The sequence below is a fragment of the Pseudotabrizicola sp. genome (assembly GCF_030684215.1).
GTDB lineage: Bacteria > Pseudomonadota > Alphaproteobacteria > Rhodobacterales > Rhodobacteraceae > Pseudotabrizicola.
Window position 1 is genome coordinate 1 of record NZ_JAUXOV010000073.1, and the last position, 113303, is coordinate 113303.

The window sequence follows — 113303 nt, forward strand, 5'->3', positions numbered from 1 at the left end:
CGTCGAACCCTTCGCCTACCTCAAGGCCACCCTGACCGCGATTGCCAACGGCCATCCCCAAAGCCGCCTCAATGATCTCATGCCGTGGAACTTCAAGCCGTCAAGCTAGGCAAGCCGTGATGCCCCGCGAACGCTTACAGACCTTTGACGGTACACCTTGGTCTAGTAGTGCACGGGAAAACCCCTTCTCACCTCGAAGGAGCACCTTTCGGCGCGTACTCGACATGCGGTAGCTCTGCCAAAAATTTGAAAAGGCGAGAGATGTAAGCCCTTGGTGCCCAACCATCATCATGTAGGATTCAAAGTGGCCTGCGTGACTTCGGCCCATCTTTCTTTCGAACATCGGCCCGGTCAGGCCCTCAGTTGCATGCTCCAGTTCCTCAAGGAGCGTTTCACTGGATGACAGAGGAAACCAGACGCTGTCGTTCAGCAACAAGAGACGCGATGGGAAAATACCTCGATCTCGCACCACACGAAGTCCGTCACGATAGCCGCCAAAGTCGTGACCGTAATTCGGTCTTTCTACCAAAAGGGCAACAGAGGATAGCAGTTCTTCACGCGCTTGTTCCGACAGAGGTGCGTTAGATACGGCAACGACCGAGTACTCCTTCTTTACAAGGTGGCGGACTGTCAGATGTGTGGAGGGTAGCAGACCGTGTGGCTGGAAAAGTAGATAGACTGCGAGCTTTCCCTGCTGAACTGGTTGCTTGCCTTCCGTCACCCGGACATGCCGGTAAAACTGGTGGTCATGAAGCCGTTGCGGTACGGCTTCAAACAAGGTCGTCAGCGGATCCATCGCTTTGTGGAAGATTCTCCGAAGTTCCCGGATGGCCTTTGCTTCAAACATTGCAACTCTGTTCGGCAAAGAGTACCACGCCCACGGAGGCACGTCGGTCAATGTCGAGGGCCAACCTTCTAGTCATTGGTCTTACGCGTCCCCGTAAAGGCACCGATCTGAGCTAGGTACCTAAGGCGTCTCCAGTAGTTAGCGGCGCGGAGCCCGTAGTTCGGCAGACGATTGTACCATCGGAACTTCTTTAACTCGCCAGATCCAACGCCGGTGATGAAGCTGACGTTGCCGTCATCAACATGGCTCGGAAAGGGTTCAAGGCCGAACAGACGGAAATCATGCAGAAAAAATCGATTTATCTCGTGGTCCGTAGCGCGAGTGATCGGAAGCATTCGAGGGAGTAACTTCTCCACGGTCTCTCTTTTTATCAGGTACGCGCCGGTGCCTGTGGCTGGACCAACATACGCATTCAGAGCGAAGATCCCAATCTTACCTTGCGAGACTGGTAACTTTGTTCGGATACTGTTTAATTTCAGCATATCCCACTCGTTCGTCAAGGGCCTGTGGCCATGATCTTCCGAGAATTGAAAATAATCACTCCCGCCACTCCCATAGAGCGGTGAAAAAGGCCGAGTAGCCAGCTCGTAGGATGCTTTTACACCAACACGAGAGACCCTATCCGACCCTCTTCCTTCATTACTTATACCTAATCCCCCAGTGTTCGCCACCTAACACAAGATACCCTCTGACTGCTCTGAGCCCAAACCGGCCGGTCGCGCAGGCTCTGTCGCTATACGACAGTTCTGTCGCGTGCTAACGTTGACGCAGATCGCGTCGTAGAGGAGCGGGAAGATGGATCAGGATAGTCACGATTGGATTGTCTTCCATCGTGTTCGCTTTCACGCGCCGGTTGACGGAACCAACAGCCCCTTTCCGGGGCCGAAAAGAGCTGAAGTGTGGCGGTTCTATCCGGCATCGCCACAAGGCCCGAACGGAATGCGGACAAATGTTTCCGATGAATGGGGAGGCTTTGGGGTCTACCCCTCTCGCAGTTCGGCGGAAGAAGTCTTTGAAATGCCGGGTAAGCACCTGGCGTTTCTGGCGGACGCAGTGGAGGAATTTCACGCCTTGTTGGTGCCATACTCGCATCGGGGCAAGGTCAACTGGCGCGGCATCGTGAAGGAGAACGAGACCTTTACCACCTGCAAGACCGACCCGGGCGGGCCGCTGTGCGTCTTAACCTCTGCAGGATATGAGAATCCCGGCCCGGATGACTTGCCTCGGATCGTCAAGTTCATCCGTGAGGTCGACCGAGTCCAGGACTTCTATGCCACTCTACCGGACAATATCCGCAGAGCGGTATTTAGCGGTGGTGGCGTCGATGGTCACGACGGAGTGACGGTTTCACTTTGGCGAACCGATGCAGCCATGATGGCGGCAGCCTATAAGCAGGGCCATCACCGCGATCAAATGGATTACCAGCGCGAGGTGGGGCATTTCGACAGAAGTTCCTTTAGTCGGACCCGTATCCTGGCTAGCAAGGGAACTTGGGATGGCGGTGACCCGGTTCGCGAGATGAGCTAAAGAGTCATCTTTTATCCGCAGAAACAGTTGCCGTTACAGGATTCGACTGCGAATTCTTGCCGAGGCATTCTGTCGACGAAAGTCCGCTTCGTCCCGCATAGCTGACCGTCGCGACCTCGTGCTAGGGAGCGGGTATCTTGTGTCAGGTGGCGAACACTAGGGGCATATGGGGAGTAATGGTCTGCACCAACCTCATGTAACTTATCAATTTTATGCCGCTCCTCGCCAAGAACAACGATGAGCTTTCAAGTTTCGTGGGGCTTTGTTGATCTACCACCCGTCACACCCGTTGGGGCATCCCTTGGGGCACTCTAGGTGCTTTAACAAACACTAACCTTATGGAAAGCATGACACCACGAACATGGTGAGTGGTTGGCTGGGGCGCCAGGATTCGAACCTGGGTATGTCGGTACCAAAAACCGATGCCTTACCGCTTGGCGACGCCCCAACCGTGCGGCGGTGTTTAGCCAAGGGTGATAGCGGGTGCAAGGGGGTTCATCACAAAAATGCAAAGATGGACGCGATGCGTATGGCAGGCTATGGGGCGGGCATGGAAAAGTTGGATGTTATCGTTCTGGGGGCCGGCGCTGCGGGTCTGTTTGCTGCAATCGAGGCGGCACGTCGGGGTCGCCGGGTGCTGGTCATAGACCATGCCAAGGCTCCGGGCGAGAAAATCCGAATCTCGGGCGGGGGGCGGTGCAATTTCACCAATCTCGGCATCGCGCCCGACCGGTTCTTGTCGCGCAACCCGCGGTTCGCACTGTCGGCGCTCAAACGCTATACACAGTGGGATTTTATCGCGCGCATGGATGGCTGGGGCATATCCTGGCATGAAAAGACCCTTGGCCAGCTGTTTTGCGATGGGTCTGCCACGCAGGTTGTCGCGGCGCTGACGCAGGATCTGGCGCGCGCGGGGGGGGATCTATGGCTGGGCTGCGCGGTCAGCGCGGTGGAGGCAGCACCAGAGGGCGGCTTCATGGTGGCTACTGCACGCGGCACATTGCGCTGCGACTCGGTAGTGGTGGCGACTGGCGGCAAATCCATTCCGAAAATGGGGGCGACGGGATTTGGCTATCAGCTTGCCACACAGTTTGGCCTGCCTTTGGTGGAAACCCGGCCCGGTCTGGTGCCGCTGACATTCGCCGAGCAGGAATTGGCATGGATGACACCTTTGGCCGGTTTGTCGGTCGAGGGCCGGGTGCGCCATGGCCGCACCGAGTTTGACGAGGCCATGCTGTTCACCCATCGCGGCCTGTCTGGCCCGGCGATTCTGCAAATCTCAAGCTATTGGCGTGAGGGTGAGGGCATTGCGCTGGATGTCAGCCTTGGCCGCGATGTGGCGGCACATCTGCGCGACGCGCGGGCAAGGGGGCCGAAACTGGCGTTGCGCACGGCGTTGTCGGGGTTGGTGCCGGAGCGACTGGCGCGCCATCTGGAAACCGTGATCGCGCCTGCGGGGGCGCTTGGCACCTTGTCAAACGCGGCACTGGAACAGGTGGCTGAAGTCTTGCGCAACTGGCGGCTGATACCTGTGGGGTCCGAGGGCTATCGCACCGCCGAAGTCACGCTTGGCGGAGTCGATACCGATGCGCTGGACGCCCGCACGATGCAGGCCAAGGGTGTTCCCGGCCTATACTTTGTGGGTGAGGTGGTGGATGTGACCGGCTGGCTTGGCGGGTATAATTTCCAATGGGCTTGGTCATCTGGTTGGGCGGCTGGTCAGGTTGTTTGATATCAAAAGCTTGCCGGTCGATCCTTGTGCAACGCTTTAGCTTTTTACAGGGTCGTCATAGCGGTGGATCTGACCATTCGGATCGGTGACCCGCCAGCTTTGCCCATCGGCCAACAGATAGTCAGGCCCGATCGGCACCTTGCCGAAACCGCCCGGAATATCGAGCACATAGGTCGGCAGACAGGTTCCCGAAAGCCGTCCGCGCAAAGCAGTCATGATGGCCTGACCCGCCGCAATCGTGGTGCGGAAATGACCTGCGCCGCGCGCAAGATCGCAGTGGTGCAGGTAATAGGGCTTGACCCGCAGCCGGATCAGCGCGCAGAACAAATCCTCCAGCGCGTTGGCGTTGTCATTCACCTCGCGCAGCAGCACGGTTTGCGCTAGAAGCGGCACGCCTGCATCTGCCAACCGCGCCAAGGCGGCGCGGGCTTCGTGGGTCAACTCATCCGCGTGGTTGGTATGCACCACCACCCAGACCGAAGGGTGCAGACGCAGCGCTGCGATCAGCGCGTCGGTTATCCGGTCGGGGGCTACCACAGGCACCCGCGTATGCAGGCGGATCACGCCAACATGCGCAATCGCCGTCAGCCGCGCCATCAGATCGGCAATCCGGCGCGGAGACAGCACCAGCGGGTCACCACCTGTCAGGATCACCTCCCAGATCGCGGGGGTCTGGGCGATATAGTCCAGCGCCGCCTCAAGCTGATCGGGCGGCAAGTGGCCGGTGTCCCCCACCGTTTCGCGGCGAAAGCAAAAGCGGCAATAGACCTCGCAGGTTTTGGTGACGTGCAGGATCACCCGGTCAGGATAACGATGCGTCAGCCCCGGTACGGGCGCGTGAACATCATCGCCAATCGGGTCAAGACTGTCTTCGGGGCGCTGGATCAGCTCTGCCGCCGAGGGCACGAACTGCCGCGCCACCCCATCCGACAGGGCCGAAGCAGCGCGCATCTGCGGGGTCAGGCGCAGGCGGAAATCCTGCACCACCTGTTCCAGCACCGGGGCCTGTTCGGCATCGGCCAGGCCATCAGCGACCAGATCGGCTATGCTCAGGGCCGGGCGAGGTGGGGGGCTGCCGTCCATTCTATAAGCTCAGGCCCGCAATCCGGTGGCGGCAAGCAGGCCGCGCCGCTTGGCTTCATAATAATAGCCGCGCGCATACCACATCACGGCGCGATCTTCGGACCCGTCTGCCACCATCCACGCGCCGCGCAGATATTTCACCGCGTAGCGTAGGTTGGTTTCGGCATCCAGTAGGTCTGACGGCTCGCCACGAAAGCCCATGGTGCGGGCGGTTTGCGGCAAAATCTGCATCAGCCCCATGTAAGACCCGTTGCGCGCCCGTGGATTATACCCGGATTCGCGCTGCACAACGCGGTGGACCAGACTGACCGGCACCTCGTATTCGGCGGCATATTGCACAATCAGCGCGCGCAGTTCCGGCGTCTCGCCCGGATAGAGCGGACCACCGGCGTGAACAAAGGTTCGGGTCTGGTCACGCCCGCCGCAGGCCGAAACCACAATGGCAAGGCCAAGCGACAGCACCGCGCGGCGGGAAATCTGGGGCATGGGCAGTGTCCTTGTTGTCAGGTCCGATGGCTGTTTTAGCCTATCCGGCCGCAAGGCTCCAGTCCCCCGGCCTTCCCCTCGGCGTGATAGGACTTAAGGCGGGCTATGCCAGAGCAGGCCCTCCTGTTAGGCTTGGCCAAATGACCACTGGTGAGCCATGACCGTGCATCCCCTGCCGATACCCCAAAGCGATCAGCCCCGCGTCCTGCAATCGGCGTTGGTGGTGGATGACCACCCGCTGTTTTGCGATGCTTTGTCGATGACGCTGAAGGCGGTGGCGGGCATCACCCGGATTGAAACCGCAGACCGGCTTGACACAGCGATTGCCCGGCTGGACCGGGGGCCGGCGCCTGATGTGGTGGTGCTGGACCTGAACCTGCCGGATGTGGACGGGCTGGACGGGTTGATCCGGTTGAAATCCGTGGTGGGGTCGGTGCCGGTGGTGGTGGTGTCATCGCTGGCTGATAACCGGGTGGTCAGCGCGGCCTTGCGGGCGGGGGCTTCGGGCTTTGTGCCAAAGCACAGTCACCGTGATGTGTTTCGCGCGGCGTTTGAGACCATCCGGCAGGGACGGATTTACCATCCCGACGGCTATATTCCGCAAAACGATCCGCGCGCGCCCGCCAGTCAGCGCGAGGAAGCGGTGGCGCGTCTTTCCCTTCTGACCCGCCAACAGGCGCGGATTTTGCAACTGATCTGCGAAGGCAAGCTGAACAAGCAGATCGCTTATGACCTGACCATCGCGGAAACCACGGTCAAGGCGCATGTCACCGCCATCATGCGCAAGCTGGGGGTACAAAGCCGCACGCAGGCCGTGCTGATCGCGCGTGGCGCCAGTTTTGACAGCCTCATGCCCGAAGGGGATTGACCGCTTGCTCCGACAGTGGGCGCGGCCTAGCCTGTTGCTCTGGGGGGCAGGATGATGGGCAGTGATAAGGACAGTCCGGGCGATGCTATGACCCCGCTGTTGGCAACGGCGTCGGTTCCGGCCACATCGCCCGATGCGGCACAGCAGCTAAGCCATGCGCTTGGACCGGGGCCGTTTTCGCGCATTGTGCTGTTCGTTTCGCCGCAGGCCGATCTGGATGGGTTGTGCGCCGGAGTTGCGGCCTGCTTTCCGCCTGATCTGGTGATCGGTTGCACAACAGCCGGAGAGATTGCGCAAAGTGGTTATGCCGAAGGTGAGATTGTCGCGGTCGGCTTTCCGGCAGCGCATTTCAGCACCGAATGTCTGCTGGTGCCGGATCTGACCCGGATTGCATCGCAAGACCTGATCGGCCGCCTGATCCGGGCCCGCACCGGGTTGCAGCAAGACCGCCCCGGATGGGATCATGAATTTGCGTTCATGATGGTGGATGGCCTGTCCACGCTGGAAGATGATCTTGCCGCAGCCGTCGCCCCCGGCCTTGGCCCGGTGCCGCTGTTTGGCGGATCTGCGGGCGATGGGGTGCGGTTTGAGCAGACCCATGTGATCTGGCAGGGTCAGGCGCTTGGCAATGCGGCGATCCTGATGCTGGTGCGCAGCGATTGTCGGGTCAAAGTATTCAACCTTGACCATCTGCTGCCGACAGATCGGCGCATGGTGGTGACGCAAGCCGACCCTGCGCGACGCACCGTGCGCCAGATCAACGCCGAACCTGCCGCACAGGAATATGCGCGGCTTCTTGGCAAAGATCCGGCGCAACTGACCACATTCACCTTTGCCGCGCATCCTTTGGTGGTGCGGGTGGGTGGGCGTCATCATGTCCGCGCCATTCAGCGGATGGACGCGAATGGTGATCTGGTGTTCTTTTCCGCCATAGACGAAGGTCTGGTGCTGACTTTGGCCGAGCCGCAAGACATGGTGGCCCATCTGGACCGCGAATTGCAGCGCCTGTCCGATCCGGTTTCGCCTGCCGCAATTCTGGCCTGTGACTGCATCCTGCGCCGGATGGAGGCGCAGGAAAAGCAGATGTCGGCCCCGATCTCGGCGCTGCTGCGCGCGCATCGTGTGGTTGGGTTTTCCACCTATGGCGAGCAGTGGAATTCGATGCATGTGAACCAGACGATGACCGGGGTGGCGATCTATCCGCCAGATCCGGCAGGCCAGACCGGCCATGATTGACACGCTGATCAACCCCGCGGATCCGCCCAAGCGGCAGATGGAAAAGCTGATGGCGATCACGCAAGTGCTGATGCGCCGGGTGGAATCCGATACTGATGACAGCGGGGCGGCCTATGCGCAGTTTCAGCGCGCGGCAATGCTGGAAGATCAGGTGCGCGACCGCACCCGCGATCTGGAACGCGCGCTGGATCTGCTCAACGAGTCCAACGCCCGTCTGGGCGAGGCCAACCGCAGTGCCGAAGCCGCGCGGCAAAACCTTGCCAATGCGATCGAGACGATTCAGGAGGGCTTTGCGCTGTTTGACGCGGGCGATGTGCTGGTGCTGTGCAACAGCCGCTTTGGCATGCATATGGAAGATATCCGCGACGATCTACGCCCCGGTCTGCGCTTCGATGCCTATGTCGACCGGGTCAGCCTGTCGCGGTTTCTGGCGCTGCCCGATCGTGAAACCCCGCAGGACTGGGCGATCCGGCGCAAGCGGCGTCATCAGGACCGGCACGTCATCTTCAACGTGCGCATGATCTGGGACCGCTGGGTGCAGGTCAGCGAGCATCGCACCGCCGATGGCGGCACCGTGATCTTGCAGACCGATGTGACCGATATCATCCGCAGCGAACGGCAGGAACGCGGCAAGCTTTTGGACGATCAGGCCCGGATGATCCGCGCCACGCTGGACCACATCAACCAAGGCGTTTCGATCTTTGACGCGCAGGCGCGGTTGGTGGGCTGGAATGCGCGGTTGGGTCAGTTGTTGTCGATCCCCTTGGCCCGGTTTCGGGTCGGCGCGTCGTTTGATTACCTGCTGGAGCGGTTTCGCGAGGAAATCACCCTGTCTGACGGAATGACAGATGCGCGTCTGGGGTTTTGGGTCAACGGTGCGCCGGGGCGCAGCCCGCTGTCGTTCGAGTTGCGGCGCGGCGATGAACTGATCCTCGCAGTGTTTGCCCAAGGTATGCCCGACGGCGGCTTTGTGATGAGCTTTACCGACGTCACCGCCGAGCGCGCTGCGATTGAAGCGCTGAGCCGGGCGAATGAAACGCTGGAAGCGCGAGTGATGGACCGCACGCTGGAGCTGGAAGATGCGCTTGCCCATGCGGAACGCGCCAATGCCAGCCGGTCGCGCTTTGTGGCTGCCGCGAGCCACGATCTGTTACAGCCCTTGTCCGCCGCCAAGCTGTTCATTGCCAGTATCGGGGGCGAAGGTGTGCCGCCGTCGGCTGTTGAGGCGCTGGAAAAGGCGCAAAACGCGCTGGTGTCGGTCGAGGGAATTCTGGACGCACTGCTGGATATATCAAAACTTGAATCGGGTCGCGCGGCGGTGTCGGTGGGGCAGGTGGCCTTGCGCCCGATTCTGACCCAGCTGGAAGCCGAATTTACCGCCATCGCTGCGGCCAAGGGCCTGCGCCTGACAGTGCGCGCTGTCGATGCGGTGGTGATGACCGACCCCGCCTATCTGCGCCGGATTTTGCAAAACCTGATCGGCAATGCCATCCGCTATACCACGCAGGGCCGTGTCGTGGTGGCCGCGCGCAAACGTGGCGCGATGACCCGGCTAGAGGTCTGGGACACCGGCCCCGGCATCCCGGATGAGGAACAAGACAACATATTCAAAGAGTTTCACCGCCTGAACGCCCGCGCCTCTGCCAGCGAAGGCATGGGGTTGGGGCTAGCGATTGTGGAACGGGCCTGCGCGCTTTTGGGGCATCCTCTGGGCCTGTCGTCACGGCTGGGGCGTGGCACCTGTTTCATGCTGCAGGTGCCTTCGGTCACAGCGGAAGACACAATGCCCGTGCCCCATCCCGTCCCACCGCGCCCGCGCATGCGACTTCAGGGCAAGATCGGCTTTCTGGTCGAAAATGACCCCGATCTGTGTCGCGCTCTTAGCCTGTTGCTGGAAAAATGGGGCCTGTCGGTTCTGGATGCTGCGTCGGGTGAACAGGCGCTTGCGCTGATTGATGAACTGGGGATTTTGCCGGATTTCTTTCTGGTCGATCACCAATTGGGCGATGGCATGACCGGAGTGGATTTCATCCTTGCCCTGCGCCGTCTGCATGGCGATGTGCCCACGCGGCTTGTGACTGCAGATCGCAGGCCGCAGGTTCATGAACAGGCACGGCTGGCCGGGGTAGAGGTCATGATGAAACCGATTGACGCCCGCGCGCTGGAAAGCTTTTTGCGCGATCTTGATTAGCTTGTACCATAGTCCTACGACTTATGTTCCATAGCGCAGCCCCGACCCGCCGCATAAGCTGCTGCCAAGGGAGACTGACAACCATGCAAATGAGCGATACCCGCGAGATCAAGGCCGCGCCATCCGAGGTTTGGGCGGCGATCCTGAATCCTGACGTGCTGAAGGCCTGTATCCCCGGCTGCACCGAAGTCACCGGCAACCGCGATGACGGGTTTGAGGCCACCGTGACCCAAAAGGTAGGCCCGGTGAAGGCAACCTTCAAAGGTGCGGTAACTCTGTCTTTGATCACCGAAGGTGCTGCTGTGACCATCTCGGGTGAGGGCAAGGGCGGGCCTGCGGGCTTTGCCAAGGGCGGCGCGGTGGTCCAGCTTGAACCGATCCCCGAAGGCACTCGCCTGTCATACGAGGTAGAGGCTAATGTCGGCGGCAAGCTGGCACAGCTTGGCAGCCGGATCATTGATGGCTTTGCCAAAAAGATGGCTGATGAATTTTTCAACCGCTTTCAGACAGCCGTTGAAGGGCCAACCGAACCCGAAGTTTTGGAACCCGATGTTGCGGCCGAAGGCAACGACGAGGGCTCTGACGGGGCCGAAGGCCAGAAAAAGGGCTGGTTCAAGCGCCTGATCAGCTGAACCAAAAATCTAACCCAGGGCAATTCCAAGGGAGGAAAACCATGACAGAAGTCACGATGACCGTGAACGGAAAATCCGTCTCGGCACAGGCCGAGGGGCGCACCCTTTTGGTCAACTACCTGCGCGAAGGGCTGGGGCTGACCGGCACCCATGTCGGCTGCGATACTTCGCAATGCGGGGCTTGTGTTGTGCATGTCGACGGCAAGGCTGTGAAATCCTGCACCGTGTTTGCGATGGATGTCGCAGGGGCGCAGGTTCTTACGATTGAAGGCATGGCCAATGCTGATGGCAGCCTTGGCGTGGTGCAACAGGCGTTTCAGGACCATCACGGCCTGCAATGCGGGTTCTGCACTCCGGGTATGGTGATGACCACCGCCGCTTTGCTGGCCGACAATCCGCGCCCGACCGAAGCGGAAGTGCGCCACGAGCTGGAGGGCAATATCTGCCGCTGCACCGGCTATCATAACATCGTCAAAGCGGTTCTCGCCGCGTCCGGTCAGGACGCAGGCGCGATGGCTGCGGAATAGGGGGGTAAGATGCCAAAAGATACCGGAATAGGCGCCTCTACCAAGCGCCGCGAAGATATTCGCTTTCTGACGGGGCGCGGGGTTTACACAGATGACCTGAGCCTGCACGGCCAGACCTTTGCCGTCATGGTCCGCTCTACGGTGGCGCACGGCCGGATTGTGTCGATTGACACTGCGGCGGTAGAAGCCATGCCAGGCGTACTGGCCGTATTCACAGGCGAGGATTTCAAGGATGTTGGCGGCAACCCGGCGGGCTGGCTGATCAACAGCCGCGACGGCACGCCAATGCGCGAACCCAAGCGCCCGGTGCTGGCGCATGGCAAGGTGCGCCACGTGGGCGACGCCTATGCTGCCGTGATCGCGGAAACCTATGCACAGGCCAAGGATGCAGCACAGGTGCTGTCCGATGCCACGGTGATCGAAGACCTGCCCGCTGTCGTTGATATGCGCGGCGCTGTCGCCGATGCGTCCAACCGCGTGCATGACGAGATTCCCGACAACGTCTGTTTTGACTGGGGCTGGATCGAGGACAACCGCGCCGCTGTGGACGCCGCCATGAAAGCCGCCCCGCATGTGGTGACGCTGGAATTGACCAACAACCGGCTTGTGCCCAATGCAATGGAGCCGCGCGCCAGCATTGGCGAGTATTTCCCCGGCACTGGCGACTACAAGCTGACCACCACCAGCCAGAACCCGCACCTGACGCGGCTTCTGGTCTGCGCCTTTGTGATGGGTATTCCGGAAAACAAGCTGCAAGTGGTGGCCCCCGATGTGGGGGGCGGTTTCGGGTCCAAAATCTATCACTACGGCGAGGAAGCCTTGGTGCTGGCCGCCGCCAAACGGCTGGGCCGCCCGGTGCGCTGGACGGCAGAGAGGACCGAAAGCTTTCTGTCCGACGCCCATGGCCGCGACCATGTGACCAAGATCGAGATGGGCTGCACGCTTGAGGGCGATATCCTTGCGATCCGCACGGAAACGCTTGCCAATGTCGGTGCATATCTGTCGAACTTCTCGACTGCCACGCCGACCTTCCTGCATGGCACACTGATGGCGGGGCCGTATAAGGTGCCGCATGTCTATGTGAACGTGAAAGCCGTTTTCACCAACACCGCCCCCGTTGATGCTTACCGCGGTGCGGGGCGTCCCGAGGCGACCTATAGCATCGAGCGCGTGGTCGATAAGATGTGCCGCGAGCTGGGTCTTGACCCGTTCGAAGTGCGCCGCCGTAACCTGCTGACGCCCGATCAGTTCCCCTATACCACGCCCGTCGGGCTGGTCTACGACACCGGCAACTATCAGGCCACGCTGGATAAGGCCGTGGAACTGGCCGATGTGGCGGGATTTGAGGCCCGGCGCGCCGACAGTGCCAAGCGCGGTAAGCTGCGCGGCATGGGTCTGTCCACATGGATTGAGGCTTGCGGGATTGCACCGTCGCATCTGGTCGGTGTCTTGGGCGCGCGCGTTGGTCTTTATGACGCCGCGACAGTGCGGGTGAATGCGACGGGCACCATTTCGGTGATGACCGGTGCGCATAGCCACGGGCAGGGGCATGAAACCGTGTTCCCGCAGATTGTCGCGGAAAAGCTGGGCATTGATGCGTCAAGCGTGGAAATCGTGCATGGCGATACGGCGAAGATTCCGTTCGGCATGGGGTCTTATGGCTCTCGCAGTCTTGCAGTTGCGGGGTCGGCCATGGACCGCGCCATCGACAAGATCATCGCCAAGGGCAAAAAGATTGCGGCCCACATGCTGGAAGCGGCAGAGGGTGACATCACATTCGCCGACGGAAAGTTCAGCGTGGCGGGCACCGACAAGGCCAAGACCTTCGGCGAAATCGCCTTTTCGGCCTATGTCCCCCACAACTATCCGCTGGAAACGCTGGAGCCGGGGCTGGAGGAAACCGCCTTCTATGACCCGGCCAACTTCACCTATCCCGCAGGCGCCTATATCTGCGAGGTTGAGGTGGACGAGGGCACCGGCAAGGTCGATGTGGTGTCCTTCACCTGTGCCGATGACTTTGGCAACGTGATGAACCCGATGATTGTTGAGGGTCAGGTGCATGGCGGTGTGGGGCAGGGCATTGGTCAGGCGGTGCTGGAAAGCACGACCTATGACGAAAATGGCCAGCTTCTGACCGGGTCGTACATGGATTACGCGATGCCGCGCGCCGATGACGTGCCGTTCTACACGGTCGATCATTCGTGCAACACGCCGTGCACCCACAATCCTCTGGGGGTCAAGGGCTGCGGCGAGGCGGGGGCGATCGGCTCTCCGCCTGCGGTGGTCAATGCGGTGATCGACGCGCTGCAACGTGGCGGCCACACCCATGTGACACATATCGACATGCCCGTCTCGCCCAACCGGGTGTGGCAGGCGATCAACGCGTAAAGGGAGGGGACCACAATGCATAACTTCGAATTTGTCAAACCCTCCAGCATCGCGGATGCGGCTCTTGCCCTGTCGGGTGAGGGCGCGCAACCCCTGTCGGGCGGGCAAACCTTGCTGCCGACCATGAAGCAGCGGTTGGCTGCACCCGAAGTGCTGGTCAGCCTGACCGGCATTGCCGAGATGCAGGGCGTCTGCACCGGGGATGGCGGCCTGCACATCGGGGCGGCCACCCCGCATGTGGTGGTGGCGCGTGAGGCGGCAAGCCATTTCCCGGCGCTTGCCGCCCTTGCGGGTGGCATTGGTGACCCGGCGGTGCGCAACCGGGGCACCATCGGTGGATCGGTCGCCAACAACGATCCCGCCGCCTGCTATCCGGCGGCGGTACTGGCCTCTGGTGCGGTGGTGGTGACCAACCGGCGCAAGATAGAGGCGGATGACTATTTTCAGGGCATGTTCACCACGGCGCTGGAAGAGGGCGAGTTCATCACCTCAGTAGTTTTTCCGATCCCGCAAAAGGCGGCATACGTAAAGTTCAACCAGCCCGCCAGCCGCTTTGCGCTGACGGCGGTGTTCGTCGCCAAGTTTGACGGCGGCGTGCGGGTGGCGGTGACGGGGGCCTCTAACAACGGAGTGTTCCGTTGGGCCGAGGCCGAGGCGGCGTTGTCTGCCGATTTCGCGGCGTCTGCCATTGCAGGGCTGACCGTCCCGGATACTGATATGATCAGTGATCTGCACGGGTCTGCGGCGTATCGCGCCAATCTGGTCAAGGTGCTGACCGGACGCGCAGTCACTGCCGCGCGGTGATCTGACAATACGAAAAAGCCCCCGGTCGCAAGACCGGGGGCTTTTTCATGGGCTGGATCTGGTGCCGGTTAGGCAGAGACCTGTTCGCGCAAGATCGCCGCTGTCATCGACACCATCAAATAAATCCCGGCAAAGATCAGCAGTGCCACCATCGTATTTTCAAATGCGCGGGGATAGGTCGCCTCATCCGGGGGGACCGGGCTGACCGAAACCGACAGATAGCGCACCTGACGGTTGGCATCGGTGCGCGCGGTTTCCATGGATTGCAGCGATTGCGCCAGCAGAAGTTGCCGGGTCTGCACGTCCGCCTGCGCGACCAGCAATTCAGACTGCACCTGAGCCAGCGATTTGCCACCCCCCACGCCCTGCGTCAAACGCGACCGCAAGGTGGCAATCTCAGCGTCCAGCGTGCCAATGCGGCGGCGCAGTGGTTCCATCCGTGCGACATTGGGGTTGGTGTTTGATTCCATCTGCGCAAGGCTCAGCCGGTCTTGGCTCAGCTGCGTTTCAAGCTGCCCGATCTGGGTGGTGATCAGGCTGACCTCCACCTCTGACGACAGGATCTTGAACTGCTCTTGAAGGTCCACGACCTTGCGCTGCGAGGTCAGCATCGCTGCTTCTGCAAGCTCGTATGACTCGCGCGCGCCTTGCATCTGGTCGGCGCGCAGGCGTTGCGTCAGGTGATCGACCTGCTCTTCCGCATAGCTGATCAGCGCGCGCGAAAAATCTGCTGACACCTGAGGCTCGGCGGCAATCACCTCCATCTTGATGATGCCTTCGGTGGGGTCATAGGCAATTTTGACATTGCGCTGATAGACCTTATAGGCCGCCTCACGCGTGGCATCGGCGTTCAGGCGTTGAATCGGGTCAATCTGGGGTTGGGCAAAATGGGCGATAAATTTCTTGTCGTCATCCAGGCGCATCATCGCATCGCGTGATTGCAGATAGCCCTGCACCGCAATCGAATCCTGCGATGTGGCAAATTGGGTGCCCGACAAAAGGCCGCCCATTCCCTGCGCGCCAGCAGGATCGGCCTGTTGGATCACGAATTCGGCCTTGGTCGCATAAAGCGGGGTGGCGACAATATAGTAATACCAGCCAGCCAGCAGCGTGGGCAGTCCGACAAAGAAGAACAGACGCGCCATCAACAACGCTGACCGGCGGCGACGGCGCTTGGCCAGGTCACGCTGAATGCGCTGGATGTCTGACATGTGGGATTCTTCGGCGCGTACTTCGGTCGAGGGAACCTTGATCGGCTTTATTGTCTGGGGCAGTTGCACCCCATCGCCGCGCGGCCCCACCGTCAGCGCCCGCGATGACGGGTCTGGGAATGTGGCAGGCGTGTCATCATCGCCCTCGGCGCTGATCAGTCCAAGAATGGTTGATTTCTGGAACGGGTCCAGCCCGGCCGCTCGCAGCAGACGCACGGCGTCAAAATCAGATGTGGCGGGCATGCCGTATTTTTGTGCCATGCGCCGGGCAAGACGCAACTGGCGCCCCGTCAGACCCTCTTTGCGGATCTGGTCGAGATCTGTGGGATTGGCTTGTGCCGCCGCCATGGTTGTGGGCGCAGGCCGATGGGCACTGGCATCCATCATTGCAACCGTCTGATCTGTCGCCGTGGGAAAGGGATCGGGGCCAAAGCCGTCATCTGTCACCGGTGGCACGGGTTGGGTCATACGGACGGGTATGGCGGCGGTGTTGGCCGGCCGCTGCCGCAGAACAAGAGGTGGCGGCGCGCTGACCGGATCGGGTCGGCGCAGATTGTAGCGTTTAACCCTTAGCTTGATAGTCATAAAGCTGCTTCGCCTCATCCAGAGTGTCGAAAATGTATAGCTGCCCGTTGCGCAGAACAGCGGCCTGTTTGCAGAACTTTTCCAAGGTCTGCGCCTGATGGCTGACGATCACCACGGTTGATCCTTGCAAGCGCTCGCGCAGAATGCGGCCAGCCTTGCGGTTGAATTCAACGTCGGTGGTGGCGGGCATACCCTCATCAATCAGGTATATGTCAAACTCCAGCGCCAGCATCAGCGCGAAGGAAAAGCGCGCCCGCATGCCTTGGCTATAGGTGCCGACCGGCATGTCGAAATAGTCCTCGATCCCGCACAGCCAACGGCAGAAACTTTCCACATAGTCCGGGTCCAGCCCATACAGCCGCGCAACATAGCGACTGTTTTCGGTCGCGGTATGCTTGTTGACCACGCCGCCCATGAACCCAAGCGGAAACGAGATCCTGCTGGTGCGGGTGACGCGTCCTTCGTCTGGTTTCTCCAGACCAGCCATCATGTTGATGATCGTGGTCTTGCCCGCGCCGTTCGGGGCAAGAATGCCAAGCGACTGGCCAATATCCACCCGGAACGACGCCCGATCAAGAATGATCTTGCGCTGCTTTCCGGTCCAGAAGGACTTTGACACACCCTCGAACTCGATCACCCGTCGCCCCTTGCCCGCCTAACATCGTCGGTCGCATCATGGACCTTCGCCAGGCTATGCGCCAATGGCTAATCCAGTGTTTACGACCTTCTGCCTCAGTTTCTTTTGCCTAAAAGATAGGCCAGCTTTCGGGCAGCATTATGTCCGATCACCTTGCCATTGGGCAAGTCGCCTAGGCCCGGCGCAAAAACCGCGCGATCACAAATGCGGCAAAGCCTGCCAGCAACGACAGCACAAGCCCCATGCGGGCGGCTTCTGCCATGCTGCCACCGGGCAATGCGCTGTCCAGTGCCAGAACCGGCACAGTGAACCCCATGCCGCAGATCACCGCGATCACCACAAGGTCACCGGGGCGCACCCCTTGCGGTAGGCCGAACCCCAACAGCCGCGCCGCACCCCAGGCCCCAAGCAAAACTCCGGCGGGCTTGCCCAGCCAAAGCGCTGCCAGAACCGTGCCGGTGGTCGGGCCAAACGCCAGAAAATCCACGCCGCCCTGTGTCAGGCCGAACAAGAACAGCACCACAGCAAGCGGTTTGACCAAAAGATGTGCCAGCCGGTTCAGCGGGTCGTGCAGGAATTCCTCGGCTTCGGCAAAAAGACCAAAGGCGCGGTCGGCATGCGGCATGACCAGAACCAGCGGCAACAACCCCAAAGCTCCGGGCAGTCCCGCCAGCACCACCCCAAGCCATGACACCCCCCCACCCAGCACATAAGGCCAAAGCGCAAAGGCCCGGCGATGATCACGCTCGCTGGCATTGGCCCGCGCCAGACGGCCAAAACCAAACCAGACCGCAGCGATGGCCACCACCGTCAACCCCAGCCAGATCAGCCGCAATCCGCTCGCCGGATAGGCCAGCCCCACAACGATCAGGCCAAAGATATCATTTGCAATGGTGATCAGCAGCAAAAGGTGCAGGGCAGGGTGGCCGTTGCCAAAGATCATCCGGCCCACCAGATAGCACAGCACCACATCTGACCCCAAGGGCAGGGGCCAACCCGCCCCGGTGCCGGCCTCAACCGCTGTTTCAAACAGCGCGCCGCAGATCAGCCAGACCAGCACCGCCCCGATCCAGCCGCCAAGCATGGCCGCCAAGGGCAAGCCCCCACGCCGCCCCGACAAGGCCCCGCGCTTCAGCCGGACAGCTTCCCACAATTCCTTGCCAACAAAGAACAAAAACAGCGCCATCAACCCTTCAGACACAATAGCAACCGGAGTCAATGCCAGCGGAAACGGTGCCAGCCATTCGGGCAATGGCAGTTCAACCAGCCGCCACTCCACCGCGTCATAGTAGCTTGACGCAGACAGCGTCAGCCACAGCGTTGCCATCCCGATCCCGGCCAGCAAAGCCAACCCGAAATGGCGCACAAAAGGAGAGACCCGGTACATGGCAGCCTTCCATCACGTAAGACGATACAGCCCCCGACCCATAGCGCCGCACCGGCCCCGCTTCAATGCCAGCCACATGCGCCACACCGCACTGTTGCCTGATCGCACGCCTTCATCTTGGCTCAAATACTCCCGCGCGGAGCGCATCCGACGGTCCTCAAGCCCAGCCTCAGGACAGCTTGGCCCGGTCTGGCGGCAGCAGCCCCAATCCGCGCAGATAAATACCGATACCCGCTTCCAGCAGATCTTCTGGCGGAAACGGACTTGGCGCGCCACCATTGGCACTGCCGCGCATGTATAATTCTACCACGCCATGACTCATCGCCCAGATATGGGCCGAGAACATCGTCGCGGGCGGACGCATGGCGGGGGGCAGGTGTTGCGACAGGCTTTCTGCCGCCCGCTCCAGCACGCCACGCGCTTTATGCGCCACAAGGGCAAGCTCGGGGTGGTCATTCAGGTTCAGCCCGGCCTCGAACATCGCCATATAGTGGCCGGGATACTTGCGGGCAAAGGCAAGGTAGGCGCGCCCCGTCGCCTCAAACGCGGCCAAAGCCGAGGGGCGGCCATTGTCAAAGGCAAATTCCATCAGCGCCGCGAAAATCTCGTATCCCTGCCGCGCAACTTCCGCCAGCAGATCCTCGCGCCCTGCAAAATGGCGATAGACCGCTGCGGGGGTCACGTCGGCCGCCTTGGCGGCCTCGGACAGCGTGAACCCGGTGGGTCCTTGGTCTGCGATCAGGCCAAGCGCCGCCTCGACCAGCGCCTGACGCAGATTGCCGTGGTGGTAGCCGCGTTTCACGACTTCCCTTTGCGCAGGTCCGGCCCGCCGCAGATCGCCGGATCTGGGGTGCCGATCTCGTCAAGATCCCGCCCCTTGTAGTCAACCGCCCGCAGGATCGTCTGCACTGCTGCAATGCGGGCGCGCTTTTTGTCATCGGACAGGAGCACGGTCCATGGCGCAAAGTCGAAATGGCTGCGCTCCATCGTCTCGTCAATCGCGGCGCAGTATGCGTCCCATTTGCCAAGACCCTCGATATCGATGGGCGACAATTTCCATTGCTTGAGAGGGTCTTGCTCGCGGTCGATAAAGCGCTTGAGCTGTTCGGCCTGACCGACCTCCAGCCAGATCTTGAGGAAGATGATGCCCTCATCCACCAACATCCGTTCAAAATCAGGCAGTTGCGCAAAGAAATGCGCGCGCTGATCTGGAGTGCAGAAGCCAAACACATGCTCGATCATCGCGCGGTTATACCAGCTTCGGTCGAACAGGGCGATTTCCCCTTTGGCGGGCAGCCAATCGACATAGCGCTGGAAGTACCACTGCGCTGCCTCGCGGTCCGAAGGTTTGGACAACGCAACAACCGTGCACACCCGCGGGTTCAGGTTTTCACGCGTGGCCCCGATTGTGCCGCCTTTGCCCGCGGCATCGCGACCCTCAAAGATCACCACCAGCCGTTTGCCGCTGGCTTTCAGGTCAGACTGCATCTTGACCAGTTCGATCTGAAGCGCGCCCATCTGCGCCTCATACTCCTTGCCCTTCATGTCGCGGCGATAGGGATAGGTGGCATCAAGAATATCGTCCTTGGTGGCAGTCTCTATAGCCTTGCGGACCGAGGCGGGCGCTTCGGTCTTGAAGAATGCGCTAATGGCACCATCGAATGGCAAAGCATTGTCGGATGGCAGAGTCATGGCTGTTGTCCCCCGTGTTTGGCTCAACCTACGGTCATTGGTCGTGTCCGCGCAATCCGGCCCGCACGGCAACCCGGTCAATCGCTGCAATCACCTCATTCGGGTGAGTGTGGTGTGGCATATGCCCCGCACCCGGCAGCACTGCCAAAGCCCCGTTCGGAATCAGCTCCATCAGCGGAGCAGAGTGGATGTGAAGCGGCACGATGGTATCGGCGTCGCCATGCACCAGTTCGATCGGAAGGATCAGGCTTGGGTAGTCGCGCTGCATCACTTCAACTTGTGGCCGCAAGCCATTGATTTGAGAAACATTGGTTGCCATTGATTTACGGCGTAACGTCAGGCCGATGCCCAGATGATCGGCATAGCCCTTGGGGGGAGATTGCGGTGCAAACACCCCGTCGATCGCCCGGCGCACGTAGCTGTCTGCCACGAGGGCCGAGGCCAGCGGCACCAATGTCGCCCGGCCAACGGGTGTGGCTGTGATCCGATACCATGGGTCCAGATCTCCGGGCCATGGCAATGATGGCGATGACACCAGCACAAGCGCTGCCGGGGGGGCTTGCAAGGCCCAGGAAAGCGCCACGGTGCCACCATAGCTTTGGCCCAGAACAATCGGATTTTCCACGCCAATTTGCGCCATAGCCTGCCGCAGAACCCGCGCCTGGCCGCCCGTGCTGGCGTCATTGCCCGGCAAAGGATCGGAATAGCCCAAGCCGGGACGGTCCACCGCAATCACCCGGTAGCGGTCCGACAATTGCGCCATCAGCGCAAACGTAAACTCGCGCAGATTGCCGTTCGCGCCGTGGATCATCACAAGATCGGGGCCAGAGCCCGCAATCTGCATATGCACCGCAAGCCCCTCGACGGTCACAAACTGCCCCGTCGGCGGATGCGTTTGCTGTGCCGAAGCCGCGCGCGCACTTAGCCGCCATTGGGTTGCGGCAATCAGGCCAAGGCCGATGAGTGCCGCACTAACGGCCAATGTCTTGAGGGTCATAAGGGGTGGACTGATATATCTCGTTGATCCAGTTGCCATATAGCAGGTGCGCGTGACTTCTCCAGCGGTTCAGAGGCTTCATCAACGGGTTGTCATCAGTGTAGTAGTTCAGCGGCACATTGATCGCGGTGCCGCTGGCGATATCGCGGTCGTATTCCTGCTTCAGCGTATCGCTGTCATATTCAAAGTGGTTGAAGATATACAGCGCGCGGTGATCCGGGTCTTCAACCAGACAGGGGCCAACCTCATCACTGCCCAAAAGGGTGCGCAGACCGTGGCATTGGTCAATCTCTGCCTGACGCATTTCGGTCCAACGGCTGACGGGAATCACAAAATCATCCGAAAACCCGCGCAGATAGGGCGAGGTGGGCGACAGGTTGCGGTGCCGGAAGCAGCCGAATGCCTTATGGTCAAGCATGTGCTTCTTGACGCCGTGAAAATGGTTGATCATCGCCATTCCGCCCCAGCACACACCAAGGGTGGATTGCACATGGGTCTGCGTCCATTCAAAGACCTCTGCCAATTCCTGCCAATAGGTCACCTGTTCAAAGGGCAGATGTTCAATCGGCGCGCCGGTGATGATCAGCCCGTCAAATTTCTCGGCCTTCACCTCCTGAAACGGGCGATAAAACGCCTCCATATGTTCGGCGGCGGTATTTTTGGTCTGGTGTTCCGACATGCGGATCAGCTCGAAGCTGATTTGCAGAGGGGTGGCCCCGATCAGACGCGCGAACTGGTTTTCGGTCTGAATCTTCTTTGGCATCAGGTTCAGAAGGCCGATTTTCAGCGGCCGGATATCCTGCCGCGCCGCCCGTTCCGGCGACATGACCATGACGCCTTCGCGCTGGAGCACGTCAAAAGCGGGCAGGGTCTCTGGCAGGGTAATCGGCATGGGACGCTTCCTTTGGCGCGAGGGATGTAGGCGCTGGATCAGCGCCGATCAATGGCGCGGGCGATCAGGGCGTTGAAATCTTGCGGTGTGGCGACGGCGGCCACCTCCTCGGCGGTGACGGTCACCCCCCAGTCCGCCATCGCGCCATAGCGCGGCTGACGATGGGCAAGTGCGCGGGCGTATGTCCAGCGCACAAAGTGATCAGGATCGCAAGTTTCTTCGATTTTGTCATGGGTTACCCGGTATTCTTCCCACGCCGCATGAAGAAATTCGGGCTGATAATACATAGGCTTTGGCGCACGATCAAAACGGCGTACCAATTCGGCAGTGTGGTCATCAGAGCCTTTGATCCAGACCAGCAGCAGTGTTTCCGACAGCTGCCGCATCACCGGGTCATCCTTGTTTTCGGCCTCCACCACCTCGCAGATAGAGCCAGAGGTGTCGCAAACAAAGTTCTGATAGCCATAGATTGTTTCAGCCCGCGCCATGAAATGCGCCGTGTCCAGCATCGCGGCAACCTCGGCCCTGCGGTGCTGTTCCTGGCGCAGCATATAGTCGGCAAAGGGCAGGCCACCCCGTGCCGGATCGCCGGGCTTGCCCAGATAGGTGGACAGGGGGGCCAGATTGTCGAAGGTGATATTCGACGCGATGTAGACCGAGTCTGTCATCAACAACTCGCGCAGAAGCGGCACTTTCATCGCCTCGCGCTTGAAATTGTCGGCGATATATTCACCCATGTAGCGGGTGCCGATCCGGTAATCGACCGAGTAATGGAACCAGCCTCCCGTGGTGGCGCGGGTATCGCGCAGCATGTTCGACAGATGGGTCTTGCCCAGACCCGACATGCCAAAAAGCAAAACCCGCTTGCGCGCGCTGTCCAGATAGTCTGCCCCGGTCGCGTAGATCATCGCCCTCTCCTCAAGCCTGCGCCTGACAGTTACCGCCCCCCGGCTGCGTCTTCAACGCAAAACCCGCCCCTGTGAGGGGGCGGGCTTGATCTGTGGTGCCGTTGGGCCGATCAGAAGGTGAAGCCGACTTTCATGCCGACGCCAATAGCCTTATTGCCGCGGAAGTTGCCAGCTGGCAGGCCCAGCGCCACCGGCGCCAGCGTGGTGTCTGCATCGCCAATATCAACATAGCTGACACCACCAGTGATTTTCATGTTGTCGCGGGTGTAGGTGCCGCCCAAAGTCACGCCTAGGCGCCCATCGGTCGGCCCAAGATTGGCTGCAAATCCGCCGCTCTGTTTTTCGTAATTGACCGACACTGCCCCTGACCAGTTCTCGTTGAACCGACGCCCCAGACCGATGGTATAGGTCGTGGTATCATTGTCATAGGACACCAGCGGCCGCCCTGTTGCACCGACATATTGCTGCGGTGCAATTGAAAACGCCGACCAATCCACCCAACGGATAGAGCCAAACAGCAGGGTGTCTTTTGCAATGCCCGACTGTGCTTCAAGGTTCACCGACTTCGGCGTTTCAATGACGGTGTTCGATCTGAACGGGCCCGCGAGGCCAAAGAATTCGGCCGTAGCGACGTTGTGCTTTATCTTGCTGTTATAGGTCAGCGCAACGCGCAATGCGATTTCTGGCTTTTCATAAGCCACGCCAACCACATAGCCCAAGCCACGATCTTGCTCGCCGACCACGCTATAGCCTGCAACAAACGGCACGCGCGCTACCGCTTCCAGTGTCTGCGAGCGCAAGCCACCGATCACGCTAAAACTCTCGCCCACTTTGTAGCGTACTACAGCGGTGAGGGCTGAAGTTTTCAAATCGGCCGTCGCGCCTGAAGCGAAATAGCCGGTCATCGGATAATTGACTTTCGCCCCGAACGGGGTGTCAAGGATCAGCGCGAAATCAAGGCGGTCGTTGATCGCGGTTTTTACGGCCATGCCAAGCTGGGTATAGTCACCAGACATATCGCCGCTTGGAACACCCGGTGTGGGTGACCCCGGGTTGGCGGCCGCACCTACGCCTGACACCCTCGGCTTGACGGAACCGAAGGACAATTCTGCATAATTTCCGCGCTCAAACAACAGCGCCATAGATTGCGTTGTGCGCTCGAGTCCGCCTGCCTGCGCGGAGCCGGCCGCAAGAGCCGAGATCCCGACGGCGATCACCAAATTCTTCATACTGTTCCTCATCCCGACGATTGGATTTCCCATGAGAAGAGGCTATTTGACGCAGGCTTTACAGGTCAATCAATGACGCCGCGTCACAAATCATTCATTCAGGGGTTGTGTGGCTTTCGTGTCTCAGACCGGATGTTGATCCAATTGGCCAGAACGATCAGTGCGGCACCCACAAACAGCAGTGCTTCCAGCTGTTCATTATACAAAAGCGCCCCGGCGAGGGCCATCAGCGGCAGGCGGGTGAAATCTATCGGCATGACGAATGTGGCGGGGGCAAGCCGCAGGGCCGAGGTAAGGCACAGATGCGCAAGAACGCCCGTCACGCCGATCAAGAACAGCCAGGGTCCGGTGGTGGCGGTTGGCCAGGTGATCTGCCCGTCCCACGCGGCCAGCACTGCGCCAAAGATGAATTGCATCACCGTCAGCCAGAACAGGATCGACAGGATAGTGACATCGCGCGCCAGTCGCTTGGTCGCGATATTGGTCGCAGCAAAGCAGATGGCTGCCCCGGCGGCGGCCAGAACGCCGACATTCAGCGCGGCAAAATCGGGACGCACCACGATAAGGATGCCGACAAAGCCAAGCCCGGCGGCAAGCGCGCGCGGGCCAGTGATCCGCTCGCCCAAAAGAAGTGGGGACAGCAGGATCACCCAAAGCGGTGAGGTGAATTCAATCGCGATCAGTTGCGCAAGGGGAATCAGAGTCAGCGCCCAGAACCACAGGTTTTGCCCGGTAAAATGCACCACGTTGCGCACAGCGTGGCCCGTCAGCCGGGTGGCCCGGATATCACGCAAACGGCCCATGGCAAGGGCCGCGCCGATCACCAGAAAAAAGCTGACAAAAGACCGCGCCGCCATGATCTCAAACGTATCGTGCACGCCCTGAAGTTGACGCCCGGCAATTGCCATCCCGCTGAAGGACACGACAGAGCCAAGCATCCACAGGGCGGCAGTCACAGGGCGATAGGGGGCGGGGGTGGTCATGTGCCCCTTCTGGCGCGTGCCAGAGGGACTGTCCAGAGCCGTCAGTCGCGCAATTCCTCGACCCGGAAATCTCGCAGGATATGGCGGGTGGCATCAAACCAGAGGCTGGCCCGTGTGCGGGTCTGGTGGGCATCAAAATCGGCGCGGGTGCGAAAGGATTCCTGAACATCCCAGATCATCGGGTCATCGGTCTGGGCAACATTAAACGACAGACAGCCCGGTTCTTCGCGCGACAGGCGGATGTGTTCGGGCAGATGCGCGCGGACGACATCGGCCTCGGCTTGCGACATGCAGATGAGATGCCCTTTCAGCCGGATCATTGCGGCACCACGATTGCGCGCACGTCGCCCGCCGGGGCGGCGTGGGTGATGGCTGTGACAGCCTCGGACAGAGTCAGCACGCGGCTGATCAGCGGGGCGACGCTGACCGCGCCCGACGCAATCATCTGCGCCGCGCGGGCGTGGGTAAAGGGGTTGAGAAAGCTGTACAACATCTGGATTTCTCGGAACAACAGGTCAAAGGGTTCAATAGCAACCGTAACGCCTTTGGCCAGCACCCCCAGAATGACAATCCGCCCCCCGGTCGCGGTCAGGGCGGGGGCGGCTTGCACGGTGTCGGCCACGCCCGCACATTCGATCACCGCATCTGCCCCAAAGGGCCAGATTGCAAGCGCCTGCGCTGGCGTCGCGGCCACATGGGTTGCGCCCAGTGACAGGGCCAGATCCTGCTTGGCGCGGCTACGGGTCAGCATCATCACCTCTGCCCCGGCAGAGCGCGCGAGTTGCAGCGCCAAAAGGCCGATAACTCCGCCGCCAAGGATCATGCAACGCTCGCCCGGGCGCAGGGCGGCGCGGTCCAGCCCGTGCAAGGTACAGGCAAGGGGTTCACAAAATGCGCCGTGATGGGGGTGCAGGCCCGCTGGCAGAGCAATGGCATTGTGCGCAGGCATAAGGGCGAAGGGCGCAAAGCCACCGTCGCGGCCAACGCCAGTGGGGCGGTTGTTCGGGCACAGGTTGACCCGACCCCGCAGGCATTGGGGGCAGGTCAGACAGGGGATATTGGGGTCACAGGTAACGCGGGTGCCCAGGGCCAGATCCACGCCATCCCCAACCGCGGTTACAATGCCGCTGAATTCATGGCCCAAGGTCACAGGTGGTGTGCTGGGGAATTCGCCCAAAAACAGATGACGGTCGGTTCCGCAGATGCCCGATGCCTCAACCCGCACGACAAGTTCCCCGGGGTTTGGCTGCGGCTCGGCCACTTGGGTCAGCCGCAGATCTCCAACACCGAACAACCTTACCGCTTGCATAGCGCCCTCCATCCCTGATCCGCAGAGTGGGCGGGCTGGCTGGGGCAAGCAAGTGGTTTTGCGCTATTCCAGCTCTATTGTGCCGGGCGGCTTGCTGGTGCAGTCGTAGAACACCCGGTTGATGCCCTGCACTTCGTTGATGATCCGCGTGGCGGTTTCACCAAGGAAATCATGGGTAAAGGGGTAGTAATCGGCGGTCATGCCATCAACAGAAGTGACCGCGCGCAACGCAAGCGCATAGTCATAGGTGCGCCCGTCGCCCATCACGCCCACGGTTTTCATCGGTAAAATCGCGGCAAAGGCCTGCCAGATTTCATCATAGAGCCCATGCTTGCGGATCTGGTCGATATAGACGGCGTCTGCTTTGCGCAGGATATCCAGCTTTTCGGTGGTGATCTCGCCGGGGCAGCGGATCGCCAGACCGGGGCCGGGGAAGGGGTGGCGACCGATAAAGCTGGCGGGCAGGCCAAGTTCGCGGCCCAAAGCGCGGACCTCGTCCTTGAACAACTCGCGCAAGGGTTCAACCAGTTTCAGGCCCATCTTTTCCGGCAGGCCGCCAACATTGTGGTGCGATTTAATGGTGACCGACGGACCGCCAGAGAAGCTGACCGATTCGATCACGTCGGGGTAAAGCGTGCCTTGGGCAAGGAATTTTGCGCCACCGACCTCATGCGCGTGTTTCTGGAACACGTCGATGAACAGGCGGCCAATGGTCTTGCGCTTGACCTCGGGGTCGGAGACGCCTTCCAACGCGCCAAGGAACAGATCGGATTCGTCGGCATGGATCAGCGGCATCTGGTAATGGTCGCGGAACATGGTGACGACCTGTTCCGCCTCGCCCAGACGCAGCAAACCGTGATCGACGAACACGCAGGTCAGCTGATCGCCGATCGCCTCGTGGATCAGCACGGCGGCCACGGAGGAATCAACGCCGCCCGACAACCCGCAGATCACCTTGGCATCACCCACCTGATCGCGGATTTTGCGGATGGCTTCTTCGCGGTAGGCGCCCATGGTCCAGTCGCCCTTGAACCCGGCAAGGCGCACGAAATTTTCATAAAGCTTTGCACCCTTGGGGGTGTGGTGCACCTCGGGGTGGAACTGCACGGCGTAGAAATGACGCGACGTGTCGGCAGTGATGGCAAAGGGTGCATTGGGCGAGGTGCCAAACACCTCAAAACCAGGTGCGATTTTCGACACATGGTCGCCGTGTGACATCCAGACCTGTTCGCGCCCGCCGGTCGTGTTGGGATCGAACCAGCCATCCAGCAGCGGCAGGCCCGCGCCGTTTGGGGTCACATAGGCGCGGCCAAATTCAGCGGTGCCATGGCCACGTTCCACATGCCCGCCAAGACAATGCATCATCACCTGTTGGCCATAGCAGATGCCAAGGATCGGCACGCCCATGGTAAACACCGATGCAGGTGGCATTGGCGCGCCATCGGCAAAGACCGAGGCCGGGCCACCGGAGAAAATCACCGCCCTTGGCGCGAACTCGGCCAGAAAGGCATCGTCCACTTTGTTGAACGGATGGATTTCGCAATAAACATTCAACTCTCGCAGGCGGCGCGCGATCAGTTGCGTCACCTGAGAGCCGAAGTCGATGATCAAAAGGCGGTCATGTTGGGTCATGCGCCCGCATACGAAGGGATGCGCAGAATCGCAAGAGGGGAAAGGCGCGCCGGACCCGGTTGATCGCATCGCGGTGTGTGAGCGGGCAGATGAGTTTTTGGGCCAAGATCAATGGGCATGGGCACAGAGGCGGGCGGGCGCATGTCGTTTTTGGGCGCTATGTGACGGAAACGGGTATCGGGCCACCCGGCTTTGGCGGCATAAGAGCGGCAAACAGCCTTTGGAGGAATGAGCATGAGCGATGTTGCGGTTGAGGGTCGCCGGGCACGCGGTGGTGGCGGGTCGGCAAGGCGCGCAGAGCGTACGGCGGTTTCACTGGAAACGGCAAAGTTCATTCAGCGCAATATCCCGAATTTCGAAATTCTGAACGCCGAGGCGCTTGAGATCATCGAGTGGAATGCCGATACGGTTCTGGAAGAAATCGGCGTCAACTTTGTAGAAAACCCCGCGGCGCTTGCGTTGTGGAAGGCGGCAGGCGCCGATGTTCAGGGTGAGCGGGTGCGGATCCCACGCGGTCTGGCCCGCAAGCTGTGTGCGACAGCGCCCTCCAGCTTTACCCAGCACGCCCGCAACCCGGCGCGCAATGTCGACATCGGCGGGCGCAATCTGGTGCTGGCCCCGGTTTACGGCCCCCCCTTCGTGCGCGACATGGAAGGCGGGCGGCGCTATGCGACGATCAACGATTTCCAGAATTTCGTGAAGCTGGGATATATGTCGAAGTGGCTGCACCATTCCGGCGGCACGGTTTGCGAGCCGACCGATGTTCCGGTGAACAAGCGCCATCTGGACATGCTGCACGCCCATATGGTGCTGTCGGACAAGCCCTATATGGGGTCTGTGACCGAACCCAGCCGCGCCGAGGACTCGGTCGAGATGTCGAAGATTTTGTTCGGGTCGGATTTTGTTGATCAGAACACGGTTATGACCAGCCTGATCAACATCAACAGTCCGCTGACCTTTGACGGCATCATGATGGGTGCGCTGGAAGTGTTTGCCCGCGCGAATCAGGCGGCGATCATTTCGCCCTTTATCGTGGGTGGCGCGATGGCCCCAGTGACGGTGGCGGGCACGCTGACGCAGGTGCTGGCCGAAGTGCTGGCTGGTGTTGCCTACAGCCAGTTGGTGCGCCCCGGTGCGCCGGTGATCTTTGGCGCATTCGTGACCAGTATCGACATGAATTCCGGCGCACCTACCTTTGGCACGCCGGAAGCCGCCCACATCACCTATGGCGCGGGACAACTCGCGCGGCGGCTGAACCTGCCGTATCGGTCGGGTGGGTCATTCTGCGGCTCGAAACTGCCCGATGCGCAGGCGGCGTATGAAACTGCAAACAGTCTGAACATGGCGCTGTTGGCGGGCGTGAACTTCATGCTGCATTCCTGCGGCTGGCTGGAGGGCGGTCTGGTCAGTTCTTACGAGAAATTCGTCATGGATGCTGATCAGCTTGGTACCCTGCACCATCTTGCCCAAGGCGTGATGATGGACACCAACGGCCAGGCGATGGACGCACTGCGCGAGGTCGGGCCGGGCGGGCATTTCCTTGGCTGTGAACACACGCAGGCCAATTTCAAATCGGCGTTCTGGCGGTCAGACCTGTTTGACTACAAACCGTTCGAGACATGGGCCGAAGAGGGCGCACGCGACACCCAGACGCTTGCGGCCGAGCGGGTGAAAAAGCAGCTTTCCGATTACCAGCAGCCCGCGCTTGATCCGGCAATCCACGAAGCCCTGGATGCCTATGTGGCGCAAAAAAAGGCGTCGATGCCCGACGCCTTCATTTAAACTTTTGGTTTTGCAAAAGGTGGCCCGCCAGACAAGGCGGGCCGTTTTTTTATGCCCGTCAGGTGCCGGGTGCCACAAGCCGGATTTCGGCCAGAAGCGCGATCAGCACCTCGATATGGCGCGCGATGGAATAGGCCGCATCACCGCGCTGACGGTTTTCTTCCAGTTTGCCTTCTTGTGACAAAAGCTGGTTCACCGTCGCCTCGGGAGAGCCCGGACACGCAACCAGACGCTTCAGATCGCGGTCGCGGCGATAGTCAGACAAACCAAAGCGGGCCGCGCGCATCAACAGCCGAGGGCGGCGAAGATCTTCAAGGCGGGCAAGAAACTCTGTCATGGGTCGGCTCCTGATTGTTTCCATATCAGAATAAATCACGCAACCCTGCGTTGCATTTTATGTGGATAACCGCACGGTCGGTTCGAAATCGTTTCACTTTCTTCAACAATCATCCACAGGGTCGCCGAAATCGAAGCCAAGTATTAACCAAATTAACCAATGCGTAACCAAATCCCCTTCAGGTTGTGTTAACCAAGATTGGGTCAGGGAACCGCACGGCGGCACCGGAAACGAAGATGACATCGAACCTGTCCGCCGAATTCTGCCTGCCCGCTTGGGTGCCCAATGACGTCAGACTATATCTTGACCATACCGGGGTCGGGGTCCCGTTTCGTGAACTGGCCCGTCGCCAAGGGGCGCATGCCTCGACCGTGATGCGTCAGGTCCGCCGTTGCGAAGCACGCCGTGAGGATCCGTTGGTGGATGAAGCTCTTGCCCTATTGGGCGGCAGGACGATGACCCCAGCCAATGAGGATGATCCTGCCATGACCGCGACCGTCTCTGCCAAAGCGCCGCTGCTTGACGAAGCAACCCTGTCCCGCGAAGGACGCCGCATTTTGCGCCGGATGGCAGAACCGGGTGCGGTGCTGGCCATTGCCTCCGATCTGGACAAGGCCGTTGTGCTGCGCGATTTCCCCGATGGCCAGCAGGCGCGCACAGCGGTGGTTGACCGCGCGGTTGCGCAGGCATTCGCGCTCAAGGACTGGATCACCTGCCGCAAAAAGGGCCGGGTCACCACATATGATATCACCTCGGCCGGTCGGGCGGCACTCAAGCGGATGATCGATGAAAGCGATCTGGCCCGCCAGGCCCAGCACTCCGGCATGGCCGAAGCGCCGATGCCCTTTGCCAACCAGCACCGCATCTGGGACGATCGCCAGATCGAGGAGGGCGGGGCCTCACGCAGGATCCGCTACAACATGGCGGAAAGCCCGCTTGCGGTTCTGGGGCGGCGGCGGGACAAGGATGGCAAACCTTTTCTGGAAAACGATCTGATCCGGGCCGCCGAACGCCTGCGCGAAGATTTCGAACTGGCCCAGATGGGGCCGCGCGTGGCGCAAAACTGGGAACGGTTCCTGACGGCGGGCGACCGTGGCAGCTTTCGTCCAGATGCGGGGCACGGCGAGGGACCGGGCCGTGCGCGGGACCGGGTGGCTGCGGCCTTGCGCGACCTTGGCCCCGGTCTAGGCGATGTGGCCCTGCGGGTGTGCTGTTTTCTCGAAGGCATCGAGGCGGCGGAAAAGCGGATGGGCTGGGCCGCGCGCTCGGGCAAGATCGTGCTGCGCATTGCGCTGCAACGTCTGCGCCGGCATTACGAAGACAGCATCGGCGACCGGCGCAACTTCATCGGCTGAGGCCACGGCACTGTGGCGGGGCAGGGCGCCTGTGTCCCACCCCGCCATGCGTCAGACGCATGCCCATGCGTCAGCAGCGCCGGTTGTATGCGCGCCCGGTTCAGGGTAAACCTGCACAACAGCATGGTTTGTGGAGGCCCCCCTTGCGCGATCTGACCATTCCCGATCAGCGGCACCCGGAAAAGGCGCATCGCCCCGACAATGCCCAGCCCAAAAAGCCGGACTGGATCCGGGTCCGTGCGCCCACATCCGAAGGCTACAAGCGCACCCGCGACATTCTGAAGGAAAAGAAACTGGTCACCGTCTGCGAAGAGGCAGGCTGCCCCAATGTCGGCGAATGCTGGAGCCAGGGCCACGCCACCATGATGATCATGGGCGAGATCTGCACGCGCGGCTGCACGTTCTGCAACGTGGCCACCGGCAAGCCGCAAACGCTTGACGCGTTCGAACCGGGCCGGGTTGCCCATGCCGTGGCCGAACTGGGGCTGAACCATGTGGTGATCACCAGCGTCGACCGCGACGATCTGGATGACGGCGGGGCCGAGCATTTCGCCCAGACCATCCGCGCGATCCGCCACCGCGCGCCCGCAACCACAATTGAAATCTTGACTCCCGATTTCCTCAAATGCCCCCCTTCCGCGCTGGAAAAGGTGGTCGAGGCGCGGCCCGACGTGTTCAACCACAACCTTGAGACCGTGCCCGGCCTTTACCTCGAGGTCCGCCCCGGCGCGCGCTATTTCCACTCTTTGCGCCTGTTGCAACGGGTCAAGGAACTGGACCCAACCTTGTTCACCAAATCCGGCATCATGGTCGGCCTTGGCGAAGACCGCGCCGGCATTTTGCAGGTGATGGATGACATGCGCAGCGCCGATATCGACTTCCTGACCGTCGGCCAGTATCTGCAACCCACTCCAAAGCATCACCGGGTAGACCGCTTCGTCACCCCTGATGAGTTCAAAAACTACGAGACCGCCGCTTATGGCAAAGGTTTCCTGATGGTCTCGGCCACTCCGCTCACCCGGTCATCCTACCACGCGGGCGATGATTTCGCCCGGTTGCGCGCCGCGCGCCTTGAAAAGCTCGGCCGGGCCTGATCGCCCCACCGGATTTGCTGCTTTCCAAATACTCCCGCGCGGAGCGCGCGCGAGGAGACACGCCCCTTGGCGTGCGACGAAATATAAAACGCGCCGCAGGCGCTCAATTGCATCAAAGGCGGCAGATCAGTGGTGGCCGTACAACTCTGCCGCCCGGCGCTCAAAGGCCCGCACGATCCGCTGCATCGCCTCATTGAACACCACGCCGATGATGCTTTGCAAAATCGCGTTGCGAAATTCGAAATCAACAAAGAAATCAATCTCGCAACCCCGCTCCGCCTCGCGGAAGGTCCATGTCGACCGCATGTGGCGGAACGGCCCGTCCAGATACTCGGTCTCGATGCGCTGCTCTGCAGGCCACAGCACCACACGGCTGCCAAACCGCTCCCGAAACACCTTGAAGCTGATCACCAGATCGGCCTCCATCACCTCGGACCCGTCGGGCTGCACTGCGCGCGACCGGATGCGGGCGGCGGAATTCCATGGCAGGAACTTTGGATATGACCCGACATCGGCCACCAGATCATACATCTGTTGGGCGCTGTAGGGCAGAAATTTGGTTTCAGAATGGGTTGGCATCAGCAGTTTCCGTGACTCTGTCCGTGCTTTTGAGTAGAAAGCGCACAGAAATCAAGGGGACGCCATGCCGCAACGACCTTATGTGATCGACCAGTTGATCAGCGCGAAATCCATCGCCGCGCGGGTGGAAACCCTCGCACGCGAAATTACCACGCATTTTTCGGGCACGGACAAGCTGGTGGTGGTCGGATTGCTGCGCGGCTCTTTCGTCTTTATCGCCGATCTTGTGCGCGAACTTGACCTGCCGGTCGAGGTCGATTTTCTCGAAGCCTCCAGCTACGGCGACGGCATGCACTCCTCGCGAGAGGTGCGTATCCTCAAGGACTTGCGGGGCGAAATCTCGGGGCGCGATGTGCTGCTTGTTGAAGATATCGTCGATACCGGCTTTACGCTCAGTCATGTGATCCACCTTCTCAAGGCCCGCGAACCGGCACGGCTCAAGGTCTGCGCGCTACTGGACAAACCCTCGCGGCGTGAGGTCGCGGTCAAGGCCGACTGGACCGGATTTGAAATTCCCGATGAATTTGTTGTGGGTTACGGCATCGATTTTGCGCAACGCAACCGCAACCTGCCCTTTATTGGCAAGGTGCGGTTCACCGATGACACGCCATGAACCCGATCTGGTTCCTGCGCATGGCCAAATGGGTCCGTAACCCTCCGTCGTGGGCGCGGGTCAAGCTGGTGGTGGGCGTCGTGCTGGCCTGTTTTGTGATTTTCGGCGTTGAATATATCTGGGGCTGGCCAGACGCGCTTACGCCGCAAAGGATCAAACCCTGATCGGTGCTGGCAAAAAGGGGATGCCACCTTCCGCATCTCTGGCGTAGCCTGCGGACAAAATGGCGTGGCCGCGCCGTCCATGAAGGAGGTTTCATGTCTCGTCTTGTCTCTCTTGCCGTCGTTGCCCTGCTTGGGGGCGGTGCGGCATTCTGGTTCATTACCGCTCCTAAAACCCTTCCCGCAGATCGCTTTGTGGATATTAGCGGAGATGCAGCACGGGGCGAGTCGGTGTTTCACGCCACGGGCTGCGCATCGTGCCACATGGCACCGGGTGCCACCGGAGAGGCGCAGCTGGTGCTGGCGGGCGGGCAGGCCTTCCCGTCCGATTTCGGCACATTCATCGCGCCAAACATCACCCCCGACCGGGTGCAGGGCATCGGGGGATGGTCGCTGGCCGATCTGGGGAATGCGCTGCAAAGCGGGGTTTCGCCGCAGGGCACACATTATTACCCGGCCTTGCCCTATTGGTCTTACGCAAAGTTGCAGCCGCAGGATGTGGCCGATCTTTACAGCTTCTTGCAGACCCTTCCGGCGGCTGCCAACCCCAGCCAGCCGCATCAGATCGGTTTTCCCTTCAGCATCCGGCGGGTGGTCGGTGGGTGGAAGTTTCTGAACAGCGACAGTAATTTCGTGGTGCAAGGAGATCTGACTGAGGCCGAGATACGAGGGCGCTATATTTCCGAGGCGATGGCCCATTGCGGCGAATGCCACACCCCGCGCAATGCGCTTGGCGGGCTTGATACCAGCCGCTGGCTGGCCGGCGCGCCCAATCCGTCGGGGCAGGGCCGCATCCCCAACATCACCCCGGCAAAGCTGGAGTGGAGCGAGGCGGAAATTATCATCTATCTGACAAGCGGTTTTACCCCCGATTACGATGTGGTCGGTGGGCATATGGTGCATGTGGTCGAAAACATGGCAAAGCTGCCCGAAAGTGACCGGGCGGCGGTGGCGGCCTATCTGAAAAAAGTGCCTGCCGCCGAGTAATGCCCAGCGCCCTTTACGCCCGAATTTGCCGCAGGGCCGATCCCAGCAGTGCCAGCGCATAATCAACTGTGGCCTGCCGCACCTTGGCACGGCCAATCGCGCCAAACTCGACCGTTTCGGTATGCACATCGCGCAAGGCCTGCGCCAGACCAAAGCACACCCGGCCTTCGGGCTTGAACTCTGACCCGCCGGGGCCAGCAATGCCAGTGACTGACACGGCAAGGCCAACGCCCGAGCGGAACAGCGCGTTTTCGGCCATCTCATAGGCGACCTGTTCACTGACCGCACCATACGCGGTCAGTGTCTTTTCCTGAACCCACAGCATTTCTTGCTTGGCACGGTTGGAATAGGTGACATAGCCCCGGTCGAACACATCTGACGACCCCGGAACTTCGGTCAGGGTGGCGGCAATCAAGCCACCCGTGCAGCTTTCGGCGGTTACAATGCGGATGCCCTTTTCGCGCGCAAGGGCCAGCACCAACTCTGCACTCATCGCATCAACACCCCATGCGCCAAACCGGCCGCAAGAAGTGTGGCGATCCCGGCAAACACCCCGGCCCAAAGATCATCCAGCATCACCCCCGCCGGATCACCCCGACGGTCGGCGCGGCCGATCACCCAAGGCTTCCAGATATCAAACAGCCGGAAAAACACAAAGGCCGCGATCCAGCCCGGATAGGCCACCAGCCACCAGTCATCGACCCCGCGCCACCAGAAAGCAGCAGCGGGGAACAACAGCGCAATCCACTGGCCCGCCACCTCGTCGATCACGATTTCAGACGGGTCGTCGCCGGGTCGCCCCCGCAACGCCTGCTCGCACGCCCAAAAGCCCAACAGGGTGACCGCAACCGTGGCCACGACCAGCACCGGAAACCCAAGCAGATGATCAATCGCCAGCCCCAGCACAATCGCCACCGCCGACCCCCAGGTGCCCGGCGCCGGGCGCAGCAGACCCACATAGCCAAATGTGGTAATCGCCCGGATCATGCCCGCACCAGGGCGCAGGTGGCCAGGGCGGCGATGCCTTCTTCGCGTCCGGTAAAGCCAAGCCGTTCCGAGGTGGTGGCTTTGACGCTGATCTTGTCCATCTCTATTCCCATAATTTGCGACAGCGCCGCGCGCATCGCCGTCTGATAAGGTCCGATCTTTGGCCGCTCACACACCAATGTCACGTCACAATTTGCCACCCTGTAGCCGCGCGCGCTGACCCGGCCCATGGCGTGACGCAAAAAGATGTGGCTTTGTGCGCCTTTCCACTGCGGATCGCTGGGCGGGAAATGAACACCGATGTCACCCTCGGCCAAAGCGCCATAAATCGCATCGGTCAGAGCATGCATACCGACATCGGCATCGGAATGGCCCAAGAGGGCGCGTTCATGCGGCACCTTGACTCCGCACAGCCAGACGTCTTCACCATCGGTAAAAGCATGCACGTCATAGCCATTGCCCAGCCGGATATCCATGTTTCTATCCCTCAGGATGCTTGCCGCACGGAAAAAATCCGCAGCATAGGTCAGTTTCAGATTGTCTTCTTCGCCTTGCACGATTGCAACCGTGTGCCCGGCCCAGCGCGCGACTTCAACATCATCTGCGGCCCCACCGGGATGGTTGCGGTGTGCGGCCAGAATGGCGTCAAACCGAAAACCCTGCGGGGTTTGTGCCCGCCACAGACCGTCACGCGGGGCGGTGCCGTCCACCGTGGCCGCGCCGCGCCACAACGCATCGGTGACAGGCAGGGCAGGGGCTGCTCCGGGGTGATCTTGCAGGGCGGCCAGCACACGGGCGATGATCTGCGCCGATACCAGAGGGCGCGCACCGTCATGGATCAGTACCTGTGTAACGCCCTGGCCATCCAGCCAGTTCAGCGCGTTACGCACGGATTCCGCCCGTGTTGCACCCCCGTCCACCAGCGGCAGGCCAAACCCTGCCGCGCGCGCGCGGTCATCGGGGTGGATCACCAGCACCACGCGGTCCACTTGCCCGGCAAAAGCGCGTAGCGTATGGGCCAGCACAGGCTCTCCCGCCAGATCCTGCCATTGCTTTGGCAGATCGCCCCCGGCACGGATGCCCCGGCCTGCTGCAACGATGATGGCGGCTGTGGTCATGGGCACCTCTTTCCTCCATTGGTTAAATCAGGGGGAAGACTTGCGCAACCTGCGCAGAAATCACCCCGAGTTGCACAAAAAACAGGCATTGCATGTTTTTCCACCGTTTTATTGACCCTCCGCCTTTGTTATCGGCGCAAAAGCAGATTACCTAACCCTCAGGCGCATAAGGAATGTGCAATTGGCTCTCTTGCTCGACACCCTCGTTATTGATCCTCCGGTGTTGCTTGCCCCTTTGGCTGGCATCACAGATTTGCCGTTCCGCCGAGTTGTTGCCCGGTTCGGGGCTGGTCTGGTCGTGTCCGAGATGGTCGCCAGCGAAGATGTGGTCAAGGCCCGTCCCTTGGCCCGTGCCAAGGCCGAGCTGGGCTTTGGTGAGGCCGCAACTTCTGTGCAACTGGCGGGGCGTGATCCGTATTGGATGGCCGAGGCCGCGCGCTATGCCGAAGGGCAGGGCGCGCAGGTCATCGACCTCAACATGGGTTGCCCGGCCAAGCGGGTGACGGCGGCGGGTGGCAATGGGGCTTGCGGCTCGGCCCTGATGCGCGAACCGGATCTGGCAGTCGCGCTGATCGCAGCGGTGGTGCGGGCGGTGTCCTTGCCCGTTACGCTGAAAACCCGGCTGGGTTGGGACCATGACTGCCTGAACGCGCCCGAAATTGCGGCGCGCGCCGAAGCAGAGGGCATCCGCATGATCACCATTCATGGCCGCACCCGGAACCAGTTCTACAAAGGCAGCGCCGATTGGGCGGCCATTCGCGCGGTCAAGGATGCAGTGAGCATTCCGGTCATCGCCAATGGCGACATTGTGGATACGGCAAGTGCGCAGACGGCGCTGGACCAGTCCGGCGCTGATGGCGTGATGGTCGGGCGCGGCGCACAGGGCGCACCATGGCGGCTGGCCCAGATTGCACATGCGCTTTACGGCACCCCTGCGCCACAGGTGCCGCAAGGCGCCGCGCTCGCCGATCTGATCACCGAGCATTATGAGGCGCAACTGTCGTTCTATGGCCGCAGCCTTGGCATCAAGACCGCTCGCAAGCACCTGTCGTGGTATCTGGAGGAGGCGGGCGCTTTGACCCACCGCACCGCGATTGTGACAAGTGACAATCCTGCACAGGTTATCCGCCTGATCAGCGCCAGCTTTGCCGAACCCGGCTCTAGCATGCTGAACGGGGTCGCTGCATGACGCCTTATCGCACTCCTTACCCGGTGCCGGGCGTGATCTGGGCCAGCTTGCCCATCCCCGCGCTTCTGGTCGGTTTGGATGGGCGCATCACCGAGGTAAATCCGGCGGCAGAGACATTTCTGAACGCCTCGTCCCGCAGTCTGATCGGGCAGCCCTGCCTTGATCGCCTGTCGATCGACGCCCCGATGGAAGAGGCGTTTGCCCGCGCCCGCGTCAACCAGTCCACCATATTCATCAATGATATTGACGTGACGACCGGTGAACGCGCGCCTGTGCAATGCAATGTGCAGGTGGCACCAATGCACGACAATTCCGATTATCTGATGCTGCTGATCAGCCCGCGCGACATCGCCGACCGTCTGGGCCGGTCGATGAGTGTGAAATCGGCCGCTAAATCAGCGATCGGCATGGCCGAAATGCTGGCGCATGAAATCAAGAACCCGCTGGCAGGCATTTCGGGTGCTGCCCAACTGATTTCAATGAACGCCAACGCCGAAGACCGCGAATTGACCGACCTGATCGTTGAGGAAACCCGCCGGATCGTCAAATTGCTGGAACAGGTCGAACAGTTCGGCAACCTGCGTCCGCCAGAGCGCCGCGCCGTCAATATCCATGATGCGCTGGACCGCGCCCGCAAATCCGCCATGGTGGGTTTTGCCGCCCATATGGAGATTGTCGAGGATTACGACCCCTCGCTGCCCTCAACGCTCGCCGACCCTGATCAGTTGATGCAGGTCTTCCTGAACCTGATCAAGAACGCGGCCGAGGCTAGCAAGGGCAAGCCCGGCATCATCAAGCTGCGCACCTTTTACGACCTTTCCTTGCGCCTGCGCCGCAAGACCGGCACGCCGTCTGTGCTGCCGCTGACAATCGAGATTATCGACAACGGCCCCGGCATTCCGCCGGAAATCGCCACTGACATCTTCGAACCCTTCGTCTCGGGCCGTGAAAACGGCACGGGGCTGGGCCTTGCTTTGGTTTCAAAGATTATTTCCGACCACGAAGGTTGGGTGCAGGTGGATTCGGTGCCAGGTCGCACCGCTTTTCGCGTGTCCTTGCCCGTGGCCCCCAAGAAAATGGAGAACACCTGATGGACGGCACTGTTCTGGTAGCAGATGACGACCGCACGATCCGCACCGTGCTGACCCAAGCCCTCACACGGGCCGGGTGCAAGGTACATGCAACATCCAGCCTGATGACGCTGATGCGTTGGGTCGAAGAGGGCAAGGGCGATCTGGTGATCTCGGATGTCATCATGCCCGACGGCAACGGCCTTGATGCGCTGCCCCGCATTGGCAAGATGCGCCCCGGCCTTCCTGTTATTGTGATTTCGGCACAAAACACCATCATGACCGCAATTCAGGCCGCAGAGGCCGAGGCCTATGATTACCTGCCCAAGCCGTTCGATCTGCCCGATCTGATGAAGCGTTCGGCCCGCGCGCTGGAACAAAAGCGCCGTGCGCCCAAAATGCCGGTGCAGCCGATCAAAGACCCCGGTGACGACCTGCCGCTGGTGGGGCGCACGCCAGCCATGCAGGCGCTGTACCGCCTGGTCGCGCGTGTGATGAACACCGATCTAGCGGTGCTGGTCACTGGCGAGTCGGGCACCGGCAAAAGCCTGATCGCCCGCGCGATCCATGATTTTTCCGACCGCCGCACCCAGCAGTTTGTGGTGGCGCAAGCGGGGGATTTGCAGGGCATGGATGGCCCGTCATCGCTTCTGGCCCGTGCCAAGGGTGGCAGTCTGGTCTTTGACGAAGTGGCCGATTACGATGACGACACGCAGGCCCGCATTGTGCGGATGATGGATCTGATGGGTGACGGCGCGCCGCGCATCATGGCCACCAGTCAGGTGGATCTGTCCGCGCGGATGGAGGCGGGGGCTTTCCGTCAGGATCTTTACTACCGCCTGTCAGGTGTGACCCTGCATGTGCCGTCCTTGCGTGAGCGGGTTGATGACATCCCCTTGCTGGCTGACCATTTCCTCACCCGAGGCGAGCGTGACATGGGTGCGATCCGGCGGCTGTCGCATGAGGCGCGCGAATTGGTGCGCGGCTATTCATGGCCCGGCAATGTGCGCCAGCTGGAGAATACGCTGCGCCGGTTGATGGTCACCTCGTCCGAGGCCGAGATCAGCCGCTCGGAAGTCGAATCGGTGCTGGGCAATCAGCCGGTGATGGAGCCGTTGAAGGGCGGGGGCGAGAATGAAAAGCTGTCGGCCTCTGTTGCGCGACATTTGAAACGATATTTTGATCTGCACGGCGGACAACTGCCGCCAAACGGCGTTTACCAGAGGATTCTGCGCGAAGTGGAGATGCCACTTATAGAAATCGCCCTGGATGCTACGGCGGGAAATCAGGCAAAATGTGCTGATCTGCTTGGCATCAACCGCAATACCTTGCGCAAGAAGATCACCGACCTCGATATCCGCGTGACACGGAGGCGCAAGCTGATGTAAAACCGCAACATCAAGCGTGTCGCTGCCGCCCCATGGCGGAAAGGGCACCAGATGTGGCGGAACGGGCACGCGAAAGCTGTGCCTGTATGAGGGGGTATACGCTAGGTGCAGCGCGCGTTGGGATCAGCGGCCTGGGAAAGGCTGTCTCGGTTGCGCAGGCAACGCCGGGTACAGACGGCCACGACGTTCGGGCTGGTGTTCCTTGGCCCCGTCCTTGCGGTCTTCACCTTTCTGACATTGGGGCCGTTCAGCCAAGGGTCAAACAGCCCGGCGCTGCGGCTCGTGCTGCTGGCCGACCTTGTCTACATTCTGGTGGTTGCCGCGCTTGTGCTGGCGCGGGTCGCCAAGCTGGTGGCAGACCGTCGCAGCCAGTCGGCAGGGTCGCGTCTGCACCTGCGACTGTCAGGCGTGTTCGCGCTTGTGGCGCTGGTGCCCACCGTGCTTGTGGCGGTGTTTGCCGTGCTGACCGTCAACATCGGGCTTGAGGGCTGGTTTTCCGACCGCGTGCGCTCGGTGGTGGGCACGTCTTTGTCGGCGGCGCAGGCCTATGACCGCCAAAGCCGCGATGACCTGATCGAAGACGCAACTAGCCTTGCCGCCTATCTGAACGTGGCCAAGCAATCGACCTTTTTCCTGCCTGATGATGGCTTGCGACCCTTGCTGTCGCAGGGGCAGGCCGCCGTGCAGCGCGGGTTGAAAGAGGCGTTCTTGATCGACGGCAGCGGCACGCTTCTGACGCGCGGGCAGCGGTCTTATCTGTTCGATTTTGAGACCCCGCCGCTTGCGGCGCTGGTGCGCGCCCGGACGGAAGGCCCGCAGCTGATCGAAGACTGGGATAACGATGAATTCCGTGCCGTTGTCGCGCTTGATGCCTTTGTTGACCGCTATCTTTACGTCAGCCGCACGGTGGATGGTCAGTTGTTGTCCTTGCTGGACTCCACGCGCGAAACGGTGCGACTGTATAACCAGCTGGAATCGGACCGCGGGCGGGTCTTGTTCAACTTTGGTCTGATTTATCTTGGCTTTGCGATCATCCTGATCCTTGCCGCGACCTGGCTTGGTCTGTGGTTTGCCGAACGTCTGTCGAAACCCGTGGGCCGTCTTGCCGGGGCGGCGCAGCGGGTGGGCGGGGGCGATCTGGATGTTCAGGTCAAGGAAGAGCCGGGCGATGACGAAATTGCCATGTTGGGACGTTTGTTCAACCAGATGACCCGTCAGCTGAAAGGCCAGCGTGAAGCATTGATGGACGGGCACCGCCAGACCGAACGCCGCCGCAGGCTGTTCGATTCCGTTCTGTCCAACGTCACCGCCGGGGTGATCGGGCTTAACTCGGACGGCCAGATTGATTTTGTGAACCGCGCCAGCGAGCGATTGCTGGATATGGCCAATGGCGTTGAAGATCTGGCGCTTGAAGATGCCGTGCCGGAATTTGCCCCGCTGTTTGAGCGTCTGCGTGAAAGCAATTCCTCGGCCGTGCAGGAGGAGGTGCGGTTGACGCGCAAGGGTAAGCTGGAAAGCCTGCTTGTGCGGATGAGCGTGCGGCGCAGCGATACCGGGCGGCTGGAAGGCTATGTGGTGGCTTTCGACGATGTGACCGAACTGGTCAGCGCGCAGCGTCTGGCGGCTTGGGGCGATGTTGCCCGCCGCATCGCGCATGAGATCAAGAACCCGCTGACCCCGATTGCGCTATCGGCCGAACGGATCAAGCGCAAGTTCCGCGATCAGGTGAACGAGCCCGCTGATCTGGAGCAGTATACCGATGTTATTGTAAGGCAAACCAATGACTTGCGGCGCATTGTTGATGAATTCTCCAAATTCGCCCGCATGCCCGAACCGGATCGGCGCGAAACTGACCTGACCCGTCTGTTGCGCGATGCACTGACCCTGCAGGAAAGCGGCCAACCGACCGTGACCTTCCGCTCGGAGGTTCCCGATACGGCGCAGATCATGGAACTGGACGCCACCATGATCACCCAAGCCTTGACAAACTTGATCAAGAACGCCGGAGAAGCTATTGAAACCTTGCAGGAAAAAGACGATCCTGCCGGGTTGGTTCCTGAAATCCGGGTTCAGATGGAGCCGGATGATGACGGTGTCACGATCCGCATATCTGATAATGGTATTGGCCTGCCGCCAGACCGCGCGCGACTGTTTGAACCCTATGTCACGACCCGCGAAAAGGGCACCGGGCTGGGGCTGCCGATCGTGAAGAAAATCATTGAAGAACACGGCGGCACATTGGCGCTGCTGGATGCACCGATTTTTGAAGGAAATGCCCATGCGGGTGCCATGGCAGAAATCCGTCTGCCACGGCTCACACGCAAACGGGCGCGCAACAACATGACCGCACAGGGTCAGGGAGGCTGAAATGAGCATTTTGATTGTAGATGACGAAAAAGACATTCGTGAACTTATCGGAGATATTCTGAAGGACGAAGGCTATGCCATTCGCCTTGCAGGAAATTCCGATGATGCGATGGCCGAGATCAACGCCGATCCGCCCAGTCTGATGATCCTAGACATCTGGCTGAAAGACAGCCGGATGGACGGGATCGACATTCTGAAAACCGTCAAACGCGATAACCCCGATGTGCCGGTGGTCATCATCTCGGGGCATGGCAACATTGAAATCGCGGTCGCAGCGATCAAGCAAGGTGCCTACGACTTCATCGAAAAGCCGTTCAACATTGATCAGCTGATGGTCGTGGTCAGCCGCGCCATGGAGACCAGTCGTCTGCGCCGCGAGAATGCCGACCTGCGCCGGCGTGAGGTCACAAGCTCGGAAATGCTTGGATCAAGCCCCGCTTTCCGCGCGCTGAAGGCGCAGTTGGAAAAGGTTACAAAGTCAAATGGACGCGTGATGCTGACCGGGCCTTCCGGCAGTGGCAAGGAAATGGCGGCGCGGTTTGTGCATTCCAATTCCAACCGCGCCTCTGCGCCCTTTGTGTCGGTGTCATCCGCCACGGTGGAGCCGGACCGCATGGAAGAGGTGCTGTTCGGCCGTGAAACCACCGAACGTGGTATTGAAAAAGGCCTTCTGGAACAGGCGCATGGCGGCGTCGTCTACTTTGACGAAGTGGCCGATATGCCGCTTGGCACGCAGTCAAAAATTCTGCGTGTGCTGACCGAGCAGCAATTCTCCCGCGCGGGCGGCTCTGACAAGGTGCGGGTTGATCTGCGGGTTGTGTCCTCTACCACGCGGGATCTGCGGGCGGAAATTGCGGCGGGACGCTTCCGGCAAGAACTGTATGACCGACTGAACGTGGTGCCGATCCCGGTACCCAGCCTTGAGGAACGGCGCGAGGATATTCCCGAACTGACCCGCCATTTCATCGACCTGTTTCACCGGACCCAAGGCCTGCCCCTACGCCAGTTGACCCAAGAGGCAGAGGCAATGCTGCAAACCACGGCGTGGCCCGGCAACGTGCGCCAGTTGCGCAATGTGATCGAACGCGTGCTGATCCTTGGGGAACCCTCGGGACCGATTGAGGCAACCGAACTGCCAGGGCAAGAAGCGGTGGTTGAGGGCAACGGTCGGCTGGTTCTGGGGGGCGCGATGGCGACGCTGCCGCTGCGCGAGGCGCGCGAGGTGTTTGAGCGTGAATATCTGCTGACCCAGATCAACCGTTTTGGCGGCAATATCAGCCGCACCGCAAATTTTGTGGGCATGGAACGCTCGGCGCTGCACCGCAAGCTGAAATCGCTGGGCGTAGTCACCACGTCGAAATCGGGCGGGCGGTCGGCGCATTTTGATGATGTCGAGGACGAAGATGAGGGCTGAACCCGCCGACATTGACCCTGATGCCGCCTTCTGCGATGCAGAGGCGGTATGGCAGGGTTTCTGAGCCTTGTGCCAACTGAGGGGCTGATATGAAGGTCATCATTTGTGGCGCGGGTCAGGTCGGCTGGCAAATTGCGCGGCAGTTGTCGAGTGAACGCAACGATGTGACCGTGGTGGATGTCAACCCAGATCTGGTGCGTCGTGCGACAGATACGCTGGATGTTCAGGGGGTTGCGGGCTTTGCCTCATACCCCGATGTGCTGGAACGGGCCGGCGCGCGTGACGCCGATCTGATCATTGCGGCCACCCATTCCGACGAGGTGAACATGGTCACCTGTCAGGTTGCGCATTCGGTGTTTTCCATCCCACGCAAGATTGCCCGTCTGCGCGCACAAAGCTATCTGAATGCGATCTATTCCGACCTGTACCGCCGCGAACATCTGCCGATTGATGTGGTGATCAGCCCCGAGCGCGAGGTGGCCGAGGCGGCTTTGCAGCGGCTGGCGGCACCCTCAACTTTTGATACCGAAAGCTTCATGCTGGGCCGGGCGCAGCTGTTGGGCATTGCTTTGGATGATGATTGCCCGGTCTTGAACACACCTTTGCGGCAGTTGAACGATCTGTTTTCCACCCTGCGCGCCATTGTTGTCGGCGTGCGGCGTGAGGGGCGGCTGTTTTCGCCCGATCCCGGCGATCAGCTGTTTGTGGGCGATCAGATCTACGTTTTCACCCATTCCGAAGACGTGAACCGGACGCTGGAAATCTTTGGAAAGAAAACCAAAAAGCAGGAACGCATTGTCATTATCGGAGGCGGCAATGTCGGCCTTGGGGTGGCCCTTGCGCTAGAGGCGCGCAGCGATCGGGTGCGCGCCAAGATCATTGAAAAGTCGCGCCCGGTGGCCGAACGCGCCGCCGACAGTCTGGAGCGGACCATAGTTCTGCACGGCGACGGCATGGATATGGATATCTTGCTGGAAGCCGCCATTGACCGCGCCGATGCGGTGCTGGCCGTGACCGATGACGACAAGACCAACCTGCTGGTCGCGGTGCGTGCCAAACAGGCCGGCTGCAGCATGGCGATTGCGCTGGTCAACGATCCTACGCTTGCGCCAATGATGGGGCCGTTGGATATTGACGCCTATATCAACCCTCGCGCCACCACTGTCAGTTCTATCCTGCGCCACATCCGCCATGGCCGGGTGCGCGCGGTCTATTCCATCGGTGACGCCGAGGCCGAGATGATCGAGGCACAGATCCTGTCCACCAGTTCACTGTCGGGCAAGATGATCCGCGAGATCGACTTTCCCGAAGGTGTGCTGGTGGGGGGCGTGATGAAGGGCGACAAGCTTATGAAGCCCACCGCCGATTTGCGGCTGGAGGCAGGCGATATCATTGCACTGTTCGTGATGGCCTCTGATGTGCGGGAGGTGGAGCGTCTGCTGCAGGTCTCCATCGACTTTTTCTGATGGTTTTTCGCGAACGGCTGCTGGCGACCCCGCTGCTGGTCATCTTGTCGGCCTTGTCGGGTCTGGCGATGTTTCTGCCTGCCCTTCATGCCACCCTGACCAGCCTGCACCGGGTGGCGCAGGCTTTCTTTTACTCGGGCATTCTGGTGCTGATCGTGACCGCGATGGTCTGGATTGCCACCTCAAACTGGCGGCCGCGCAATGTGGCACGCAGTCAGCTGGCGTCTTTGGTCGGGGCCTATGCGCTGATGCCGGTGATCTTCGCGATTCCTGTAACGCAGGCGGTGCCTGACACCAGTTTTGTGAATGCGTGGTTCGAGATGGTGTCCAGCTTTACCACCACCGGGGCCACGCTTTACGACACGCCGGGCCGACTGGCGCCATCCTTGCATCTGTGGCGGGCCACAGTGGGCTGGCTGGGGGGGCTGTTCATTCTGGTGGCCGCCACTGCGATTCTAGCGCCCATGAACCTTGGTGGGGTAGAGGTGATGTCGGGGCGCTCGCCGGGGCGGGGGGCTGACGGGCTCAGCCAGATCACCCGCGTGGCAGACCCGTCGCAGCGATTCCTGCGCTATACGCTTTTGCTATTCCCGATCTATTCCGGCCTGACGTTGCTTTTGTGGCTGTTGTTGATGATCGCCGGCGAGGTCAACATTCTGGCGCTGATTCACGCCATGGGCACGATGTCTACTTCTGGGATCGGGATGACGGGTGATCTGAGCGGGTTGAGCACCGGGCTGTGGGGTGAGGCACTGATCGTACTGTTCCTGATGCTGGCGATCACGCGGCGGTTTTTGCCGGGGGCGCAGTTTGCCCTGATGCGTGGCCCGATGCGCCGCGACCCCGAGGTGCGTCTGGCCAGTGTCCTGATCGCGACCACTACGGCGGTTTTGTTCTTTCGCCACTTCATCGGCGCGATCGAGGTTGCGGCGACCGATGACACCGCTTCGGCGTTTCGCGCGTTGTGGGGCACGTTTTTCATGGTGGTCAGCTTTCTGACCACCACAGGCTATGCGTCAGGGGAATGGGCGGCGGCGCGCAGTTGGTCCGGTCTGGCCAGCCCCGGCCTTGTGCTGCTGGGTCTGGCGATCATCGGAGGAGGGGTTGCGACCACGGCGGGCGGGGTCAAGCTCTTGCGGGTCTATGCCCTGTTCAGGCACGGCGAGCGCGAGCTGGAAAAGCTGATCCACCCGTCCTCGATTGGCGGGCAGGGGGCGCAGGCGCGGCAATTGCGGCGTGAAGGAGCCTATTTTGCCTGGCTTTTCTTTATGCTGTTTGCGCTGTCTATTGCGGTCAGCACGGCGGCGCTGTCGCTGATGGGGTTGCAGTTCGAAGATGCGCTGGTGCTGACGCTGGCCGCACTGTCGACCACGGGTCAACTGGCCGATCTGGCCGGGGCCGCGCCGATCCGCTATGCCGAACTTGCGACCACGGCCAAGGCCTTTCTGGCCATCGTGATGGTCGTCGGACGGCTGGAGACATTGGCGCTTTTGGCGCTTTTGGCCCCCTCGAGTTGGCAACGCTGACTCGCGCATCTGTAAAGGGCTGATTTTTGGGCTGGAATCTCTCCGGTTCCCGCCCCATACTGTTTGTCAATGCGCCATCGGCAGCCAAATTAGCCGAGGGACAGGGACAAAACGCGCAAGCATTAAGGGCACGACGAGAATGGCCGGTGATAAACAGAATTTGCAGGATGCTTTCCTGAACCACGTCCGCAAGGCAAAAGTTCCAGTAACGATTTTTTTGATAAATGGGGTGAAGCTGCAAGGCGTCATCACTTGGTTTGACAATTTTTGCGTGCTTTTGCGCCGGGACGGACAATCGCAGCTTGTCTACAAACATGCGATTTCCACCATCATGCCCGGCGCGCCAATCAACCTTTATGAAGGTGAAGACTGATTTCCGACCCATCCGCCGATGATGAGGACGAAGATATCTGGCCCGATTCGGGTACAGGAATCGGAGCCTATGAAAGCGAAAGCCCTGCGATGCGGGCTTTTGTCTTGCACCCTGATATCAAGTCCAGCCCGTCCCGCCGTCTGCCCGAACACGGGTTGGCCGAGGCGGTAAGCCTTGCTGCCGCCCTTCCCGCAATGGAGGTGGTAGGGGCCGAGGTCGTGCGCCTGCCGCGTCTGCATCCGGGGATGCTGTTCGGGTCGGGCAAAGTGGAAGATCTTGCGGCGCGCTTCAAGGCGCTGGATGTGGGGCTGGTGTTGGTCGATGGGCCGGTTTCGCCGGTGCAGCAACGCAATCTGGAAAAGGAATGGGGCGTCAAGCTTCTGGACCGGACCGGGCTGATCCTTGAGATTTTTGCCGATCGCGCTCGCACTCGTGAAGGTGTCTTGCAAGTTGAACTGGCGGCGTTGTCTTTTCAACGCACGCGTCTGGTGCGGGCATGGACCCACCTTGAACGACAACGCGGTGGCTTTGGCTTTGTTGGTGGCCCCGGTGAGACCCAGATTGAATCTGACCGCCGCGCCATCGACGATCAGGTGGTCCGGCTCAAACGCCAACTTTCCAAGGTGGTCAAGACGCGTGAGCTGCACCGCGCCTCACGCAAGAAGGTGCCATTCCCGATTGTGGCGCTGGTGGGATATACCAACGCGGGCAAATCGACGCTGTTCAACCGGGTTACGGGCGCCGAAGTGCTGGCCAAGGACATGCTTTTCGCCACGCTGGACCCGACCATGCGCGCGATGGTGCTGCCAAGCACCCAAAGCGGAACCGGGCGCAAGATCATCTTGTCAGACACCGTGGGCTTTATCTCTGATCTGCCCACCCAACTGGTCGCTGCCTTCCGCGCCACATTGGAAGAAGTGTTGGCAGCCGATCTGATCGTGCATGTCCGCGACATCTCTCACCCGGAATCGGCCGAGCAATCGGCGGATGTGATGGATATTCTGACCTCGCTTGGCGTGAACAAGGCGACGCCGATGCTGGAGGTGTGGAACAAGCTTGATCTGGTCGACGGCTCTGCGCGTGAGGCATTGGCGACACAGGCGCTTCAGCGCGAGGATGTGCTGGCCGTCTCGGCCCTGACTGGCGAGGGTGTGGCAGCCCTGCTTGACAGGGTGTCGCAGGTGTTTGACGAGGAAACGTCCGAACGCACGCTGTCCTTGCCGTTCAGCGAAGGCAAACGCCACGCCTGGCTGCATGGGCAGGGTGTGGTCGAGCATGAGACGCAAGACGACGATGGCTGGACCCTGAGCCTGCGCTGGACGGCGCGGCAGGAAAAGCGGTATCGCGACCTGTAAGGCCAGTGTCAGGCCGAAGCGTCGCCGGGGGCGGGGGCAGACAGCCCCCCGTGCATCATTGGCCAAGAAACGCGGCATTTCCCCTTGCATCGCCCATAGACCCGTGAAACAGGGAACCGCCAAACGATCACTCCTAAGGAGGCTCCCATGGAGATTCGCGAGGCTCTCACATTTGACGATGTTCTGCTGGTTCCGGCCGCCTCTTCGGTGCTGCCGTCAGATGCTGATACGTCGACTTTTGTCACCAAATCCATCCGCATGAACATCCCGCTGTTGTCCAGCGCAATGGACACGGTGACTGAAGGCCGCATGGCGATTGCCATGGCCCAGGCGGGGGGCATCGGGGTGATCCACCGCAATCTGGACCTTGAGGCGCAGGCGCGTGAGGTGCGGCGGGTGAAGCGGTTTGAATCCGGTGTTGTCTACGCGCCGATCACGCTGACGCCCGACCAGACCCTTGCCGATGCCAAGCTGCTGATGGAGCGATACAATATCACCGGGTTTCCGGTGGTCGATGGCCTGGGCCGGGTACTGGGGATCGTGACCAACCGTGACATGCGCTTTGCCAGCGATGACAAGACCCCGGTTTCGGTGATGATGTCCTCGGACAATCTGGCACTGCTGCACGAACCGATTGACCGCGATCAGGCGATCAGCCTGATGAAGGCGCGGCGGATTGAAAAGCTGCTCGTCACCGATGGCACTGGCAAGCTCACCGGTCTCTTGACGCTGAAGGATACCGAGAAATCGGTGCTCAACCCCCATGCCTGCAAGGACGAGATGGGGCGCCTGCGGGTGGCTGCGGCCAGCACCGTTGGCGATGCAGGGTTTGAACGCAGTCAGGCGTTAATTGATGCGGGCGTGGACATGGTGGTGATCGACACCGCACATGGCCATTCCGAAGGTGTCGCCCGCGCGGTAGAGCGGATCAAGAAGCTGTCGAATACCGTTCAAGTGGTGGCGGGCAATGTCGCCACCGCAGAGGCCACGCGGGCACTTATTGGCGCAGGCGCGGATGCGGTGAAGGTCGGCATCGGGCCGGGGTCGATCTGCACCACGCGGATCGTCGCGGGTGTGGGCGTGCCACAACTGACCGCGATCATGGATTCCGCCGGTGCAGCAGGCGACATTCCGGTGATTGCCGATGGCGGCATCAAATATTCAGGCGATTTCGCCAAGGCCATCGCGGCAGGCGCATCCTGCGCCATGGTCGGCTCTGCCATCGCAGGCACTGACGAATCCCCCGGTGAGGTGATCCTGTGGAACGGGCGGTCCTATAAATCCTACCGTGGGATGGGGTCGCTCGGGGCGATGGCGCGCGGCTCTGCTGACCGGTATTTCCAAAAGGATGCCGCTTCAGACAAGCTGGTGCCCGAAGGGATCGAGGGGCAGGTGCCCTACAAGGGATCAGCCGCGCAGGTCATTCACCAGATGGTTGGCGGCTTGCGGGCGGCGATGGGCTATACCGGCTGCGCCACCGTGGCTGAGATGCAATCCAACTGCCAGTTTGTCCGCATCACCGGGGCAGGGCTGAAGGAAAGCCATGTCCATGATGTGCAGATCACCCGCGAAAGCCCGAATTACCGGGTTGGCTAAGGCGATGCGTTTGAGGATCAGCCAATGACCCCTGCCGCCCGCATTTCGGCTGCAATGGAAATCCTTGACCGGGTATTGGCCGGGGCGCCTGCTGAACAGGCGCTGACCAACTGGGCAAGGGGGTCGCGTTTTGCAGGTTCTGGTGACCGCAATGCGATCCGCGATCTGGTCTATGATGCCTTGCGCTGTCGTCGGTCCTATGCGGCCCTTGGCGGGGCGGAAACCGGGCGCGGGTTGATGCTGGGGGCGCTGCGGGCGTCGGGCAGCGATCCTGCGACTCTGTTCACCGGCCAAGGCCATGCCCCGTCGCCGCTTGGACCCGCCGACGTGGGGCGCGCGCCCGAAGGGGCCGAGGCGCTTGATCTGCCCGACTGGTTGGTGCCGCTTATGGCTGCGTCGTTGTCGGATGATCTGCCCGCAGTGGCCCATGCATTGCGGCAGCGCGCCCCTGTGTTCTTGCGGGTCAATCTGCGCCGCACAACCGTTCCGCAGGCAATTGCGGCCCTGGCGACAGATGGAATTACTGCACAGCCCCATGCTCTGGCCGACACCGCGCTGGAGGTGCTAGACGGCGCGCGCAAAATTCAGACCAGTCAGGCCTATCTGACGGGCTTGATCGAACTGCAGGACGCGGCCTCGCAAGCTGTGGTCAACGCTTTGCCATTACGCGACGGGATGCGGGTGCTGGACCATTGCGCCGGGGGCGGCGGCAAGACTCTGGCTATGGCCGCGCGTGCCGCGCTGATCTTGTTTGCCCATGATGCCGTTCCCGGCCGGATGCGCGATCTGGCCGCACGGGCGGCCCGTGCCGGGGTCAAGGTGACCACCACCGACCGGCCAGAAGGGGTGGCGCCTTTTGATCTGATCCTTGCCGATGCGCCCTGTTCCGGGTCGGGCAGCTGGCGGCGTGATCCGCAGGGCAAATGGGCCCTGACGCCAGATCGTCTGGCCGAGATCGGTGCGGTGCAGGACAGTATTCTTGACCGTCTGGCCCCGATGATCGCCCCCGGCGGGGTGCTGGCCTATGCGACCTGCTCGCTGCTGACGGTTGAGAATGAAGACCGTATCAGGGCCTTTGTGGACCGCACTCCGGGCTGGCAGGTGATTGCGATGCAGCGCTTCACGCCGCTGACGGGCGGAGACGGGTTCTTTCTGGCGCAGTTGACGCAGAGCAGGCCTTAATTTACACAATCTTAGGTAGTAAATCGGTGTATTCGCCAAAGCGGTTAAGGCCGCATTAACGATTGCTGTGCTGTTGTGCACAGGTGTTATGTTCAGATGGGGTTGGCGCGTGCGTTCGGTTACTCAGGGAACCACCGAAATTGTCGCGATCTCGCGCGTGCTGGTCCCGCGGTCACGCTTGCTTTTGGCCGGGGCCTTGGCTGCGCTGCTGGCGGCGGGCTTTGCGACTGACCCCGCCGTGCGCATGGCTGCTGCTGTTGCCGGGCTAACGCTTTCGGTTCTGGTCGGGTTGTTATGGGCCGTCGTGCATCTTGCAAACCGATCTGCACTCGGGGCGGAACGGGCGATGGCGCTTTTGGTGGGGCAGGATGCAACGCCCTGCTTTACCACCGATGCACAGGGGCAGATCCTGTATCGTAACCGTGCGGCCCAGACCCGGTTCGGCACGGTGCATGCATCGTTGATTTCAGCGCTTGAAGATCATTTTGCCAGCCCAGCCTCGGTTTTGTATCGGCTTCAGTCTCGGGCCAAGACTGCGGGTGCCGCCCGTGAAGATGTGCAAACGCGCCGGGGGCAGTCGCGCCTGTCAGTCAGCCGCATTGCAGAGGGTCGCTTTGTGTGGCGGCTGGATGAGTTTGTGGATCGTGGCGTATCGGGCCGTGGCGCCGATGCGCTAAGCCTACCAATGCTTGTGGTGAACAAGGCAGGGGTGGTGCTGTTCACCAATGAGGCGATGCGCCGCCTGCTGGGGGGGCGCCCAAAACACTTGGACAAGGTGTTTGCGACCCAGATCCTGCGCAGCGGTGAAGAGCTGGATGTGATGGCCACTGACGGCCCGGTGCGCGCCATTCTGGCCGAAATCGCCGGTGTGGGTGAGCGGCGTGAGATCTACCTGATGCCCGTTGGCAACCTGCGCGCCGATGACCAGATTCTTGAGGATTTTGAGAATCTTCCGGTGGCCTTGCTGCGGTTTGACGGCGACGGTCGCTTACAGGCTGCCAATCAGGCCGCGCGTGATGTGCTGGATCTGGGAAAAGATGCGCATCCGATGGTTCACGATATCTACGAGGGGCTCGGCCGGTCGGTTCTGGATTGGCTGGGCGACGTGTTGGCCGAACGGAATGCCGGCGGGTCCGAGGTGTTGCGCGCCCGTATCGGCCAGCCCGATGCCTTTCATCAGGTAACATTGCGGCGCTATGTTGATCATGGCCGCCCCGGCGTTCTGGCTGTTGTGCAGGATGCCACCGCGATGAAACTGCTGGAGGCGCAGTTTGTTCAAAGCCAAAAAATGCAGGCCATTGGCCAGCTTGCAGGCGGTATCGCCCATGATTTCAACAACCTGCTGACCGCAATTTCAGGCCATTGCGATCTTTTGCTGCTGCGCCACACCAACGAAGACAAGGATTTTGCCGATCTTGTGCAGATCAACCAGAATGCCAATCGGGCGGCGGCGCTGGTGGGGCAGTTGCTGGCCTTTTCGCGCAAGCAAACGCTGAAGCCTGAACGCATTGATCTGTCGGATGTGCTGTCAGACATGGCGCATCTGTTGAATCGTCTGGTCGGGGAAAAGGTCCGGTTGCAGTTGGCCCATGTCTCCGATTTGGGGATGATCCGGGCCGACAAGCGGCAGTTGGAGCAAGTGTTGATGAACCTCGTTGTCAACGCGCGCGACGCGATGGCCGAGGGGGGCACCATCCGGGTTGAGACAGAGGCGCTGACCTTGAACCATGAGTTGCGCCGCGACCGCGCCATCGTGCCACCGGGCGATTACGCGACCATCCGTGTCACCGACGCCGGCGTCTGCATTCCGCCTGAACGGCTGGAAAAGATATTTGAGCCGTTTTTCACCACCAAACGCGCGGGCGAAGGCACCGGCCTTGGTCTCTCAACGGTATACGGCATCGTCAAGCAGTCAGGCGGGTTCATCTTTGTCGACTCGACTCTGGGTGAGGGCACGGTGTTTCACCTCTATTTCCCGATCCACGCGGCATGCGAAGATGACTTGCCCGTTGCAGCCCCCGAACCCGTTCGCAGGATCGTGGTGAAACAGGGGCAAGGCGTTATCCTTCTGGTCGAGGATGAGGCGCCGGTACGAGCGTTTGCCAGCCGCGCCCTGCGTCTGCGCGGCTATACCGTGCTGGAGGCTGACTGCGCCGAAGCGGCCCTAAACCTGTTGAAAGACCCGACGCTTGAGATTGATGTCTTCGTGACCGATGTGGTGATGCCCGGCATGGATGGACCAAGCTGGGTCAAACTCGCGCTGGAGGCACGGCCCGAGGTGCGTGTGGTCTTCATGTCAGGCTACGCCGAAGATTGTCTGTCCGAAGAACAGGGCAGGGTGCCCAACTCTGTTTTTCTGGCCAAGCCGTTTTCGCTCAACGATCTTGCCGTCACCGTGCAGGGACAACTGCACTGACCCACAGGTTAGCGCAAACTTTCATACAGCGCAAAATCCTCTGCGGCGACCTCGCGCAAGGTTGCGAGTGTTTCAGGCGACAGATCCATCGCCGCCTTGGGAGAGACATTAAGCTGCGGCAATATGATCTGAAAATCCAACCGATCTTCCAGAAAATCGATAAAACTGTCGATGTTTTCATAGCGAAACACCCGGTCCGCTCCGCGTCCCTCGGGGCCCTTCAAAAACCGCGCTTGTGATCCCACCTTGGCGAATGCCGGGCGTGGGGTGTGGCACCATGCTTGCACAAAGGTATCAAAATCCATGCCTTGCGTACTTTTGGCGGCCTCCGAAATATCCTCGCGGCTGCGATAACGATACCAGCTTCCCAGCCAGTCGCGCGGTTCGCGCATCAGCGCAACCACTGTAAAAGGCTCGCCTGCCGCTGAGTCCAGATATGGGCCAACAAAGCGGCGAAACCGGGTGACATTGGTGTGCTTCAGAGCTGGTGGCCGCTGGATCGACACCGCCGCCAACGAGTCAAGTGCCGATTCGATTGCGGTTGACCCGGTTTTCGGCGTCGCCAAAATCACCAGCCTTTGCTCCCAAAACACCAACATTTACACCTGCCCTCAGTTATTCGCCTCTACCGGATGCGTTTTGCTCCGCTTTGTAAACTATCGCTTAACCAAACTATGAAAAAGCTGAATTTGCGAGAATTCAGTTGAAATGTTCCTGATTTGATCTCATAAGCTGGAGAACACTTGGGGAACAAGCGCAACGATTGCCGCCATGTCGCGGCTGTGAAATAAGGAGCGGACAATGGCGGTGGCGAACCTCCTCGATTTGAACGGGAAGCGCGAAATGGACAAGTCAAAGGCGCTGGAAAGCGCGCTGGCACAGATCGAACGACAGTTCGGCAAAGGCTCGATCATGAGACTGGGCGCCAACAGCCCGGCCATGGATATTGAAGCGACATCGACCGGATCACTGGGTCTGGACATCGCCTTGGGCATCGGCGGGCTTCCCAAGGGGCGGATCATCGAAATCTACGGACCCGAATCGTCGGGCAAAACCACGCTGACCCTGCATGTGGTTGCCGAAGAGCAGAAAAAAGGCGGCGTTTGTGCTTTTGTTGATGCCGAACATGCACTTGACCCGCAATATGCCAAAAAGTTGGGCGTTGATCTGGACGAATTGCTGATCAGCCAGCCCGACACCGGCGAGCAGGCGCTGGAGATCGTGGATACGCTGGTGCGATCCGGCGCGGTCAGCCTTGTTGTGGTGGATTCGGTCGCAGCATTGACACCTAAATCGGAAATCGAAGGCGACATGGGCGACATGCAGATGGGCGCGCAGGCGCGTCTTATGTCTCAGGCCATGCGCAAGCTGACCGCTAGCATCGGCCGCAGCAACTGCATGGTGATCTTCATCAACCAGATCCGCATGAAAATCGGTGTGATGTTTGGCTCGCCAGAGACCACCACCGGCGGCAATGCGCTGAAGTTCTATGCCTCGGTGCGTCTGGACATTCGCCGCATTGGCTCGATCAAGGACAAGGACGAAGTGGTGGGCAATTCCACCCGCGTCAAAGTAGTCAAGAACAAGGTAGCCCCGCCCTTCAAACAGGTGGAGTTCGACATCATGTATGGCGAAGGCATCTCGAAAACCGGCGAGCTGGTCGACATTGGCGTTAAGGCGGGGGTGGTCGAAAAATCGGGATCCTGGTATTCTTACGGGGATGAACGGATCGGGCAGGGTCGTGAAAATGCCAAGCTGTTCCTGAAATCGAACCCCTCGATCGCCACGGAGATCGAAGACAAGATCCGCGCCGCCAATGGGCTCGATTTCCATATGGCCGAATCTGAAGCCTCCACCGATGATGTGATGGACGGCTGATCGCGCGAAAAGACTGGAAAAAGGCCGGGGAAGTCCCCGGCCTTTTTCATGGCCAGATGCAGCCCCCGGTGGACAGGCCCGGCCTGCGGGGCTACATGGGGGACCGAACCCGATGAACCCCTCAGCCGAAGGGCATTTTACCAATGGCGTCGCTGAACGATATCCGCTCGACCTATCTCGAATTCTTTGCCCGCAACGGCCACAAGGTGGTGGACTCGTCGCCGCTTGTGCCGCGCAACGATCCGACGCTGATGTTCGCCAATTCCGGCATGGTGCAGTTCAAGAACCTGTTCACCGGGGTCGAAACCCGCGATTACACCCGCGCCACCACTGCGCAGAAATGCGTGCGCGCCGGCGGCAAGCACAACGACCTAGATAACGTAGGCTATACCGCGCGGCATCACACGTTTTTCGAGATGCTCGGCAACTTCAGCTTTGGTGATTACTTCAAGGATGACGCGATTGCCTTCGCATGGGAGCTGCTGACCAAGGACTTCGGGCTGAACAAGGACAAGCTGCTGGTCACTGTCTATCATACCGATGACGAGGCGGCGGCGATCTGGAAAAAGGTGGCGGGGTTCAGCGATGACAAGATCATCCGAATCCCGACCGATGACAATTTCTGGCGGATGGGGCCGACCGGGCCGTGTGGTCCGTGCACCGAGATTTTCTATGACCACGGCGATCATATCTGGGGCGGCCCTCCGGGAAGCCCGGATGAAGATGGCGACCGGTTCATCGAGATCTGGAACAACGTGTTCATGCAAAATGAACAGTTTGCTGATGGCACCATGCGCCCGCTGGAGATGCAGAGCATCGACACCGGCATGGGGCTGGAGCGGATTGGCGCGTTGTTGCAAGGCAAGCACGACAATTACGACACCGACCTGATGCGCAGCCTGATTGAGGCAAGCGCACATGCCACCAGTTCTGATCCGGATGGCCCCGGCAAAACGCATCACCGGGTGATTGCAGATCATTTGCGGTCAACGTCTTTCCTCATTGCCGATGGCGTCATGCCCTCAAATGAAGGGCGCGGCTATGTGCTGCGCCGGATCATGCGCCGCGCCATGCGTCATGCGCATATGCTTGGGTCGCAAGACCCGGTGATGTTCAAACTGGTGCCAGCCCTTGTGCGCCAGATGGGTGCGGCCTACCCCGAGTTGCAGCGCGCGCAAAGCCTGATCGAAGAGACTCTGAAGCTGGAGGAAACCCGCTTCAAAACCACGCTGGACCGTGGGTTGAAGCTGCTCGACGACGAGCTTGGCCGCCTGCCTGAGGGTGGCAATCTGCCCGGCAGCACCGCGTTCAAGCTGTATGACACCTACGGCTTCCCATTTGACCTGACGCAGGATGCGCTGCGTGAACGCGGCCGCGCGGTGGATGTGGCGGGCTTTGACTCGGCGATGGCCGAGCAAAAGGCCAAGGCCCGCGCCGCATGGTCGGGCACCGGAGAGGCCGTCGATGGCAGAATCTGGTTCGAGCTCGCCGAAGAACACGGCGTCACTGAGTTTTTAGGCTATGACACCGAAACCGCAGAGGGCGTGGTCAACGCTTTGGTCCGTGACGGGGTGTTGATTGATGCCGCCAAAACGGGTGAGACCGTTCAGATCGTGGTCAACCAGACCCCGTTTTATGCCGAATCCGGTGGCCAAGTCGGTGATACCGGCTTGATCCGCACCGCCAGTGGCATGGCCGAGGTGACCGACACCCGCAAGATCGCGGGCGTGTTCCTGCATATCGCCAAGGTGGTTGAGGGCCAGATCACCAAGGATCAACCCGCCAAGCTGGAGGTCGGCCATCTCCGTCGCCGCCAGATCCGGGCCAACCATTCAGCAACGCACCTGCTGCACGAGGCGCTGCGCTGTGCGCTTGGCGATCACGTGGCGCAAAAGGGCAGCCTGAATGCGCCGGACCGTCTGCGCTTTGATTTCAGCCATTCGGTTGGGTTGTCAGCCTCGGAACTGGCGCTGGTCGAGGGTGAGGTGAACGCGTTTATCCGCCAGAACAGCCCGGTTGATACCCGCATCATGACACCCGAAGACGCCCGCGCCCTTGGGGCGCAGGCGTTGTTTGGTGAGAAATACGGCGATGAGGTGCGTGTGGTGTCGATGGGGGTGCTGGATGGCAGCGCCAAAGGGACCGAAGGCAACACCTACAGTCTGGAACTGTGCGGCGGCACCCATGTGGCGCGCACAGGCGATATCGGGGCGTTTGTGCTACTGGGCGATTCTGCCTCATCGGCAGGCGTGCGGCGGATCGAGGCGCTGACCGGGCAGGCAGCACTTGACCATCTGCGCCAGCAAGATGCGCGCTTGGTGGATATTGCATCGGTGCTCAAAGCCCCGGCGGCAGAAGTGGTGGAGCGGGTGAAAGCCCTGTTCGACGAACGCCGCGCCTTGCAAAACGAAGTGGCGCAATTGCGCCGCGAAGTGGCAATGGGCGGCAAATCCGGCGGGCCAGAGGCCAAGGATATTAATGGAATCAAGTTCTTGGCGCAGGTTTTGTCAGGTGTTTCTGGCAAGGATCTGCCCTCGCTCATTGACGAAATGAAGACAAAGCTCGGGTCGGGCGCGGTGCTGCTTATCGCTGACACCGGGGCAAAGCCTGCCGTGGCCGCTGGTGTGACCGCTGACCTGACCGCCACGCTGTCTGCTGTGTCGCTTGTGAAAGCCGCGGCCGAAGCCATGGGCGGCAAGGGCGGTGGTGGCCGTCCCGACATGGCGCAGGCGGGCGGCGCGGATATTACCCAGGCCGAAGCCGCTATTGCTGCGGCTGAAGCTGTCATCAAAGGATAACTCACATGCCAACCGCACTCTGGATCGCCCATGTCGAAGTGACCGACGCCGACGCTTATGGCCGTTATGCCAAGGGCGCAGGCCCCGCGCTTGCGGCACATGGCGGGGTGTTTCTTGCCCGTGGCGGGCGCTATGTGCAACTGGAGGGCAATGACCGCGCCCGCAACGTTGTTGCGCGTTTTCCCAGTCTGGAAGCGGCGGTAGACTGCTATAACAGCCCCGAGTATCAGGCCGCACTCACCCATGCCAAAGGGGCCTCGGTGCGGGATCTGGTCATCGTCGAAGAATTGGACTGAATTTTCAGCACAATCCCGCGAATTTGCACAACGCCGTAAGGATCCTTCTTACGGCGTTGTTTTGTTTCATGCTAACGTCATGAAAACGAAAACCGAGGCAGAGCCATGTACACCACCAAGGGGGCGCGCTGATGTGCCGTTGGGCCGCCTATATCGGGGCACCGATATTCCTTGAGGATATCGTCAGCCGTCCCGGCCATTCGCTGATTCACCAGTCGCATTGCGCCACCCAATGCCACACCGCAATCAACGCCGACGGCTTTGGCGTAGCGTGGTATGGTGACCGGGTCGAACCGGGGCTTTACCGCGATGTGATGCCTGCGTGGTCGGACCCCAATTTGCGCAGCCTGACCGCTCAGGTGAAATCCGGTCTGTTCCTCGCCCATGTGCGCGCCAGCACCGGCACCGCCACCAGCCGAAACAATTGTCATCCGTTTACCTGGGGGCGGTGGTCGTTCATGCATAACGGCCAGATCGGTGGCTATGACGGCTTTCGCCGCGATGCCGATATGATGATCCCCGATGCGCTTTATCCCTGCCGCAAAGGTGCCACCGATTCCGAGGCGTTGTTTTTGATCGCGATTGCCGAAGGTCTGGAAGATGACCCCAAAGGGGCGATGGAACGGGCAGCGGCCAAGCTGATCAGCCTTGCCCGCGCCAAAGGGTCGGCCCCTCATCTGCGCCTGACGGGCGCGTTGTCGGATGGCAAGCGGCTTTACGCGATGCGCTACGCCACCGATGACCATGCGCCGACGCTGTATCATCGCTGGTCTGACTCGCGCCAAGGCACGGCCATCGTGTCCGAACCGCTCGAAACCGGCGAGGGTGGCTGGATCGAGGCACCGCCGTTCAGCTTTTGCACCTTTGAAGGCCGTGATGTGCAGGTTGAAGACTTTCATCCCTGCCGCCTTGCCGTTGCCGCTTGAAGCTTGGTTGCGGTGAGCCGTGGTTTGCCGCTAGGTTCGGCCAACGGGGGAAAAGATGCGCAAGACCACACGGACATGGCTTTGGCTGGCGGCCGGATTGGCGGTCTTGGGCTGCTGTCTGGCCGGGTGGCTGACGTGGAAGCAAAGTCTTGCACAATCGCTGGATGACACCGCGCGCCGGGGTGACAACGTGTTGCAACTGGCTGCCACCGCGCTGTCAGGAGAACTGGACCGGTTTGAGCGCCTGCCACCCCTCATTGCCGAGCAAACAGTGGTAAGCGCGCTTGCGGCTGATCCGCGAAATCCTGAACGGGTGGCGGTGGTAAATGACTATCTGCGCCGCATTCAGCGCCTGTTGGGGGCAACGGATATTTACCTGATGGACACCCAAGGGTTGACCATCGCAGCGTCAAACCATGATACTGACACGTCTTTTATTGGCGGCAACTTTGCCTTTCGTCCGTATTTCTTTGATGCCCTGACAGGAGCGTCGGGCCAGTTTTATGCGCTTGGCACCACCAGCGGGAAACGCGGCTACTACTTTGGCGCGCCGGTTCGGGTGCAGGGGGATGTGGCGGGGGTTCTGGTGTTCAAGATCGATCTTGATGCGATCGAGGGCACATGGGAAGCAGGCGATTACGCCGTTCTGGTCACCGACCCAGAGGGCGTTACGTTTCTGTCCTCGCGCGCTGACTGGCGTTTTGCCGCGATGCGCCCGCTGACAGCCGAGGCGCAGAGCCGGATCGCCTCCACCAGACGCTATGCCGATACCCCGATTGGTACGTTGCAGATCACGGACGAGGGCCGGCACCGCACCAGCCCGGTGTTGCGCATCGCAGACGGGCAGGGCGCGCGCGAGTATTTGCAGCGCGACATGCCGATGGACCGGGCGGGATGGGTGGTGCATGTGATGATCGACACCGCCGCCGCCCGTGCCTCGGCGCTGACGCTTGCCGTTGTCGCCATGCTGGCCTCTGGCGTGCTGGCGATGGTGGGGGCAGTGGTCTGGCAGCGCCGTCTGGCGCTGGACGCGCGCTTGCAGGTGCAAGCCGAGGCCCGCGCCGATCTGGAGCGCCGGGTCGAGGAGCGCACGCATGAGCTGCGACAGGCGCAGGCCGATCTGGTGCAGGCGGGCAAGATGGCGGCGCTGGGGCAAATGTCAGCCGCGCTCAGCCATGAGTTCAATCAACCGCTTGCAGCCGCCCGCACCTATGCCGACAATGCGGGTGTGCTGATGGACAGGGGCCGTCTGATCGAGGCGCGCGGCAATATTGACCGTATTCTGGGCCTGATTGACCGGCTGACCAGCATCAGCCGCCATCTGCGCAGCTTTGCCCGCGCGCCGGGGCAAAAGCTGTCACATGTCACGCTGTCCGAGGTGGTAGAGGCCGCGGTAGAGATTGCCACGCTGCGCATCCGTGCCGCAGATGCCACACTGACCATCGACCTTGCACCTGATCTGCGCCCAGTGGTGGCGGGGCCGGTGCGCTTGCAGCAGGTGTTGGTCAATATCCTGACCAATGCCGCCGATGCCGTCGAAGACCTGACCGACCGCCGCATTCACCTTGCCGCAGAAAACTCGGGCGATGCCGTTGTGATCCGCATTTCCGATTCCGGTCCGGGCGTGCCAGAGGGTTTGGCCGCGCGTATTTTCGATCCGTTCTTTTCCACCAAAGGCGTTGGCAAGGGGCTTGGCCTGGGGCTTTCCATTTCCTATAATATTGTCAAAGACTTCGGCGGCGATCTGTCAGTCGCATCCGGGCCCGGTGCGTGCTTTGTGCTGCGCCTTTGTGCGGTTCCTATCCTGCGGCAAGAGGCTGCTGAATGACCCCGCTGCGTATCCTTCTGGTCGATGACGAACCCGACATGCGCGCGTCAACCGCGCAGGCGCTGGATCTGGCGGGCTTTACCGTGCAGGATTTTGCCACGCCTGAACGGGTGATGGATCTGGTCAGCTTTGGCTTTCCCGGCGTGGTTCTGACCGACATTCGGATGCCGGGCATGGATGGTCTTACACTGATGAACCGCATCCACGAGATTGACCGCGATATCCCGGTTATTCTGATCACAGGGCATGGCGATGTGCAGCTTGCGGTGCGGGCTATGCGCGAAGGGGCTTATGATTTTGTTGAAAAACCGTTTCCGGCCAGTCAGTTGGCCGAGATCGTGGCCCGCGCGTCGGATTACCGACGTCTGGTGTTGGAAAACCGGGTACTGAAGGCTGCTGCGGGTCAGGTGGATGATATGGAGCAGCGGCTTATCGGACGTTCCAATGTGATGATCGACCTGCGCCGCCGCATACGCACCCTTGGCCCGACCGAGGCCGATGTATTGATCGTGGGGGAAACCGGGGCGGGCAAAGAGGTGGTCGCCCGCGCGCTGCATGACATGTCGCCACGGGCACGCAAACCGTTTGTCGCCATCGACTGCGCGGCGATTCCGGCGGCATTGATCGAATCCGAACTGTTCGGGCATGAGGCGGGGGCGTTTCCGGGGGCTTTGCGCGCGCGCTATGGCAAGTTTGAACATGCGCGCGGCGGCACCATTTTGCTGGACGATATTGCCTCGATGCCATTGGATATGCAGGGAAAACTTGTGCGTGTCATTGAGGAGCGCACGGTAACGCGGCTTGGCTCAAATGAGGCGTTGCCGTTGGATGTGCGCTTTATGGCCACCTCTCGTGTGCCGCTGGAGGCCGAGGTAGAGGCCGGGCGGTTCCGCGCGGATCTGCTTTACCGGCTGAATGTGGTGACTTTGCAGGTGCCGCCCTTGTCGGCGCGGCGTGAGGATATCCCGTTGCTGTTCCTGCGCCTGCTGAGCGAGGCCGCAAGCCGTCACCGCTCTGATCCGTCGCCTGTGGCCCCGACACTGGTGGCGCAACTGGCGGCGCGCGACTGGCCCGGCAATGTGCGCGAATTGCGCAACGCCGCCGACCGTTACGCGCTTGGTCTGGGGGAGGGCGCGCAGACGGCAGATGATCCGCCCTCGCGCCTTGCCGAACGCGTTGCCGAATTTGAACGGCGCGAGATTGAGGCCGCCCTTGCCGCGCATCGTGGCAACCTCAAGCCAGTGTATGAATCATTGGGATTGTCGCGCAAAACCCTGTGGGAAAAGATGCAAAAGCACGGGCTGGACAAGGCACAATTCGGCGCAGGATTTGACGCCGAGCCAGAATAGGCCACCAAATCCCCCCACGCATTGCGCGCGATGTTACGATTTCCACCCATCGCGACCGGATGACCGGCATTTGATTGCGCAAAGAGCGATCAACACAGTTGAGTGAAGCCCGAAAACTCCGCCTTCTGAGATCAGCACAGACCCGCGCAGGAGGCGCGGTCCGGTGTAGAATTTTTGGGAGGACTACATGTTCATCAAGACACTTGCCGCCGCTTGCGCGGCTGGCCTCGTTGCAACCACAGCAATGGCGCAGGACAAGAGCGACTGGCCGTCGGAAATCACCATCGGCACCGCGTCGCAGGGCGGCACCTATTTCGTCTATGGCAACGGTTTTGCCGGCTATATTTCCGAAGCGCTTGGCGTGAACTCTACTGGCGAAGTGACCGGTGGCCCGGTTCAGAACGTGACACTGGTGGAAACCGGCGATCACCTGATGGGCCTTGTTACCATGGGCCCGGCCTATGACGCGTGGATGGGCAAGTCCGAACTTGCGCCGGGGCTGGAGCATCGCTCTATCCGCGCGCTGTTCCCGATGTATCAGACCCCGTTCCAGGTGGTCGTGCTGCGGTCTTCGGGGATCACCTCGGTTTCTGATCTGGCAGGCAAGCGCGTGTCGGTTGGTCCGGCTGGCGGCACCCCTGGCACCTATTGGCCGCAGTTCATGACCGCAGTTGGGGTCAACGCCAATGTGTCTTATGCAGGCGCGGCCGATGCGGCAGGCCAGCTGCAGGACGGTTTGATCGACGCCTTTGCTTTTGCAGCTGGCGTGCCGATTTCGGCCTTTGCCGAACTGGCCGCTCAGCAGGACGTTGTGATGTTCGGCCTGACCGCTGATGAGCAGGCCAAGGTGCTGGAAGCCTTCCCGGCCATGGCTCCGTTCACCATCGGTTCGGGCACCTATGCTGGCCATGATTATGACCAGCCAACGGTTGCCTTGTGGAACTTTGCCATCGCGCATTCCGACATGCCCGACAGCCTGGCCTATGAGATCACCAAGCTGGCTTTGGACAACAATGACCGCATGATGCAGATCCACGCCACCTCGGCGGAAACCCTGATCGAGAACTGGGACAAGAACACCTTCATGCCGTTCCATCCCGGTGCTGTGCAGTATTACGAAGAAAAAGGTATCACCATTCCCGATACCCTGAAGTAAGGCGCAGATCGCCTTGGCTTTGCGGGCGTCCGAACATGATCGGGCGCCCTTTTTCGACGCAACCCTCATCAGGGACACCAGATCATGACCGCTCCCAGCACGAACGCTCCAACGCAAGAAATTGCGTCTGGCGTCGATAACGAGATATTTTCGGCCAATCAGCGAAAGCCAATAGGCTCGCTTGGCCTGTTCATTGCGGCCCTGTGTGTGGCCTATACTGCGTTTCATATCGGGGTAATGAACCTTTACCCCCTGGAGACATGGACGTACCGTCTGTTGCATGTGGGTGGCGGTTTGGTGATCGGGTTCTTGCTGTTTTCCTCGCTGACCTTTGCGGATGAGGAGGCCAGCCCGCGCGCAGGCCGGATGCTGATGCTGGCCCCTGCGGCGGTTCTGGTGGGAATTGCGGTTTTGCAGGTCGCGCTGTTCTGGGTCACCGGCTCTGGCATTGATCAGGCTGCGCAGGCGACGGCCGCCCGTTGGACCTTTGGCGCACCGCTGATCATCGGCACGGTCTGGGCCATGCTTGTCGCGTGGTTCGTGCCCGATCCACGGCGGGGACGGCTGGATGCGGCTGACATCATTCTGGCTTTTGCTGCCATTGCGGTCACGGCCTACATCATCTTCCACGCTCCGCTCTTGCGTTTGCGTGCGGGCACCGGCCTTGCAAAAGAGGCCGACATGTTCGCGGCCCTGATCGGGGTGATCCTTATTCTGGAGCTGACCCGGCGGATGGCCGGGCTGGCCCTCGTGATCATCGCGGGTATTTTTGTGATCTACAGCTTTGTCGGGCCATGGCTGCCGGGCATCCTGTATCATCGCGGCTACAGCCTGACCCGGTTCTTTACCTACGTCTTCACCGATCAGGGCATCCTTGGGCCAACGACGGCGATTTCATCGACCTACATCATCCTGTTCGTGGCCTTTGCCGCGTTCTTGCAGGCAAGCCGTGTCGGCGAATACTTTGTGAACTTCGCCTTTGCCGCGGCGGGCGACCGCCGGGGTGGGCCCGCCAAAGTGGCGGTGTTCGGATCGGGCCTGATGGGCATGATCAACGGCACATCCGCAGGCAATGTGGTGGCCACGGGCTCGCTCACCATCCCATTGATGAAAAAGGTCGGCTACAAGCCGCAGACGGCGGCGGCGGTTGAGGCCGCGGCATCTTCCGGCGGGCAGATCTTGCCACCCATCATGGGCGCAGGCGCGTTCATCATGTCGGAAATCACCGGCATCGCCTATTCCGATATCGTGGTGGCGGCAATTATTCCGGCGCTTTTGTACTTCGTCAGCGTCTATTTCAACGTCGATCTGATGGCCCAGAAGTTCAACATGAAGGGCCTGCCACGCGAAGAGTTGCCGCAATTTTCCAAGCTGGCAAAGCAGGTGTTCCTTTTTATCCCGATCCTGATCCTGATCGGCGCGCTGTTCATGGGCTATTCCGTGATCCGGGCGGGTACGCTGGCGATGGCAGCGGCGGCGGTGGTGTCATGGCTCACGCCCTATAAAATGGGGATCAAAGAGATCCTGTTTGCGCTGGAGATCTCAACCAAGATGACGCTGCAACTGGTCGCGGTCTGTGCGGCGGCGGGTATCATCGTGGGCGTGATCGCGTTGACCGGGCTTGGCACGCGGTTTTCCAGTCTGCTGCTGGGGCTGGCCGAGAACAACCAGATGCTCGCGTTGTTCTTTGCGATGATCGTGTCGATCGTGCTGGGGATGGGCATGCCCACCACGGCAGCCTATGCGGTGGCAGCTTCGGTGATTGCACCGGGGCTGATCAGCATGGGGATCGACATGCTGACCGCGCACTTCTTCATCTTCTACTTTGCGGTAATGTCGGCGATCACGCCGCCAGTGGCGCTTGCGGCTTACGCCGGGGCGGCAATTGCCCGGTCTGACCCGATGAAGACCAGTGTGGAAAGCTTCAAGATGGGGATGGCGGCCTTTGTGGTGCCATTCATGTTCTTCTCGTCGCCCGAACTCTTGATGCAGGGCGAATGGCTGAACATCCTTCATGTGGTGGCCGGGGCGCTTCTGGGCGTGTTCCTGCTGTCGTCGGCGGTGCAGGCCTGGTACTTCGGACATCTCCACACGGCGTTGCGCATTTTGCTCGCCGCAGCGGCGGTGGCGATGATCGACTCTGGCTTCCTGAGCGATGCCATCGGGATCAGCACGGCGATTGCAGTCTGGGCGATCCAGAAAAAGCTGATAAAGCCCGGCAACGTGGCGCGCGGCGCAGACTGAGCACACCCAAAGCCCGCCCCGGTATCAAACCGGGGCGGGCCTTTTCCAAAGGCGCGCGCGGGCTATCTGTTAGCCATGCGCGCGTTTTTCATTCTGCTGATGCTGATCCTTGCCATCCCGTTGCGGGCAAACCCGCTTGATGCTGCGCGGGCACCGGGGGCGATTGTTCAGATGCGCCACGCAACCGCGCCGGGCACAGGCGATCCGGCCGATTTTCGGCTGAGCGATTGCACCACGCAGCGCAACCTGTCCGACGCCGGGCGCGCAGAGGCGCAGGCCATCGGCGCGCGGTTCCGGGCGGAAGGCATCACTTTCACCCACATCCTGACATCGGAATGGTGCCGCACGCACGAGACGGCGGAATTGCTGGGCCTTGGCCCGGTCACGCCCTTTACCCCGGCCAATTCCTTTTTCTCGACGCGTGCAGACGAGTCGCGCCAGACCGCCGAGGTGCTGGAGTGGCTGTCGGCCCAGCCCAAAGAGGCCCGTGTGCTGATCGTGACCCATCAGGTCAACATCACCGCCCTGACAGGTGTGGTGCCCCAGTCGGGCGAGGTGGTGATTGCGCGGCGCTCCGGGCAACGAATGGTGCTGGTGGACCGACTGCCACCCCCCTGAAAGCGGCCCCCGCCAAAACCAAAACGGCCCCCGAAGGGGCCGCTTGTCTCAGGCGCTGCGGCTGTGGCGCTTGCGCTCATGCGGGTCCAGATAGCGTTTGCGCATCCGCACCGATTTCGGCGTCACCTCAACCAGTTCGTCATCGTCGATATATGCGATGCACTGTTCCAGCGACAGCTTGACCGGCGTGGTCAGGCGCACGGCTTCATCCGTGCCGCTTGCGCGCACGTTGGTCAGCTGTTTGCCCTTCAGCGGGTTCACTTCCAGATCGTTGTCGCGGCTATGCTCACCAATGATCATGCCGGTGTAGACAGGTTCCTGAACACCGATAAAGAAGTGACCACGGTCTTCCAGCTTCCACATCGCGTAAGCCACCGAGATGCCCGCTTCCATCGAGATCAGCACGCCCTGACGACGCCCTTCAATCGGGCCCTTGTGGGGGGCCCAGCCGTGGAACACACGGTTCAGAACCCCGGTGCCGCGGGTGTCGGTCATGAACTGGCCATGATAGCCGATCAGACCGCGCGACGGCACATGGGCAATGATCCGGGTCTTGCCAACACCTGCCGGTTTCATCTCGACCAGATCGCCCTTGCGGGGGCCGGTCAGCTTTTCGATGACAGCGCCGGTGTATTCGTCATCGACGTCGATGGTGACTTCTTCAATCGGCTCGGATTTGACGCCGTCAACCTCTTGGAACAGCACGCGCGGACGCGAGATCGAAAGCTCAAAACCTTCGCGGCGCATGTTTTCAATCAACACGCCCATCTGCAATTCGCCCCGGCCCGCCACTTCAAAGGCGTCGCCGCCCGGCGTGTCGGTGACCTTGATCGCCACGTTGATCTCGGCTTCTTTCATCAGACGTTCGCGGATGATCCGCGACTGAACCTTTGAACCTTCTTTGCCAGCCAGCGGTGAATCGTTGATGCCAAAGGTGATCGAGATGGTCGGCGGGTCAATCGGCTGCGCGGGCAGGGCGGTATCAACCTCCAGCGCGCACAGTGTGTCGGCCACGGTGGCTTTGGTCATGCCCGCAAGGGTCACGATATCGCCGGCTTCGGCGGCGTCAATCGGGGTCATCACAAGGCCACGGTAGGCCAGAACCTTGGACACGCGGAACTGCTCCAGCCGCTCGCCATCACGGCTCAGCGCCTTGATGGTTTCGCCTGCGCGCAGCGTGCCCGCCTCTACCCGGCCGGTCAGAATACGACCGATGAACGGGTCAGCCGACAGCGTAGTGGCAAGCATCTGGAACGGCTCGGCCCGGCGCGCGATCTGCGCAGGCGCTGGCACATGCTTGAGCACCAGATCATAAAGGGCCGACAGATCCTTGCGCGGACCGTCAAGTTCGACATCGGCCCAGCCGGACCGGCCCGATGCGTAAAGCACTGGGAAATCAAGCTGATCGTCGTCGGCACCAAGGTTGGCGAACAGATCGAACACCTCATTCAGCGCGCGGTCGGGTTCGGCATCGGCCTTGTCGACCTTGTTCAGCACCACAATCGGACGCAGGCCAAGCGCAAGCGCCTTGGAGGTCACGAACTTGGTCTGCGGCATCGGGCCTTCGGCCGCGTCCACCAGCAGCACAACGCCATCGACCATCGACAGGATACGCTCCACCTCGCCACCGAAATCGGCGTGGCCGGGGGTGTCAACGATGTTGATCCTGGCGCCCGCCCATTCCAGCGAGGTACATTTCGCAAGGATCGTGATCCCGCGCTCGCGTTCAATGTCGTTGCTGTCCATGGCGCGTTCTGCAACGGCCTGGTTGTCGCGGAAAGATCCCGACTGTTTCAGAAGCTCGTCAACGAGCGTGGTTTTGCCATGGTCGACGTGTGCGATGATGGCAATGTTGCGAAGCTCCATCGGGAGGGGTCACTTTCAATAGGGTCTAATGATTGTTGGGCAGCCCTTACAGGGTTTCACCCGGATTGGCCAGTGCCGATCACACGCAGATCATGTGGCGATATATCGGTCACGGCGATGGTTGATGGCAATGATGATATTAAGCACCACTGCGCCCAGCAAAGACCATGCCACAATAGGGAGCGGGAACAAAAACAGCGCCACGCAAAAGATCACCGCATCGGCGCACAGTTGCACATAGCCTGCCCGAAACCCGGTCTTGTCCTGCACGATCAGCGCGACAACGCCAAGCCCGCCCAGTGATCCGTTGTGGCGAAAGATTACCAAAAGCCCCACCCCCGTCAGCGCACCAAAGGTGATTGCGGCCATCGGGGTCGACAGTTGGGCAAAGGATATCTGGTCAGGCAAAATAAGTGTCAGCCCAGACAGCGCCGTAACAGAGATCAGCGATTTTGCAGTGAATTGCGGGCCCAGACGCAGCCATGCCAGCATATAGAACGGCAGGTTGATGATAAAGAACACCACCCCGAAGCTCCACCCCGACAGATATGAGATAATCACCGCGATACCGGCGGTTTGCCCGGTGATCAGCCCGGCATGGGTCAGGAATTGCAGCGACAGGGCGCACAGAAAAACTCCCAGCGCAAAACCTTGGGCATCTTCGGTCAGGCTGTGTTTTTCAGGCTGGGTCATCGCTGCTTGGTAGGACAGCGATGCTGACCTGTCCAGCCCTTTTCCTGCCATACTGTAGCCGCGATGGTCTTGTTTTCTGTACGCGCAACGGCAGCTTGACCCAAAATTCAAACGAGGCAGACCATGCAGGCAAAACGTGTATTGGGGGTTGTTCCCCTCTCGGTTCCCGAGGAAGTGGCCGACCAGACGGCAGCTATGTCGGAAAAGATGGAACAAATGATCAAGCTGATGGACGAATCCGTTCATCTGCAGCGGGTGGCCTTGCTGGAAGACGGCCATATCCTGCGCTTTCATTCGGGCCTGGCGCGGATCGCGTTGTCCTTGCCCGACGCTCAGGATGATTATGTGCAGCGCGTCATCCTGCGCGCACGCCAGTTTTATGAGGCCCGCTTGCTGGCCGCCGTGCAGAGCATGGGGCTGATCAAGCCTGATGCGACGGTGTGCGATATCGGGGCCAATATTGGTAATGCGTCGGTGTTCTTTGGCAAGGTGCTGGGGGCAAAGCGTGTGCTGGCGTTTGAGCCGCAGCCACATTGCTACGCCACGCTGAACCGCAATCTGGAACTGAACGCGCTGACCGATGCGCAAGCCTATAACTGCATGGTCGGGGCGACTTCGGGCCGGGGTGATGTTGCCCGGTTCAACCCGCGCAATCTGGGGGCGACTCGCTTTGCCGCCGCAAAGAATGGCCCGGTGCCGATGGTGGCGTTGGATGATCTGATCGAGGCCGAAGAACTGCACGGCCTGACCTTCATCAAGATTGATGTCGAAGGCATGCATCTGGAAGTGCTGTCGGGTGCGAAAAAGGTGATCAAGGCATTTAAGCCCGCGATCTGGGCCGCTTTGTCCGAAGGCGGTGCGGATTATGCGGCAACGGCAAAGGTGATGCAGGGTCTTGGCTATACGGCGACGCAGATCGGGCCGAACGACCACATCTTTACGCCCAAGAAATAAATAAATCCGGGGGGCATTGTGATGCCCCCCGGAGTTCTTTTGGCCAAAGTGGCTGATCTTAGCCTTTGAGCGCTTTGTTCAGGTATTGATCCACCATTTCCAGATAACCCATCGTGGTCAGCCATTTCTGATCCGGACCGACCAGCAGCGCCAGATCCTTGGTCATGTGGCCGTCTTCGACCGCATCCACGGTCACCTTTTCCAAGGTTTGCGCAAAGCGCATCAGCTGATCATTGTTGTCCAGCTTGGCGCGATGCTTCAGACCACCGGTCCAGGCAAAGATCGACGCGACAGAGTTGGTGCTGGTCTGCTGACCCTTCTGGTGCTGGCGGTAGTGGCGGGTCACGGTGCCATGCGCCGCCTCTGCCTCAACCACCTGACCATCGGGCGTCATCAGAACGGAGGTCATCAGGCCAAGCGAGCCGAAGCCCTGCGCCACGGTATCGGACTGCACGTCGCCGTCATAGTTCTTGCACGCCCAGACATAGCCGCCAGACCATTTCATCGCGGATGCGACCATATCATCGATCAGGCGGTGTTCGTAATGGATGCCGGCGGCCTTGAACTTGTCTTCAAATTCCTCGGCATAGACCTTGGCAAACAAATCCTTGAACCGCCCGTCATAGGCTTTCAGAATCGTGTTCTTGGTCGACAGATACACTGGCCAGCCTTTCAGAAGGCCATAGTTCATCGACGACCGGGCAAAGTCGATAATGGAGTCGTCAAGGTTATACATCGCCATGTAAACGCCCGAAGACGGGGCGGAATACACCTCTTTCTCGATCACAGTGCCGTCTTCGCCGACGAATTTCATCGACAGTTTGCCAGCCCCCGGAAAACGGAAGTCGGTCGCGCGGTATTGGTCGCCAAAGGCATGACGGCCCACAACGATCGGCTGGGTCCAGCCGGGCACAAGGCGCGGCACGTTTTTGCAAATGATCGGCTCGCGGAAGATCACGCCACCAAGGATGTTGCGGATGGTGCCGTTCGGCGAGCGCCACATTTGCTTGAGGCCGAATTCCTCGACCCGCTGCTCATCGGGGGTGATGGTCGCACATTTGACGCCCACACCGTATTTCTTGATCGCTTCGGCGGAATCAATCGTGATCTGGTCGTTGGTGCGATCACGCTCCTCGATCCCCAGATCGTAATATTTCAGGTCAATGTCCAGATAGGGCAGGATCAGCTTTTGCTTGATGAAATCCCAGATGATCCGGGTCATCTCGTCGCCGTCGAGTTCGACAACGGGATTTGCCACCTTGATTTTGGTCATAATCGGCCCTTTCGGTGTTGGATTCGGTTGCCGCGTCTATAGCGCAAGACGGGGTGTTTGGGAAGCCTTGTATGCAATTGCATACCGAAAACTCTCACCACTATGCAAAGAAGGGTGCCGACTTCGCCTTGACCCAATCCCACAGCCCTGGGGCGCCGCGTGCAATCTTTACCCCCACGCGGGTTTCAAGCTGTTCTGCGGTCACGTTATAGGTTGTCCAGGTGCCGCCGCCCGACATCAGATTGGCCATCACAGGCTGCACCCGGTCAAGGCTTTTGGCGAAAATTGCATCGGGCGTTTGGGCGGCCTCGAACTCCTCCCACACCGCGCGAAGACTATCGCGCAGATCGGGGGGCAGCAGGCCGAAAATCCGGTCCGCAGCCTTTGCCTCTGCCGCCACGGTATCCACCGATCCATGCGCCAGACCATTTGCCGAATGGATCGGCACATCGCCCACGTCGATCTCCACCAGATCATGGATCAGCAACATGCGGATGACCCGGTTGATATCCACGCCCGGCCCGGCCTGATCGGCAAGCACCAACGCATAAAGCGCCAGATGCCAGGAATGCTCACCCGAATTTTCCGGGCGCGATCCGTCAACCAGCGTGGTGGCGCGCAAGACCGATTTAAGCCGGTCCGCTTCGTTCAGAAAGGCGAACTGCGCTGCCAGCCGGGTCGCATCCACGCTAGTGCCCGCCTTTTTCGGCCTCACGCGGGGCTTCGGGCAGCTTTTGGCCTGCGCGTTTGGCGGCCAATGCCTTTTCCAGAAACTCGCGCCCACGCTTTTCGGCCAAGCGAATGCGGATCGAGGTCATGAACACCTCTTGCAAGGTGGGCGAAGATGCGCCCACCACTTTGGCCACTTTTTCGTAGAAATACGGGTCATCCAGGGCAATGCCGCCATCCAGCACGTCACGCGCAAGGCTGTCTGCCAGTTCCTGAATGAAATCGCTCACCGCGACACCTCGCCCAGACGGCGGCGGACGTAATCCGACACGGTGCCGATCATCGGCTTCATATGGGCCTCTTCATCCTTGAAGAAGTGGTCTGCGCCCTCAACCTCGGTATGAGTGATGGTGATGCCCTTTTGCTCGTGCAACTTGCCTACCAGCGTTTTGGTGTCCTTTGGCGGGGCCACTTTGTCAGCCGTTCCGTTGATCACAAGGCCAGACGAAGGGCAGGGCGCAAGGAAGGAAAAATCATACAGGTTGGCAGGCGGGGCCACCGAGATAAAGCCGGTGATCTCGGGGCGCCTCATCAACAGTTGCATCCCGATCCACGCGCCGAACGAAAATCCGGCAACCCAGCAATGCTTGGCGTTCTGGTTCATCGATTGCAGGTAATCCAGCGCCGATGCCGCATCCGACAACTCACCAATGCCCTGATCGTATTCACCCTGACTACGCCCGACACCGCGGAAGTTGAACCGCAACACCGTAAAGCCAAGATTGTAAAAGGCGTAGTGCAGGCTATACACCACCTTGTTGTTCATCGTCCCACCATAGGCCGGATGCGGATGCAAAACGATGGCAATAGGGGCGTCCCGATCCTTTTGCGGGTGGTAACGGCCTTCAAGTCGGCCTTCCGGGCCTGCGAAGATCACTTCGGGCATATGTTTCCTGCCTGTCTTTCCAGCGAGCGATTTCTTGACGATAACGCTCGGCATATCTAGAACCGTTCTAAAGCATCGCGTGTCAACATGTGACAGGGCTAGCCTAAAGGTCAAATTCAGGTAATGGCCCCGTTGTTCCGCGTCAATCCATTTGCAGGCGGTATTTCCGCCAATCAGGGGTCTGAACATGAAACTATCGACCAAAGGGCGTTATGCGATGGTCGCTCTGGCCGATCTGGCACTGATGGAGGCCAAGGTCGATGAGTTGGTTTCGCTGGCCGCCATCGCCAAGCGGCAGGACATTTCCTTGCCCTATCTGGAGCAATTGTTCGTCAAACTGCGCCGCGCAGGTCTGGTCGAGGCGGTGCGCGGGCCGGGGGGCGGATATAAACTTGCGCGCAGCCCGTCAGATATCCGCGTGTCTGAGGTAATGGAGGCGGTCGAGGAAACCGTGGACGCACTGCACACTGGGGCAGGGGCATCGGGCGGTGTTTCTGGGACCCGCGCCCAAAGCCTGACCAATCGGCTGTGGGAAGGGCTTAGCGCCAGCGTCTATGTGTTTTTGCACCAGACCCGGCTGTCGGATGTGATCCGCAATGAAATGCAGCCCTGTCCGGCTGTGCCTGCGCTGTTTCGCGTGGTGGATGAAGAATGACACGCCTGTATCTGGACTGGAACGCAACAACCCCGCTGCGACCCGAGGCACGGGCCGCCATGATTGCGGCAATGGATCTGGTGGGCAATCCGTCCAGCGTTCATGCCGAAGGCCGCGCCGCCAAGTCGCTGTTGGAAAAGGCGCGCGGCCAGATTGCCGCCGCGTTGGGGGCTGATGGAGCGGATATCGTCTTTACCTCTGGCGCGACCGAGGCCGCCGCTTTGGCCAGTGCCGGGCGTGATCTGGCCTGTTCCGAGGTAGAGCATGATGCAGTGCTTGGCTGGTGCGAACCCTTGCTGCCAGTCGATGCGGCAGGCCGGATCGAGGCGAATGTGCCGCGCGAATCGGCGATTCAGCTGGCCAATTCCGAAACCGGCATCCTGCAAACCCTGCCAGAGGGGCTGGCGCTGTCGGACCTGACGCAAGCCTTTGGTAAGGTGCCCTTGGCCTTCAACTGGCTTGGCTGTGACATGGGGATGGTGTCTGCGCATAAACTGGGCGGGCCCAAGGGCATTGGCGCTTTGGTGTTGCGGCCCGGCATCGAGACGCAGGCGCAGCTGCGCGGAGGCGGGCAGGAAATGGGTCGCAGGGCAGGGACAGAGAACCTGATCGGCATTGCCGGTTTTGCCGCTGCGGCCGAGGCTTCGGCGCGCGATCTGGCCAATGGTGTCTGGGACGAGGTGGCTGAAATTAGAAATATTCTAGATTCAGCATTGTCGGGCCTCGCAAACAATACTATTTCAGTCGGGAAAGGTGTGTCACGCCTGCCGAACACCTTGTGCCTTATCGCGCCAGGCTGGAAAGGCGAGACACAGGTGATGGCGATGGATCTTGCGGGCTATGCCGTTTCGGCTGGTTCTGCGTGCTCCAGCGGCAAGGTTCGGCCCAGCCGCGTGCTGCGCGCCATGGGTTTTGACGACGGGTTGGCCGCACAGGCGATCCGCATATCAATCGGCCCCGGCATTTTGCGCGACGATGTGTTGCGATTTGCCGAGGTCTGGGCGGCGGGTTATGCCAAGGCATTGGCGCGCGCAGCATGAATAACTGGCCGCAAGGCACTGAGATAAAGGAAAAGTCCTATGGACGTTGTTGAGACAGAAGTGCGTGAAGGTGTGGATCGCGAAACGATCGAAACCGTACAAGCCATGTCCGGCAAGTATAAACACGGTTGGGAAACCGATATCGAAATGGATTACGCTCCCAAGGGCGTGTCCGAAGATATCGTGCGGCTGATCAGTTCCAAAAACGAAGAACCGCAGTGGATGCTGGATTGGCGGCTGGCGGCCTACCGCCGTTGGGTCAAGATGGAAGAACCCCGCTGGGCGATGGTGAGCTATCCTGAAATCGACTATCAGGATCAGTATTATTACGCCAAACCCAAAAGCATGGCGGTCAAGCCTAAGTCTTTGGATGAAGTTGATCCAAAGCTGTTGGCGACCTATGCGAAACTTGGCATTCCCCTGAAAGAGCAGGCTCTTTTGGCTGGTGTTGAGGCGCCTGAGGGCGGCGAGCGTAAGGTCGCGGTGGATGCGGTGTTCGACTCTGTCTCACTTGGCACCACCTTCAAGGGAGAGCTGGCGAAGGCCGGGGTCATTTTCTGCTCAATCTCCGAGGCTGTGCGTGAGCATCCTGAACTGGTGCAGAGGTACATCGGTTCGGTTGTGCCACCGACCGACAACTTCTTTGCCACGCTGAACTCCGCTGTTTTTTCAGACGGTTCCTTTGTCTACATCCCGCCGGGCACCCGCTGCCCGATGGAGCTGTCAACCTATTTCCGCATCAATGCTGAAAACACTGGCCAGTTTGAACGCACGCTGATCATCTGCGACAAAGGGGCCTATGTGTCCTACCTTGAGGGCTGCACCGCGCCAAAACGCGACACCCACCAGCTGCATGCGGCTGTGGTGGAAATCGTGATCATGGAAGATGCCGAGGTCAAATATTCGACCGTGCAGAACTGGTATCCGGGCGATGAAAACGGCGTAGGCGGGATCTACAACTTTGTGACCAAGCGTGCCGATTGCCGGGGCGACCGGGCCAAGGTGATGTGGACTCAAGTTGAAACCGGGTCGGCGATCACCTGGAAATACCCGTCCTGCATCCTGCGCGGGGACGATTCCCAAGGTGAGTTCTATTCGATCGCCATCGCCAACAACGCCCAGCAAGCCGATACCGGCACCAAGATGATCCATTTGGGCAAGCGCACCAAGTCGCGCATCGTGTCCAAGGGCATCTCGGCAGGGCGCGCGCAGAATACCTATCGTGGCCTTGTGTCCATGCACCCAAAAGCGACCGACAGCCGCAACTATACCCAGTGTGACAGCCTGCTGATCGGTGACAAATGCGGCGCGCATACGGTGCCGTATATTGAGGTCAAGAACAACTCCAGCCGGGTGGAGCATGAGGCGACCACATCGAAGGTGGACGAAGATCAGTTGTTCTATTGCCGCTCGCGCGGGATGGATGAAGAAGAAGCGGTGGCGCTGGTCGTGAACGGGTTCTGCAAGGATGTGCTGCAAGCCTTGCCGATGGAATTCGCCATGGAAGCGCAGGCGCTTGTGGCGATCTCTCTTGAAGGTTCTGTGGGGTAACGGATTTTTATCAATGGCTTGCGCGATGAACCTCATGCGATACCTCTTGGCAACTGACGCCATGGCACATTGCCATGGTTAAGCTGACCGAGCGCCCTGTCGTAACCTTGCCGGATGAAGAGGCAGGGGCTCTGGATCTTGCCTTGGGCAAGGCTGACGTCGTGCTGGAATACGGCTCTGGCGGGTCAACTGTTATGGCGGCGGACATGGGCAAGACCGTGCTTTCGGTAGAAAGCGATGCGGAATGGCTGGCTGGCATGCAAGCGTGGTTTGATCGCCACCCGCCCAAGGCTGAGGTGGTTCTGCACCACGCCGACATCGGTCCGACCGGTAAGTGGGGCATGCCGACGGGTCAGAAGGCGTTTCGCAAGTTCCCCGGCTACGCCCTTGATATCTGGGATCATCCCCAGTTTCGCCACCCTGATCTTGTGCTGATTGACGGTCGGTTCCGGCCCGCGTGCCTGCTGGCCACGGCCTTTCGCATTACTCGGCCCGTGACCGTGTTGTTTGACGATTACACCGAGCGCGAACCCTATCATGCGATCGAAGCGATGTTCCGCCCCGTAACGATTCATGGCCGCATGGCCGAATTTCACCTGAAACCAACCGCCATACCCGCCGATAAACTGGCGTGGGTCATGGCGTGGTTTTTGAAACCGCAATAGAGGGCCTTTGGGCCAGTTCCGAATACCAAGAGGCTAAAAAATGTTGGAAATCAAAAACCTTCACGTGAAGCTTGAAGAAGAAGATAAAGTGATCCTGAACGGCGTTGATCTTAAAATCGGCGCAGGTGAAGTGCATGCGATCATGGGGCCGAACGGGTCGGGAAAATCCACCCTGTCCTATGTTCTTGCGGGCCGCGAAGGCTATGAAGTGACGGAAGGCAGCGCCACGCTGGAGGGTGCGGAACTGCTGGAGATGGAGCCAGAAGAGCGCGCGGCATCGGGGCTGTTCCTGGCGTTCCAGTACCCGGTTGAAATTCCGGGCGTCGGCAACATGACCTTTCTGCGCACTGCCGTGAATGCACAGCGCAAGGCGCGCGGCGAGGACGAACTTTCGGCGGGTGACTTCCTGAAAATCGTGCGGGCCAAGGCGAAGACCCTGCAGATTGATGCAGAAATGCTCAAGCGCCCGGTAAACGTCGGCTTTTCCGGCGGCGAGAAGAAGCGCAACGAGATCCTGCAGATGGCGATGCTGGAGCCCAAGATGTGCATCTTGGATGAGACCGATTCAGGCCTTGACGTAGACGCTATGAAACTGGTGGCCGAGGGCGTAAACGCGCTGCGCGATGCCGGGCGGTCGTTCCTTGTTATCACTCATTATCAACGGCTTCTGGACCATATCAAACCTGATGTCGTGCATATCATGGCCGCGGGTCGCATCATCAAATCCGGCGGGCCGGAGTTGGCGCTTGAGGTTGAGAACAACGGCTACGCCGACCTGCTGGCGGAGGCGAAGTAATGGCCTTGGCGCAAGCAAAATCCGACGCCCTCGCGGCGCGGCTGGATGGGCTGGCGGTTGGCGGCTCTGGCTGGTTGGGGGCTGCGCGACGCGATGCGGCCAGCCGTCTGGCCGCCATGGGCCTGCCCAACAAGCGCGATGAATACTGGCGCTACACCGATCCGGCCAGCCTGACACAGGCCGCGCCAATGCCTGCCGCGCTGTTTGATGCGGGCGATGAGGCCCCTGCGTTTGACGGGATCGACGCGGTCAAACTGGTGTTTGTGGATGGCGTGTTTGATGCGGCGCAGTCCGACGATCCGGCCTTGGCAGGGGTTGAGATTACCCATCTCTCCAAAGCAGATGGTGTGGATATCCACTGGGCGCGTGAGGTTTACGGCGTGCTGGAAACCCGTGGCCAGACCCCGGTGCACCGGCCCTTGGCGACGCTTAACACGGCCTATGCGGCCGAGGGCTTTCTGATCCGGGCGACTGCCAAGGCGGCCAAGCCGGTGTCTTTCACCTATCTTCACCGCGCCGAGCACTCTGACGCGTTGATCCACCATTGCATCAAGCTGGAAAAGGGCGCGGAACTGACCATTTTGGAAAACGGTCCCGCTGCCGCTCGCATCACCAGCGTGATGGAGGTTGAGGTGGCCGATACGGCGCGCTTTCACCACATCCGCGCGCAGGGTCGCGACCATGAACGCCGTGCGGCAACGCATGTGTTTTCGCGCGTTGGGGCAGGGGCTTTATTCAAGTCTTTCACCCTGACCGCAAATGGGTGCCTGACCCGGAATGAGCAGATTGTCGAATTGGTCGGCAATGACGGCGTGGCCCATGTGGCGGGGGCTGCGGTGGGGGATGGCACCTTCCACCACGACGACACTGTGTTCATGACCCATGAAGGCCAACGTTGCGAAAGCCGACAGGTGTTCAAGAAAGTATTGATGAACGGCGCGGTTGGCGTGTTTCAAGGCAAGATATTGGTGAAGCAGGGCGCGCAAAAGACCGATGGCTATCAGATCAGCCAAAGTCTTTTGCTGGATGGTGACAGCCAGTTTCTGGCCAAGCCAGAGCTGGAAATCTACGCCGATGACGTGAAATGCAGCCATGGCAGCACTTCGGGCGCGATTGATGACACTGCCTTGTTCTACCTGCAATCGCGCGGCGTGCCAAAGCGTGTGGCGCAAAGCCTGCTGGTGCTGGCGTTTCTCGCGGAAGCCATTGGCGAGATTGAAGATGAGGCGATTGCCGAAGACATCCGCAGCCGCCTGGAAGGCTGGCTGCAACGCCATGAACACTGATGTCGATTACCACCGATATCGTTGAAAGCTGGCGGCGTCCGCGTGTTGTGGTGCGCCGTCATCTGGCGCGCGGGCGGTCTGAACCCTTTGCCTTCAGTCTGCTGGTGGTGTTTTTGGTGTTGGCCTTTGTGGCGCAGTGGCCCGGCGCATCGCGTGCGGCCTTTGCCGATGGAAACGGCCCGGTTGCGCCGCGACTATTGGCCATAGGGCTGGCGCTGTTGGCGACAATTCCGCTGTGGTATGGTCTGGCGGCACTTAGCCGTGTGGTTGCACGGGTGTTCGGGGGCAGGGGCAGTTGGTATGGCGCGCGCATTGCGCTGTTCTGGTCGCTGGTGGCGGTAGGCCCGCTGATGCTGCTGCAAGGGTTGGTCGCTGGCATGATAGGCCCCGGTCCGGGCCTGACTGCGGTTGGGGTGGTCGCCGGGGTGGCCTTTGTGATTTTTTGGGCGGTGGCCCTGATCGAAGTGGAACGCTGAATGGATTTGTCGCTGTCAACCTTGCTGTCGCTGGCGCGCTTTACCATACAAAATCCGCGTGAAGGCGCGCGGATGGTGATGGGTGCAAACATGCCTATCGGCGCGCGCTGGGTGGCACTGGCGCTGATGGCAGTGGTCTCAGCGATTTTGGCACATCTGGCGTTTGCGCTGATGCCGCTAGAGGTGCGCCAGCAGATGGCAGGCGCCATGTCCAGCCCGGTGACAAGTGCGGTGATGCAGGGCGCGCTGATGCTGGGGGCGGTGTTCGTGATCCATTACGTCGGGCGCTGGCGTGGCGGCGTGGGCCGTTTTGAGGATGCGCTGATCCTGATGATCTGGCTACAGTTCATCTTGCTGATCCTGCAGGTCGTGCAGATCGTGACCCAAGTTCTGCTGCCTCCGCTTTCGGTGATCGTGGGCTATGCGTCGGTAGGCATATTTCTGTGGTTGCTCAGTAACTTCGTGGCCGAACTTCACGGGTTCAAATCGGTTCTGATGACCTTTTTCGGGGTGCTTCTGGCACTGCTTGCGATCGGGTTTGTTCTGGCCATTGTGTTGATACCCTTTATTGCGCCGGGGATGTGATGACGTTGGATGTGCCAAAGCTGCGCGATGATTTCCCGATCCTGTCACGACAGGTGAACGGCAAGCCGCTTGTGTATCTGGACAACGGGGCAAGCGCGCAAAAACCGCGCTGTGTGATTGACGCTGTGACAACGGCCTATTCGATGGAATATGCCAATGTTCACCGTGGCTTGCACTACCTTTCCAACCTTGCGACCGATAAATATGAGGCGGTGCGCGGCATCATCGCGCGCTTCCTCAACGCAGGGTCAGAGGACGAGATTGTCTTTACCACCGGCACCACCGAGGCGATCAATCTGGTGTCCTATGCTTGGGCCGCGCCGCGGTTTGAACCCGGCGATGAGGTGGTGCTGAGTATCATGGAGCATCACGCCAATATCGTGCCGTGGCATTTCCTGCGCGAACGGCAGGGCGTGGTGCTGAAATGGGTCGATTGCGATGCCAATGGCGATCTGGACCCGCAAGCAGTGATAGATGCGATCGGACCGCGCACCAAACTGGTGGCGATCACCCAAATGTCGAATGTGCTGGGCACTGTGGTGGATGTGGCGAGCATTTGTCACGCTGCGCGGGCGCGAGGCGTGGCGACCTTGGTTGATGGCTCGCAATCAGCGGTTCACATGCCAATTGATGTGCAGGCGATGGGCTGTGATTTCTTTGCTATCACCGGACATAAGCTATACGGACCAAGCGGTTCCGGCGCGATCTTCATCAAGGCTGAGAGGATGGAGGAAATGCGTCCGTTCCTTGGCGGCGGCGACATGATCCGCGAGGTCGGGCGCGATACGGTCAGCTATAACGACGCACCGATGAAGTTTGAGGCCGGCACTCCGGGCATTGTGCAGCAAATCGGGCTGGGGGTTGCGTTGTCCTATCTGATGGACATTGGCATGGACAAGATCGCCGCGCATGAAACCCGGTTGCGCGACTATGCCCATGCGCGCTTGTCTGGCCTTAACTGGCTGAACGTACAGGGCAATTCTGCAACCAAGGGCGCGATTTTCAGCTTTACGCTAGACGGTGCAGCCCATGCGCATGACATCAGCACGATCTTGGACAAACGCGGCATCGCAGTGCGCGCGGGCACGCATTGTGCCATGCCGCTGATGGCACATATGGGTGTAGGCGCCACATGCCGCGCGTCATTCGCGATGTATAACACCGAAGCCGAAGTTGATGTGCTGATCAGCGCGCTGGAGTTCTGCCACGAAATTTTTGGCTAAGCCGCAGCACTGACAAATCCTTTCCCGTTGCAGGGTCGCAGCAACGCGGCTATAGAACTCCTCAGGCACCCATAGCTCAGCTGGATAGAGCGTTGCCCTCCGAAGGCAAAGGTCGCACGTTCGAATCGTGCTGGGTGCACCAAATCCTCACATTGATGATTTAGCTAGGCAGGGGCAAGTTCTGGCCATTGCCAGTCTTTGTTCAGTAAATCCTATAATACATATTATGTAATATAAACGGTAACCACTGCACGCTTGCAACTTGAAATCCCGCACCACAGATACACATTCATAACTTGATATATGTCTGCGCCTTGCCTATAGAGGCCGTGAAGCTGGAGAGCGCGATGAAACGATATTTTCCAATCCTTGACTGGTTGGCGGTGTATAATCGCCCGACAGCGGCGGCTGACCTGATGGCGGCGGTGATTGTCACGATCATGTTGATCCCGCAATCGCTGGCCTATGCGCTATTGGCGGGTTTGCCGGCCGAGGTCGGGCTTTATGCCTCGATCGCACCTTTGCTTCTGTATGCAGTCTTTGGCACCTCGCGCACGCTGGCGGTCGGGCCTGTGGCGGTGGTCAGCCTGATGACGGCGGCGGCGGTGGGACAGATCGCGTCGCAAGGCACAGCGGAGTATCTGGGCGCTGCCATTGCAATGGCGGTGCTGTCCGGGTTGATGCTGCTGGCCATGGGGCTGCTGCGGTTGGGTTTTATTGCGAATTTTCTCAGCCATCCGGTAATATCGGGGTTTATCAGCGCCTCGGCTGTGCTGATCGCTGTGGGACAGATTCCGGGAATTTTGGGCATTTCGGCGCCGGGTCATACTCTGATTGAAGTGGTGATCGGGATTGCCAAGGGTATCGGCGGGCTGAACCCGTTCACGTTTGCCTTGGGTGGCTTTGCGTTGGCGTTTTTGTGGTGGTCACGGTCCAGCCTCAAGGCGCTGTTGCAGCGCCGTGGCGTCCGGCCCGGCGTGGCGGCAGTGATCGTGCGGGCCGCGCCTGTGGCGGCGGTGGCATTGACCACGCTGGCGGCCTGGGGACTTGGGCTGGCCGAGCGTGGAGTGGCAGTGGTGGGCGACATTCCGTCGGGCCTGCCGATGCCTGCGCTGCCATCTCTTGATCCGGCGTTGTGGCAGGCAATTTTGCTGCCCGCGGCACTGATCTCGCTTGTGGGATATGTGGAAACGGTGTCGGTCGCGCAGACCCTTGCAGCAAAGCGCCGCCAGCGAATCGATCCTGATCAGGAACTGATTGCGCTTGGTGCGTCGAACATTGGCGCGGGTCTTTCGGGTGGGTTTCCGGTGACGGGTGGTTTTGCACGGTCGGTGGTGAACTTTGATGCAGGCGCGCAAACGCCTGCGGCAGGAGCCTATACGGCGGTTGCGATGGCATTGGCCACGTTGTTTCTGACCCCCCTGCTCTATCATCTGCCCAAGGCGACTTTGGCGGCCACCATCATCGTGGCGGTACTGGGTCTGGTGGATAGCAGCGCAGTCAAACGCGTCTGGGCATCCAACCGCGCCGATTTTGCCGCGATGGCGGTGACGATTGTGCTGACGCTGACGGTGGGGGTTGAGGCGGGCATCGCCGCTGGGGTCGCTTTGTCGGTTTTGTTGCACCTCTACCGCACGTCACGCCCGCATGTCGCGGTGATCGGTCAGGTGCAGGGCACAGAGCATTTCCGCAATGTGTTGCGCCATAATGTGACCACGGTGCCAGAGGTGCTGGCGCTGCGCATAGACGAGGCGCTGTACTTCCCCAACGCCCGCTTTCTTGAAGATACGCTGTTGGGTGCTGTGGCGGAAAACAAGGCCATCCGCCATGTCGTGCTGAATTGTGTGGCCGTGAATGACATCGACAGCAGCGCCGTGGAAAGCCTTGAGGCAACCAATGCACGGCTGAAGGATGCAGGCGTCACCCTGCATCTGGCCGAGGTGAAAGGCCCGGTGATGGACCGTTTGCAGCGCACGCATTTCCTGCACGATCTGACCGGGACTGTCTATCTGACGATGTATGACGCCATGCTTGGCCTTGCGCCGCAGGCCGCGCAAGACTGTCGTGCCCTGCCCCGTTGTGAAACGGCCAAGGGTTAAACCACGGCCAATTCGCGAAAGGCGCGGCCCTCAATCATGCGTGCGGCGGACAGGTCGCTCAGATCAATCGTCTGCCACCCCCCGGTCAGGATTTGTTCGGCAATGCCACGCCCGACAGCGGGTGATTGCTGCAAGCCATGTCCGGAAAAGCCGTTGCACAAAAGCAGGTTCGGAACCTCCGGGTGCGGGCCAAGAATAGCGTTCTGGTCCAATGTGTTATAGGCATAATGCCCAACCCAGTGCCGCACTACTTTAACCGCATCAAACACCGGTGCGCGGGCGTAAAGCTGTTCCCAGATCACCTGTTCAAACAGATCAAGATCGGGCTCAAAGTCATTCGGATCACAGGCACAATCGTCTTGCGGCACGGTGGCGGTGATCCAGTGGTTCTGTTCGGGGCGCAGATAGAACCCGGCATCGACCAGCAAAGGCGCGTCGGGGTGGCGGGCGTTGGGGGCGTCGATGACAAAGACCGTGCGCTTGCGCGGCTCGACGGCAAGGGTCAGCCCCGCCATCTGGCACACTTCGGACGCGCGGGTGCCTGCGGCATTGACGGCAAAGCGGCAGGCCACCTCGCCCGCGTGCTCCAGAACCACGCCCGCCACCTGCCCGCTCACCATGCGCAGCCCCGTCACCCGGTCGTTGACAAAGCGTGCGCCTTGCGCCTTGGCCATGGTGCGGAACCCCGACAACAGGCCCATGTTGTCAAACCAGCCCTCACCCGTCGCACCAAAGCTGCCCGCGCTCAGATCACCCACCTCCAGCCATGGGAACCGTGCCTTGATCTGCCCCGGCGTCAATACCTCGGTTGCCGCGCCATGCGCGCGCTGCATTGCAGCTACATCGCGCAACGTCGCGGCCCCTTCGGGGGTTTGCGCCAGAAACAGATAGCCCTGTTCCTTCAGCCCCAGATCCAGACCCATCCGCGCCTTGAAATCGCGGATAAACTCGATGCCAAAGCGCGAGATTTCGACATTGACTGCGGTGGTGAACTGCTGACGGATGGACGCCACCGACAGCGCGGTCGACGCGCGGGCGAATGTCGTATCCTGCTCGACCACCAGCACATCCAGCCCCGGTTGCATCACCGTCAGCCAATAGGCCACCGACGCCCCCATCACCGCCCCACCGATGACAACCACATCCGCCTGCATCACTTGCCCTTTTCAGAATCACGGAAGTTTGACCGAAAGCCTATCCGAGGTTAAAACAACAGTCAGGGATGAGAACAAGGCACCATGAGCGGTGTAACGATGGGGACCAACATGACGGCTGTTTTGCCGCTGATCTCACGCATGGCAGAAGCCACAACGGTGGATGAGGTCTGGGGAATGGCCTCGGGCTTTTTCGGCAGTCTTGGCTTTGCCCGCGCCAATTACGGCTTCACCCGTTTTTTGCACAAGCGCAATGTGGGCGACCCTGACGATGCGATCTTTTTGACCACTGGCGATGCCGATTACGCACGGTTCTATTTCCAAAACGGGTTTTACGCGCGCACGCCGGTGTATCGCTGGGCTGTGTCGAATGTGGGGGCAACCACGTGGAGATGGGTGAAAGACGCGTTTGATGCCGGGCAACTGACGCCCGAAGAAATGGATGCCGTGCGGCAGAACGCCGCCATAGGCATTGTGGCCGGAGTTTCGGTCAGCTTCCCTGAGGCGTCCACCCGGTCAAAGGGCGCGCTTGGCCTGATTGCTGACACAGGCATCGGCCCCGATCAAGTGGAAGCGATCTGGGAGCGGCACCGTGATGAATTGCTGGCGGTTTCCCATCTGATGCACCTCAAGATCATCACCCTGCCCCAGCCGACCGCCAAGCGCAGCCTGACGGAACGCCAGCGTCAGGCGCTGGAATGGGTGGCCGATGGCAAGACCACGCAGGATGTCGCCATGCTGATGGAAGTGTCTACGGCGATGGTGGAAAAGCACCTGCGCCTTGCGCGTGAGGCGTTACAGGTGGAGACAACAACGCAAGCTGTTGCAAAAGCTTCACTTTTGAACATGATCTTTCAGCGTGTGGCCAAGGCTCCGATGGTAGGGAAATCCTGACTTACGCAACGGCAGGGAGTGGCGCAAAGTGACCTTGTTCCGTGAGTGGTAGCCTTCGGGCAATGGAACGGCAGGGGCCAGACGATGCATTTTCATCGACCTGACTCCTGTCACGCTTTGTGCCAGAGGTGTCCCCTGCCCTTTGGTTGTAATGCTGTAAACGGTCGTCAATTGCCGGCGACTGATAGAGAGTGTTCGGTCTGCGTCCTGTCCTCATCCCCAGTAGGTGTGGCGCAAACAGATAACGGTGTGTCCTTTGGGGGCACACCGTTTTTTGTTGTCCGAATACACGGTCCTGTGGCGGTAATGAAAAAGGGCGACCCAAAGGCCGCCCCGTTCCTGTCTGGTCAGACTGAAATCAGCCCTGAACCATTTTCGCGACTTCAGCCGCGAAATCTTCTTCTTTCTTCTCGATGCCTTCGCCAACCGCCACACGGGCATAGCCAGTGATTTCAACGCCGGCTTCCTTGGCGGCTTGTTCCACCGTCAGATCCGGGTTGATGACGAAAGCCTGACCCAGCAACGTGTTCTCTGCCAGATACTTCTTCATCCGGCCCGGAATGATGTTGTTGGTGATCACCTGCTCGGGTTTCGGCTTGGCCGAAGTTGCGTTTTCTTCCAGTGCCTTGGCGGTTTGCACGGCCAGTTCACGCTCTACCAAAGCTGGGTCCATGGTCGCTTCCGACAAAGACAGTGGTGCGGTAGCGGCGATGTGCATGGCGAATTGCTTGCCGATGGCCTGCGCATTGTCAGCAGGGCCGTTCAGCGCAACCAGCACGCCGATTTTGCCCATGCCATCAGCGGCCGAGTTGTGGACATAAGACACAACCGTTTCGCCTTCCAGAATGTGCATCCGGCGGAAGGTCATATTCTCGCCAATACGGGCGATTGATTCCTGGATCACCTCATCCACGGTCTTGCCGTTCAGATGCGCGGCTTTCACCACTTCGATCGAGTCGCCGGTGGTCAGGGCCACATTGGCGACTTCACGCACGAGCGCCTGAAAATCGGCGTTCTTGGCGACAAAATCGGTTTCCGAGTTGATCTCGACAGCAACGCCCTTGCCTGTGGTCACAGCCACGCCGACCAGACCTTCGGCGGCGACACGGTCGGCCTTTTTGGCGGCTTTCGCCAGACCTTTGGTGCGCAGCCAGTCGATGGCGGCATCCATGTCGCCATTGCTTTCGGTCAGGGCCTTTTTCACGTCCATCATGCCTGCGCCGGTGGATTCGCGCAGTTCTTTCACCATTGCAGCGGTGATTGTCATGGTCAGTCTCCCGAATTCCATAAAATGGGGTTGGCGGGGGTTATCCCCCCGCCATGTCACAAAACGACGACAGCCAATCAGGCTTCGGCGACAGCTTCTTCGATAGCTTCTTCCACGGGCGCTTCTTCCAGCGCGCCAAGGTCAACGCCAGCAGCACCCATCTGGGCCGACATGCCGTCAAGGGCAGCGCGGGCGATCAGCTCGCAATACAGAGCAATCGCACGGGCAGCGTCGTCGTTGCCGGGGATCACATAGTCCACACCCTTGGGCGAGCAGTTGGTGTCAACCACGGCCACAACAGGAATGCCCAGCTTTTTGGCTTCCAGAATGGCAAGGTCTTCTTTGCCCACATCAATGATGAAGATCAGGTCAGGCGTGCCGCCCATTTCACGGATACCACCAAGCGACGCTTGCAGTTTGCCCTGGTCACGTTCCATACCAAGGCGCTCTTTCTTGGTCAGACCTTCGGCGCCGGCAGCCAGCACTTCGTCAATCTGCTTCAGACGCTGGATTGACGCGCTGATGGTTTTCCAGTTGGTGAGCGTGCCGCCCAGCCAACGGTGGTTCATGTAGAACTGCGCGCAACGCTCTGCTGCTTCTGCGATTGGCTTTTGGGCCTGACGCTTGGTGCCGACGAACAGAATGCGGCCGCCCTTGGCAACCGTGTCACGCACGACTTTCAGCGCCTGATCCAGCATCGGAACAGTCTGCGTCAGGTCGAGAATGTGAATCCCGTTGCGGTCGCCGTAGATGTATTCGCCCATCTTCGGATTCCAGCGTTGCGTCTGGTGACCGTAGTGAACGCCAGCTTCAAGCAGCTGACGCATGGTAAATTCTGGGAGCGCCATGTCCATATATCCTTTTCCGGTTTGCGCCTCGGCAGATGATCTCAGGGTTTCCCCCAACCGGTGGACCAAACGGGATTTCTCCCCGCCATGGCCCGCACCTGCCTGTGAAGTGGCGTGTCGTTACCCCTATCCCCGGTGATTGGCAAGCCTGAACCTTGCGCCGCAGTGCAGAAACACTAGGTTACAGGCCAAAGGAGACATCAATGACCACCAGGATCAATCTCGCGCTGCAAGGCGGCGGTGCGCATGGCGCCTTTACATGGGGCGTGCTGGACCGGCTGCTGGATGAAGACAGCGTCGAGATTGCAGCGCTGTCGGGCACGTCCGCGGGGGCGCTGAACGCAGCGGCGCTGAAAGCGGGCATGATCAAGGGCGGGCGCAAGGGCGCGAAAGACTCTCTGGCGCGGCTTTGGCGCGATGTGGCGCGGGTGTCTGATCTGCGCATTCCCGACTGGATGCAAACCATGGCACCCGGCTTTCAGGCCATGGGACAGATCGCCATGTCGATGTCGCCGTTTTCGCCGCAAGGCATGGCCTCGCAGGTTTATACACCCTATGCTTGGGGGCCGATGTGGCGCAATCCGCTGGAAAAAATCGTGCGGCGGCTGGATTTCAGCGATGTCTGCGCGTCTGAGGGCCCAGAGCTTTTCATCGGGGCCACCCGCGTTGATACCGGGCGTATCCGAATCTTTTCCGGTGACCAGATCACGCCCGAGGCGTTGATGGCCTCGGCCTGCCTGCCAACTGTGTTTCAGGCGGTCGAAATTGACGGCCATGCCTATTGGGATGGTGGATATGCGGGCAATCCGGCGCTGTTTCCGCTCTATCAGGCGCATTTGCCCAATGATGTGCTGATCGTGTCGATCAACCCGCTGCTGCGTCCCGGTGTACCTAAAACTCCGATTGATATTCAGAACCGCGTCAACGAGATCAGCTTCAACGCGGCCCTGTTGGGCGAGTTGCGCGCCGTGCATTTCGTGCGCCGTCTGCTGCGCGAAGGCAGGCTGGAGCGCGGCACGATGAAAGATGTGCGCATCCATCTGATGTCTGACGACGCGCTGATGACGGAAATGACCGGGGCCACCAAAATGTCGCCCTCGCCTGCGCTGTTCGCGCGGTTGCGCGCGGCAGGACATCTGGCGGCGGATGCGTTCTTGCACACGCATGGCAAGAAACTGGGGTCAGAGGCCAGCTTTGATCTGTCCGCTCTCTTTGGCTGACGGGTTTCGCACGGGAACGCCCGGCGCTTCCTTGCCATTGGGGTAAACCAGCCCGGCCGAGATGATCAGCTTGGCCGCGTCTTCCACCTTCATATCCAGATAGACCACATCCTTTTCAGGCACATACAGCAAGAACCCCGAGGTCGGGTTGGGTGTGGTCGGCAGGAAAATGGAGATCACATCCATATAGCCGGTTGCGTTCAGCTTTGCCTGCAACTCACCCTTGGCACGGGTCGACACAAAGCCGATGGCCCAGATATGTTCCTTTGGGTATTGCACCAGACAGGCGCGCTCAAAACTCGACTCGTTTTGCGAAAACACGGTTTCCGCGATCTGCTTCAAGCCGTTGTAAAGCGAGCGTACTATCGGCATGCGGTCTACCACACCTTCGGCCCAGATCAGGAACTTGCGCCCGATAAACCCCTTGCCCAACCAGCCGACAAAGACGGTAAAGATCAAGAACACCACAACGCCCACGCCGCGCACCGGGATCGTGGCGTCTTGCCCGAACCATTGGCGCACCAGAACGTCGGGCTTCCAGGGACCGGGAATCAGCGGCAGGATCCAGCCGTCGATCCAGCCCACCACCGTCCAGATCAGATAGATGGTCAGCCCCACCGGCAAAACCACAACCAGACCGGTCAGAAATGAAGACCGCAGGCCTATAAGCAGGCTCCGGCGTTTGCTGGGTGGCGTTGGCTCTGTCATGGTTCCTCACTGATCGAGCCATAGTTAAGGATCGCCGGGTCCGGGCACAATGGCACTTGCATGGCCAAACCCTGTGGCCACGCGAATTTTATGTGACGTTTTGATCAGCCCGCCGCCATCTCGCGCGCAATTGCCGCTGCCAACCGCGCATTGTTCAAAACAAGGGCGATGTTAGAGGTCAGCGAGCGGCCCTCGGTCATCTCATACATGCGGTCCAGCAGAAACGGTGTCACCGCCTTGGCGCTGATGCCCTGCTCCTCGGCCTGATGCAGCGCGCGCTCGATTACGGGCGTGATCTCATGGCTGGCAATCTCGGCGTCAACCGGGATCGGATTGGCCACCAGTTGCCCACCGGGCAGACCAAGCGCCGTGCGCAGCCGCTGCGCGGCGGCAATGTCGCGTGCGTGATCCATCCGCAAAGGTGCCTTCAGCCCAGATGACCGCGACCAGAACGCCGGAAAGTCATCCTGACCGTAGGCGATGACCGTCACGCCATGGGTTTCCAGCACCTCCAGCGTTTTGGGCAGATCAAGAATTGCCTTGGCACCCGCAGCCACCACCGTCACCGGGGTCGCGGCCAGTTCCAGCAGATCGGCGCTGATATCAAACGTGGTCTCCGCCCCGCGATGCACGCCGCCGATGCCGCCAGTGGCAAACACATGAATTCCCGCCAGATGCGCGCAGATCATGGTGGCGGCCACGGTTGTGGCCCCCATGCCCCCGGTGGCAAGACAAGCCGCCAGATCGGCGCGGCTTAGCTTTGCCACATCCTGCGCCTGCCCCAACTGGTCCAGTTCTTCCGACGTCAGGCCAATGTGAATCCGCCCGCCAATGATGGCGATGGTGGCAGGCACCGCACCATGTGCGCGTACCTCATTCTCTACCGCCCGCGCGGTTTCCACGTTTTGCGGAAACGGCATGCCATGGGTGATGATGGTGGATTCCAGCGCCACGATAGCCGCACCAGATGCGCGGGCCTGCGCCACTTCGGGCGAGAATGTAAGGGGTAGCGTCATGATCCGATATCTCCTGAAACATAGTCAGCGGCAGCACGCAGCGCCGCCTCCAAAGCCTGTGCGCGATGGTCTCCGCGCGCTTCGGCCACGATATGCGCGGCCATGAACGTATCGCCCGCCCCGGTGACCCGTGTGACCAGCACCTGAGGCGGCTGCCCGGTGATCACACCCTGGCCCTGCACACCATGGGCCGCATCGCGCCCGCCATCTGTCACCAAAACCCGTGCCGCCCCCCGCGCCAGCAGTGCCGAGGCCGCCTCTGCCGCCGAGTCGTAGCGCCCTTTGGCGATCAGCCCGGCCTCTTCCAGATTAACATAAAGCGTCGCACGTGAATGCCCCAGCAGCGGCATCAACCGCTCTGCCTTGCCGGGGCTGGCCGGGGCCACCCTCAGATCGGCGCGCGCAAACAAAGGCGATCGGGCGATATCGGAAATCAGCGCCTCGGTCAGATTGCCATCCAGCGCGATCAGCCCGGCATAGGGCGCGGCGGCAGACCCAAGCACCCCATCGCCAAGCGCGCGCAAAATCTTGTCACCCGCCGTTTCCAACGAATGCGCATCGGCAATCGCCGCAATCAGCCCGTTTGCGCCTTCAATCGCCATATAGCGGTCGGTCGGCAGATCGTCTGAGCGATAGACATGGGTGCAATCCAAGCCCATCCGCAGACAGGCCGCGATCAACTCATCGCCCTCGGCATCGCGCCCCACCGCTGTCAGAAGCGCAGGCCGCAGGCCAAAGCGCGTAAGGGTCATGGCAATATTCATCGCAACCCCGCCTGGCAGCCGCGTAATCCGCCCTGGCACATCCGACCCCAACCGCAAGGATGACGGCGCGCGCCCGATGATGTCCCAAAGGACCGACCCAATGCACAGAATATCGCTCATCAAGGCCCTCATCTTTGAGGGCCAAGGCCCCGCTGTTCAGGGCCTTGATGGCGCGGCGCTATAGTGCCGTCCAGCCCCCATCGACCGAAATCGTTGTCCCGGTGATCTGCACCGCCGCATCAGAGGCCAAAAATACCGCCGTTCCGCCGATCTGTTCCACGGTCGCAAACTCGCGGCTTGGCTGACGCTCCAGCATCACCTGTTTGATCACCGTATCGCGGTCCAAGTTGTGCTTCTTCATCTGGTCGGGGATCTGCGCCTCGACCAAGGGCGTCAGCACATAGCCGGGGCAGATCGCATTGGCGGTGATCCCTTGGCCTGCACATTCCAGTGCCGTCACCTTGGTAAAGCCCACCACCCCATGCTTGGCCGCCACATAGGCCGACTTATAGGGGCTGGCGGTCAGCCCATGGGCTGAGGCCACGTTGATCACCCGGCCCCAGCCCTTTTCCCGCATCATCGGCAGCGCGACTGCGGTGGTGTGAAAGGCCGAGCTGAGGTTGATAGCCAGAATCGCATTCCACTTGTCGACCGGGAAATCCTCGATCCCGGCCACATGCTGGATACCGGCGTTGTTCACAAGAATATCGCAAGCCCCCGCGTCGGCGATCAGCCGGCGGCACTCATCACCATTCGACATATCGGCTGCGATGTAGCGCACGGTCACGCCATGGCGCGACGACAAGGCCGCGGCCAGCGCATGATCTTCGGCGCGGTCGGTGAAACTGTTGATCACGACATCGGCACCAGCCCGCGCCAGTTCTTCGGCCACACCCAGACCAATGCCGGAATTGGACCCGGTAACGATGGCGGTCTTGCCCTTCAGGATCATGGTCTTCCCCTTTTGCTGCTGCTGCGCAGGTTACATGCTGCAAACGCGAATTACAGGGGGGCCGTTCCTGCAAAGCCAAAAAAAACGCCGGCACGAAGCCGGCGTTAAGTTATTGAGGCAGGTTTCATACAGGCAAGAAACCTATCGAGCAGTAGCACTTATATACGCCGCTTGTTGCCGATGGCCAAGTTAAAAGTTTGAAAAGGCTCACAAGCCGCCATACGCTAGGGACCAAGAAACCAAGGCCACGGGGGATTGTCGCCAGAATGGAACGGAATTTTTTCCACTTTGCACAGGGATTTGCTGCGGCGCTTTTAGTAGCACTCACGCCGTCTCTCGCCGTTTCACAGGTTGGTGATTCTGCGACCCATGGCATAGCTATGTATGGCGACCCCGCCCTCCCCCCGGATTTTGTGTCCCTGCCCCATGTGAACCCGGATGCCCCCAAAGGCGGACGCATCGTTTTCGGCGAGTCCGGCAGCTTTGACTCGATGAACCCGTTCATTCTAAAGGGCCGTGCCCCAGCGGGTCTTTCGGCCCTTACGGTAGAAACGCTGATGGGCCGGTCTTACGACGAACCCTTCACCATGTACGGCCTTTTGGCCGAATCGATCACCACAGATGCGGCCCGGACCTACGCAGAATTTACTTTGCGTGAGGCAGCCCGATTCTCTGACGGCAGCCCGGTGACCGTCGAAGACGTACGCTGGTCGTTTGAAACCTTGGGCACTCTTGGCAACCCGCGCTATCACACCGCATGGAACAAGATCGGCAGCACCGAGATCACCGGGCCGCGCTCGATCCGCTTTACCTTCAACACCACTGACCGCGAACTGCCCCTCATCCTCGGCCTGCGCCCGATCCTGCAAAAGGCACAATGGGAGGGCAAGGTGTTCGAAGACAGCACATTAGAGGCCCCCATCGGGTCCGGCCCCTATGTGGTGGCCGGGTTTGAGACTGGCAAATACATCAGCTACAAAAAGAACTCCGACTGGTGGGGCAAGGATCTGCCCTTCAACCGTGGCCAGCACAACTTTGACGAAGTCCGCTATGACTATTTCGGCGATGGCGGCGTGGTATTTGAGGCGTTCAAGGGCGGTCTGATCACCTCATGGCGTGAAACCAACCCGGCGAAATGGGGTAACTCGTATGACTGGCCCGAAATCCGGTCGGGTGAGGTGGTGAAATCCGAAATTCCGCACAGCCGCCCGTCGGGGATAGAGGGCTTTGTGATGAACACCCGCCGCCCGCTGTTCGCCGATTGGCGCGTGCGCGAGGCGATGATCCTTGCCTTCAATTTTGAACTTGTAAACCAGACCCTGAACGGCGGGGCCAATCCGCGTATCCAGTCCTATTTCGGCAACTCGCCGCTTGGTTTCACCCCCGGCACCCCGGCGGAAGGTGAGGTTCTGGCCTTGCTGGAGCCGTTCCGCGCCGACCTGTTGCCCGGCGCACTGGACGGCTATGCCGTGCCCACGGGCGACGGGTCCGAGGCCAATCGCAGCAACATCCGCGCGGCGACCGCCCTGCTGGCCGAGGCAGGCTATACGATTGACGCGGGCGCGCTGAAAGATCCCGCAGGCCAGCCTGTCGGCTTTGAAATCCTTCTGGTGAACGGTGCGCGCGACATGATCTCGGCGGCCGAGATCTATGTTGAAGGGCTCAAGCGTCTGGGCATCAACGCCCGCGTGACCACGGTAGACAACGCACAGTATATCGAGCGAACCAATACCTATGCCTTTGACATGACACACTATATCCGCAGCCTGTCGCTGTCACCCGGCAATGAGCAGACGCTTTACTGGGGGTCGGCGGGCGTGACAGATCCCGGCACTCGCAACTGGATGGGCATGAGTTCTCCCGCCGCCGAGGCGATGATCAACACCATGCTGAACGCCCCCGATCAAGGCACCTTTGCAGCCGCGACACAGGCCCTGGACCGCGTGCTGACCACGGGTAGATATGTGGTGCCAATGTGGTATTCTGATATCTCGCGGCTGGCGCATCGCAAGGAACTCAAATTCCCCGAGCGCCCGCCGCTCTATGGCGACTGGATCGGATTTCAGCCAGACGTCTGGTGGTATGAGCAGTAAGAACAAGAAACGGGCAGAAACATGCGTAAACTCTCTATGATGGTGGCTGCGGCCGCCCTGATGGCCCTGTCGGGCTGTGCAACGGTCGAAGGCATTGGCCGCGACATCTCTGGTGGTGCAAACCGCGTGGCGGGCTGGGTCGGCTAAACCTGCCGTCACGACGATCCTTTGGCTGTGGAGCCTTTGTGCTCTGTCGCAAGATGAGTATTTGGAAAGCAGCAACAACAAGGGGCACGTCCTTTGGTTTGCTGCTTTGAAAACACTCCCGCCGGAGGCGTCTGGCCTTTTCAGGCGCGCAACCTTTGGGATTGCAGATGGGGATTGCAGCGCCCGGCATGGCAGATTAGGCACAAACCCATGTTAGCCCTAATTGATACTGGCCCCGCCCCGACTGTGCCCGCGCCGTTCAATATGGCGCAGCATGTTCTTGCAAAACCGGCGGCGCGGCTGCCGGACAAGCTGGCCTTGCAGATCATCAAGCTCAACGACGCTGATGCGTGGAGCTATGCCCGTCTGTTGGCGGCGGTTCTGGGATGCGCGACGGGTTTGCGCGCGGCCGGCCTGCAACCGGGGGACCGCATTCTGATGCGGTTGGCCAATCAAGTGGAATTTCCGATCCTGTTTCTGGGTGCACTTGCGGCTGGCATGGTGCCGGTTGCGACCTCGGCGCAACTGACCAGCGCCGAAATCAGCCCGATGGCTGCGCGCATCGCCCCGCGGCTTATTGTGGCCAGCTCTGGTGTGGCCTTGCCCGACGGGCAGTTCTGCCCGATCATCACCGATGCAGACATTCGCGCGATGGAACGCCTGCCGCCTGCGCCCTTTCATCTGGGCGACCCTGACCGGCCCGGTTACATCATCTTCACCTCCGGCACCTCGGGCAGCCCGATGGCGGTGGTCCATGCGCACCGCGCCATCCTTGCGCGCTCCATGATGCATGCGGGCTGGGAGGGCTTGGGCGAGAGCGACCGTTTGCTGCATGCGGGCGCGTTCAACTGGACCTATACGCTGGGGACCGGCTTGATGGACCCGTGGTGCGTGGGGGCAACTGCGCTGATCCCCGGCACTGGCGTCGAGGCGGCGGACCTGCCCGCGCTGATACAACGGCATGAGGCCACCATCTTTGCCGCCGCCCCCGGTGTCTATCGTCAGATGTTGCGCGCGACCTTGCCCGCCTTGCCGCGCCTGCGCCATGGGTTGTCAGCGGGAGAAAAGCTGGGCGATGACACGCGGGCGGCTTGGGTCAAGGCGACAGGCACGCCAATCTGTGAGGCGCTTGGGATGTCCGAAATCTCGACCTTTGTGTCAGAATCTCCCACCCGTGCAGCACCTGCCGGAGCCACCGGCTTTGCCCAGACCGGGCGGCGCATTGCGGCGCTTGGGCCTGATCTTAGCCCTGTTCCGCGCGGCACACCCGGCCAGATGGCAATCGACCGCCGTGATCCGGGCCTGATGCTGGGCTATCTGGATGCGCCCGAGGCGACAGCGGCGCGGCTGTCGGGTGGCTGGTTTCTGACCGGCGATTCCATCGTGATCGATGATCAGGGTGCTGTCACCTATCTGGGCCGCGATGATGATCAGATGAACGCGGGCGGCTACCGGGTCAGCCCGGTTGAAGTTGAGGCCGCAATGGCGCGCTTTCCGGGTCTGCTGGAGGCAGCCGTGACCGAGATCGAGGTCAAACCCGGCGTTACGGTGATTGCCTGCTTTTACACCGCAGCAGCGCCGCTGGATGACACCGCGCTGAACGCCCATGCCGCGACCCATCTGGCGCGCTATAAGCAGCCACGACTGTTTCGCCACCTGCCCGCCCTGCCGCGCGGGGCCAATGCCAAACTCAACCGCCGCGCCCTGCGCGCCATGGGGACGCTGTGATAAAGCTTGATATTTTCTCTGATCCCGTTTGCCCATGGTGCTACATCGGCAAGGCCAACCTTGACCGTGCGCTGGAATCTGCTCCTGACCATCCGTTCGAGATTGAATGGCACCCGTTCCAGCTGAACCCCGGCATGCCGCCCGAGGGTGTGGACCGGGCCGCCTATCTGGAAGCCAAGTTCGGAGGCAAGGCAAAGGCGGTCGAGATTTACGCCCGCGTCGAACAGGCTGCGCGTGATGCGGGGCTGGCCATCGACTTTTCCACCATTTCCAAGATGCCCAACTCACTGAACGCGCATCGGCTGATTCACTGGGCGGGGCTGGAGGGGCGGCAAACTGCCATCGTATCGGCCCTGTTCCGCGCTTACTGGCGCGAGGGGCGCGATATCAACGATGCCAGCACTTTGGCCGATATCGCCGAAGCCGCAGGCATGGACCGCGCCCTGACCACACGGCTTTTGGCGACGGATGAAGACAGCGAGGCCCTGAAAGCCCGCGATATCCATGCCCGACAAAAGGGCGTGGCGGGCGTTCCGTGCTTTATCATCGGCAATCAATACGTCATCTCGGGCGCACAGGCGCCGCAGGTCTGGGCCGAAGTTATCGCCGAACTGCGCGGTCACGCACAGACGACAGGCAGCTAGGGCCATGGTTCCCCCTGCCCGCGCATGCTAGCGAAGCGCGGAAAGGACAGTTCATGTCATACAGCCTGCCCCCACAGCGCGCCCTTGGTCAGACCGAGTTTATCGCACTGATCGCCATGCTTTTTGCCACCATCGCGTTCTCTATCGACGCGATGCTGCCTGCCCTGCCCGAAATCGCGGCGGAACTCAGCCCTGATGCCCCGAACAAGGCGCAGCTTATCCTGACCAGCTTTGTCTTTGGCATGGGGCTCGGGACGCTATTTGCCGGGCCATTGTCAGACAGCTATGGCCGCAAGACAGTGATTGTCGCGGGCGCGGTGCTGTATTGCGCGGGTGCTTTGCTGGCATATGCAGCGCCCACGCTGGAAACCATGCTGGCCGCTCGCGTGTTGCAGGGTCTTGGGGCTGCGGGGCCGCGGGTGGTGTCGCTCGCTTTGGTGCGCGATCTACATTCCGGGGCGCGGATGGCGCGGATTGTCAGCTTTGCCATGATGATCTTTACGCTGGTGCCCGCCGTAGCCCCGCTTCTGGGCCAGTTCATCATTGCGGGCTTTGGCTGGCGCAGCATTTTTCTCGCATTTTTGCTGTTTTCCGGAATCACCGTGCTGTGGCTGACCATTCGCCAACCTGAAACTCTGGCCCGAGCCGAGCGCCGGCCGTTTCGCGCAGCCCCGTTGTGGGCCGCGCTGCGCGAAGTGCTGGGGGTGCGCAGCATTCGCCTGTCTGTACTGGCGCAAACGCTTGGATTTGCGGCGCTGTTTGGCACGCTCTCGTCAACCCAACAGCTTTTTGACCAGACCTATGGCCGGGCAGAAAGCTTTCCGCTGTACTTCGCGCTGATTGCATTGATCGCGGGCACTTCATCACTGCTGAACGCGTCTTTGGTGATGCGGTTGGGGATGCGGCGGCTGGTGCTGGTGTCGTTCGCCACGCAAGCGCTGGTATCAGGTGCCTTCGTCATCGCCTTTGCGCTGGCCCTGTGGCCCGCCCCAGACGTATTCCCGGTAGAGTTCCTTGCCTATCTGATCTGGACGATCGGTGTGTTCTTCATGGTCGGCATGACCATCGGCAACCTGAACGCCTTGGCGCTCGAACCAGTGGGCCATATCGCGGGCATGGCGGCATCAGTGGTGGGGGCGTTGTCCACCGTGTTTTCGGTGCTGCTGGCGGCCCCGGTCGGGCTGGCGTTCAACGGCACGCCTTTGCCGTTGATGATCGGTGTGGCCGTCTTTACCGGGCTGGCCTATCTGGTGGCGCGCAGGCTTTGACCCTTACTCACAGGGGCGGGAGCACAGATTTTCACAGGGGATGCCGTCATTGTCGGCATCCCGTTTGTGATGACCACAGACCTTCAACTTGTAACATGCCTCGGCGCAGGACGAGATCTGCTTGCAGGTCTTGTTCGAACAATCATAGGCCTGCGCTTGCCACACAGACTGCGAGCCAGCCAGAGGGGTCGGGCTGGTCATATCGGGAAAAAGCGATGCCAGACCCAATGCGACAGCAAGAGAAAAAGACATAAAAAAAATCCGTCAAAAGAAAATGTTAACAGAGGTTAACACTACCCCTTTGGCCGCACAATCTTTTCTGCAAGATCACGGGCGATGGCAAAGGCGCCCTTGATCCGGTCGGCGTCTGATTTCCAGTCGCGCAGCAGCACAATCTTGTTGCCCTGCACCTTTGCTCCCACACCCTCGGCCTTGATGAAATCAACCAGCCCCGCCGGGTTGCCGAATTTGTCGTTGTGGAACTGAATCGTGGCCCCCTTTGGCCCGGCATCAATACGGCTGATCCCGGCGCGCTTTGCCATCGCCTTGATCCGCACAATCAGCATCAGCGTGTTGACCTCGCGCGGGAGCGGGCCGAAGCGGTCGATCAGCTCGGCGGCAAAACCTTCCAGCTCTACCTTGGTGGCCAGACCCGACAAGCGGCGATAAAGGCCGAGCCGCACATCCAGATCGACGACGTAATCTTCCGGGATCATCACCGGCAGGCCAAGGTTCAACTGCGGCGACCATTGATCATCTATCGGGGACAACCCATTGATCTCGCCCGATTTGATTTTGGCAATCGTTTCTTCCAGCATCTGCTGATACAGCTCATAGCCAACCTCACGGATATGGCCAGACTGTTCCTCGCCCAAAAGATTACCCGCGCCGCGCAGGTCAAGGTCGTGGCTGGCAAGGTTGAAGCCCGCGCCCAGATTGTCAAGGCTTCCCAAAAGCTTAAGCCGCTTTTGCGCCTGCGGGGTCAGCGGGCTGCGCGGTTTGGTGGTCAGGTAGCAATAAGCCCGCGTCTTGCTGCGCCCGACCCGGCCGCGAATCTGATACAGTTGGGAAAGCCCGAACATGTCGCCGCGGTGGATGATCATGGTGTTCGCGGTCGGAATATCCAGACCCGATTCCACAATCGTTGTGGCCAGCAGCACATCATATTTGCCGTCGTAGAACTGGTTCATCCGGTCATCCAGATCGCCCGCCGCCAACTGGCCATGGGCGATGACATAAGACACCTCTGGCACATGGTTGCGCAGGAAATCTTCAATCTCGGGCAGGTCGGAAATGCGCGGCACCACATAGAATGACTGCCCGCCCCGGAAGCGTTCACGCAACAGCGCCTCGCGGATGGTCACGGTGTCAAATTCACTGACATAGGTGCGGATAGCAAGGCGGTCTACCGGAGGCGTCGCAATGATCGACAGGTCACGCACCCCGGTCAGCGACAGTTGCAGCGTGCGGGGGATAGGCGTTGCGGTCAGGGTCAGGACGTGGATTTCCGACCGCATTTCCTTTAGCCGTTCCTTATGGCTGACGCCGAAATGCTGTTCCTCATCAATGACAAGCAAGCCGAGGTTTTTGAATTTCACGCCCTTGGCCAACAGAGCATGGGTGCCCACCACAATATCGACCGTGCCATCGGTCATCGCCGCACGCGTGGCATTCGCATCCTTTGCGCTGACAAACCGAGACAAGGGTTTGATGGTGATGGGAAATCCGCGAAACCGTTCGACAAAGCTGCGGTAGTGCTGGCGGGCGAGCAGGGTTGTGGGGCAAATCACTGCCACCTGCATCCCCGCCAGGGCCGCGACAAAAGCGGCGCGCATCGCCACTTCGGTCTTGCCAAAGCCCACGTCGCCCACAACCAGACGGTCCATCGGGCTGCCTTTTTCCAGATCGGCGACCACATCGGCAATCGCCGCCAACTGGTCATCGGTTTCCTGATACGGAAAGCGGGCTGCAAACGCCTCCCATATGCTGTGGGGCGCCTCCAGTATTGGCGCATGGCGCAGCGCGCGCTCAGCCGCAATCCGCATCAGGCGGTCAGCGATTTCCTTGATGCGTTCCTTTAGCTTTGCCTTTTTCGCCTGCCACGCACCACCGCCCAGACGGTCAAGCAGACCCTCTTCATGACCATAGCGGCTGAGGAGTTCGATATTTTCGACCGGCAGGTAAAGCTTTGCACTGTCTGCATATTCCAGCGCCACGCAAGCATGTGGCGCGCCAAGTGCGGTGATCGTCTCCAGCCCCAGATAGCGGCCCACGCCATGTTCGACATGCACCACCAGATCGCCCGGCGTCAGCGTATCGACTTCGCGCAGGAAGTTGTCGGCCTTGCGCTTGCGGCGGGGCTTGCCGACCATGCGGTCACCCAAGACATCCTGCTCGGAAATCACCGCCAGACCGGGGGCGACAAACCCAGATTCGAGCGCCCAGACCAGCAAGAACAAGCCGCCCCGCCCGTCCGGCACATCGCGGAAATCCTTGATACGGATCAGACCACTTACGCCCTGATCTTGCAGCAATCCTTCAAGCCGTTCCCGCGCGCCCTCTGACCATGACGCGATGACCACCTGACAATCCTCGCGCAAAGCCCGAAGATGATCGGCCAAGGCACCGAAAAGGCTTATAGATTCCATCTGTCGCTCTGGCGCAAAGCTGCGCCCCAACCGTCCGCTGGCATCCAGTATGCCGGGACCGGGGCTTTGCGCATGGGGCGACAGTTGCACCACACGATGCGCTGCGATTGCGGCCTCCCATGCAGTGTCGTCCAGATACAGCAAACCCGGTGCGGCGGGTTTGTAGACCGTATCCAGCCGGCCCTTGGCTGTCATCGCCTCGCGCCGGGAATCGTAGGCGTCGTCAATGCCGTCCCAACGCGACAGCCGCATCGGGGTCACCTGATCATCCAGCATCACCGAGGCGTCCGGCAGATAGTCGAACAGCGTCTCCAGTCGGTCATGGAACAGGCCAAGCCAATGCTCCATCCCCTGATGCTTGCGCCCTGCACTCACCGCTTCATACAGCGGATCATCGGCGCCACCGACGCCGAACTCGATGCGGTATGCCTGCCGGAAGCGGGTGATCGACGCTTCATCAAGAATGACCTCGGACACAGGCGACAGGTCAACTGCGGTCAGCTTTTCCACCGTGCGCTGCGTAACCGGATCAAAGCGGCGCAAACCATCCAGCACATCGCCAAAGAAATCCAGCCGCACCGGGCCGGGATGGCCGGGCGGGTAAATATCAATGATACCGCCGCGCAAGGCGTAGTCGCCGGCCTCTGCCACGGTGGACACCGGCGAAAAGCCCATGCGCGACAAAAAGCCTTTCAGTTGGGCTTCATCCACCCGTTTGCCGACTTGCGCGGTAAAGCTGCTGGCCGCCACCGTGGCGCGGCTTGGCACGCGCTGAGTTGCGGCGTTCAGCGTGGTGAGCAGCACAAACGGCCCCGGCACCCCGGCGGCAAGGGCCGCCAGCGTGGCCATGCGGCGCGCGGCAATGTCAGGGTTGGGCGACACCCGGTCATAGGGCAGACAGTCCCAGGCCGGGAAATCCAGCACCACGGCTTGCGGCGCCATCACCGAAAGGGCAATGCGCATCGCCTCCATCCGTTTGTCATCGCGGGCGACATGGATCACTGCGCCCCCGCGCCCAAGTTCGCGCGCGACAAGCCGGGCGTCAAAGCCCTCGGGTGCGCCACCCAGCACGATACGGTCAGGGGAAATTGTTTTGGTCATCGCGCCCTTAACTACGCCCGTTTACCCGACCGTCAAGGGCCGGACCAAAGGTGCGATTTTGATCATGTCATGTTTTGATACATGCCAAACAGCGCGGTCACAAAAATCGAGATCATGCCGATCAGTTGCACCAGAAACCTGTGCCGCATCAGCAACCGCACCAGCACCGCGCCTTCGGGCGCATCCGTTTCCACCCGCAGCGCCAGACGCAATGTCAGATAGGCCACAAGAACCATCGGTGCGAACATCAGCAACACCGCTTGCGCCAGTTCGATCTGATACAAAATGGCCAGCATGCCCAGAACGGTCAGCAAGAAGAACACGAATCCGATGACCCACAACCCACCATTGCGCGAGATATACAGCATCCGCCGCGCATTGATCTGCACCACAACAGCGAGATCCTCTGCCGCCTCTGCACCCTGCCTGCGAGCGCGGGTAATCAGGTCAAAGGGCACACCAAGCACCCAATGGCTGACCGACGACCACAGCACGGCCAGAAAAATCCAATACCAGAGGCTGGAAAAGGATCGCATATCAATCAGCAGGAAAATAAGGGAATACCATTCCAAGAGGAGTCGCACCTTTTGCCTGAAGTCGCGCGCAAGGCTTGCAGCGCCGCGCCTTTCCATGGCAGGCAAGTGCAAAAGCTGCAAGCCCCTGACCAGATGCGAGCCCCGAACATGCGCCTGACCGTTGCCCCAACACCCACCTTGCGTTTCCGCCGTCTGCGCAAATCTGCCGCCTTGCGCGCTTTGGCACAAGAAAACACTCTGTCAGTCAATGATCTGATCTGGCCGATGTTTGTGCGCGATGGCGCGGGGTTGCGTGAACCGATCGCGTCAATGCCGGGGGTGGAGCGGTTGAGCGTGGATCTGGTGGTCAAGGCGGCTGAGGAGGCGGCAACCCTTGGCATTCCGGCGATCTGCCTGTTTCCCTATACCGACCCTGCGAAAAAGACCGAAGATTGCGCCGAAGCGTGGAACCCAGACAATCTGGCCAACCGTGCCATTCGTGCGATCAAGGCGGCGGTGCCCGATATTGCCGTGATGACCGATGTGGCGCTGGACCCCTATAACGCCAATGGCCACGACGGGCTGGTGCGTGACGGGATCATCCTGAACGATGAAACCATCGAGGCGCTGGTCGCGATGTCATTGGCGCAGGCGGAAGCCGGGGCCGATATCCTTGGCCCGTCTGACATGATGGATGGCCGGATCGGGGCAATGCGGGCGGCGCTGGAGGCTGCGGGCCACAAGGATGTGGCGATCATGTCCTATTCGGCCAAATACGCGAGCGCCTTTTATGGCCCGTTCCGCGATGCGGTGGGGGCGTCGGGGGCGCTGAAGGGCGACAAGAAAACCTATCAGATGAACCCGGCCAACAGCGACGAAGCGTTGCGGCTGATCGAACGTGATCTGACCGAAGGCGCGGATATGGTCATGGTGAAACCGGGGATGCCCTATCTGGACATCTGCCACCGGGTCAAGGCAACCTTTGGCGCGCCGACCTATGCCTATCAGGTGTCGGGAGAATACGCGATGATCAAGGCGGCGGCCCAGAACGGCTGGATTGATGGCGAGCGGGTCATGCTGGAAAGCCTGATGGCGTTTCGCCGGGCCGGGTGTGATGGAGTGCTGACCTATTTCGCCCCCGAGGTCGCCCGCGCCATCCGCGATGGTCGGGCCTGATCTGGCGCGTCTGATCTGGCGGGTTTTATCGGCAAACCCCCGCCACCCGCTGCATAAGCTCATGACATTTGCGTGCAATGCCGCTATATCTGGTGTCAGAGGGTCAAAAGAACCCCAAGCGCCGCGCGGCGACCACGAGAGGCATAAGGCAGCATATAATGACCGTATTCAGCGGACTTTCCAGACGAACATTCCTTGGAGCGACAGGGGCCAGCGGGCTTTTGGCAGCCTGCGGCAATGGTGTTGGCAGCGCCGGATCGGCTCAGATTGATGCCCGCGTCAACTCGACCGAGCAATTCCTGTATTCCAGCTTTCCCGGCACCCGAGATCTGGCCAACCGTGCCGCTGGCGTGCTGATCATGCCGCTGATCACCGAAGCAGGCTTGATCTATGGTGGCGGCTACGGGCGCGGTGCCTTGCGCGTGGGCGGCGTGACGGTGGATTATTACTCCGCCACCCGCGCCACATTCGGGTTGCAGATCGGCGCACAGCAATATGCACATGCGCTGTTTTTCATGACTGAAGGCGCCTTGGGTCAGTTCCGTCGCAGCCCCGGCTGGGCTGCCGGAGCCGATGTGCGCTATGCCACCCCGGCGCAAGGCGCGTCCTTGGGCAAGGAAACCACCGAAATGGAGCCTGTTATCGCGCTGGTCTTTGGCCAGCAGGGGTTCATCGCAGGCGCGACACTGACCGGTGTGAAATACAATCGCATCATTCCCTGAACGAAATTCCCGCCGCGGACGTCGGACGCCTCCGGCGGGAGTATTCTTGCCAAGATGAATGCGGCAGGTCTGATTACCGCAGACGGCGGATCAGGCTGCTGGTGTCATTGCGGCCGCCGCCCATGCGCTGCACGTCCTTGTAGAACTGATCAACAAGCGCCGTGACCGGCAAGGATGCGCCGATGTCATTGGCGGTGGCAAGGCAGATGCCAAGATCCTTGCGCATCCAATCCACTGCAAAACCATGGTCGAATTTATCCTCAAGCATGGTTTTGTAGCGGTTTTGCATCTGCCATGATCCTGCAGCACCCTGACTGATCACCTCGATCACCGCCGCGCCGTCCAGACCGGCTTTTTCGCCAAAGGCCAACGCCTCGGACAGGCCCTGCACCAGACCGGCGATGCAGATCTGGTTCATCATCTTGGCGATCTGGCCCGCGCCCGATGCGCCCAGACGCCGGCAGATGCGGGCATAGGCGTTGATCACCGGCTCGGCGCTTGCATAAGCATCTTCCGAGCCGCCGCACATCACCGAAAGCGCGCCATTCTCAGCGCCTGCCTGCCCGCCAGACACCGGTGCGTCGACAAAACCAAGGCCCAGTTCGGCAGCAAGGGCTGCCATTTCGCGCGTAACCTGTGCCGAGACCGTGGTGTGATCGACAAAGATCGCGTCTTTTGTCATGCCCGCAAAGGCGCCGTCCGGCCCGGTGCAGACCCCGCGCAGGTCGTCATCATTGCCCACACAGGCCATCACGAAGTCTTGCCCCATCGCAGCCTCTCGCGGGGTGGCGGCTGCGCGCCCGCCATGTTTGGCGACCCAGGCGTCGCGCTTTGCGGGGCTGCGGTTGTAGACCGTGACCTCATGTCCACTGGCCGCCAGATGGCCTGCCATGGGGAACCCCATCACGCCCAATCCCAAGAATGCTACCTTTGCCATCACAAGCCTCCCTCTCCATTGCCCTTTTGTCTGCAATGTCTTAGGTAACAGTCCCACTCCTGCCGTCAAGAACTGGCCCCAAATGCTTAATGTTTTCCGCTGGCTGATGCGTTTGTTGACAGGGCTTGTGGCCCTTGGCCTGCTGTGTCTGATCGGGGTTTATTACTTTCTGGAACGGTCAATCCCCGACTACACGGGGACTTTCACGATTTCGGGGGTCTCTGCCCCGGTCGAGATTTTGCGCAACAATGACAACGTGCCACATATTTTCGGGTCTGCGGATACGGATGTCTATTTCGCACTTGGATTTGCACATGCGCAGGACCGTCTGTGGCAGATGACAATGCTGCGTCGCACCGCGCAGGGGCGGTTGTCGGAGGTGTTTGGCAACCGCACGCTCAAGATTGACGAGCTGTTGCGCCGCTATGATCTGTACACTCTATCGCTGCAGTCGGTCGAGGCGCAGGACGCGCCCACCCGTGCCGCGCTGGAGGCTTATTCGGCGGGCGTCAATACCTGGATCGGGCAGATCAATGAGGGCGCGCGCGGCCGAGGTGCGCCGGAGTTTTTCTTCTTTTCCAATGAGATCGCCGCATGGGCGCCTGCCGATTCCATCGCCATCCTGAAGCTGATGGCACTGCAACTTTCTGGCCATCTGGAGGCCGAGGTATTGCGGGCCCGTATGTCGATGCTGCTGCCCGAAGACCGCCTGCGCGACATTCTGCCCGATGATCCGGGACAGGCCGTGACGGCCCTGCCCGACTATGCCAGCCTGATGCCGGGGGTCGCCCCCTCCACCGATGCGCTGCGTATGGCGACCACGGACCCGCTGTCGCCGTTTCCGCGCGTCGATCTGGCGGGCGCGTCAAACGCCTGGGCGGCTGTGCCGGGGCGCTCGGCGGCGGGTGGCACCTTGTTGGCCAATGACCCGCACCTTGGCTTTACTGCGCCGACGATCTGGTATCTGGCCCGGCTGGAACTGCAATCGGGTGGCGTGATCGGGGCGACCATTCCCGGCGTGCCCAGCATTCTGATCGGGCGGTCGGCAGCGATCGGGTGGGGGCTGACGTCATCATATGTCGATGATCAGGATCTGGTCATGGAAAAGCTTAACCCCGCCAATTCCCAGGAATATGAAACCGCGACGGGCATGAAGCCCTTTGCCACCCGGCGATCGATCATTCAGGTCAAGGACGAGGCCCCTGTCACCATCACGCTGCGCTGGTCCGAGGCAGGGCCAGTGCTGCCGGGAACGCATTACGACCTTGGCTCTGTCACCCCGCCCGGCCACGTGGCTGCCCTGTCCTGGACCGCGCTTTCGGGCGCTGACACCACGATGACGGCGGCGCTGCGGGTGATGCAGGCCCGAACTATCCCCGATGCAATAGAGGCCGGGCGTCTGTTCGTGGCCCCGGCGCAGAACCTGATGCTGGTGGACGAGTCTGGCATTGCCTTGCAAGTGGTCGGCCATGTGCCGATGCGGGACGCAGAGCACCCGACCATGGGCCGGATGCCCGCGCTTGGCACCAATGCCACCAGCCGTTGGCTTGGGGTGATGCCCTATGACAGCAATCCGCGCGTGGTGAATCCCACCAGCGGCATCCTGGGCAATACCAACAACAAGACCGTTGACCTGCCTTTTCCTGACCATCTGTCGTTCCTGTGGGGCGACACCCAGCGGATTCAGCGGTGGCTGTCCTTGATGCAGACCCGCGAAGTTCATACCCGCGAAAGTTTTATCGAAGCCCAGCTTGATACCGTGTCCCCCACCGCGCGCGCCATTTTACCGCTGATCGGGGCCGAGTTGTGGTTTACAGGCGAAGCGGCGACTGAAGGCACCTCCGAGCGCCTGCGCCAGCGGGCGCTGTCACTTCTGGCCGAGTGGAACGGCGAGATGAACGAGCATCTGCCAGAGCCACTGATCTATCAGGCGTGGGTGCGCGCGCTGAATGAGCGGCTGATCCGGGATGAGCTGGGACCGCTGGCGGATACCATCACCCACCCCGATCCGGTGTTCATCGACCGGGTGTTTCGCAATACGAATGGCGCTGGGGTCTGGTGTGATGTGATCCAGTCGGCGGTGGTGGAAACCTGCCCTGATCTGGCCCGCATCGCGCTGGACGAGGCGCTGATCCAGCTGACCGCCACCTATGGCCCCAATCCCGAAAGCTGGCGCTGGGGTCAGGCGCATGAGGCCACGCATGACCATCCGGTGTTGGGCGAGGTGCCGTTCCTGAAATGGTTCGTCAACATCCGCCAATCGACCAGTGGCGATGATCACACGCTGATGCGCGGCCGCACCAAGGGCACGGGGCCTAATCCCTATCTGAACGTCCATGGCGCAGGCTATCGCGGGGTATATGACTTTGCCGACCCGGATTCGTCGGTCTTTGTGATCTCAACCGGGCAGTCGGGCCACCCGTTGTCACGCCATTACGACGACTTGGGTGAACGCTGGCGCAGGGGAGATTATGTGCCGATGAGCCTTGACCCGGAACTCGCCCGCGCGGCGGCTGTTGGCAGCACGATGCTGATGCCGCGTTAGGCAGTTGCCGCGTTGGTCTTGCTGGCCAAAGTACCGGCAGTCCACATCCGCAGCACGCGCAATGCAATCGCCGGGATGGCCCCCAGTGTCAGCACGGTGACCAGCACGCCACCCATGACCCAACCGTTGATCAAGAGCGCACTGGCAAAAGCGGCCGCAGGAAAGGTGAACGCGCCCCAAAGCGGGGTAAACCCCGCCTGCCCTATCCAGCGGTGGACAACCAGCAGCGCAATGGCGATGGCAAAGGCCAACACAACCATGGCCTGCGCCAGAAACGTCATACCCAGCAGACCCGCCACGCTGGCAAACAGGCTGGCAGGCGCAAGATGAATGGCCAGCAACGGGCGCAGGGGCGCCGGCGGAATGCGAAGGGCCAACTGCCACAGGCTGACGCCCCAGATCCCAACCGCCACCGGCATCGTCGTCCAAAGGATAATCAGGGCAAGACCCTCCCAACCCAGCGGAACGGCAGCCAAAGCACCGACGATGAAACCGACAAACGCAAGATGCCAGACGGGCGTGACATCGCGCCCCTCTGGCGGGGCGGCCAACAGACTGCGCACCATCAGCAATGCCAGAGCGCCTTGCAGCACCAGACCCAGCACAAGCACACCTTTGGCCGCCTGAGGCGCGAAAAAACCCAACATGGCAGCAAAGGCCAAAGCGCCCACAGTGGCCGCCGCCAAACCTGCCCTACCGGGCAAAATCCGCAAGTCTTCGGTCACGACACCGGGGCGCCGGGCAATCTTGATGGCGTATGCCAAAGTGCAGAACAGCCACAGCCCGGCCACCAGCCCCATAACCAGATCGGCCAGGCCTTCGGGCACCTGCGCCACAATCGACGCGCGCTTCAGCGCCAGGGCAAGGCCCAACATCCCCAGAACAACCGGAAACACTGCCGGCGGCATGCGTGCAAACAGTGGCAGTTTGCGCGGCGGGAACTCCGGCGGTGGAAACATCTTCGGGCGGCGCTGGTTCGGATCACGGCTCATCAGGACTACTCTCATGCACATTGTTTTGACAAAGCGCATCCGCCCTGCCGATGCAAGCGCGGGCTTGCCGCATCCGCCTTATCCCGGCAGCACCAGACTGGTCGCCCCAAGCCGATGCAGGGCCGCACCTGTGCCCAGCTTGAACCGCGCAAGGCCCGGCGCGTCTTCAGAATTGACATCGCCCAGATCCAGCGTTGTAACCCCTTCGGCCCGCAGGGCAAGGGCTGCATGCCAAAGCATCACCCGGTGCGCCCCCGATTCGCGCGCAATCAGATCGGCGTGCCCCAAGTGATAGGTGGCCCAAGAACCATGGCGCACAAAGCACATCGACGCATGGCGGCAACCGGCCTGACGCCAGTGCCACAGCCGCAGCGCGTTCTGGGGGATCGCGCGGGTAAACCGAGGCGGCAGGGCGACATAGTGACGGCTGGCGCGTTGGCGTGCCTCTGCCTCCACCAGATCGTGCAGGGCGCGGGGTGGGGCCAGTGTCACCTTAAGCTGACGCCGTTCTGCGGCACGCAATGCGTTACGCCACTTGCCCGCCATCGCCGCACGCAGATCTGCCGGTTCGGGACTCAGATCCCAAAGCGCCACATGGCGCGGTGTCATCAGCGGAATGATCCCCAACCCGGCGGCAGACTGTTCGGGCAAGACAATCAGCGCCCGCGTGGTACGCGCCAGTTTGCGCAACGCCCGGTGGCGCGTTGCCACATCCAAGGGGACAGTCCACACCGGGCCACGCAGCACAACCTGTAACGGCCCGCGCCTGAGGGTCTGCACTTGCGCCAGACTCTGCCCACCCGCCTCCACCAGATTTGCCACATCCATCTGAGCGCCCGTAGCCTGCGCGGCCATTGCATAGGCCGCACTTTGCTGGAACGCCCCGGATACGGGGACTGATGCTGGATCAAATACCTGCCAATGCCATTTCATATGCCTGTTAACGCAGAAAAAACTGAATCACTGTTTAAGCGGGGCATGAGACATGAAAAAATCACTCCCCGCCTCGCCCCCGCCCCGCGCATCACGCTTTGGGTGCCCAGCCTGTTGGCATCTGGCCTTGGTCTGGCGTTCCTGTCGGTGTTGGCGTTGCTACCATGAAACAAGGGCCCCGGCTTGCACCGGAGCCCCCTCATCTGCATGCTGACTGGGGATCAGCGGTATAGCAGGCTGAGTCCATTGGCAAAAAGATGCACTTTCGACGGCTCGGCCCCCAAGGCCACCGTGGTCCGGCGCACTTCGGTATGAATGCCGGGCAGCTTGGCGACGACTTGCGCGTCGGTGCCGGCACGCCTGAAATAAAGCAGCGTGACCTCGCCCAAGGCTTCGGTGATCTCGACCTCGCCCTTGAAGATCGGCGTGCCGGTGGTGGCCAGCAGGTCTTCCGGACGCACCCCGATGTTCACCTTCAACCCCAGATCGGCGGCCAGCGTTGGCACATGCGACACCGCCTCGCCGCCATTGGTCAGCCGCACGCGGGTTTGTGCACCTGTTTCAATCACTTCCCCCGCCATCAGGTTCATCGCCGGGCTACCAATAAACTGCGCGACAAACTCGTTCTGAGGCCGCTCATACAACTCCAGCGGCGTGCCCACCTGAGAAATCCCGCCGCCCGCCAGCACCACGATCCGGGTCGCAAGAGTCATCGCCTCGACCTGATCATGGGTCACATAGATCATGGTTGAATTCGGCATCGATTCTTTAAGCTGGGCAATTTCCAACCGCGTCGCCACCCGCAAGGCGGCGTCAAGGTTCGAGAGCGGCTCGTCAAACAGATACACCTTGGGGTCGCGCACAATGGACCGCCCGATGGCCACCCGTTGCCGCTGGCCGCCCGACAGCGCCTTTGGCAGACGGTCCAGATACGGCTCCAACTGCAGGATCTTTGCTGCCTTGGCCACCGCCGCATCAATCTCGGCCGTTGATTTCTTTGCAATTTTCAGCGCAAAGCTCATGTTGTCGCGCACCGTCATATGCGGGTACAGCGCGTAAGACTGGAACACCATGGCGATGCCCCGCTGTGCGGGCGGCACCTCATTCATGCGGTCGCCGTCGATGGTAAAATCGCCTCCGGTGATCTTTTCCAAGCCCGCAATCATCCGCAAAAGCGTCGATTTCCCGCAGCCCGACGGGCCGACGAAAACGATCAGCTCCCCAGTTTTGATGTCGAGGTTGATGTTCGACAGAACCTTGACCTCGCCATAAGCCTTTTCAACATTCGTCAGTTTCAGTTCGGCCATGTCCGGGCTCCCCCCCTTATTCTTTGCGCATCAGACAGAAGCCCCAGGGACCGAGTGTGACCTCGCCCCCCATCGCCGCTGTCGCGCCAAGATCCCCGCCAATGGCGGCCCAGTTTCCTTTGGGCAGCCCGATATGTGCTTGCTCTGCGCCCAGATTGAAGGCGCAGAAAATTTCTTCATCGCCCAGACGGCGGAACGCGGCCAGATCGCCCGTCGCCACCAGATCGGTCAGATCGCCAACACGCAGCGCATCATGCGCGCGACGAAACGCCAGGGCCCTGCGGTAATGGTTCAGCATCGACGCGGGGTCGGCATCTTGCGCCCCGACCGCCCGGTTCAGATGCGGGGCCTTGACCGGAAGCCACGGGTTGCCATCCGAGAACCCGCCATTGGCATTGTCCGTCACCCAAGGCAGTGGCGTGCGGCAGCCATCGCGGCCCTTGAATTCCGGCCAGAATTCGATGCCGTAGGGGTCTTGCAATTCCTCGAAGTCGATATCGGCCTCGGGTAAGCCAAGTTCTTCACCCTGATACAGGCACAAAGACCCGCGCAGACACATGAGAAGAACTGTGTAAGTCCTTGCTGCTGATTCACAAAGATCCCAACGTGTGATGTGGCGCACCGTGTCATGGTTGGAATAGGCCCAGCAGGGCCAGGCATCGGGCGCCACCGCATTCATGCGGCCGAATGTTTCGGCCAGCAGGTCCGCCGTCAGCCGCGTTGGTTGCAGCATCTCGAACGGGTAGCACATCTGCACCTTGTCCCCGCCCGAGGTATACTCGGCCATGATCTCAAGGCCGCGCTGCGCATCACCCACCTCACCCACTGCGGCGGCGCCGTAGGGGTTCAGCACCTCACGGAATTTACGAAGAAATTCAAGGTTTTCTGGCTGGTTTTTGTCAAACAGGTGCAACTGGTGGTTATAGGGGTTCACCCCCGGCGCAATAGAGTCGTTGCGCAGCTCTTTTGGAAGGCTAGGATTGTCGCGCAAGTATTTGTCGGCAAAATAGAAATTGATCGTATCCAGCCGAAAGCCATGCACCCCGCGTTCGAGCCAGAACCGCACCACATCCAACAGCGCCTCTTGCACAGGTTCGTGGTGCAGGTTCAGGTCGGGCTGGCTGGTCAGAAAGTTGTGCAGGTAGTACTGCTCGCGCCGCGCATCCCATTGCCAGGATGACCCGCCAAAGATCGCCAGCCAGTTGTTTGGCGGCGTGCCATCCGGCTTTGGCTCCGCCCAGACATACCAATCGGCGCGCGGGTTTGTCCTGTCTCTGCGGCTTTCCTTGAACCACGGATGCTGGTCGCTGGTATGCGACAACACCAGATCAATCATCACCTTCAGCCCAAGGCTTTGCGCCCGTGCCATCAGCGCATCGAAATCCGACAGCGTGCCGAACATCGGGTCCACGTCGCAGTAATCAGAGACGTCGTAGCCGAAATCCTTCATCGGGCTGGTGAAGAACGGGCTGATCCAGATCGCATCTGCCCCAAGGGTTGCGATATGATCCAGCCGCTCGGTGATCCCCTTCAGATCGCCGATGCCGTCGCCGTTGCTGTCTTGATAGCTGCGAGGGTAGATCTGATAGATCACCGCCCCGCGCCACCAATCGACCTGTGCGCCGATCACGATTTGCTCTTGTTTGGCCATAAGTCTCTCACTTCACCGAGCCGGCCAGCAGACCGCGCACGAGGTATTTCTGCATTGCAAAGAAC

At 60.6% G+C, this 113303-nt stretch carries 104 protein-coding genes and 2 tRNA genes (1 of these 106 running past the window's edge); 60 read left to right on the forward strand and 46 right to left on the reverse strand.

Going from position 1 to position 113303, the window contains the following annotated elements:
• Window positions 1-109 (forward strand): transposase domain-containing protein (locus tag Q8K08_RS16875; RefSeq protein WP_305249673.1); only part of this gene is annotated, 109 nt, incomplete at its 5' end.
• Here Q8K08_RS16875 and Q8K08_RS16880 read toward each other — a convergent pair.
• Window positions 101-847, reverse strand: a complete 747-nt coding sequence (locus tag Q8K08_RS16880; protein ID WP_305250887.1) for a rhamnan synthesis F family protein — start codon at window positions 845-847, stop codon at window positions 101-103. The two genes, Q8K08_RS16875 and Q8K08_RS16880, sit on opposite strands and share 9 nt — an antisense overlap.
• Before the next feature lie 68 nt (window positions 848-915).
• Window positions 916-1329 (reverse strand): hypothetical protein, encoded by a 414-nt coding sequence (locus Q8K08_RS16885; protein ID WP_305250888.1) that lies wholly within the window; start codon window positions 1327-1329, stop codon window positions 916-918.
• A 313-nt stretch (window positions 1330-1642) separates the two neighbouring features.
• Here Q8K08_RS16885 and Q8K08_RS16890 point away from each other — a divergent pair, with 313 nt between their 5' ends.
• Window positions 1643-2374: a hypothetical protein gene (locus Q8K08_RS16890; protein ID WP_305250889.1), complete on the forward strand. Its 732-nt coding sequence runs from the start codon at window positions 1643-1645 to the stop codon at window positions 2372-2374.
• Between the two features lie 373 nt (window positions 2375-2747).
• On the opposite strand, the gene Q8K08_RS16895 is transcribed toward Q8K08_RS16890, so the two are convergent.
• Window positions 2748-2822: transfer RNA gene (locus Q8K08_RS16895), tRNA-Gln, on the reverse strand.
• 66 nt (window positions 2823-2888) lie between these two features.
• Here Q8K08_RS16895 and Q8K08_RS16900 point away from each other — a divergent pair.
• Entirely contained in the window at window positions 2889-4106 is a 1218-nt protein-coding gene (locus Q8K08_RS16900; protein ID WP_305250890.1) for an NAD(P)/FAD-dependent oxidoreductase, read from the forward strand.
• A 36-nt stretch (window positions 4107-4142) separates the two neighbouring features.
• Here Q8K08_RS16900 and Q8K08_RS16905 read toward each other — a convergent pair whose 3' ends face one another.
• Together Q8K08_RS16905 and Q8K08_RS16910 are read right to left on the reverse strand one after the other, a co-directional pair.
• The gene (locus Q8K08_RS16905) at window positions 4143-5189 is read right to left on the reverse strand and encodes a lysine-2,3-aminomutase-like protein (protein WP_305250891.1); all 1047 of its coding nucleotides are present in this window, start codon (window positions 5187-5189) and stop codon (window positions 4143-4145) included.
• A 9-nt stretch (window positions 5190-5198) separates the two neighbouring features.
• Window positions 5199-5675: a lytic transglycosylase domain-containing protein gene (locus Q8K08_RS16910; protein WP_304799584.1), complete on the reverse strand. Its 477-nt coding sequence runs from the start codon at window positions 5673-5675 to the stop codon at window positions 5199-5201.
• 157 nt (window positions 5676-5832) lie between these two features.
• Between Q8K08_RS16910 and Q8K08_RS16915 the strand changes: the two genes are divergently transcribed.
• The 7 genes from Q8K08_RS16915 to Q8K08_RS16945 all read left to right on the forward strand — a co-directional run bounded on the left by Q8K08_RS16915 (window position 5833) and on the right by Q8K08_RS16945 (window position 14321).
• Window positions 5833-6543: a response regulator transcription factor gene (locus Q8K08_RS16915; RefSeq protein ID WP_304799586.1), complete on the forward strand. Its 711-nt coding sequence runs from the start codon at window positions 5833-5835 to the stop codon at window positions 6541-6543.
• 51 nt (window positions 6544-6594) lie between these two features.
• Window positions 6595-7779, forward strand: a complete 1185-nt coding sequence (locus Q8K08_RS16920; protein ID WP_370870561.1) for an FIST N-terminal domain-containing protein — start codon at window positions 6595-6597, stop codon at window positions 7777-7779.
• The gene (locus tag Q8K08_RS16925; protein WP_305250894.1) at window positions 7772-9970 is read left to right on the forward strand and encodes a PAS-domain containing protein; all 2199 of its coding nucleotides are present in this window, start codon (window positions 7772-7774) and stop codon (window positions 9968-9970) included. Before Q8K08_RS16920 ends, Q8K08_RS16925 begins: the two co-directional genes overlap by 8 nt.
• An 83-nt stretch (window positions 9971-10053) precedes the next feature.
• Window positions 10054-10602: a CoxG family protein gene (locus Q8K08_RS16930; RefSeq protein ID WP_305250895.1), complete on the forward strand. Its 549-nt coding sequence runs from the start codon at window positions 10054-10056 to the stop codon at window positions 10600-10602.
• Between the two features lie 41 nt (window positions 10603-10643).
• Window positions 10644-11129 carry a (2Fe-2S)-binding protein gene (locus Q8K08_RS16935; RefSeq protein ID WP_304799594.1) on the forward strand — a complete coding sequence of 162 codons (486 nt, stop codon included), beginning with the start codon at window positions 10644-10646 and terminating at the stop codon, window positions 11127-11129.
• A gap of 9 nt (window positions 11130-11138) precedes the next feature.
• Window positions 11139-13517, forward strand: a complete 2379-nt coding sequence (locus Q8K08_RS16940; protein WP_305250896.1) for a xanthine dehydrogenase family protein molybdopterin-binding subunit — start codon at window positions 11139-11141, stop codon at window positions 13515-13517.
• 15 nt (window positions 13518-13532) lie between these two features.
• Window positions 13533-14321: a xanthine dehydrogenase family protein subunit M gene (locus tag Q8K08_RS16945; RefSeq protein WP_305250897.1), complete on the forward strand. Its 789-nt coding sequence runs from the start codon at window positions 13533-13535 to the stop codon at window positions 14319-14321.
• A gap of 68 nt (window positions 14322-14389) precedes the next feature.
• On the opposite strand, the gene Q8K08_RS16950 is transcribed toward Q8K08_RS16945, so the two are convergent.
• The 13 genes from Q8K08_RS16950 to guaA all read right to left on the reverse strand — a co-directional run bounded on the left by Q8K08_RS16950 (window position 14390) and on the right by guaA (window position 27783).
• Window positions 14390-16000: a capsule biosynthesis protein gene (locus tag Q8K08_RS16950; protein ID WP_322573328.1), complete on the reverse strand. Its 1611-nt coding sequence runs from the start codon at window positions 15998-16000 to the stop codon at window positions 14390-14392.
• A 94-nt stretch (window positions 16001-16094) separates the two neighbouring features.
• Entirely contained in the window at window positions 16095-16754 is a 660-nt protein-coding gene (locus Q8K08_RS16955) for an ABC transporter ATP-binding protein (protein ID WP_305250899.1), read from the reverse strand.
• Between the two features lie 172 nt (window positions 16755-16926).
• Window positions 16927-18141: a Na+/H+ antiporter NhaA gene (locus tag Q8K08_RS16960; protein ID WP_305250900.1), complete on the reverse strand. Its 1215-nt coding sequence runs from the start codon at window positions 18139-18141 to the stop codon at window positions 16927-16929.
• A gap of 169 nt (window positions 18142-18310) precedes the next feature.
• Window positions 18311-18943, reverse strand: coding sequence for a TetR/AcrR family transcriptional regulator (locus Q8K08_RS16965; RefSeq protein WP_304801574.1), 633 nt, complete (start codon window positions 18941-18943; stop codon window positions 18311-18313).
• Window positions 18940-19833, reverse strand: a complete 894-nt coding sequence (gene ppk2, locus Q8K08_RS16970) for a polyphosphate kinase 2 (protein ID WP_305250901.1) — start codon at window positions 19831-19833, stop codon at window positions 18940-18942. Before ppk2 ends, Q8K08_RS16965 begins: the two co-directional genes overlap by 4 nt.
• 34 nt (window positions 19834-19867) lie before the next feature.
• Window positions 19868-20830, reverse strand: coding sequence for an alpha/beta fold hydrolase (locus Q8K08_RS16975; protein ID WP_305250902.1), 963 nt, complete (start codon window positions 20828-20830; stop codon window positions 19868-19870).
• The gene (gene metA, locus Q8K08_RS16980) at window positions 20805-21722 is read right to left on the reverse strand and encodes a homoserine O-succinyltransferase (RefSeq protein WP_305250903.1); all 918 of its coding nucleotides are present in this window, start codon (window positions 21720-21722) and stop codon (window positions 20805-20807) included. The genes Q8K08_RS16975 and metA overlap by 26 nt, the downstream gene beginning before the upstream one ends.
• A 38-nt stretch (window positions 21723-21760) precedes the next feature.
• Window positions 21761-22630, reverse strand: a complete 870-nt coding sequence (locus Q8K08_RS16985) for an ATPase (protein WP_305250904.1) — start codon at window positions 22628-22630, stop codon at window positions 21761-21763.
• Window positions 22631-22740: 110 nt separating this feature from the next.
• The gene (locus Q8K08_RS16990; RefSeq protein WP_305250905.1) at window positions 22741-23859 is read right to left on the reverse strand and encodes an OmpP1/FadL family transporter; all 1119 of its coding nucleotides are present in this window, start codon (window positions 23857-23859) and stop codon (window positions 22741-22743) included.
• A gap of 98 nt (window positions 23860-23957) precedes the next feature.
• On the reverse strand, window positions 23958-24842 hold the full coding sequence (locus tag Q8K08_RS16995; protein WP_305250906.1) for a DMT family transporter: 885 nt from the start codon (window positions 24840-24842) through the stop codon (window positions 23958-23960).
• A gap of 41 nt (window positions 24843-24883) precedes the next feature.
• Window positions 24884-25162: a putative quinol monooxygenase gene (locus Q8K08_RS17000; RefSeq protein WP_304798629.1), complete on the reverse strand. Its 279-nt coding sequence runs from the start codon at window positions 25160-25162 to the stop codon at window positions 24884-24886.
• The gene (locus Q8K08_RS17005; RefSeq protein WP_304798626.1) at window positions 25159-26151 is read right to left on the reverse strand and encodes a zinc-dependent alcohol dehydrogenase family protein; all 993 of its coding nucleotides are present in this window, start codon (window positions 26149-26151) and stop codon (window positions 25159-25161) included. Before Q8K08_RS17005 ends, Q8K08_RS17000 begins: the two co-directional genes overlap by 4 nt.
• A gap of 63 nt (window positions 26152-26214) precedes the next feature.
• Window positions 26215-27783, reverse strand: a complete 1569-nt coding sequence (guaA, locus tag Q8K08_RS17010; RefSeq protein WP_305250907.1) for a glutamine-hydrolyzing GMP synthase — start codon at window positions 27781-27783, stop codon at window positions 26215-26217.
• A gap of 234 nt (window positions 27784-28017) precedes the next feature.
• Between guaA and Q8K08_RS17015 the strand changes: the two genes are divergently transcribed.
• The gene (locus tag Q8K08_RS17015) at window positions 28018-29565 is read left to right on the forward strand and encodes a trimethylamine methyltransferase family protein (RefSeq protein ID WP_304798622.1); all 1548 of its coding nucleotides are present in this window, start codon (window positions 28018-28020) and stop codon (window positions 29563-29565) included.
• 58 nt (window positions 29566-29623) lie between these two features.
• Here Q8K08_RS17015 and Q8K08_RS17020 read toward each other — a convergent pair whose 3' ends face one another.
• Window positions 29624-29902 carry a DUF6477 family protein gene (locus Q8K08_RS17020; protein ID WP_304798619.1) on the reverse strand — a complete coding sequence of 93 codons (279 nt, stop codon included), beginning with the start codon at window positions 29900-29902 and terminating at the stop codon, window positions 29624-29626.
• Between the two features lie 236 nt (window positions 29903-30138).
• On the opposite strand from Q8K08_RS17020, the gene Q8K08_RS17025 reads away from it, so the two are divergent.
• Together Q8K08_RS17025 and lipA are read left to right on the forward strand one after the other, a co-directional pair.
• Window positions 30139-31257, forward strand: a complete 1119-nt coding sequence (locus Q8K08_RS17025) for a DUF6456 domain-containing protein (RefSeq protein ID WP_304798617.1) — start codon at window positions 30139-30141, stop codon at window positions 31255-31257.
• A gap of 143 nt (window positions 31258-31400) precedes the next feature.
• Window positions 31401-32351, forward strand: a complete 951-nt coding sequence (gene lipA / locus Q8K08_RS17030) for a lipoyl synthase (RefSeq protein WP_304798614.1) — start codon at window positions 31401-31403, stop codon at window positions 32349-32351.
• Between the two features lie 126 nt (window positions 32352-32477).
• On the opposite strand, the gene Q8K08_RS17035 is transcribed toward lipA, so the two are convergent.
• A complete protein-coding gene (locus Q8K08_RS17035; RefSeq protein WP_305250908.1) occupies window positions 32478-32930 on the reverse strand; it encodes a type II toxin-antitoxin system RatA family toxin in 453 nt (150 codons plus the stop codon).
• A gap of 64 nt (window positions 32931-32994) precedes the next feature.
• On the opposite strand from Q8K08_RS17035, the gene hpt reads away from it, so the two are divergent.
• From hpt to Q8K08_RS17050, 3 genes are all read left to right on the forward strand, one after another.
• On the forward strand, window positions 32995-33543 hold the full coding sequence (gene hpt / locus Q8K08_RS17040) for a hypoxanthine phosphoribosyltransferase (RefSeq protein WP_305250909.1): 549 nt from the start codon (window positions 32995-32997) through the stop codon (window positions 33541-33543).
• Window positions 33540-33707: a hypothetical protein gene (locus tag Q8K08_RS17045; RefSeq protein WP_304804335.1), complete on the forward strand. Its 168-nt coding sequence runs from the start codon at window positions 33540-33542 to the stop codon at window positions 33705-33707. Before hpt ends, Q8K08_RS17045 begins: the two co-directional genes overlap by 4 nt.
• A 93-nt stretch (window positions 33708-33800) precedes the next feature.
• A complete protein-coding gene (locus tag Q8K08_RS17050) occupies window positions 33801-34691 on the forward strand; it encodes a cytochrome c (RefSeq protein WP_305250911.1) in 891 nt (296 codons plus the stop codon).
• A gap of 13 nt (window positions 34692-34704) precedes the next feature.
• Here the strand turns inward: Q8K08_RS17050 and Q8K08_RS17055 are convergent, their stop codons facing one another.
• Genes Q8K08_RS17055 through Q8K08_RS17065 form a run of 3 tightly spaced genes read right to left on the reverse strand, consistent with a single transcriptional unit; the run spans window position 34705 to window position 36796 of the window.
• Window positions 34705-35184 (reverse strand): CinA family protein, encoded by a 480-nt coding sequence (locus tag Q8K08_RS17055; RefSeq protein ID WP_305250912.1) that lies wholly within the window; start codon window positions 35182-35184, stop codon window positions 34705-34707.
• A complete protein-coding gene (locus tag Q8K08_RS17060; RefSeq protein ID WP_304804329.1) occupies window positions 35181-35678 on the reverse strand; it encodes a phosphatidylglycerophosphatase A in 498 nt (165 codons plus the stop codon). Before Q8K08_RS17060 ends, Q8K08_RS17055 begins: the two co-directional genes overlap by 4 nt.
• The gene (locus tag Q8K08_RS17065; protein ID WP_305250913.1) at window positions 35675-36796 is read right to left on the reverse strand and encodes a bifunctional 2-C-methyl-D-erythritol 4-phosphate cytidylyltransferase/2-C-methyl-D-erythritol 2,4-cyclodiphosphate synthase; all 1122 of its coding nucleotides are present in this window, start codon (window positions 36794-36796) and stop codon (window positions 35675-35677) included. The genes Q8K08_RS17060 and Q8K08_RS17065 overlap by 4 nt, the downstream gene beginning before the upstream one ends.
• A gap of 181 nt (window positions 36797-36977) precedes the next feature.
• Here Q8K08_RS17065 and dusB point away from each other — a divergent pair, with 181 nt between their 5' ends.
• The 12 genes from dusB (at window position 36978) to Q8K08_RS17125 (ending at window position 54138) form a co-directional block, all read left to right on the forward strand.
• Complete coding sequence (dusB, locus tag Q8K08_RS17070) at window positions 36978-37985, forward strand: tRNA dihydrouridine synthase DusB (protein WP_305250914.1); 1008 nt, start codon at window positions 36978-36980, stop codon at window positions 37983-37985.
• A complete protein-coding gene (locus tag Q8K08_RS17075) occupies window positions 37982-39076 on the forward strand; it encodes a nitrogen regulation protein NR(II) (protein WP_304804322.1) in 1095 nt (364 codons plus the stop codon). Before dusB ends, Q8K08_RS17075 begins: the two co-directional genes overlap by 4 nt.
• Entirely contained in the window at window positions 39076-40443 is a 1368-nt protein-coding gene (locus Q8K08_RS17080; protein WP_305250916.1) for a response regulator, read from the forward strand. Before Q8K08_RS17075 ends, Q8K08_RS17080 begins: the two co-directional genes overlap by 1 nt.
• A 105-nt stretch (window positions 40444-40548) precedes the next feature.
• The gene (locus Q8K08_RS17085; RefSeq protein WP_305250917.1) at window positions 40549-42810 is read left to right on the forward strand and encodes a PAS domain-containing sensor histidine kinase; all 2262 of its coding nucleotides are present in this window, start codon (window positions 40549-40551) and stop codon (window positions 42808-42810) included.
• Between the two features lies 1 nt (window position 42811).
• Complete coding sequence (locus Q8K08_RS17090; protein ID WP_305250918.1) at window positions 42812-44224, forward strand: sigma-54 dependent transcriptional regulator; 1413 nt, start codon at window positions 42812-42814, stop codon at window positions 44222-44224.
• An 89-nt stretch (window positions 44225-44313) separates the two neighbouring features.
• The gene (gene trkA, locus Q8K08_RS17095) at window positions 44314-45690 is read left to right on the forward strand and encodes a Trk system potassium transporter TrkA (protein WP_305250919.1); all 1377 of its coding nucleotides are present in this window, start codon (window positions 44314-44316) and stop codon (window positions 45688-45690) included.
• Window positions 45690-47216: a TrkH family potassium uptake protein gene (locus Q8K08_RS17100; protein ID WP_305250920.1), complete on the forward strand. Its 1527-nt coding sequence runs from the start codon at window positions 45690-45692 to the stop codon at window positions 47214-47216. The genes trkA and Q8K08_RS17100 overlap by 1 nt, the downstream gene beginning before the upstream one ends.
• A gap of 139 nt (window positions 47217-47355) precedes the next feature.
• On the forward strand, window positions 47356-47589 hold the full coding sequence (gene hfq, locus Q8K08_RS17105; RefSeq protein ID WP_023664101.1) for an RNA chaperone Hfq: 234 nt from the start codon (window positions 47356-47358) through the stop codon (window positions 47587-47589).
• 89 nt (window positions 47590-47678) lie between these two features.
• Window positions 47679-48944, forward strand: coding sequence for a GTPase HflX (gene hflX / locus Q8K08_RS17110; RefSeq protein WP_304798311.1), 1266 nt, complete (start codon window positions 47679-47681; stop codon window positions 48942-48944).
• 147 nt (window positions 48945-49091) lie between these two features.
• Window positions 49092-50540, forward strand: coding sequence for an IMP dehydrogenase (gene guaB, locus Q8K08_RS17115; RefSeq protein ID WP_304798314.1), 1449 nt, complete (start codon window positions 49092-49094; stop codon window positions 50538-50540).
• Between the two features lie 24 nt (window positions 50541-50564).
• Window positions 50565-51722, forward strand: coding sequence for an RsmB/NOP family class I SAM-dependent RNA methyltransferase (locus Q8K08_RS17120; RefSeq protein ID WP_304802427.1), 1158 nt, complete (start codon window positions 50565-50567; stop codon window positions 51720-51722).
• A gap of 244 nt (window positions 51723-51966) precedes the next feature.
• A complete protein-coding gene (locus Q8K08_RS17125; protein ID WP_305251088.1) occupies window positions 51967-54138 on the forward strand; it encodes an ATP-binding protein in 2172 nt (723 codons plus the stop codon).
• 8 nt (window positions 54139-54146) lie between these two features.
• On the opposite strand, the gene Q8K08_RS17130 is transcribed toward Q8K08_RS17125, so the two are convergent.
• A complete protein-coding gene (locus Q8K08_RS17130; RefSeq protein WP_305250922.1) occupies window positions 54147-54737 on the reverse strand; it encodes a hypothetical protein in 591 nt (196 codons plus the stop codon).
• A gap of 202 nt (window positions 54738-54939) precedes the next feature.
• Between Q8K08_RS17130 and recA the strand changes: the two genes are divergently transcribed.
• From recA to Q8K08_RS17175, 9 genes are all read left to right on the forward strand, one after another.
• Complete coding sequence (gene recA, locus Q8K08_RS17135; RefSeq protein WP_304802423.1) at window positions 54940-56016, forward strand: recombinase RecA; 1077 nt, start codon at window positions 54940-54942, stop codon at window positions 56014-56016.
• 143 nt (window positions 56017-56159) lie between these two features.
• Window positions 56160-58814, forward strand: a complete 2655-nt coding sequence (alaS, locus tag Q8K08_RS17140; protein ID WP_305250923.1) for an alanine--tRNA ligase — start codon at window positions 56160-56162, stop codon at window positions 58812-58814.
• A gap of 5 nt (window positions 58815-58819) precedes the next feature.
• Window positions 58820-59110, forward strand: coding sequence for a DUF1330 domain-containing protein (locus tag Q8K08_RS17145; protein ID WP_305250924.1), 291 nt, complete (start codon window positions 58820-58822; stop codon window positions 59108-59110).
• Between the two features lie 131 nt (window positions 59111-59241).
• The gene (locus Q8K08_RS17150; protein ID WP_305250925.1) at window positions 59242-60036 is read left to right on the forward strand and encodes a class II glutamine amidotransferase; all 795 of its coding nucleotides are present in this window, start codon (window positions 59242-59244) and stop codon (window positions 60034-60036) included.
• 55 nt (window positions 60037-60091) lie between these two features.
• Window positions 60092-61864, forward strand: a complete 1773-nt coding sequence (locus Q8K08_RS17155; RefSeq protein WP_305250926.1) for an ATP-binding protein — start codon at window positions 60092-60094, stop codon at window positions 61862-61864.
• A complete protein-coding gene (locus Q8K08_RS17160; protein ID WP_305250927.1) occupies window positions 61861-63213 on the forward strand; it encodes a sigma-54 dependent transcriptional regulator in 1353 nt (450 codons plus the stop codon). The genes Q8K08_RS17155 and Q8K08_RS17160 overlap by 4 nt, the downstream gene beginning before the upstream one ends.
• Before the next feature lie 187 nt (window positions 63214-63400).
• Window positions 63401-64369 carry a TAXI family TRAP transporter solute-binding subunit gene (locus Q8K08_RS17165; protein ID WP_305250928.1) on the forward strand — a complete coding sequence of 323 codons (969 nt, stop codon included), beginning with the start codon at window positions 63401-63403 and terminating at the stop codon, window positions 64367-64369.
• A gap of 84 nt (window positions 64370-64453) precedes the next feature.
• A complete protein-coding gene (locus tag Q8K08_RS17170) occupies window positions 64454-66613 on the forward strand; it encodes a TRAP transporter fused permease subunit (protein WP_305250930.1) in 2160 nt (719 codons plus the stop codon).
• A 75-nt stretch (window positions 66614-66688) separates the two neighbouring features.
• Window positions 66689-67231, forward strand: a complete 543-nt coding sequence (locus Q8K08_RS17175; RefSeq protein WP_305250931.1) for a histidine phosphatase family protein — start codon at window positions 66689-66691, stop codon at window positions 67229-67231.
• Between the two features lie 48 nt (window positions 67232-67279).
• On the opposite strand, the gene typA is transcribed toward Q8K08_RS17175, so the two are convergent.
• Together typA and Q8K08_RS17185 are read right to left on the reverse strand one after the other, a co-directional pair.
• Window positions 67280-69097, reverse strand: a complete 1818-nt coding sequence (typA, locus tag Q8K08_RS17180; RefSeq protein ID WP_304800644.1) for a translational GTPase TypA — start codon at window positions 69095-69097, stop codon at window positions 67280-67282.
• Window positions 69098-69187: 90 nt separating this feature from the next.
• On the reverse strand, window positions 69188-69790 hold the full coding sequence (locus Q8K08_RS17185) for a YitT family protein (protein ID WP_305250932.1): 603 nt from the start codon (window positions 69788-69790) through the stop codon (window positions 69188-69190).
• A 123-nt stretch (window positions 69791-69913) separates the two neighbouring features.
• On the opposite strand from Q8K08_RS17185, the gene Q8K08_RS17190 reads away from it, so the two are divergent.
• A complete protein-coding gene (locus Q8K08_RS17190) occupies window positions 69914-70744 on the forward strand; it encodes an FkbM family methyltransferase (RefSeq protein WP_304804623.1) in 831 nt (276 codons plus the stop codon).
• 58 nt (window positions 70745-70802) lie between these two features.
• Here Q8K08_RS17190 and Q8K08_RS17195 read toward each other — a convergent pair whose 3' ends face one another.
• From Q8K08_RS17195 to Q8K08_RS17210, 4 genes are all read right to left on the reverse strand, one after another.
• Entirely contained in the window at window positions 70803-72017 is a 1215-nt protein-coding gene (locus Q8K08_RS17195) for an NADP-dependent isocitrate dehydrogenase (protein WP_304804625.1), read from the reverse strand.
• 100 nt (window positions 72018-72117) lie between these two features.
• The gene (locus Q8K08_RS17200; RefSeq protein WP_304804627.1) at window positions 72118-72705 is read right to left on the reverse strand and encodes an HD family hydrolase; all 588 of its coding nucleotides are present in this window, start codon (window positions 72703-72705) and stop codon (window positions 72118-72120) included.
• 1 nt (window position 72706) lies between these two features.
• Window positions 72707-72976 carry a hypothetical protein gene (locus tag Q8K08_RS17205; RefSeq protein WP_304804629.1) on the reverse strand — a complete coding sequence of 90 codons (270 nt, stop codon included), beginning with the start codon at window positions 72974-72976 and terminating at the stop codon, window positions 72707-72709.
• The gene (locus tag Q8K08_RS17210) at window positions 72973-73632 is read right to left on the reverse strand and encodes an alpha/beta hydrolase (RefSeq protein WP_305250933.1); all 660 of its coding nucleotides are present in this window, start codon (window positions 73630-73632) and stop codon (window positions 72973-72975) included. The genes Q8K08_RS17205 and Q8K08_RS17210 overlap by 4 nt, the downstream gene beginning before the upstream one ends.
• A 187-nt stretch (window positions 73633-73819) precedes the next feature.
• Here Q8K08_RS17210 and Q8K08_RS17215 point away from each other — a divergent pair, with 187 nt between their 5' ends.
• From Q8K08_RS17215 to Q8K08_RS17265, 11 genes are all read left to right on the forward strand, one after another.
• Window positions 73820-74287, forward strand: a complete 468-nt coding sequence (locus tag Q8K08_RS17215) for an Rrf2 family transcriptional regulator (RefSeq protein ID WP_304804633.1) — start codon at window positions 73820-73822, stop codon at window positions 74285-74287.
• Complete coding sequence (locus Q8K08_RS17220) at window positions 74284-75327, forward strand: cysteine desulfurase family protein (protein ID WP_304804638.1); 1044 nt, start codon at window positions 74284-74286, stop codon at window positions 75325-75327. The genes Q8K08_RS17215 and Q8K08_RS17220 overlap by 4 nt, the downstream gene beginning before the upstream one ends.
• 39 nt (window positions 75328-75366) lie before the next feature.
• Complete coding sequence (sufB, locus tag Q8K08_RS17225; protein ID WP_304804640.1) at window positions 75367-76878, forward strand: Fe-S cluster assembly protein SufB; 1512 nt, start codon at window positions 75367-75369, stop codon at window positions 76876-76878.
• Between the two features lie 74 nt (window positions 76879-76952).
• Window positions 76953-77543 carry a hypothetical protein gene (locus Q8K08_RS17230; RefSeq protein ID WP_304804643.1) on the forward strand — a complete coding sequence of 197 codons (591 nt, stop codon included), beginning with the start codon at window positions 76953-76955 and terminating at the stop codon, window positions 77541-77543.
• A gap of 40 nt (window positions 77544-77583) precedes the next feature.
• Window positions 77584-78339, forward strand: a complete 756-nt coding sequence (gene sufC, locus Q8K08_RS17235) for a Fe-S cluster assembly ATPase SufC (protein ID WP_304804646.1) — start codon at window positions 77584-77586, stop codon at window positions 78337-78339.
• Complete coding sequence (locus tag Q8K08_RS17240; protein ID WP_304804648.1) at window positions 78339-79625, forward strand: SufD family Fe-S cluster assembly protein; 1287 nt, start codon at window positions 78339-78341, stop codon at window positions 79623-79625. Before sufC ends, Q8K08_RS17240 begins: the two co-directional genes overlap by 1 nt.
• The gene (locus tag Q8K08_RS17245) at window positions 79625-80101 is read left to right on the forward strand and encodes a YIP1 family protein (protein ID WP_304804650.1); all 477 of its coding nucleotides are present in this window, start codon (window positions 79625-79627) and stop codon (window positions 80099-80101) included. The genes Q8K08_RS17240 and Q8K08_RS17245 overlap by 1 nt, the downstream gene beginning before the upstream one ends.
• Window positions 80102-80686, forward strand: a complete 585-nt coding sequence (locus tag Q8K08_RS17250) for a Yip1 family protein (RefSeq protein WP_304804652.1) — start codon at window positions 80102-80104, stop codon at window positions 80684-80686.
• Complete coding sequence (locus Q8K08_RS17255; RefSeq protein ID WP_304804654.1) at window positions 80686-81909, forward strand: cysteine desulfurase; 1224 nt, start codon at window positions 80686-80688, stop codon at window positions 81907-81909. The genes Q8K08_RS17250 and Q8K08_RS17255 overlap by 1 nt, the downstream gene beginning before the upstream one ends.
• Before the next feature lie 65 nt (window positions 81910-81974).
• Window positions 81975-82051 (forward strand) — tRNA-Arg (locus Q8K08_RS17260).
• 205 nt (window positions 82052-82256) lie between these two features.
• A complete protein-coding gene (locus Q8K08_RS17265) occupies window positions 82257-84008 on the forward strand; it encodes a SulP family inorganic anion transporter (RefSeq protein WP_305250935.1) in 1752 nt (583 codons plus the stop codon).
• Here the strand turns inward: Q8K08_RS17265 and Q8K08_RS17270 are convergent.
• Entirely contained in the window at window positions 84005-85162 is a 1158-nt protein-coding gene (locus tag Q8K08_RS17270; RefSeq protein ID WP_305250937.1) for an FAD-binding oxidoreductase, read from the reverse strand. The genes Q8K08_RS17265 and Q8K08_RS17270 overlap by 4 nt on opposite strands.
• 84 nt (window positions 85163-85246) lie before the next feature.
• On the opposite strand from Q8K08_RS17270, the gene Q8K08_RS17275 reads away from it, so the two are divergent.
• The gene (locus Q8K08_RS17275; protein WP_305250938.1) at window positions 85247-86056 is read left to right on the forward strand and encodes a LuxR family transcriptional regulator; all 810 of its coding nucleotides are present in this window, start codon (window positions 85247-85249) and stop codon (window positions 86054-86056) included.
• 358 nt (window positions 86057-86414) lie between these two features.
• Here Q8K08_RS17275 and tsf read toward each other — a convergent pair whose 3' ends face one another.
• Together tsf and rpsB are read right to left on the reverse strand one after the other, a co-directional pair.
• Entirely contained in the window at window positions 86415-87323 is a 909-nt protein-coding gene (gene tsf, locus Q8K08_RS17280) for a translation elongation factor Ts (RefSeq protein WP_305250939.1), read from the reverse strand.
• A 77-nt stretch (window positions 87324-87400) separates the two neighbouring features.
• Complete coding sequence (gene rpsB / locus Q8K08_RS17285) at window positions 87401-88177, reverse strand: 30S ribosomal protein S2 (RefSeq protein WP_304798014.1); 777 nt, start codon at window positions 88175-88177, stop codon at window positions 87401-87403.
• A gap of 197 nt (window positions 88178-88374) precedes the next feature.
• Between rpsB and Q8K08_RS17290 the strand changes: the two genes are divergently transcribed.
• A complete protein-coding gene (locus Q8K08_RS17290) occupies window positions 88375-89391 on the forward strand; it encodes a patatin-like phospholipase family protein (RefSeq protein ID WP_304798016.1) in 1017 nt (338 codons plus the stop codon).
• On the opposite strand, the gene Q8K08_RS17295 is transcribed toward Q8K08_RS17290, so the two are convergent.
• From Q8K08_RS17295 to Q8K08_RS17310, 4 genes are all read right to left on the reverse strand, one after another.
• Window positions 89353-90099 carry a DUF502 domain-containing protein gene (locus tag Q8K08_RS17295; protein WP_305250940.1) on the reverse strand — a complete coding sequence of 249 codons (747 nt, stop codon included), beginning with the start codon at window positions 90097-90099 and terminating at the stop codon, window positions 89353-89355. The genes Q8K08_RS17290 and Q8K08_RS17295 overlap by 39 nt on opposite strands.
• 104 nt (window positions 90100-90203) lie before the next feature.
• A complete protein-coding gene (locus Q8K08_RS17300) occupies window positions 90204-91115 on the reverse strand; it encodes a pseudouridine-5'-phosphate glycosidase (RefSeq protein ID WP_305250941.1) in 912 nt (303 codons plus the stop codon).
• Entirely contained in the window at window positions 91112-91999 is an 888-nt protein-coding gene (locus Q8K08_RS17305) for a PfkB family carbohydrate kinase (protein ID WP_305250942.1), read from the reverse strand. The genes Q8K08_RS17300 and Q8K08_RS17305 overlap by 4 nt, the downstream gene beginning before the upstream one ends.
• A 58-nt stretch (window positions 92000-92057) precedes the next feature.
• The gene (locus Q8K08_RS17310; RefSeq protein ID WP_305250944.1) at window positions 92058-92831 is read right to left on the reverse strand and encodes a 3-hydroxybutyrate dehydrogenase; all 774 of its coding nucleotides are present in this window, start codon (window positions 92829-92831) and stop codon (window positions 92058-92060) included.
• A 266-nt stretch (window positions 92832-93097) separates the two neighbouring features.
• On the opposite strand from Q8K08_RS17310, the gene Q8K08_RS17315 reads away from it, so the two are divergent.
• The 5 genes from Q8K08_RS17315 (at window position 93098) to Q8K08_RS17335 (ending at window position 98711) form a co-directional block, all read left to right on the forward strand.
• The gene (locus tag Q8K08_RS17315) at window positions 93098-94924 is read left to right on the forward strand and encodes an extracellular solute-binding protein (protein ID WP_370654109.1); all 1827 of its coding nucleotides are present in this window, start codon (window positions 93098-93100) and stop codon (window positions 94922-94924) included.
• Between the two features lie 21 nt (window positions 94925-94945).
• Window positions 94946-95071 (forward strand): hypothetical protein, encoded by a 126-nt coding sequence (locus tag Q8K08_RS17320; RefSeq protein WP_304798026.1) that lies wholly within the window; start codon window positions 94946-94948, stop codon window positions 95069-95071.
• 210 nt (window positions 95072-95281) lie between these two features.
• On the forward strand, window positions 95282-96799 hold the full coding sequence (locus Q8K08_RS17325; RefSeq protein WP_304798028.1) for a class I adenylate-forming enzyme family protein: 1518 nt from the start codon (window positions 95282-95284) through the stop codon (window positions 96797-96799).
• On the forward strand, window positions 96796-97443 hold the full coding sequence (locus tag Q8K08_RS17330) for a DsbA family oxidoreductase (RefSeq protein WP_304798030.1): 648 nt from the start codon (window positions 96796-96798) through the stop codon (window positions 97441-97443). The genes Q8K08_RS17325 and Q8K08_RS17330 overlap by 4 nt, the downstream gene beginning before the upstream one ends.
• A 53-nt stretch (window positions 97444-97496) precedes the next feature.
• Window positions 97497-98711, forward strand: a complete 1215-nt coding sequence (locus Q8K08_RS17335) for a multidrug effflux MFS transporter (RefSeq protein ID WP_304798032.1) — start codon at window positions 97497-97499, stop codon at window positions 98709-98711.
• A gap of 3 nt (window positions 98712-98714) precedes the next feature.
• Here Q8K08_RS17335 and Q8K08_RS17340 read toward each other — a convergent pair whose 3' ends face one another.
• The 3 genes from Q8K08_RS17340 to Q8K08_RS17350 form a co-directional block, all read right to left on the reverse strand.
• Window positions 98715-98963: an excalibur calcium-binding domain-containing protein gene (locus Q8K08_RS17340; protein ID WP_322573329.1), complete on the reverse strand. Its 249-nt coding sequence runs from the start codon at window positions 98961-98963 to the stop codon at window positions 98715-98717.
• Window positions 98964-99004: 41 nt separating this feature from the next.
• Window positions 99005-102460: a transcription-repair coupling factor gene (gene mfd / locus Q8K08_RS17345; RefSeq protein WP_305250945.1), complete on the reverse strand. Its 3456-nt coding sequence runs from the start codon at window positions 102458-102460 to the stop codon at window positions 99005-99007.
• A 62-nt stretch (window positions 102461-102522) separates the two neighbouring features.
• Complete coding sequence (locus tag Q8K08_RS17350) at window positions 102523-103032, reverse strand: component of SufBCD complex (RefSeq protein WP_304798035.1); 510 nt, start codon at window positions 103030-103032, stop codon at window positions 102523-102525.
• Between the two features lie 111 nt (window positions 103033-103143).
• On the opposite strand from Q8K08_RS17350, the gene hemB reads away from it, so the two are divergent.
• Together hemB and Q8K08_RS17360 are read left to right on the forward strand one after the other, a co-directional pair.
• Window positions 103144-104151: a porphobilinogen synthase gene (gene hemB, locus Q8K08_RS17355; RefSeq protein ID WP_304798037.1), complete on the forward strand. Its 1008-nt coding sequence runs from the start codon at window positions 103144-103146 to the stop codon at window positions 104149-104151.
• A 158-nt stretch (window positions 104152-104309) separates the two neighbouring features.
• Window positions 104310-104873: a YSC84-related protein gene (locus Q8K08_RS17360; protein WP_304798038.1), complete on the forward strand. Its 564-nt coding sequence runs from the start codon at window positions 104310-104312 to the stop codon at window positions 104871-104873.
• 73 nt (window positions 104874-104946) lie between these two features.
• Here the strand turns inward: Q8K08_RS17360 and Q8K08_RS17365 are convergent, their stop codons facing one another.
• The gene (locus tag Q8K08_RS17365) at window positions 104947-105810 is read right to left on the reverse strand and encodes an NAD(P)-dependent oxidoreductase (protein ID WP_304798039.1); all 864 of its coding nucleotides are present in this window, start codon (window positions 105808-105810) and stop codon (window positions 104947-104949) included.
• Between the two features lie 82 nt (window positions 105811-105892).
• Here Q8K08_RS17365 and Q8K08_RS17370 point away from each other — a divergent pair, with 82 nt between their 5' ends.
• Window positions 105893-108355, forward strand: a complete 2463-nt coding sequence (locus tag Q8K08_RS17370; protein ID WP_305250947.1) for a penicillin acylase family protein — start codon at window positions 105893-105895, stop codon at window positions 108353-108355.
• Here the strand turns inward: Q8K08_RS17370 and Q8K08_RS17375 are convergent.
• The gene (locus Q8K08_RS17375) at window positions 108352-109362 is read right to left on the reverse strand and encodes a tellurium resistance protein (protein ID WP_305250948.1); all 1011 of its coding nucleotides are present in this window, start codon (window positions 109360-109362) and stop codon (window positions 108352-108354) included. The genes Q8K08_RS17370 and Q8K08_RS17375 overlap by 4 nt on opposite strands.
• Window positions 109363-109425: 63 nt before the next feature.
• Window positions 109426-110280, reverse strand: a complete 855-nt coding sequence (locus tag Q8K08_RS17380; RefSeq protein ID WP_305250949.1) for a GNAT family N-acetyltransferase — start codon at window positions 110278-110280, stop codon at window positions 109426-109428.
• Window positions 110281-110325: 45 nt separating this feature from the next.
• Between Q8K08_RS17380 and Q8K08_RS17385 the strand changes: the two genes are divergently transcribed.
• Window positions 110326-110448: a hypothetical protein gene (locus Q8K08_RS17385; protein WP_304798045.1), complete on the forward strand. Its 123-nt coding sequence runs from the start codon at window positions 110326-110328 to the stop codon at window positions 110446-110448.
• A gap of 53 nt (window positions 110449-110501) precedes the next feature.
• Here the strand turns inward: Q8K08_RS17385 and Q8K08_RS17390 are convergent, their stop codons facing one another.
• The 3 genes in view from Q8K08_RS17390 to Q8K08_RS17400 are tightly spaced (at most 16 nt apart) and all read right to left on the reverse strand, a layout consistent with a single transcriptional unit that may run on beyond the window.
• The gene (locus Q8K08_RS17390; RefSeq protein WP_305250950.1) at window positions 110502-111587 is read right to left on the reverse strand and encodes an ABC transporter ATP-binding protein; all 1086 of its coding nucleotides are present in this window, start codon (window positions 111585-111587) and stop codon (window positions 110502-110504) included.
• 16 nt (window positions 111588-111603) lie between these two features.
• A complete protein-coding gene (locus Q8K08_RS17395; RefSeq protein WP_305250951.1) occupies window positions 111604-113238 on the reverse strand; it encodes an alpha-amylase family glycosyl hydrolase in 1635 nt (544 codons plus the stop codon).
• A gap of 7 nt (window positions 113239-113245) precedes the next feature.
• Window positions 113246-113303 carry the 3' portion of a carbohydrate ABC transporter permease gene (locus tag Q8K08_RS17400; RefSeq protein ID WP_305250952.1) on the reverse strand. Its footprint extends 1085 nt past the window's final position, so 58 of the gene's 1143 nt are visible here — the last part of the coding sequence; the start codon falls outside the window, past its right edge — the gene reads right to left on this strand; the stop codon is at window positions 113246-113248.

What these genes read in the sequence shown, in the direction of transcription:
- guaB (WP_304798314.1), top strand. Translation starts at nt 49,092, where the DNA reads ATGGAGATTCGCGAGGCTCTCACATTTGACGATGTTCTGCTGGTTCCG.
- Q8K08_RS17090 (WP_305250918.1), top strand. Translation starts at nt 42,812, where the DNA reads ATGAGCATTTTGATTGTAGATGACGAAAAAGACATTCGTGAACTTATC.
- alaS (WP_305250923.1), top strand. Translation starts at nt 56,160, where the DNA reads ATGGCGTCGCTGAACGATATCCGCTCGACCTATCTCGAATTCTTTGCC.
- Q8K08_RS17220 (WP_304804638.1), top strand. Translation starts at nt 74,284, where the DNA reads ATGACACGCCTGTATCTGGACTGGAACGCAACAACCCCGCTGCGACCC.
- Q8K08_RS17195 (WP_304804625.1), bottom strand. Translation starts at nt 72,017, where the DNA reads ATGACCAAAATCAAGGTGGCAAATCCCGTTGTCGAACTCGACGGCGAC.
- Q8K08_RS17155 (WP_305250926.1), top strand. Translation starts at nt 60,092, where the DNA reads ATGCGCAAGACCACACGGACATGGCTTTGGCTGGCGGCCGGATTGGCG.
- Q8K08_RS17335 (WP_304798032.1), top strand. Translation starts at nt 97,497, where the DNA reads ATGTCATACAGCCTGCCCCCACAGCGCGCCCTTGGTCAGACCGAGTTT.
- Q8K08_RS17185 (WP_305250932.1), bottom strand. Translation starts at nt 69,790, where the DNA reads ATGACCCAGCCTGAAAAACACAGCCTGACCGAAGATGCCCAAGGTTTT.
- ppk2 (WP_305250901.1), bottom strand. Translation starts at nt 19,833, where the DNA reads ATGACTCTGCCATCCGACAATGCTTTGCCATTCGATGGTGCCATTAGC.
- Q8K08_RS17360 (WP_304798038.1), top strand. Translation starts at nt 104,310, where the DNA reads ATGACCGTATTCAGCGGACTTTCCAGACGAACATTCCTTGGAGCGACA.
- Q8K08_RS17275 (WP_305250938.1), top strand. Translation starts at nt 85,247, where the DNA reads ATGAGCGGTGTAACGATGGGGACCAACATGACGGCTGTTTTGCCGCTG.
- Q8K08_RS16905 (WP_305250891.1), bottom strand. Translation starts at nt 5,189, where the DNA reads ATGGACGGCAGCCCCCCACCTCGCCCGGCCCTGAGCATAGCCGATCTG.
- Q8K08_RS17385 (WP_304798045.1), top strand. Translation starts at nt 110,326, where the DNA reads ATGAGACATGAAAAAATCACTCCCCGCCTCGCCCCCGCCCCGCGCATC.
- typA (WP_304800644.1), bottom strand. Translation starts at nt 69,097, where the DNA reads ATGGAGCTTCGCAACATTGCCATCATCGCACACGTCGACCATGGCAAA.
- Q8K08_RS17060 (WP_304804329.1), bottom strand. Translation starts at nt 35,678, where the DNA reads ATGATCCGGGCGATTACCACATTTGGCTATGTGGGTCTGCTGCGCCCG.
- rpsB (WP_304798014.1), bottom strand. Translation starts at nt 88,177, where the DNA reads ATGGACATGGCGCTCCCAGAATTTACCATGCGTCAGCTGCTTGAAGCT.
- Q8K08_RS17165 (WP_305250928.1), top strand. Translation starts at nt 63,401, where the DNA reads ATGTTCATCAAGACACTTGCCGCCGCTTGCGCGGCTGGCCTCGTTGCA.
- Q8K08_RS17050 (WP_305250911.1), top strand. Translation starts at nt 33,801, where the DNA reads ATGTCTCGTCTTGTCTCTCTTGCCGTCGTTGCCCTGCTTGGGGGCGGT.
- Q8K08_RS17300 (WP_305250941.1), bottom strand. Translation starts at nt 91,115, where the DNA reads ATGACGCTACCCCTTACATTCTCGCCCGAAGTGGCGCAGGCCCGCGCA.
- Q8K08_RS17215 (WP_304804633.1), top strand. Translation starts at nt 73,820, where the DNA reads ATGAAACTATCGACCAAAGGGCGTTATGCGATGGTCGCTCTGGCCGAT.
- Q8K08_RS16925 (WP_305250894.1), top strand. Translation starts at nt 7,772, where the DNA reads ATGATTGACACGCTGATCAACCCCGCGGATCCGCCCAAGCGGCAGATG.
- recA (WP_304802423.1), top strand. Translation starts at nt 54,940, where the DNA reads ATGGCGGTGGCGAACCTCCTCGATTTGAACGGGAAGCGCGAAATGGAC.
- Q8K08_RS17160 (WP_305250927.1), top strand. Translation starts at nt 61,861, where the DNA reads ATGACCCCGCTGCGTATCCTTCTGGTCGATGACGAACCCGACATGCGC.
- Q8K08_RS16950 (WP_322573328.1), bottom strand. Translation starts at nt 16,000, where the DNA reads ATGACCCAACCCGTGCCACCGGTGACAGATGACGGCTTTGGCCCCGAT.
- Q8K08_RS16880 (WP_305250887.1), bottom strand. Translation starts at nt 847, where the DNA reads ATGTTTGAAGCAAAGGCCATCCGGGAACTTCGGAGAATCTTCCACAAA.
- Q8K08_RS17035 (WP_305250908.1), bottom strand. Translation starts at nt 32,930, where the DNA reads ATGCCAACCCATTCTGAAACCAAATTTCTGCCCTACAGCGCCCAACAG.
- Q8K08_RS16920 (WP_370870561.1), top strand. Translation starts at nt 6,595, where the DNA reads ATGATGGGCAGTGATAAGGACAGTCCGGGCGATGCTATGACCCCGCTG.
- Q8K08_RS17250 (WP_304804652.1), top strand. Translation starts at nt 80,102, where the DNA reads ATGGATTTGTCGCTGTCAACCTTGCTGTCGCTGGCGCGCTTTACCATA.
- Q8K08_RS17305 (WP_305250942.1), bottom strand. Translation starts at nt 91,999, where the DNA reads ATGAGCGATATTCTGTGCATTGGGTCGGTCCTTTGGGACATCATCGGG.
- Q8K08_RS17290 (WP_304798016.1), top strand. Translation starts at nt 88,375, where the DNA reads ATGACCACCAGGATCAATCTCGCGCTGCAAGGCGGCGGTGCGCATGGC.
- Q8K08_RS17375 (WP_305250948.1), bottom strand. Translation starts at nt 109,362, where the DNA reads ATGAGAGTAGTCCTGATGAGCCGTGATCCGAACCAGCGCCGCCCGAAG.
- Q8K08_RS16935 (WP_304799594.1), top strand. Translation starts at nt 10,644, where the DNA reads ATGACAGAAGTCACGATGACCGTGAACGGAAAATCCGTCTCGGCACAG.
- Q8K08_RS17270 (WP_305250937.1), bottom strand. Translation starts at nt 85,162, where the DNA reads ATGCAGGCGGATGTGGTTGTCATCGGTGGGGCGGTGATGGGGGCGTCG.
- Q8K08_RS17230 (WP_304804643.1), top strand. Translation starts at nt 76,953, where the DNA reads ATGGTTAAGCTGACCGAGCGCCCTGTCGTAACCTTGCCGGATGAAGAG.
- Q8K08_RS17395 (WP_305250951.1), bottom strand. Translation starts at nt 113,238, where the DNA reads ATGGCCAAACAAGAGCAAATCGTGATCGGCGCACAGGTCGATTGGTGG.
- Q8K08_RS17005 (WP_304798626.1), bottom strand. Translation starts at nt 26,151, where the DNA reads ATGCAAGCGGTAAGGTTGTTCGGTGTTGGAGATCTGCGGCTGACCCAA.
- Q8K08_RS17190 (WP_304804623.1), top strand. Translation starts at nt 69,914, where the DNA reads ATGCAGGCAAAACGTGTATTGGGGGTTGTTCCCCTCTCGGTTCCCGAG.
- Q8K08_RS17255 (WP_304804654.1), top strand. Translation starts at nt 80,686, where the DNA reads ATGACGTTGGATGTGCCAAAGCTGCGCGATGATTTCCCGATCCTGTCA.
- Q8K08_RS16885 (WP_305250888.1), bottom strand. Translation starts at nt 1,329, where the DNA reads ATGCTGAAATTAAACAGTATCCGAACAAAGTTACCAGTCTCGCAAGGT.
- Q8K08_RS17075 (WP_304804322.1), top strand. Translation starts at nt 37,982, where the DNA reads ATGACGCCTTATCGCACTCCTTACCCGGTGCCGGGCGTGATCTGGGCC.
- Q8K08_RS17120 (WP_304802427.1), top strand. Translation starts at nt 50,565, where the DNA reads ATGACCCCTGCCGCCCGCATTTCGGCTGCAATGGAAATCCTTGACCGG.
- sufC (WP_304804646.1), top strand. Translation starts at nt 77,584, where the DNA reads ATGTTGGAAATCAAAAACCTTCACGTGAAGCTTGAAGAAGAAGATAAA.
- Q8K08_RS16890 (WP_305250889.1), top strand. Translation starts at nt 1,643, where the DNA reads ATGGATCAGGATAGTCACGATTGGATTGTCTTCCATCGTGTTCGCTTT.
- Q8K08_RS17325 (WP_304798028.1), top strand. Translation starts at nt 95,282, where the DNA reads ATGTTAGCCCTAATTGATACTGGCCCCGCCCCGACTGTGCCCGCGCCG.
- Q8K08_RS16910 (WP_304799584.1), bottom strand. Translation starts at nt 5,675, where the DNA reads ATGCCCCAGATTTCCCGCCGCGCGGTGCTGTCGCTTGGCCTTGCCATT.
- Q8K08_RS17310 (WP_305250944.1), bottom strand. Translation starts at nt 92,831, where the DNA reads ATGATCCTGAAGGGCAAGACCGCCATCGTTACCGGGTCCAATTCCGGC.
- Q8K08_RS17000 (WP_304798629.1), bottom strand. Translation starts at nt 25,162, where the DNA reads ATGATCCGGCTGAAAGGGCATCTCATCTGCATGTCGCAAGCCGAGGCC.
- Q8K08_RS17130 (WP_305250922.1), bottom strand. Translation starts at nt 54,737, where the DNA reads ATGTTGGTGTTTTGGGAGCAAAGGCTGGTGATTTTGGCGACGCCGAAA.
- Q8K08_RS17340 (WP_322573329.1), bottom strand. Translation starts at nt 98,963, where the DNA reads ATGTCTTTTTCTCTTGCTGTCGCATTGGGTCTGGCATCGCTTTTTCCC.
- Q8K08_RS16985 (WP_305250904.1), bottom strand. Translation starts at nt 22,630, where the DNA reads ATGATCTACGCGACCGGGGCAGACTATCTGGACAGCGCGCGCAAGCGG.
- guaA (WP_305250907.1), bottom strand. Translation starts at nt 27,783, where the DNA reads ATGACCCAACATGACCGCCTTTTGATCATCGACTTCGGCTCTCAGGTG.
- Q8K08_RS17025 (WP_304798617.1), top strand. Translation starts at nt 30,139, where the DNA reads ATGACATCGAACCTGTCCGCCGAATTCTGCCTGCCCGCTTGGGTGCCC.
- Q8K08_RS17020 (WP_304798619.1), bottom strand. Translation starts at nt 29,902, where the DNA reads ATGACAGAGTTTCTTGCCCGCCTTGAAGATCTTCGCCGCCCTCGGCTG.
- Q8K08_RS16990 (WP_305250905.1), bottom strand. Translation starts at nt 23,859, where the DNA reads ATGAAGAATTTGGTGATCGCCGTCGGGATCTCGGCTCTTGCGGCCGGC.
- Q8K08_RS16900 (WP_305250890.1), top strand. Translation starts at nt 2,889, where the DNA reads ATGGACGCGATGCGTATGGCAGGCTATGGGGCGGGCATGGAAAAGTTG.
- Q8K08_RS17080 (WP_305250916.1), top strand. Translation starts at nt 39,076, where the DNA reads ATGGACGGCACTGTTCTGGTAGCAGATGACGACCGCACGATCCGCACC.
- Q8K08_RS17265 (WP_305250935.1), top strand. Translation starts at nt 82,257, where the DNA reads ATGAAACGATATTTTCCAATCCTTGACTGGTTGGCGGTGTATAATCGC.
- Q8K08_RS16930 (WP_305250895.1), top strand. Translation starts at nt 10,054, where the DNA reads ATGCAAATGAGCGATACCCGCGAGATCAAGGCCGCGCCATCCGAGGTT.
- Q8K08_RS17055 (WP_305250912.1), bottom strand. Translation starts at nt 35,184, where the DNA reads ATGAGTGCAGAGTTGGTGCTGGCCCTTGCGCGCGAAAAGGGCATCCGC.
- Q8K08_RS16960 (WP_305250900.1), bottom strand. Translation starts at nt 18,141, where the DNA reads ATGTACCGGGTCTCTCCTTTTGTGCGCCATTTCGGGTTGGCTTTGCTG.
- hfq (WP_023664101.1), top strand. Translation starts at nt 47,356, where the DNA reads ATGGCCGGTGATAAACAGAATTTGCAGGATGCTTTCCTGAACCACGTC.
- Q8K08_RS17170 (WP_305250930.1), top strand. Translation starts at nt 64,454, where the DNA reads ATGACCGCTCCCAGCACGAACGCTCCAACGCAAGAAATTGCGTCTGGC.
- Q8K08_RS17390 (WP_305250950.1), bottom strand. Translation starts at nt 111,587, where the DNA reads ATGGCCGAACTGAAACTGACGAATGTTGAAAAGGCTTATGGCGAGGTC.
- hemB (WP_304798037.1), top strand. Translation starts at nt 103,144, where the DNA reads ATGCGCCTGACCGTTGCCCCAACACCCACCTTGCGTTTCCGCCGTCTG.
- Q8K08_RS17065 (WP_305250913.1), bottom strand. Translation starts at nt 36,796, where the DNA reads ATGACCACAGCCGCCATCATCGTTGCAGCAGGCCGGGGCATCCGTGCC.
- Q8K08_RS17320 (WP_304798026.1), top strand. Translation starts at nt 94,946, where the DNA reads ATGCGTAAACTCTCTATGATGGTGGCTGCGGCCGCCCTGATGGCCCTG.
- Q8K08_RS16975 (WP_305250902.1), bottom strand. Translation starts at nt 20,830, where the DNA reads ATGACCCTCAAGACATTGGCCGTTAGTGCGGCACTCATCGGCCTTGGC.
- Q8K08_RS17365 (WP_304798039.1), bottom strand. Translation starts at nt 105,810, where the DNA reads ATGGCAAAGGTAGCATTCTTGGGATTGGGCGTGATGGGGTTCCCCATG.
- Q8K08_RS17175 (WP_305250931.1), top strand. Translation starts at nt 66,689, where the DNA reads ATGCGCGCGTTTTTCATTCTGCTGATGCTGATCCTTGCCATCCCGTTG.
- Q8K08_RS17315 (WP_370654109.1), top strand. Translation starts at nt 93,098, where the DNA reads ATGGAACGGAATTTTTTCCACTTTGCACAGGGATTTGCTGCGGCGCTT.
- trkA (WP_305250919.1), top strand. Translation starts at nt 44,314, where the DNA reads ATGAAGGTCATCATTTGTGGCGCGGGTCAGGTCGGCTGGCAAATTGCG.
- sufB (WP_304804640.1), top strand. Translation starts at nt 75,367, where the DNA reads ATGGACGTTGTTGAGACAGAAGTGCGTGAAGGTGTGGATCGCGAAACG.
- metA (WP_305250903.1), bottom strand. Translation starts at nt 21,722, where the DNA reads ATGCCGATTACCCTGCCAGAGACCCTGCCCGCTTTTGACGTGCTCCAG.
- Q8K08_RS16995 (WP_305250906.1), bottom strand. Translation starts at nt 24,842, where the DNA reads ATGACCACCCCCGCCCCCTATCGCCCTGTGACTGCCGCCCTGTGGATG.
- Q8K08_RS17295 (WP_305250940.1), bottom strand. Translation starts at nt 90,099, where the DNA reads ATGACAGAGCCAACGCCACCCAGCAAACGCCGGAGCCTGCTTATAGGC.
- Q8K08_RS17245 (WP_304804650.1), top strand. Translation starts at nt 79,625, where the DNA reads ATGTCGATTACCACCGATATCGTTGAAAGCTGGCGGCGTCCGCGTGTT.
- Q8K08_RS17125 (WP_305251088.1), top strand. Translation starts at nt 51,967, where the DNA reads ATGGCTGCTGCTGTTGCCGGGCTAACGCTTTCGGTTCTGGTCGGGTTG.
- Q8K08_RS17210 (WP_305250933.1), bottom strand. Translation starts at nt 73,632, where the DNA reads ATGCCCGAAGTGATCTTCGCAGGCCCGGAAGGCCGACTTGAAGGCCGT.
- Q8K08_RS17380 (WP_305250949.1), bottom strand. Translation starts at nt 110,280, where the DNA reads ATGAAATGGCATTGGCAGGTATTTGATCCAGCATCAGTCCCCGTATCC.
- hflX (WP_304798311.1), top strand. Translation starts at nt 47,679, where the DNA reads ATGCGGGCTTTTGTCTTGCACCCTGATATCAAGTCCAGCCCGTCCCGC.
- tsf (WP_305250939.1), bottom strand. Translation starts at nt 87,323, where the DNA reads ATGACAATCACCGCTGCAATGGTGAAAGAACTGCGCGAATCCACCGGC.
- Q8K08_RS17100 (WP_305250920.1), top strand. Translation starts at nt 45,690, where the DNA reads ATGGTTTTTCGCGAACGGCTGCTGGCGACCCCGCTGCTGGTCATCTTG.
- hpt (WP_305250909.1), top strand. Translation starts at nt 32,995, where the DNA reads ATGCCGCAACGACCTTATGTGATCGACCAGTTGATCAGCGCGAAATCC.
- Q8K08_RS17045 (WP_304804335.1), top strand. Translation starts at nt 33,540, where the DNA reads ATGAACCCGATCTGGTTCCTGCGCATGGCCAAATGGGTCCGTAACCCT.
- Q8K08_RS16945 (WP_305250897.1), top strand. Translation starts at nt 13,533, where the DNA reads ATGCATAACTTCGAATTTGTCAAACCCTCCAGCATCGCGGATGCGGCT.
- Q8K08_RS17150 (WP_305250925.1), top strand. Translation starts at nt 59,242, where the DNA reads ATGTGCCGTTGGGCCGCCTATATCGGGGCACCGATATTCCTTGAGGAT.
- Q8K08_RS16940 (WP_305250896.1), top strand. Translation starts at nt 11,139, where the DNA reads ATGCCAAAAGATACCGGAATAGGCGCCTCTACCAAGCGCCGCGAAGAT.
- Q8K08_RS17145 (WP_305250924.1), top strand. Translation starts at nt 58,820, where the DNA reads ATGCCAACCGCACTCTGGATCGCCCATGTCGAAGTGACCGACGCCGAC.
- Q8K08_RS17015 (WP_304798622.1), top strand. Translation starts at nt 28,018, where the DNA reads ATGAGCGATGTTGCGGTTGAGGGTCGCCGGGCACGCGGTGGTGGCGGG.
- Q8K08_RS16915 (WP_304799586.1), top strand. Translation starts at nt 5,833, where the DNA reads ATGACCGTGCATCCCCTGCCGATACCCCAAAGCGATCAGCCCCGCGTC.
- mfd (WP_305250945.1), bottom strand. Translation starts at nt 102,460, where the DNA reads ATGACCAAAACAATTTCCCCTGACCGTATCGTGCTGGGTGGCGCACCC.
- Q8K08_RS17240 (WP_304804648.1), top strand. Translation starts at nt 78,339, where the DNA reads ATGGCCTTGGCGCAAGCAAAATCCGACGCCCTCGCGGCGCGGCTGGAT.
- Q8K08_RS17370 (WP_305250947.1), top strand. Translation starts at nt 105,893, where the DNA reads ATGCTTAATGTTTTCCGCTGGCTGATGCGTTTGTTGACAGGGCTTGTG.